This window comes from Gilvimarinus chinensis DSM 19667, assembly GCF_000377745.1.
Classification (GTDB): domain Bacteria; phylum Pseudomonadota; class Gammaproteobacteria; order Pseudomonadales; family Cellvibrionaceae; genus Gilvimarinus; species Gilvimarinus chinensis.
In genome coordinates this window covers 635,263-750,605 of record NZ_KB898706.1, presented here as the reverse complement: position 1 = coordinate 750,605, position 115,343 = coordinate 635,263, and the positions used below count along the sequence as shown (strand labels likewise).

Genomic DNA, 115,343 nt, shown 5'->3' with positions numbered 1-115,343 from the left:
CTCAGAAACATCGGTGGCGCCCCCGACTTAACCCTTTCACTGATTTATCCCTACGAAGACAACAAGGCGGCGCTCGGTCTCCATTACTTTGAGCACCCTCAGCAAAAACTTGCCGTACAAAAGACTATCGCCTCTGGAAAAATGACCATAGATGGCCCTTTACAGCTTTTACAAGGAGGCCAAGGGCTAATTGGCCGTATACCCGTTTATGATGATAAAAACCAGTTTTGGGGTATCGTTTCAGCGGTAATCGACCTTAATGCGCTCTATCGACGTAGCAGCTTAGATCAGCAACACGAAATAGACATAAGCATTCGGCGAGAGAAATCCGATGCAGCTTTTTGGGGGGACGATAGCATCGCTCAAAGCGATCCAGTCACGGCTCAGGTAGACTTACCGGGCGATCGCTGGTATTTATCCGCAACCCCCAAAAACGGCTGGCCAGATCAGGCTCCTAATGCTACCGCTTTGCGCATGGCGATATTTCTAGTGGCCTGCCTAATCCTAGCGCCACTGCTCTGGGTTATATATCTGCACGAATTGCGTCGTGGCACCGAGCAACGACTACACACTTTATTCAATTTCTCCCCTCTAGCGCTCTCGCTGCATGACTACAAAAGTGGCGAGTTCCTAGACGCTAACCCGGCATTACTGCAGTACTGTGGATACATTCATGACGATTTACGACATTTGACCGTATACGATTTAATCTGCGAATCTGATACTGATAAATTACAGTCACTACGCAACAACTTGCGTGACCAAGGAAGGTTTGGCCCCGCGCAACTGAAATATCGGCGCCGTAACGGGCAGATATTTTCGGTGCAATTAAGCAGTGTATTGGTAAAAGACCAACAGGGCCGCCAGCTGGTCTGGAGCATTGCCGAAGATATCAGCGAGCAGCTGGAGCAGGCGCGCAAACTCGAAGAACAGCGCAAACAACTGGAACTGGTGATCGAAAGCACAGAGGTCGGCATTTGGGACTGGGATATCCCCAGTGGAAAGGTCGCTTTTAACGAGCGCTGGGCCAATATTATTGGCTATACGCTAAAAGAGCTAGAGCCGGTGTTTATTGGCACTTGGCACAAGCATGTACATCCAGACGATTTACTAACGTCAAAACAAAGCTTGAAACGTCACTGGAATGGGGACGAAAATAAATATACCTGTGAGTGTCGTATGCGGCACAAGGATGGACATTGGGTATGGGTTAATGATACCGGCGAAGTGGTCGAGTGGAGTGACGATGGTAGCCCCAAACGCATGGTTGGCACACACTTGGATATTACAAAGCACAAAGAAGCGCTTCACGCCATGGAGCTATCGCAACGCGAGTTAAACCAGTACTTCAAGAACGCTAATTCATTTTTGTGTATTGCTAACAGTGATGGGATGTTTGAGCGAGTTAATCGGCACTTTACAACAGCTCTCGGATACACAGAACAAGAACTTTTACTGACGCCGATAGTCGATTTTTTACACCCAGACGATATTCAGCCGACTGTTGATGCATTGCAAATGCTGATCAGCGGAAAAGCCCTGAACTCTTTTAAAAACCGCTATCGCCACCGTGACGGACGGTATATTTCATTACTTTGGAGCTCTAACGCAGACTCAGAAACCGGAAAGCTCTACGCTTCAGCTATCGACATAACCGAGCAGGAAGGCTATGCCAAAAAGGTTGAGCGTCAGAGCGAAATGTTAGAGGCTATGAGCGAACTAGGTAACATTGGAGCTTGGGAAGTCGATTTAGTTAAAGGAACTCTTTACTGGTCAGACATGACCAAAAAAATTCATGAGGTCCCCGACGATTATCAGCCAGATATGGAAACCGGTATGGAATTCTATAAGGCAGGAGAAAACCGGGAACGAATCCAGAAATTAGTCGAAACCACCATAAATCAAGGTACACAATTTCAAGACGAACTGATTCTCGTGACTGCAAATAACCGTGAGAAGTGGATCTCGACCACTGGTAAGGCTGTGATAGAAAACGGACAGTGCGTACGCATGTTCGGTTCATTTCAAGATATACACGAGCGAAAATTAGCTGAATTTGCGCTGCAGAGCGCGAAAGTGGAAGCAGAGTCTGCCGCGCGTTCAAAAAGTGAATTCCTCGCCATGATGAGCCACGAAATACGTACCCCCATGAATGGGGTGCTGGGAATGCTAAACCTTTTACAAAACTCTGACTTACATGAACCAGACCTGCACAAAATTCACATCGCAAAAACCAGTGCGGAGTCTTTGCTGACTATTATCAACGATATTTTAGACTTTTCGAAAGTGGAGGCAGGAAAATTAGAACTGGAGCAAACCGACTTTGAACTGCACCAGTTTCTCGATGGTTTCTGCCATACCATGGCGATGCGAGCACAAAACAAAGGACTGGAGCTTGTCATCGATAAAGCGGATTTGTCGCAAACAAGCGCTAACGGTGATTGCGGCCGGCTACAACAAATACTCACGAACTTAGTGGGTAATGCCATTAAGTTCACTTCACAAGGTAGTATCTACATTCAGTGCCAAAGCCATGTAAAAGACAACGAATTACATTTTTCAGCACAAATACATGACACCGGCATCGGTATTCCAGACGACAAGATCCAACAACTGTTCGACCCTTTTTCTCAGCTTGATGCGTCCACCACCAGGCGTTTTGGTGGCTCCGGCTTGGGACTGGCAATATGCCGCCAACTGACTCATTTAATGCGTGGCGATATCAGTGCATACAGCACAGAAGGAGAAGGATCTACCTTTGAATTCAATGTCCGCTTGGGGCTTGCGTCAAAAACGCTCTTCCGCTCACCCGATCTATCCGTACATCGTCCCAAAATATTAATCCATACCCCCAGCACATTGCTCGCCGATAGCCTTAGCCGGCAATTTCAAAGCTGGGGAGTTTGCGTACGGTTAACTAACGTAGAAGATGACCTTCTCTCTTTACCCCGAGAACGTTTCGACCTCGCTCTTATTGACAGTAAATGCTCAGACAAAGCCCTAAACAAGCTGATTGAGTTAAAAGAAAATCAATCAATAACCTTACTTTCCTCAATGATAGGTCTCAGCGAGGCCTTTCAACGGCACCATGTTGACCATTATCTGTACAAACCTGTTAGTACTGTAAGCCTGATGCAATTATTGAGTGACATCTGCCCACATACTGGATTTCTACACACAAAGCCCGCTCCCAAAGATACAAAAAGCAACTCCCTCCCAAACACATGGCCGGAAAATACCCGTATTCTTTTGGTGGAAGACAACTCCATTAATCAGCAGGTGGCAAAGCTTATGCTCGAAGAGTTGAGCTTAAACGCCGACTGCGCTGGCAATGGTCAGGAAGCCTTAGTTGCTCTGCGGCAATCACCCGCCCAACATCCCTACACGCTCATCCTTATGGACTGCCAGATGCCAGAAATGGACGGCTTTGAAGCCACAGAAGCAATTCGCAAAGGTGATGCTGGTGAGCGTTATCGCAACACCCCGATCGTTGCGCTGACAGCCAACGCCATGCAAGGGGATCGGGAACTGTGCTTGCAAAAGGGGATGAATGACTATTTAAGCAAACCCATTCAGGGTCAATCGCTGCACTCAACGCTACACCACTGGCTATTGCACAAAAGCCAGCAGCCATCGATACCTAAACCTAAACTACCAGAGAAAAGTGCTGAGGCTGCCCTTTGGGATCAAGACACAGCTCTAAAAAGCTTATTCAATAAGAGAGAGTTTTTACAGAACCTGCTCACTCAGTTTATTAACACCGCCAACGACAAACTCAACTCTTTTGAAAACGCAGTAAATGACCAAGATACTGATGCAATCAATCGGCTGGCCCACAGCTTAAAAGGCAGTGCCGGTCAGCTCAAAGCGCACCGTTTACAAGACATATGCCAGCAAATCGAACACGCCGCACAAGAGCAAAATATAAACCTCATTAACACCTTGAAAGTCGATTTCAGCTCAACCTTGACAAAAACGCTGGACGCCTTTCAAGAGTTCATAGAACCAGTCCAATAAAAAAAGGCGGCCATTAGGCCGCCTTTTTACCCTGGAAAATTTCCTAGCTCACTAAAGCTCGTCTCTCTTTTTCGGTGAAATCCATTCACCAAATTTCACCACCACGACATAAAACAGCGGTACAAAAAAGATTGCCAGGAAGGTGGCAGAAATAATCCCACCAAGCACTGCGGTACCAATGGCGTTCTGCGCACCAGAGCCGGCACCGGTGCTGATCGCCAGCGGCGTAACACCCAGGCCAAACGCCAGCGACGTCATAATGATGGGGCGCAAACGCATCCGCACCGCCTCCATAGTTGCTTTAATCAGATCCATACCTTCTTCGTACAAATCTTTGGCAAACTCCACAATCAAAATCGCGTTTTTCGCCGACAGACCCACCGTGGTGAGTAGCCCCACCTGGAAGTAAACGTCGTTAGACAAACCGCGCCCCATGGCAAACAACAGCGCACCGAGAACACCCAACGGCACGACCAGCATCACCGAGAAAGGCACTGACCAACTCTCGTACAACGCGGCCAAACACAGGAACACCACCAGAATCGACAGAGCGTAAAGCATTGGTGCCTGGTCACCGGATTCTTTCTCTTGCAGAGACATACCGGTCCATTCAAAGCCGATACCGGGCGGTAACTGTGCGGCCAGACTTTCCATAATCTCCATTGCTCGACCAGAGCTGACGCCGGGTGCGCCTTGGCCTTGAATATTTAACGAAGACACGCCGTTATAGCGCTCCAACCTTGGCGATCCGTAAACCCAACGGCCTGTTGAGAACGCCGAGAAAGGCACCATTTCGCCGGCACCATTGCGTACATACCAGTCGCCGACATCCTCGGGCATCATGCGATAAGGCGCATCACCCTGCACATACACCCGTTTAATACGACCGTTATCAATAAAGTCATTGACGTAAGACGCGGCCCAGGCTGTGGAAAATACACTGTTGATTTGGCTGATGGATACGCCTAACGCAGAGGCTTTTTCAAAATCAATATCCAGCTTAAATTGCGGCGTGTCTTCCTGGCCGTTGGGACGAACACCAACCAACTCAGACTCCTGCGAGGCCATGCCCAGCAACTGGTTACGCGCATTCATCAAGGCTTCGTGCCCCACGCCTCCCAAGTCTTTAAGTTGTAAATTAAAGCCGGAAGCCGTACCCAACTGAATGATCGGGGGCGGTGCAAAAGGGAATACCATGGCTTCTTTAATGGTCATAAAGTAGCCCATGGCACGCCCGGCCAGGGACTGTACATCCTGCCCCTCTTCACCGCGCTCTTCCCAATCGCGTAACTTCACAAAGGCAATACCATTGTTCTGACCGCGTCCGCTAAAGCTAAAACCGATCACCGAGAATACCGATTCCACCACAGCTTTTTCTTGCTGTAAGTAATAATTCTCGACGCGATCCATTACCTCAATCGAGCGCTCTTTGGTGGCATTCACCGGCAGTGTCATTTGCGTAAACATAATGCCCTGATCTTCGTCGGGCAAAAACGAGCCAGGTAAACGACCAAACATTAAACCGAGTACCACGACAATGGCCAGATACACCAGCATAAAGCGGCTTTTGCGCGCTAAAATACCTTTAACACTGTTCTGATAACCATTGGATGAACGATCAAAAAAGCGGTTAAACCAGCCAAAAAAGCCTTTTTTGTCGTAGTGACCATCGCTGGTCGGTTTAAGCATAATGGCGCACAACGCCGGGGTTAGCGTTAACGCCACCACCACCGACAACACCATCGCCGATACAATCGTGATAGAGAACTGACGGTAAATAACGCCGGTCGAGCCACCAAAGAAAGCCATGGGCACAAACACCGCCGACAACACCAAGGCGATACCAATCAGCGCCCCGGTAATCTGATCCATGGATTTACGCGTGGCTTCGCGCGGCGGCAATTTGTCCTCGTGCATTACCCGTTCGACGTTTTCCACCACCACAATGGCATCGTCCACCAGCAAGCCGATAGCAAGCACCATGGCAAACATGGTCAGGGTGTTAATGCTGAAACCAAAGGCTTCCAGAATCGCGAAAGTACCCAACAGCACTACAGGAATGGCAATGGTCGGAATTAAGGTGGCGCGGAAGTTCTGCAAGAACAGGTACATCACCAAAAACACCAACACCACCGCTTCAATCAGCGTATGCACCACGCCTTCAATTGAAAGCTTTACGAACGGCGTAGTATCGAACGGATAGACCACCTCCACTGAATCCGGGAAGAAGGGTTTTAACTCATCAATACGTTCACGTACGCCTTCAGCCGTTTCCAGGGCGTTCGCACCCGATGCCAAGGTAATGGCTAAACCTGTCGCCGCCTGGCCGTTATATTCGGTTTCAAACTGATAATTCTCGCCGCCCAGCTCAACTCGGGCGACGTCACCCATACGAACTTGTGAGCCGTCTTCATTAACCCGCAATAAAATATTGCGAAATTGCTCGGGTGTTTCCAGGCGTGACTGAACCACAATACTGGCATTCACGTCCTGGCCAGGTAGTGCCGGTGCTCCACCTAATTCACCCGCTGCAATTTGAACGTTCTGCGAGCGAATGGCCGCTACCACATCTTCACTGGTTAACTTGTAGGTAGCCAGCTTGTCTGCATTCAGCCAAATTCGCATGGCGTACTGCGAGCCAAATATCGTAATGTCGCCCACACCACCCACTCGACTGAGAGGCTCACGAACGTTTGCGGCTACATAATCCGCAATATCGTATTTATCCAAACTGTTATCGGTAGAAACAAAGCCCAATACCAACAAGAAACCAGCCGAGGATTTATTCACCCGAATCCCCTGCTGCTGTACCTCTTGGGGCAAGAGCGTCATAGCGCCCTGCAGCTTATTCTGCACCTGTACCTGAGCGATGTCCGGGTCAGTGCCGGCGTCAAAGGTCACAGTAATTTGGCCAACACCAGAGGAGTCACTGGTCGAGGACATATACTGAACGTTATCAATACCGGTCAGGTTCTGCTCGATGATTTGCACCACCGAATCTTCCACCACTTTGGCCGATGCACCCGGGTAAGAGGTACGAATTTCAACCGACGGCGGCGCCACCTCGGGGTACTGTGAAATTGGCAGCGTGTTGATGGCCAACGCCCCCGCCAACATAATGATGATTGAGATCACCCAGGCAAAGACTGGGCGATCGATAAAAAACTTCGCCATAATTTACTCTCCCTGAGCGCTGCCTTCTTCGATGGTTGTCACCTGCGCACCGGGGCGGACTTTTTGCAGCCCGGCAACGATGACCCGATCACCGGCGCTCACGCCACTTTCAACCAACCAATGACTGCCCACAGCACGGTTTGCCGTGATGGGCCGAGGCTCAACGTTATTTTCAGCGTTCACCAGCATCACACTGGCGTTACCTTCCCGGTCGCGTTGTACAGCGCGCTGCGGCACTAGCACCGCGTTACTGCGCACACCTTCAGCCAGTTCTGCTCGTACAAACATGCCCGGCATTAGCATGCTGTCCGGGTTTTCAAACAGCGCACGAACTACCACGGTCCCTGTGCTCTCGTTCACGCTCACATCGGAAAACTGCAATTCGCCCACATGGGGGTATTCGCTACCGTCTTCCATAATCAGTTTCACTTTAGGTGTTTCGGCACGAGAAACTTTGCCGTTTTGCACATCGCGGCGCATTTGCAAAATGCGGCTTGCCGACTGCGACACATCCACATAGATCGGATCCAGCTGGTTGATCGTGGTCAACACAGCCGCCTGCTGAGCAGACACCAATGCGCCCTCAGTAACACTGGAAATACCGATGCGACCGCTAATGGGTGCCTTTACTTCGGTGTAACGCAAATCAATTTCAGCCGTACGTAAAGCCGCTTCGGCCACCGCGACATCGGCTTTTGCCTGGTCGTAAGCTCCTAACGCATCGTCGTAATCCTGCTGGCTCACGGCTTTTTCAGACAGCAAGTTCTTATAACGCTTCTCACGGGCCTCGGTGGTAGAAACATTGGCACGGGCGCGAGCTAATTGCGCTTTGGCGTTAGCCACAGCGGCTTCATAACGCGCTGCATCAATCTGATACAGTTGTTGCCCCTGTTCAACAAAGGCGCCTTCGGTAAACAGACGCTTTTCAATAATACCGTTCACCTGAGGGCGAACTTGGGCTTTGCGAAAAGCAACTGCCCGACCAGGAAGCTCTACATTCAAATCTACCTCCTGCTCCTGTAGTGTCACTACCGTTACCTCAGGTGGAGGCATAGCCCCTGCCCCACCTGCGGCTGGAGCGTCGGCTGATTTTCCACACGCGCTCAGCAATGCCACAGACAAAGCCAAAGCTATGACTGACCGACTATGGCTTAGCGCGCCTTTCCCAATTGAACGTAACAACATTTGCAGCTCCTTTGTGGCAGGTCAAAACCTGCGGTAACAATAAAAATCTGACGCCCAGATGAACAATCGTTCATTATCAGGCAAATAGAAGCAGGCTGGTAAGCCTGTTTAACAAAACTTTAGGGATGTGTACTAATCGCGTCCCAGCTGGCCGCTATTAGCGCGTTCAGGTCATCATTGGTCACACAGACAATCCCCAGATAATGCCCCCGTGCGAGATCGCACAGCGGGTCAATGCACAGCGCGCACAGAAATTCATCGCCCAGGGGTTTGATCATGCCCAACTCACGCCCACTGGCGAATAAGTCCAGCATCGGCTGGAACACAGCCAGCAGCGTACTGCGCTGATCTAACAGCGCCTGCGGGTCTTTACCCTGATGGCCAAACAATAAATCTGGCGGCATGGTGTCAAACTGAGCCTTGCTGAGCATAATTTCGGGACAATCACGATGGAAGGACCACAGGTTTTCCATCATGCGTCGATACTGCTCAAATAAGGGCAAACTGGCATCGTAGTTAACGAACAGGCGGCGTGCGACCTCGCTCAAGATGTCTTCATGCAGCTTACGGATCAGGTCATCTTTATCTTCAAAATACAGATAGATCGTACCCGCAGCGACACCGGCCTTCTCCGCCAACTGCTTCATCGAAAAACCATGCAAACCACGCTCAGCCAGCAAACATAGCGTGGCATGCAATATGGAACGGCGCTTATCGTCGGCCATACATCACCCGAGAAAATGAACAATCGTTCATTTTAAACGCCTAGCGGCATGAGGTAAAGCCCATACTGGAACCGGGCAGCCAGGAGCACCCCCAGCCGCTGCTGCATCCACGATCCTCCTCAAAAAAGCTAAAAAATCACTCAAAAAGCCACCAATCAGTACAATTACTGGTCGAACCTATAACATTTAAGTTAAAATCCAACTCAATTTATAAAACAAATTTATATCCTGTTGGGGGAACTTTTATGTCACGCAAAATCCTGCTGGGCGGTGTCTTCGCTTCTCTATCGTCTTTTACTTTCGCCGATAACGTCATCTCTGATGATGTTGTTGTGGATGGCAGTGCATGTATCGGGCTGGACTGTGTCAACGGAGAGCATTTTTCGTTCGACACCATGATATTTAAAGAAAATAATTTGCGACTGTTTTTCAATGACACAAGCACCTCCGCCAGCTTTCCCACAAACGATTGGCGAATCGTTATCAATGACCCTGAAAACGCCGGGCGCAGTCATTTCTCTATAGAAGACTCGACAGCCGGCCGTGAAAACCTAACGATAATGGCCGGAGCTCCGGAGAACAGTCTATTTATCGACAGTAACGGCAACACCGGTTTCGGCAGTGATTCACCGCAACAAGCCATTCATGTGGTAACCGATAACACCCCCGGCATTCGTATTGAACAAGATGGATCGGCCGGGTTTCCCGTCGCACAGTGGGATATCACTGTCAATGAGAACGGCATTCACTTTTCCACAGATGGTATCGAGCGTGCTGCCATAGATTCTGCTGGAAATCTTTACGTATCTGGCACTGTTCACTCAAGCCAAGGCGCCGGCCCGTTCCCCGATTATGTATTCGCCCATGACTATCCTCTTATGCCCTTAGGTGAGTTGCATCAATACGTTCGCAGCAATAGTCACCTCCCGGGCATTCCTTCAGCCTCCCAAGTCAGTAAAGAAGGCCTGAACCTGACAGAAATGCAGGTACAGCTTTTGAAAAAAGTGGAAGAACTCACGCTCTACACGATTCAACAGCAAGCACAGATAGACAGCCTAAAGTCACAGCTTAACGCTGTGCACTAATTCGTGATACGTCTATCAACCTACCGCTAGCGAGTCAAACCATGAGAATCGCCAAACACTTTTTATACCTACTGGCAATAGTCGCACCGCTAAGCCATGCCCAATCAACCATTGATGTCAATTTTTCACCGGCGAGTATAGGGCCGGGCAGCCAAGCCTACCTGGACTTTACTCTGGCCAATACTTCCCTCGATCCCGTTACAGATCAATCTTTTTCTGTCACCTTACCGGCCGCCGTTACAGTGGCCTCTGGGCGCATTCAAAACAGCTGTTTGGGTGCACTCAACGCACCAAAGGGAACAGGCAGCATTAGTTTCTCAAACGGTCGGCAAGGTGAAGATACAAGCTGTTCCATGCGCATACCGGTTACCAGCAGTACAGTGGGCACTCATTCACTTACCCCTGTCACCCTTAACCACAGCGCTGGCAGTGCCACTTCTGGCACAACAGAGCTCACTATTGATTCTGAAATCCCAGGCTTAACCCTCTCTGCATCGCCAAATAATGTAAACTACGGGGCCGAATCGAGACTGACTTTTACAATCGATAACCGTTTAAGCAGCACTCAGGTCTCTGATTTATCCCTGCGCGCCCCACTGCCCGCTGGAGTCAGCTTTGCCGCAAACCCCGATCTAGAAACAGATTGCAAGCACAATTTAATCCCGCCCTCTACCTTTAGCAGCGAAAACAACACACTTATCTATGGCTATTACGGTACTAATATTTATCCTGCGGTAGCCGCTGGTGATACGTGTACGATTGCGTTTAACATCAGAGTTACCTCGGCCCCTGAAGTCACGGTTAGCAGCACACATTTTGAAGCTTCATTGTCATTAAAGCCTGGTCACGCCAGCGTAGATATCGCCGTAACCAGCTCCGGATTAAACGTATCGTCTAGCATCAGCCCGACGTTTATTTCCCCCGGCCAAACGGCCACCTTGACTTACACGGTTACCAACACCAATCGGCGCTCTGAGGTCTCGGACGTCAACTTTAATACCGACCTTAACGCAGCCTTGAGTGGTTTAACGGCCTCAGGGCTGCCGCAAAACGATATTTGTGGTGTCGGCAGCAGCTTAAGTGGCTCATCACTGCTTAGCGCAAGCAACCTTAATATACCCGCTGGCAGTAGCTGCTCTTTCAGCACGACCATCAATATTCCTGCCACTGCCCCTTCAGGAGGGCACGCACTGCACCACACCTCACCAACAGGACTTATTGATGGCGCTCCCACTAGCGGCATTGCCAGTGCCCAGCCTATTGAAATTCAAAATAGTTTATTGGTTTCTAAAGCCTTCGTAACACCTGTGGTGGGGGCTGGCAATGAAGTGGACTTGGCGTTCACCCTGACCAACCCTGACCCTGTAAACGCTACCAGTGACATTTACATCGTCAATCCTTTACCCACAGAAGTCGCTAATTTGACGGCTTTACCCGCCGCTGGGGCCTGTAACGGTAGTGGCAACTTTTATTACACCTATCCATCCGGCTCTGATCCCCTGTCGTTTATAATTGACAGCGTCGTCCTTGCCGCCGGCTCTAGCTGCACTTTTTCCACCCGGTTACTGATTGATGAAAATGCGGGGGCCAACACCGCCCTAGAAATCGGAACCGATCTCGCGACCTACACTTCGAACGGTCAAAGTGATTTAAAAGCACTGGTCCAACAAAACAGCGTTGAAGTCGTCGGCGCTATCGCCGCGAAAATTAGCGCCGAACCACAAACAACCCAACCCGGTGGCTTTATTGATTTCACCATTGCTCTTGGAGGAGGCTCTGAGTCAGAAGTTATCGATCAAGATGTATACCCCAGTTACAGCGACCTGCAGTTTGACCTTGACTTAGCCACACTCATTCCTGGCTTAAGCGCACTCAACACGCCTGTGTCAGGCTGTAACAGCAGCCTCAATGGTACAACGGCATTAAGCCTCAGCGGGGGCACGCTGGCTGCAGGTGAGAGCTGTGAAGTCAACTTCTCCGCTCAAATTCCACCTGACACGGCTTTTGGTCACTATTCCCTTAGCGGTAGCACCGTGCGCTCGACCAGCGCAGGGCAAGCCATGCAAAAAACGTTAAACCCTCTTGAGATCGAAATACCGGGTTTAATCATCAGCACACTAATAAGTGACCAGCCTGCTGAGCCAGGGGATACCCTAACGTTAGCGGTGACTCTCCAAAACGCCTCCAGCACCGATGCCATTTCTAATCTGAGCTTTACTTTCGACCCTAATCAGCTGGCGGGTTCGTTGACGGCCACCTTACCGCCATCCCCCAACCCGCCCTGTGGTGCGAGCTCCGCTATCACTCCAAGTGGTTCTGGGCTTGGCCTCTCGGGTGGCGCATTAAATGCGGGGGAGAGCTGTACGTTCAACATACCTCTTGAGGTTCCTGCCAACATCCTATCCGGTGATTACCACCATATTTTCCAATCAATTTTGTACCAACTCGATGGCAGCTTTATTAACGCCCCAAATCACCCTATTCAGCTATCCATTTTAGCTCCAGGTGATGCGAGAGATTTGGGCGCCACTGCCAATGGCCAAACTCCAACCGGCGTTGACTCGGCAATTGAAACAATGCTTGGTGACGTCAACGGAGACTCCATCAACGATGCGTTACAAGATCACGTCGCCAGTATTATTAGCCCTATAACCGGCTTGCCGGTTTCGCTGGTGTTTGACCCTGCCTGTTCACTGGCCAGTTTCACAATGGTGGATGCAAGCCGTTTAGGTGCCGATGGCAACATTGTCTACCCCGACGGAATCGCCCGCTTTGAACTTCGCGGTTGCAGTGGTTCAGCCATGGAACTGCACCTTCCAGGTGGCAGCACCACCAATGCGACAAACATTCGTAAGTTCGGCATCGAAACCCCCTCCTCCACAGCTGCGCCACACTGGTTTGAGTTCTCAGGGTCAATCGATGCTTCCGCTGAAGTCATTCTTTGGAGCCTCACCGATAATGGCGCTGGAGATCAGTCCCCGAGCGCGAATGTTATTATCGACCCGATCGGTCCTGGCATACACCCAGACCCGGACGGCGACGGTATAGACTCGAGCATTGAACAGCCCTTAGGAGACGTCAACGGAGACAGTATTGACGATTACCTACAGGCCAACGTGATCAGTATTATCAGTCCAGTAACAGGGTTGCCCGTATCGTTAGTATTCGACTCGGCGTGCTCATTAACCAGTTTCACAATGGTCGCCGCAAGCGATCTGGGACCGGATGGCAACTTTATTTACCCCGATGGTGTAGCTCGCTTTGAGCTTCATGGCTGTAGCGGCTCTGATCTAGAGCTTCATTTGCCCGGCAGCAGTATTTCGAGCACCACCCATCTACGCCAGTTCGGCCGTGAGACACCAGGTTCAAGCAGCGCCCCGCATTGGTTTGATTTTGCCGGAAGCATTAACACAGACAATACCGTCATACACTGGGCATTAACCGATAACGCCAACGGCGACCAGTCACCTAGCGCGGACATTATCATTGGCACCATAGGCTCGGCTTATAACACTGACGCCGATGGCGACGGAGTGGCCTCAAGCGTTGAACAGCCTTTAGGTGATGTCAACAACGATGGAATCGATGATTACCTGCAAGCCGGCGTGGCAAGTATTATCAGCCCGGTAACGGGCCTGCCAGTGTCATTAGTTTTCGACAATGACAATTGCAATCTGGTCAGTTTTACGATCATTGACGCAGCGACGCTACCGGACAACGCCCATCATTTGTACCCTGACGGCCTCGCCAGCTTTAGCCTGAGCTGTAGCAGTTCTTATGTCGAAATTCACTGGCCTGGCAGTAGTTTAGAGTACGGATACGCGGTCCATAAATATGGCCCTGTTGCACCTGACTTTACCAGCCCAGACGCTTGGTATGCGTTTCCATCAGCTACTCTAGACACAGACTCAAGGGTGGTGAGTTTTACCCTCACTGACGGGGCTTTAGGGGATGGAACCGCCATCGATGGGTTGCTAGTAGACCCTGTTGGTGTTGCGTCAACCACCACTGAACCTGGGCTAAACCGAAACACCAGTCTACCTGTCAACAATACCTTGGCACTGCTGGCTACACTCGCAGGGTTATTGACGATAGGGTTTTGGGGCCGCCGCAGGCTACTTAAAGTCACTAGCGACCGTCGTTAAGTGAATACCCCCGGCAAGAGCGCTTGCCGGGGGTTAGCTTACAAGGCTGAGTATTTAAACTTTTGTCCGCTTAAGGCCGCTTCGTACATTAAGCCACCTTTCGCGTGAGTAAAGACCGCCATTCCCTCGTTATAAATAGCCTTTTGCAAACCTACTTTATCAGAAGTACCCGACGCACCAACACCAGTGCCTGTTGTGCTCACCTTAGCGTTTGCGCTGGCGGTAATGGCCACCGCACTCGCCTGGGCACCAAACTCAAAGTTACCTGAAGTAAACTTTTCAAAATCTGCTTTGGTTTCAAAAAAAATAACTTCACTAAACGCTTGCCCCCCAAGCTGGAAACCAATGCTTAGCTGAGTCATGCTGGTATTGCCCACATGAACCCCTTGCTCATAAACTCGCCCCTTGCCATGTGCGCCGCCGACACCTACACCCGCCTTACCAATGGTTGGAAACACTGCATACCCATAAGCGGTGTTAAAAAAAGTGCTCACCTGAGGTGACTCTTTAAAAGTTTTTAACGCTGTTTGATACTTTTCATCTTCATTCGCTTGTGCTGCCGAAAACAAAAACACCCACATGAACGAAACCACCAATACCGATAAATGTTTCATAAAGCCTCCAAATTGCCAATACACCCAATTCGAGAAATTAGGAATAACCAGATAAAGCACCTGAGCCAACCTGTTGGCGCAAATGCTTTACAATAGATTAATACATTCAATAGCCAATCACACTATGGTAAAGCTGGTAGTAGATAAACAGATTATTGAAGCCAATTCTGGCAGCTCCCTACTAGACACACTGCTAGACAACGGTTTCCAAGTACCTTACAGCTGCCGTGCCGGAGTCTGCCAATCCTGCCTGGTGCAACTGACTGAAGGCTCACCTCCCGGTGAAACGCAAGCGGGGCTAAGCGACTCACAAAAATCAAAGCAATTGATGATGAGTTGCCAATGCCGCCTTCACAGTGACATGGCCATTCAGCTCTACGACCCTCGTGCCGAACAACAGCTTGCGCAGGTCTCCTCCTTAGAGCTTCTAAGCCCTGAAGTATTTGAACTTTCTTTACGTTGTGAATTGCCTTTTCGAGCGGGTCAGCACATCACTTTGTGGCGTGACCACCAAACCGCCCGCTGCTATTCCATCGCCAGCCTGCCTGCTGATGGCCACATCAGCGTTCACGTCAAACGGCATCCGAATGGCCGTTTCAGTCAGTGGGCGCTCGAAAACCTGACCCCGGGCTCAACCATAGGGTTGACCGGGCCGTCTGGTGATTGTTACTACCACAATGATGCCCCTGAACAACCATTGCTTTTTGCCGCCACAGGCACCGGTATCGCCCCTCTGTATGGCATTGTTCGAGACGCACTATCCCAACAGCATCAGGGTGAAATAACCATTCTTTATTGTGGCCGACGTGCAGATTCCCTTTACCTAAAGACAACCCTGCAAACCCTTGCGCTAAGACACAGCAACATCACCCTGAAATGCCTGGCTCAAAATAACGAAAGTACTGCCGATGTTAACCAAGCCGACGCTTACGACCACATAAAAAACCTGTCAGAGAACCTCGGCCACCATCGTATTTACCTTTGTGGTGCACCAAGCTTTGTACAGAAGATGCGCAAACAATGTTTTCTAAAAGGCGCTAAACCCAGAGCGGTCCACTTTGATGCGTTTGAAGCCGCGCAATAAAGTAAAAGCGCGATAAAGAGCGTCTATTGAAGCGTCCTTTCCACTCGCCACACGCCCATAAACACGGTAAACTTCGACAATGCTAAATCCGTTACATTTTGCTGGTTTATAACCGTAACTTACGGAAAATGCACTGCTATCGCTTACAAGGACTCGAATAAGAATACTCATGAAACCCACCATTAAAGATGTTGCCAAGCTGGCCGGCGTTTCCTTCAAAACCGTTTCGCGCGTCATCAATAATGAGGGCACAGTTGGGCAAGAGCTTCAAGACCGCGTCTGGAAAGCAGTAAAACAGCTTAACTACCGCCCCAACCTATCGGCTCGAGGCTTGCGTGGCGCAGCATCCTCAATTGGCTTTATCTACGACAACCCCAACAGCAATTACGTCATCGACATGCAAAAAGGTATTCTCGATGAATGCCGCAAGCAAGGTTACGAGTTGGTGATTCACCCCTGCGATGCCGCAAACCGTTCAATTGTTCAAGAAGTGCAGGAAATGATCGACCGCAGTCGCGTTGGCGGCCTGGTTCTCACCCCGCCCATTTCTGAAAACGCAGAAATACTCGCCGCCATCAGTGAGCGCAACATCAAATTTGTCCGCGTCTTATCCGGCGCTAAAGCTCCCGATGATTTGTCTCCTTGTATCTACATTGATGACCGCAACGCAGCCTACGCCATCACGGAGCATTTGATAAAGCTCGGCCATCGGGACATAGCCTTTTTAGGCGGTGACGAGGAACACCAATCCAGCGGAGAGCGTTTAGCCGGCTATAAAGCGGCCCTTGAGGACAACGGTATTAAATACGTGGCGAAACGCTTTTTACCCGGCAGCTACTCTTTTGAGTCTGGCGTGGAGCGCACCCGTAAACTGCTTACCTCAAAAGGGGAGAACCCTACGGCTATTTTTGCCTGTAACGATGAAATTGCCGCCGGAACACTTTTCGCGGCACGCATAGAAGGTATTGATGTACCTCGAACCCTGTCCATAGCAGGCTTTGAAGACAGCCCCTTCTCACGCCAGGCCTGGCCAAATCTCACGACTGCCGCACAGCCCACCAGCACTATTGCGCAAAAGGCGGCCTCACTGCTGATAAAGTCTCTGCGTGAAAGCAAGAAAGTGGAAAGCGAAGGGTTTTACCCTGAACTGATTGTTCGCGAATCCAGTTGCCCGCCACCCGCCAAATAGCGGGTAGCATTAAACTCAGCCAACCCTTGTGCGTAAACCGCTCGCGAAACCTTAAATAGAAATAACAATATTACGCCTATCCAACCACCACGCGATAACCCAAAGAATGGCAACATGCAGCAAAGCAAACATAAGCGATGCGTTGTAAGGGTTTAAAAAATCAGTAAACAACTCAAAAATATGCTGATACAGCGATACACCATCAATATTGAACAGATAGTAGGTTTTTACCCAAAGAATGCTCAACACGTAAATAAATAAAGGGTTTTTCCCCAGCAGAGTAAAACTTTTTAACACCGGCACCGCCGCTGGCAACTTTTCCAACCACACTAAAGCCAGCAGCGTAAGCATGCCCGCACCGGAAGTAAGCAACACAAACGAACTAGTCCATAAAGATTTATTAACAGGGAACAGCGGATGCCAAGCTAAAGCAGCCAGAACGCTCAGCCCCCCCAACCCCAATAGCGTCAATTGCGCACGCTGTTTATTTTCACTGCCAATTAAAATGCGTGCAGCTTCAAAGCCAATTAAGACATTCACAATCGCAGGTAACGTGCTCAACAATCCCTCAGGATCAAAAGCAATACCTTTACCCTGCCACAGATGTTCCGCACCCAGCACAGCAAGATCGATGTGACGAACCACACTATCTGCTAAGGAGTAAGGATCTGCGGAAACGTTTAGCACTCCCCAATACCCAGCGAGCAAAACAGTGCCAATAACCAACCGCCACATACCGGGAAGCCAGACAATAAACGCAGCAGCACAATAAGCCAGGGCAATACGCTGCAGCACCCCGAGGATGCGCAACTCATCCAGCGCGCCCGTAAACGGATAAGCATTTAACAGCAGGCCAATCAAAAACATTAAGGCCGTACGCTTAAAAATCTTTCGCGTTCGTTCTGATTTTGCAACAGCCTGTTGCGAACGGTTTGAGAAAAACATTGCCGAGCCGACAATGAACAGGAAAAACGGAAAGATATAATCGGTAAAAGTGGCTCCATGCCAATCAGCGTGCAGCAGGGGTGCATACACGTAAGACCAAGAGCCGGGGGTATTTACCAAAATCATCAGGGCCAAAGTCAGCCCACGCATTGCATCAAGCGCAATGTAACGCTGTTTTGCCATCGTTGCCTCTTATTAAGATTATCACTCGACGGCCCTGTCAGATTGTAAAATTACATTATTGCGCTACCGCGACTACTTCACTTGCGTAACTACTACGAGCAAAGTGGACAGCACCAAATTCTGGCTGGTTTAACGGATCAGACATGCGCGAAGCGATGTCAGCGTCCATCCAGTCGACTATGCGGGTAGACACACCACCAAGCATAGACATACGCGGAGGGTTCAGCGCCCACAACTTACGAGCCACATCGGTCAGATAATCAGCGCCACCACGAATAATAGAAAGCGCCACTTCATCACCCTCTTCCGCAGCGGCAAACACGATAGGCGCCAGCTTGGCATAATCACTGGACTTCGCGCCATTTAAACGCTCTACAATCATGATTCCACGAGCCTGCAACTGCTCAGAAACTAATTCAGTCAACGCTGTTGCTGGCCCTAAACCGTCCGAGTCCAGTAATACAGCTTTAATACATTCAAGGCCAATCCAGGCACCGCTGCCCACGTCACCACAGGGAAAACCATGTGCACCTAAGGTGAGGGATTGACCATCAACATGCGCAAAACCGCAGGAACCCGTACCGGATACAATCACAGCGCCATTGTCTTGTTCATGCGCAGCAATACAAGCAATATGTAAATCGGTAGTCAGATACTGAGCTTTGTAAGGGTGTTCCCATTGGTCAACAATTTTGAACAAGCTGGGTAAATTAACTCCCGCCAAACCTAGCCCTGCCACTACGCGCGACTTATCCTCTGGCGTTAAACCAGCGCTACGCAGTGCGTTATCGGTGGCATTGACGATAGACTCAAGCGCGCGGGCCACACCATGATATGGATTTGACGGGCCGCCATTACCCACCCCTAGCACCTGGTTATTTTCGTCAACCAGCACAGCGCGACACTTAGTACCCCCCCCATCAATACCTAAGTACAAAGTCTCACCGATTCCAGGCTGATTGCCCATGCTCACCCTCATTTATTGTCTATAGGATTCCGGAGGGAACCCATTCTGCCGCAGACGCCACAGAACATTTATTTGATTATCAAGTTCATACGACTCTGAAAAAGGTGGTTGGTGCCAACTGGCACCAACCACAAGGAGAGCCATGATAGATGATACTTACAGTCCCTGCGTATCACACGATGCGATCCCTGGCACCGCGATTCAGGTCGAGTGATTAAAATGCCCATAATAATCACCCAACACCAAATTTGTCTGCTGCCGCTAGCGCGACCCAGAAGTTGTCAAGTTGCGCCACAGGACAACGTTGTCAACGACTCTAACTTTAGGCCCATAAGACAACGTTGTCAATAGTTATATAAAATTAATTAGCACTTAAACATTACTTTTTTTCACTTTATTTTCAATAGCTTATAGGTAACCAAAGGGGAAAGTTAATATTTTTCTTATTATTTTCACCTAAGCGGTACTTTTTACCAGAAAAGAACGGAAGGTGACACGAGTGCCCACTCTGGGCACTCAGAGTGATTCATATTATAAGCGGTAAGCTTGCACACCATTGGATAGAAAGGTCGGAATATAAAGCCGGTTGGTTGCAGGGTCATAGCCAATATCGGCAGTATTGACCTGCGGCTCACGGCTATCGCGCAATAATGTCAGGGCACCAGCGCCATCCACTCGATACACCAACCCCGCCCAACAGGAAACGAGGTAACCGCCTTCAGCCAGAGGTTCAACCCCATCCGCTTTCTCTGCAAAACCTTTGGCAATGACTTCCAACTCGCCGTCGTGAAAGCGATACAAGGTATCTCCAGCAGCAATCACCAGGCTATCGCCCTCCACCAGTAACCCGTTCGCATTAGGTACGCCCGATAAAAAGGTGGATATAACCCCATCCACTAACACATGCACCCTCCCCGTACGCGTATCCGATACGTACACAGTGCCTTCGGCGTCCGCGGCCACATCGTTCAAAAATACCGCCCCTTCTACCGGGTACGAAGCAATACGTTTACGCGCTGCCAAGTCAATGGCCACCAACTCTGTAATATCGGCCACATATAAGGTGCTTCCTACCACCGCCATACCTTTGGGCGCGTTTAGGCCGCGAATAAAGTTCTGGTCTTTTATGTCGCCCTCGGTACTCAACAACGCAATACCGCCCTGGCCGTCCGCGGCGGTTGAATCCCCCTCAATTTCGGACACCAACAACTGTTTACCCTCTGGGCTTTGCCAAACCAACACTGATTCGGGAGTACGCAACCCCTCAACTTGCCATTCAGGAGCCCCAAGCGAGGGTGTTTCCGCCAGCGCCTGCGAAGCCAAACAAAAAGCCAGTATTATTTTGAACGGTTTCATAAAGTTCTTCCTTTGATCGTTAGAGACAGTGTAACCAGAACTCACCCCACCCGCAGCCCCTCCAGTGGTGATACACTCGCCCATCGTTTTTCCAGAGTAGACAGATTGGTATGTGGTATAAGAATTTACGTATATTTCGCCTTGGCGAAGCCTTTAACCTAACGCCTGAACAGCTCGCCGAGCAACTGGAGCCCGCCAGCTTTGTGCCCTGCGGCAAAATGGAGCTGTCGCGTTACGGCTGGGTCTCGCCCCTGGGGCCTGAGGGCGCAAGCCTCGCCCACGGCGCCGGTGGCTACATTGCCCTGTGCGCCAAAAAGCAGGACAAAATCCTGCCCGCTGGCGTCATAAAAGAGCAGGTGGAAGAAAAGGTGCGCGAAATTCGCAGTAAAGAAAGCCGTCCGGTAGGGCGTAAAGAGCGCGAAAACTTAAAAGATGAAATTACCTTTTCCCTGTTGCCCCAAGCCTTTAGCAAATCCAGCCATTGCCACGGTTTTATCGACACTCGCAACCGCCTGTTAGTGGTCGATTGCGCCAGCGCCAATAAAGCCGAAGAGTTCACAAGCGCCCTGCGCGATGCCTTGGGCAGCTTAAAAGCCACGCCACTCAACCCCAAGCAGCCCGCCAGCAGCGTCATGACCGCATGGTTAAAAACCGGCGAGCCGGAGGGTGATTTTGCCTTGGGCGATGAGTGTGAATTAATCGCCAGTAAAGACGAGCGTGTTATTCGCGGTAAAAAGCTCGATTTACTGGATGATCAAATTACTCAACACTTAGACACAGGCATGTTTGCCAGCAAGCTGGCCGTTAGCTGGAAAGAGACTATCAGCTGTTTAATTGACGACCAATTCACCTTCAAACGTGTTAAGTTTTCCGACGAACTGCTAGAGCGCGCCGGTGACCGCAACCCAGAGACAATGGCCGAACAATTCGACAACGAATTCGCCATTATGACCCTGGAGCTAAGTGCGTTTATTCAAGCCGCCCTGGACGCTTTTGGCGGTGAAGATAGCATCAACGAACCAATATAAAGCCACAGCAAATGGAGCCAAGTATGCAACTGTACGGAAGTTACACCTCGCCGTTTGTGCGCCACTGTCGTATAGCCCTGCTAGAGACGGAGCTTAAGTGCGATTTTATTGAAACCGACGCAGCCGCCAGCGCGCAAAAGTCCCCCAGTAAAAAAGTGCCATTTTTACACGATGGCGACACTCAGCTGACTGACTCAACATCCATTTTAAAGTACCTGCGCGAGAAATCCGGCGGCAGTTATTTCAGCGATGTTGCCGCCTATGATGTCTTCTGCCTGGTAAACACCGCCATGGACGCCTGTGTAAATTTATTTTTCTTGGAAAAAGAAGGGCTGACCCCGGCGCGCAGCGATTACTTAAAACGCCAGCAGGCACGGGTGGACTCTATTTTCGCCGAGCTGGAAAAAATGCCACTACCCCACAGCGCCCCTTACAATGATATGGAACTGCGCTTGGGGTGTTTTCTTGCCTGGGGCATTTATCGGCAGCGCTTTAGCCTGGGGGGCTACCCGCAGCTTGCGCATTTTTTAGAAACGTTAAATAACTACCAACCGTTTCGTGATACGGCACCGCCTGCGCTGTAAACTCTAGCGATAAAGAGCGCCTGGCGCGAAGCCGCGCTGGACGCTCACTAACTCATTGGTTATTCTCGCGGTATAAATTCTCAAGCGAGCGAACCCGTGTCACACAGTCAAATCAATCACCTTACCATTGTCGGCGGCGGCACAGCAGGCTGGATGGCCGCCGCCTCCATCAGCCGACAACTGGCAGACTTTAATATAAAAATCACGCTTATTGAATCCGAAGACATTGGCACTGTTGGCGTGGGTGAAGCGACGATTCCCAGCATTCGCAGTTACAATGATTCACTCGGCATTGATGAAATTGATTTTATTAAAGCCACTCAGGCCACTTTTAAGCTCGGTATTGAATTTCGAGATTGGCGAGAAAAAGGCAGCCGTTTTTTTCATCCTTTCGCCGATTATGGTATTGATTTAAACGGCGTCGCTTTTCATCACTATTTAGCTCGCGCAAAAATAGCAGACCTACCGGCAGACCCAGCACAATACTCCTTTGCCACTCAGCTTGCCTGGCAAAACCGGTTTGCCCAGCCGCACCCTAACCCGCCATCGCCCTTAGCCGATTTCGGCTACGCTTATCATTTTGATGCTGGTCGCTACGCAAGGTTTTTACGTCGCTATGCCGAAGCTCGTGGTGTAAACAGGGTAGAAGGAAAAATCGCCACCACCCAACACCACCCGGATAGCGGAAACATCACTTGCGTAACACTGGGCGATGGACGCACAGTAAACGCTGATTTCTTTGTCGATTGCTCGGGGTTTCGCGGTTTACTGATTGAAAAAGCCTTACACACCGGCTATGACGACTGGCGCAGCTGGCTGCCCTGCGACAGTGCCATTGCCGTGCAAAGCGATAAAGCCGCCGAGCTGACCCCTTACACTCGCACCACGGCTAAAGCCGCCGGCTGGCAGTGGCGCATCCCGTTGCAACACCGCACGGGTAACGGCTATGTGTACGCCAGTGAGTTTTGTGATCAGAACAAGGCCGAATCCACACTGCTAGATGGGCTTGATAGCACAGTGCTAACCGAACCGCGCCGGTTTCAGTTTGTGACCGGCAAGCGGAAAAAAATCTGGCACAAAAACTGTTTTGCGCTCGGCCTGGCGTCTGGCTTTTTAGAGCCATTAGAGTCAACCAGTATTTCCCTGATTCAGACTGGCATCAGTAAACTGTTAGAGTTCTTTCCTCACAACGGCATCAACACGGCAGACCAAAATGAAGTGAATCGCCAGCACGCACACGAGTTTGAGCGCATTCGCGATTTTATTATCCTGCATTACAAAGCCAGTAATCGCAGCGACACCCCGTTCTGGCAGCACTGCCAGACCATGAACATTCCCGACACACTTGCGCATAAAATGGAGGTGTTTAACAGCCGGGGTAAGGTGGTGATGCTGGAACCCGAAGCCTTTGAGCGCGACAGCTGGGTTACCATGTACTTAGGCTTCCATAAATTCCCACAAGACTATGATCGGCGCGCGAACACCCTAACCAGCAGTCAGCTGGCAGAGCAGCTGGAAAAAATGCGCAACGCTGTGCACCAAGCTGCGAGCCAACCGTTAAGCCACGCGGATTTTATTCAACGCCACTGTGCGGCGCCGGAGTAAGCCGCCAACCGCGCTCTTACTATCGCCGTATCTACAGGCTAGAAGAGTGCCCGTAGATAACAGAGGCTAGGGTGCGGCTGCGGCGCAATTTTCAGTAATAAACTCATCGTGGCCAGGTACGCTGGCCACGGCATTGGCCACCGAACGCCGCATATCACCCAGGGCTTTTTGCAAATAAGCCGGGTCCATTTTTTTAACGCGCTCATCAAAGCGTTCAGGCAGACAATGAAAACCACTGTATATTGCCAGCCAACTGGGCGGACCGAAAATTTCAATAGGGTAACGAATCAAATCACCCCTCTCTTTAAACGCATCTAGCTTGCGGCTCAGAGTGTCGGGAATATCCATCATCTGGCACTCTCGCCAAAAATCACTATCACCCCGCTGATTCAGCTTGTAATGCAAAATAATAAAATCTCGCACTCGCTCGTATTCTTGAGCGGTTAAATCATTGAATTCCTGCACCTGCTTTTCAGTGTAAAAAGGACCACGAAAGACTCGACGAATCTTTTCGATAGCGGTTTCTACCAAGGCAATACTGGTGGACTCTAACGGTTCCAGAAAACCGGCGGCCAAACCAACAGCCACCACGTTTTTATTCCAGGCTTTCTTACGCCGCCCGGCCACGAACTGAAACGCGCGCAAATCGGTCATCAGTTCGCCATCAATATGATTCGTTAAGGTAGCGGCGGCTTCATCGTCACTGACATGCTTACTGCAATACACGTGGCCATTACCCTGACGGTGCTGCAGGGGTATCTTCCACTGCCATCCCGCTCGGTGCGCCTGGCTGACAGTATAAGGCGCCGCCTCACCCTCGCGAACACTTTGCACCGCCACGGCGCGGTCGCACTTAAGCCACTGGCTCCAATCCTCGTAGCCGGTGTGTTGTGCCTGCTCAATCAACAAACCTGAGAAGCCCGAGCAATCTACAAACAAATCCGCTGTAACAATCGCACCATTCTGTAACTTCAACGCGCTGACGCTCTGATCACCAGCAACGTCTACTCGCTCAATTTTTTGATCAACATGAATAACGCCATTTTCCAAGGCGTAGCCGCGCATTAAGCGGGCAAACAAAGCGGCATCGAAGTGCAGCGCCCAATCAAAAACAGACAACTCAGAAGGCGGTTTTGGTGAAGGCTGAATAAATTTATGCTGTTTGGCTAATTGTACCCCCAAGGAGTACTCGTCGAGACTACCCGCTTCACCCTGCTCACGCAGGTACATCCAGTAGTGGTGAAAATCGATACCATTGGCCTTTTGCCCATAAAGACCAAAAGGATGAATAAATTGACTACCCTGTTGATACCAGTCACGGAATTCAATGCCCAATTTACACGTTGCCTGGCAGGCACGCATAACATCCAGGTCATTCATTCCCAATTCGGCGTAAAAGCGCCGCAAGGTGGGAATGGTTGCCTCCCCCACCCCGACGGTGCCAATTTCAGATGAGTCGATTAACGTCAGTGCAATATCGGTTTTACGAAAGTGCTTGGCCAGCATAGCTGCCGTCATCCAACCGGCTGTACCGCCGCCAACAATTACAATACGTTTCACCGAAGTTTGAGTCACAACTTTTCCCCTGACATTATTTATTTCAGCTTATACAAAAAAACCGCCACACAAAACCCTGAAGTTTAGGTGGCGGTTAGAAAAATATGCGCCGCCAAGCGACGCACGAATTGCTTCAGAACTTAGAAGTTTACGCGAGCACCCAGTGCCCAGCGAGCTTCGTAAATGTTCTGGAAGGCTTTTTGATCTGAGAACTCAACGTAGGTCTGCTGGTACTCTTCCATAATGTTAGAGCCATTGACATACAAATCGATATTTTCAGTCACATACCAAGTCACGTTCATGTCTAACTGACCGTAATCGTCTTGATACAAAGCCTGAGAGCCTGTGGCATCATTACCTTGAGCAATCAAACGAGGCGAACGGAAGTTATAAGCCAAACGTGCCGCCAATACATCATTCTCAAACCAACCCACAACGTTGTAGGTATCTTCAGAGTTGTTGATGAATGGCAGCTCTCCGTTCACGCCCTCGGCCTCTTGTGAGCTGTCAGAGTAGGTGTAGTTCACATCAAAACCGAAATTAGACATAAAGCCATCGGTGATATCGCTAAAGGCCACTTTAGCCTGCAATTCTACACCGGTCACGCTACCGCCAGTTCCCTGAGTCGGACCTTGGAATGGCCAAGGACCACGGTTGATACCGTCAGCGTCAGGCTCGTCTAGGTAGGTCGTACCCGTTTGCACAAAACTATCGATTTCAATATCGAACAAAGAGGCACCCACCATAGAGGCGCTACCCAGATACCATTCGATTGCCAAATCCATGTTTTCAGCGCGGGTAGGATCAAGCGTCGGGTTACCGTTCAAGTTACCGCCGGTAACACGCATGCAGTTACAGTCTTCGTTAAAGACACGGCCAACGGATTTAGCACCACCCCAGGTGAGAAGGTCCAAAGGCTGCATGGTTTTACCGTAAGAAGCACGCAGAATTAAATCGTCAGCTAAATGGTATGACAGGTTCAAGCTGGGCAGCACATCGGTGTAACCGCGCTCGGTCACCACATCGCCCGCGTCATAGCTTACGCCAGAATGAGGCACGGCATCACCGGTAACGTTTTGTACTACGGTAAGGTCAGTTTCAACAACCTTAACACCCAAGTTACCGCTCAGATCACCAACGGCAAAGTTGACGTTACCAAAGTAGCTGAACTCATCCAGCCCAACTTTATAGGATTGTCCTGGCTGGACAAATTTAGTTTGTTCACCGAACACTTGGGTTTGGTAAGCCAGGGTGTCATCCAACGCTTTAGGATCAACGGTCCAAACACCGGGGATACCCTCTACCGGGCCAAAGTCATCAATCCACACAACGTCATTGTGCTCATCAATGCGAGTAGGCATCAATAAAGTGTACGGAACAAACTCACCATCAACCATTTCACCCTGCTGCAAGCTCATATCACAATCAGGCGTGTTGGCAAACTGGTCTACCGCTTTCCACTGAGCCATACAGCCAGTATCGGGAAATGTACCAAAGTAAGAGAACACGTCGTGATCTACTGAGCGTTCACTTTGACGTACACCGAAATCCACACTGGTAATGAAAGCAGTGTCATCAAACTCGTAATTCCAGCGAGTGCTGAAGGTGTTAATTTCACCTTCATCATCAGTGTTGTTTTCCGATGACATGGCGCCTACATGGTAGGAATCGATGCTGGCCATATACTCAGCAACGGTCATTTGACCTTGGCCACCGTCAACAATCTGATCGAAACCACTGAATACCGGATGCTCACCAGAAGCGTCGTACTTAATCAGGAACTCGTCATCTTCAATGCCGCCCGGCGCATACTGAATGTAGCACCCGCCGTCATCACCCATGCTTGAGCCAGGGATATGATTCGTCCCATCACAGTATTTACCAGGTACCAGACCACCAGGGCCAGTTACCAGCGTGCCTTGGTCGATGCTCAGCATATCGCCTTCCACATAACCATGACGCATGCTGGCAGAAGCTGTCGCACGAGTAACTCGTACTTGACCGGTCAACGGACCGCCATTGTCAAAGTTTAACTCAACACTGGCATTTTCAGATTTTTCGGTGTTGCGGTTAACCTGAGAGAAAGACTGTAAGCGGTAAGGGTTGGCGTAGAAAGCATTGATGGTATTCCACGACTGAGGCGCACCTTCCTCGGGGGTTCCTTCATTAGGAATAAAGGTAAATTCATTACCCAGCAATCCAGCTTCGGTCTCAAACGCGTAGCCGGTAAACGTCTGCCAGCGGTTGTTGTGAGAGAAGCCCGCACGACGGTTAAAGCGGTCTTGCTCACTGTAGAAATAATCAGCTACCAGCTCAACACCATCGGTCAATTGCGCCTGGAAAGACACATTGGCCCCATCGCGTTGACGCTCTTCTTCTTTATGGAAAGCCGCAAAACCTTGTGGAACCAAGTGATAGGTATTTGGGTTTACCGCAGGAGTGCTCCAAGTATGGTTGCTGTTGGTCGCACCAATGCCGCCATTTTCAGAGGTATCAAAGTAACCGTTAAAATCGGTTGCCAGATTCTTCTCGGTGGTTACCGCGCTGACCAGAATGCCCCAATCTTCCGCATTATAGGCAATTAAGCCATTAACAGTGGGGTCGTATTCGTCACTGATAGAGCCGTGGTCTACTTCTGCACCGGCAGAAAAGGTCCAGCCTTCATCCAGGTCGAACGGACGACGGGTTTGCAGGTCAATAACACCCGAAATACCCTGCGCGCTCACGTCGGCACGGGGTGATTTGTACACCTCTGCGCCAGAGAACAGTTGTGACGGCAGATCACCAAAGTCAGCACTGGACGCATCAATGGTGGTGGCGCTCAAAAATACTTCACCATTGAGCATGGTGCCCACATTGCTTAAACCACGGATTTGTACCGGGCCACCCTCACCAGCGGTACGCTCTACCTGAATACCAGGAATACGCTGCAGCGAGTCGGAAATGGTTACATCGGGGAGCTTACCGATATCTTCGGCAGAGATGGCGTCAACGACCGAAGTGGCGTCGCGCTTAGTGTTAATAGCATTTTGTTGCGATGCGTAAACACCGGTCACCACAACTTCTTCAAGCATTGGCTCAGATTCTTGCGCCTGAGCCATATAAGCGGATGCCAACAGGCAGGATGAAATACTGGAAGCCAGTACCTTCCTCCGGAAAGTGCCTTTGTTAGATTCCATAACTGTCTCCTCACTATCGTTTTAATGTTATTTTCAAACTTAATGACGGCTCCAGCAGCGGTTACCCCACCCCCGAGTCCGCCGGACGAACTCAATCGACTTTTCTTATGGATATAGCACTTGCACGTAGTCACAACGCAAGCGATATATAGATTTACTAGCCCTTAATTTTGATCATTAGAAAGCTCGCATGTTACGGAATGTAGTTTTACACCCGCCCCGACAACGTTGTCAAGAAAGTTTTTTGAAGCCGCTTACGTTAGCAACAGAGACACCCAGACTGCAGGTTACTTATTAACCTTTAAATAACAGAGAGTTACAGAATTTTTACCGTATAAACAAACCTCTTTATCTCACCAAAATATGAAAAAAAACACGCCAATGACAACGTTGTTCACCATGAACCCCCGGACAGATGAATAGCCGTTTCTGTATCACGCAGACTCGAAAGCTCAGCCCGCTATCGCCAGTGTGCACTGGCGAGCCAAACGCGCGTTATGCTCCTTGAATCGACACTGGGGATGATATGCCATTGCTGGGGTATGCCGAAAAGCCTTGCCAAACTCACCTTTACCGGCCAACAGACAGTACCAGGACGTTTTGTGATAAACCAAAGCATCCTTTACCTCGTTTAACGCCGCATCAAAGCTATCCTGCCCCCTCCAGGCGAGCAACAAGCATCGCAGTACTGGGGAGACATGGTCATTCGTACGAGCTACTCGCCAGTAGTTGGTATCGGTGCGGGCACTGACCAAATAATGTGCCTGTAAATAATCGATATTACCGTCAATAAGTCGATTGACCGAGTGGTTGAACTCGTCGCGCGCCGTGGCAGTGGCAGTGGCACCCTCTTGTTCATAGAGCTCAATAAACCGCTCACAACTGAATTGAATAATTCGCAACATCGGCGCCTCTAAAGGCTCTAAAAAACCCTGTGACAAACCAATGGCAACGCAGTTTTTTTCCCAGTGACGCTGAAGCCGCCCAGGTTGCCAACTCAACCTGCGTGCAGAAAAAGCGTCTGAATCACTGCCCAATTGAGTGCGCAGTTGGCGCTCTATTTCATCAAACGACGTATCGTCGCTGTTAAACACATAGCCGTTCCCCCAACGCTCAGTGAGAGGAATACGCCACATCCATCCATTGGGCTTAGCCTCCGCCAAAGTTTCGGTCGGATAGCGCCATCGGTTATCGCTGTGCTTGTCAGAAGCGCAATTGACCTCGTTACTCGGAGTATGACTGGAGGGCAGCGCTATGGCCGCATTATTGACTAAGCGATCACGACAACTGATAAAGGGCACCCGTAAAGCTTCGCGCATGAGCACCGACTTAAACCCTGAACAGTCGATAAAAAGGTCGCCGCCTACTCGCCCTTCGCGCTCCAGCTGCAAGGTAATGATATCGCCCGTATCCCCTCGTTCGACGTCAACGACTGTGTCATCAACATGAGCAACCCCCAATGCTTGTGCGTGCTTTTTAAGAAATTCACCCAGCAACTGTGAATCAAAATGATAGCCGTAATCTGTGAGTGGCTTTTCAGAGCCGTCAGAAATTCGCGCAAACGGTGTTCGCCCCTCTTTTGCAATGGCGCTGGAGGCAAAATAATCATCCGGCACAGGGGACAGGTCATAGCCCATACGCCGTGCGTAGCAATCTTTAAAAAACTGTACGGCGCCAGAGTGGTCTAACTCCGTATTAAATGGGTGAAAGTAGCTGTTAAAGCCTGCCCTTTCAGACCAGCCATCAAAACGAATTCCACACTTATAGGTGGCGTTACAGGCGGGCATCCATACGTTTTCGGCAATACCAAGTTCCGCAAAAAAATCACGCAGAAAAGGGGTAGAGCCCTCGCCAACCCCCACGGTACCGATGACCTGGGATTCCACCACCGTCACAGCGACATTTTTAGCTTTCCAGCGGTGCGCCAGTAAACAGGCGCACATCCATCCCGCAGAACCGCCACCAACAATAACGATACGAGCAGGGTTCACGATTTGGCCTTTGCTTTTACACGTTCGGAGTACGCCTTCAATAACGTTCGCTGATCAGGGAAGGCGTGTTGTGCTTTCGCCTTACATTTTGCAGCTGCAATCTGATCGAACTGACGATGGCAGTTGCTTGACTTAAAACACCCCATGCCGGCCAACAACACGTACCAGGAGGGGCGCAAATACGCTAATTCATTATGCTGATGCTGCAAAACCGCATCAAAGTCTTCGCCTTTGCGCCATGCCTCAATTAATATCGCCAGTGTTGGTGGCACAGGTGCATCACGGCAATCGCGCCAATACGCCGTATCGCTGCGACTGTTCATGCGATAGTGCGCACAAATATAATCCAACACACCGTCGGTTAAGCAATTAACCTTGTCATTCACCTGCTGCTGGTTATTTTCCAGTACAGGTTTTGCTGAATCAAAAGAGCGTATAAAGGTATCAACGGTGTATTGCACCAGCATAAGCGCGGTAGCTTCCAGCGGTTCAATAAACCCCTGAGACAAACCGACACTAAGACAGTTTTTGTGCCAATGCTCGCTCAAACGGCCCACCTTCATCGACAAATGACGAACATTGGCCCCTTGTTTTTCAGCCCCTAAAAAACTCAACAATTCGTGCTCGGCCTGATCGTTTGAACAGTACTTCGAGCTATAAACATAGCCGTTACCTGTGCGGCTTTGTAACGGAATTTTCCAGGCCCAGCCATTTTTCAGGGCGGTGGATGTTGTCTGAGCCTGAAGAGTTGAATCCGCTTTTGTCATAACGGTAACGGCGCGATCATTAAAGAGGTAATCCGCGTAGCTTTTAAACGTTAAAGCATACGTTTGCTGACTTAAAAGCCCACTAAAGCCTGTGCAATCGACAAACATATTTGCCCGCATCAAACCACTGGTGCGCGTTTGCAAAGCCTTTATAGCTCCGTCCTTATCGTTCAGAAAAACCTTATCCACATGATCAATGACACATTTAACGCCGAGATTTTGTGCATTACGTTTTAAAAACTGGCCGAGCTTTACTGCATCAAAATGATATCCGTAGTCGATATTCAACGACGGATCTTTCGCAACCGGTGCCAGCCCCAACGCAGCCAAGGGCTGATTCACAAAATAATCGTCTGGGTGTACTGGCTGGCCAACCCCTCGCAAGGCTTTTTTACTAAATTCAAAGAAGGGTTCGGCGGTAGGAATATCTAATTCAGAAAAAAACGGGTGAAAATAACTTTCAAAGCCTGAAACTTCAGACCATCCTGGAAAACGGATTCCAGCTTTATAGGTCGCATCACACTCGGGCATCCAGACAGAGTCTTCAACCCCCAGTGTGTTAAAAAACTGTTTTAAATAAGGCGTTGAGCCCTCACCCACTCCAATTGGGGCAACTTTGTCTGACTCTATCAAAGTAACTTCAGCATCGGGGCAATGATGTTTAATTAAATTTGCAGCCATCCAGCCAGCAGTACCGCCACCAACAATGATCAGGTTAAGACCATTGAGAGAGTTGTTAATCATATCAATTCACCGAGAAAAAGGGCTGGCCCGAGGGCCAGCCAAGGTGAGAAAAGCCAACGGGCTTTAGAACTTGTAGCTCGCACCAACAAAAATGCGCTGACCATTAGAGAACGAGGTTCCACCTAAACGAGCACCATCGGTTGCTCTGATGTAGTAGTTCTCTATGACTTCATCGGTGAGATTGAGCGCCTCAAGCTTCAGGCTCAAATTATCGGTAACATAGTATGAGATTTGAGCGTCCAGCTGTACTTGCTCATCGCGCATCTGGTTACCAATTTCAGTTTGTGCCATAAAGTATTCTGAACGATAGCTGTAGTTCATCCGCGCACTGATAACATCATTCTCGTAGAACGCACCCAGGTTGTAAGTGTCTTTCGAGGCATTGGGGAAGCGAACTGTGCTGGTTTCAAGCGTTGCACCAGTGATGTTTCCTTCATCGTCGAGAACGGGCACAGCATTTTGAACTTCTGCAGGGCTGACATCGGTGTAGGTGTAGTTAGCCAACAAACCAAAACCAGAATCAAAGGTATGGGTAAATTGCACCTCAACACCGTCAATATTCGACGCACCACCGTTTTCCGGACGCTGTAACTGGTTATACTGCACACCATCAATTTCAGCGCTTACGGTTTGGTTAAAGACAAAGTTGGTAATGTCTTTTTTAAACGCCGTCGCACTCAAGTTAGACGCATCAGCAAAATACCACTCGATGCCCATTTCGTACTGATCCGCCACCAGAGGTTTTAGATTCGGGTTACCCGCGGTACCTCGGCCCGTCTCTGGCGTAAGGTTAAACGAAGGTGCCAACTGGAAAGGTGCTGGACGGGTCAGGGCACGGCCTGCGGCAAAACGCAGCACGACTTCTTCGGTCAAATCGTAGGCTACGTTCAAGCTGGGCAAAAACTCGGCGTAATCAGACTCGTAGGCATCCTGAGCCGAACCGTCTGCATTGTAGCCGTAAGCCAACTGATCTGTTTCAACGTAACGCAAACCAACGTTACCGCGAATACCATCACTTTCAAAAGTTGCCATGGCGTAAAGCGCGGTAATATCTTCTTCAACTTCGAAAGACGCCAAGTTTTGAATTTGATCATCCACGCGGCACAACACTGTGGTATCTGTTGCACAAGGGTCAACTGCATAGAAGGCGTTGTACATCAACTCACGGTCGGGCATGAAGTAGGTTTGGCTACCGCGGCCTGCAGTTGCAGAATGATCAACGGTAATCATGTCACCGGTCCAGAAGTCGCCGGCTGGCCCCAGACTACCTTCACCGGTAGGGTTGAAGTTGGCGAGATTGGTCTGAAAACGCATTTGCGAGAAGGAGCGGTCGCGAACTTTTGCACCGAAGCTCAACATGTTCACCGCACCAAGATCAACTTCTAAGTCGTAATCCAACTGCGCATAGTTTTCTTGATCTTCAGCGGTGTTAATTTGATCAAAAGCGCCGCCCAGCCAAAGTTCGTCGGTAGGGTTGCTCAACCATTCGTTGTAGCTGGTAAAATCTATGTACGGAGTCTGGCCGCCGGGGTTATAAAAATCAAAGCCGGTACGCTCGTCGGTAGGGGCACCCCAAAATTCGGTAAAGAAATCGCGGTTGGTGCCTTCACCGGTTGTTTGCCCCACTTGCCAATGCAACTGGTGCGGGCCATTGTAATAGGTCCCTTCAAAGTCGATCACCTCGGTACTCATTTCTGAGCCATCGCGGTAAATATTGTCGTACGCCAGAAAGCGAGACCAGCTCGCCGCCTCGTGGTTTTCACCACCACGAACGTACAGCTCGTCGGTAATGCCCTGCTCGTTGGTATTACCCATGTCGGTGTCAGTGCCTAAATAAGCAACGCCGCGAAATGGAATACCAATCAGATTAGAGTTAACGTTATCCGCTTCCATTTCCGATGACAGGTAATGCAATGACATATCAAGGTTATCAGAAGGGGCAAACTGTGCCGTAATATCGATACCGGTACGTTTGCGGTCCTGTTCAAATAACGCCGAACCCATCCCCCAAGGAATTGCACCTTTATCATCGTTGGTACCGTCGGCCAACGTCGGGCCTTCCATCAAACCTTCTACACGTGCCACTGAGGGTCCGAAGTACCCAAAGTCTTCCATCCCTTCACGGAATACTGAACGATTTTGCTGCGACAACGAAACCATCACACCGAAGCTGTCCGCATCGTTTTTCCAGCTGTACATAGCTGACGCGGCCGGGTCGAAATTCTCACCGTTTGAGCTGTACTGACCTTCTATACTGGCGTGAAAAGTGTTTGCATCCAAATCAAGCGGCTTGCGGGTGCGCAGAATAACAGTCCCCCCCAGGCCACCTTCATCAATGTCGGCCTGCGCCGACTTATACACCTCAACCCCAGCAATCATTTCCGAGGCAAGAATTTCGTAATTGAAGTTACGAGTTGGGTTAGACAGTACAAACCAGTTACTGGTACCCACTGCCTGGCCGTTAAGCAGAGTAATGTTTTGGTCTGGAGCCACGCCACGAATGGTAACGCCCTGGCCTTCACCAAAGTCACGATCAATGGTAATACCGGGAATGCGCGCCAAAGATTCGGCGACGTTTTTATCGGGAAATTTACCAATATCTTCAGCGGTAATAGCATCCACCACGGAGCTGGCATCGCGCTTCATGTCCAAGGAGGACTCAAGCGAACCGCGAATACCGGTTACCACCACTTCTTCAAATAATTGCTCGGTTTCCTGAGCCTGTGCCATTACCGGCAGCAATAAACAACTGGCAATACTGGATGCCAGCATTTTCTTTTGGAAACCACGATGACCCATTTTCATAACCACATCCTCACATCTAAGCTTTTAGGAAAGTCGATCAGGCCGTTGTGTTAACAGTCTGTGATTGCTGCTTTGCACCACAACCGACTTGAGTCCCCCTCGCCTCTTGTTAGTTTTTGCGCACTGCTGCAACGCACGATGCAGTAAACAAATAACCCTTGGGCTTTTTCAGGGAGTGGCTATTGTTTTACGGCTTAAATGACAACGTTGTCAAACGGTTTTAAAGCGATTTTTTAAAAAAACTTCCGCCTCAAAAAAATCGCATTTAAAGGATGCAAAAAAATTTACGCGTCGATTAACCGCACCAACAAAAAGCACAAGCTTGTTTAATTATTGCACCACAAAAAGACACAGAAAAAAGAGGTCGCGCACATAAAAAAGCCCGATCAGAAAACCTGACCGGGCTTGAAAGGTAAAACAAACGTCTACTTAATGATGAAGTGTTACTTGCTCTGCGCGACTACTTAGCTCACCTAACCGCGCTCTGATATAAAGATCCTCACCCTCCAGCTTGAACGGCCGCTGGTAAAGCTGCCAGCTCTCACCATCCACGCTGTATTCAAGCTCGGATTCTGGATAAGAGCTATTAAGTTGTACCAAGCCATTTTTTACAAGAGCACCAGGCGGGGGAATATACAGCGCCGCCCCCTGCGCTTGCAGACGGGGAATTTCGCGGCCAAACAGCGCGCTGGAAAACCCCTGGTAGTCGGCTTGGCGTTGCTGCTGCGAGCGCGTTGCCTCCCACGGCGCTTTATGCCAGGCACGCTCCGCCATGACGATCATTCTCGGGTAAATCATTTGCTCCAACTGAACTGCGGTGCGGATTGTCTCGCTCCATACCTGCCCCTGAATGCCCAGTATGTTCTCAGGTTTTTGCAATGGCGGCAGCGGACGTCCCACCAAGGCTTCAAGGTTTTCAATGGCATCACCGTTACGGGTAAAGTCTGCGTTGGCATACATGTCATCAGGCAGGTAGTTAAACACTTTGCCGATGTCGGTATAACGCGCAGCCCAGTAATAGCCACGCTCCTGCGGATGCGCCTCATGTGGGTGATCAAAATACAAATGTGTGGCGTGTGATAAAACCACCTGGTAGCCGTTATTGGCCAGGCGATAAGCCCGGTCGGCCACACCCCACTCCCAAATATTATCCCAGGCATTGGCGATCACATGGTCGTTCACAAACTGCTTACGATTAAAGGTGTTAGTGGGGTCATACATCAAACCGTCTTCCCAGCCAGCTAAATCCAAACCTCGTTCACTGGCCAGCTCAGAAACACGACTGACAAAGTAAGGCTTTAAATCGGCGGGCCCGGCCACCCCCAGTTCGCGGGCAAACAGCTGCTGACAAACAGGCGAGGCACTCCAGGAACCCTTACCCACTTCATCGCCCCCCATGTGAAAGGTGGACAGTTTCAGGCCCGCTTCGCGATACATTTGTTGCAGCTCGTAGATCACCTTATCGACAAACCGATAGGTGGATTCCAGGCAGACATTAATGGAGTTATCGGTGTAGTTCTGTACGGTAAGATACTCAGACGCATCCTCGGGGTCAGCCAGCAAATACTCTTTTGCACCGGCCTCATCCCCTGCCTGTATGAGCTTAGTGTAGCGGGCGTCCATCGCCTTTACGGCCGCCCGAGCGTGTCCCGGCATATCAATTTCAGGGATAACCTCGATATGACGGGCAGCGGCATAGCGTAAGATTTCAACAAAGTCTGCTTTACTGTAAAAACCGTTACCTGAGCCACTGGAGTCAGGTCCAGTGCCTAGCTGGGTCAACAAACATTGGGTTTCTTCTAAATCAAAACAGCGGTTAGCCCCTACTTCGGTCAGCTCGGGCAACCCCGGAATCTCTAAACGCCAACCTTCATCTTCGGTTAAGTGCATGTGCAACTTATTGAGCTTATAACGCCCCATCTGCTCAATAAGCCGCAGGGTCACCTCTTGGCCATGAAAGTTGCGCCCCATATCGTAATGCATACCGCGCCACCCAGCGCGTGGGCTATCGCTGATGCTGGCGTTTTTAACGCTTACCCCTTTGTCTGTTTTGTGAGCCAGCGCCAGCAAACTTTGCACACCATAAAAGGCACCTGCAGCATCTCGACCATCAATCACAATACGGTCATCGTCAATTTTAACGACATAAGATTCTGCCGCCTCTGGTACTGGCAGCTTTTTTTCACCCTGCCCGGTAGCACGAAGAAAGATTGTAGGGCCTTGCGAAGGAACATGATCAGCCTGCAACGGCAAGGTAAAGCCATACAACTCTTGCAAGCGAGTGTTTAAATACTCCGCCTCTGTTTTTAAACTTCCAGCGTAACGCAGTTGCCACTCAGCACTCAGCAGTGCCTCTCCGCGATGGGTCTGCATGGAAACCGGGGCTGGAATAATACGCCGTGTAACCGCGTCTTTATCAATCGTCGCCAGATCGGCATTTTGATGATAGCGGCTTTGCGCTGTGGCAATCTGGTAGTTATCTTGCGGATTTCGCAACTGCTGTTCAGGCTTAACAATAGGTGCCACAAACGCGGTCATATCTTCCGTATCGGTATTGGCAAAAACCTCAGCGTTTAACCCATCCGCCACCATAAACGAACGCGGCATAAAATCGGTGTAACTCACCATGTGCGCGGAAGGTTGATAAAGAACGTTGAGCGCAGCGCCAGGCTTGAGCCCTGCAAAATTCTCGGTAGGAACCAGGCGGTGTAAATCTCCCTGAACATGCTCAATTTGTACGGGCTGATCCACCAGCGGCGCAATTTTTCTCACCGAGTGAAAGTAAACCGCCCAACCTGACGCGGGCATACTCAGCTCTGACTGGTTGTCCAAGGTAAGCTGCATCTGCTTACCCTGCTCATTGAAATTAGAGACTACGGCAAACGTCAGTTCGGCCGAATCGGTAAACGTCGCCAGCTGGGTCTGAGACCATTCAGCCGCCTGCGCCACAGAACAGCCAGCTACCGCCAGCCATGCAATCAGTCGCTTCATTGTTATTTTCCTCTTTATCATTTACTTACACGAAATCTAAGCCTGACCCCAAGCCCGAGCAAACAGACAACGTTGTCAGAATACACGAAAGAACGCTTATTACCACCTAAATTAGCCGTTGCCAAACAAGCCTCAATAAAACTTTACGCCACCAGCGCACAAAATGGGGGCGCACACTCTGTAAATTGCACCAATTTAAAATCTTCTATATAGCCAAACACCTAAGTCTTTTCTACGTCTTAAACGCAAGAGGAATATTGCGCCACAATATATTGACAACGTTGTCCACCATTTGTTTACCTTGACGAAACTGTCTACTACATCGAGCACTAAAAAAGAGAGGCTGGCATGACACTGCGCTGTAAAATGTGGGTTTTATCCGGCCTGATATTAGCAGGCTTACTGATCATTGTTAGCGTAGGGTTATGGACATTACGCCAAGCTACCAGCCTCGATAACGAAGCGCGGGTAAAACAGCTGCTCGCAAGCACCTATTCTACGGTCACCGAGATGGAACGACTCGCGGCCAGCGGTGCCATCACCGACCTGCAAGCCCAGGAAACTGCCACAGCATTACTTCGTCAAAATATCTATCACGACTCAGAATACGTTTACGTAGCCGATCAAAACCTCGATTTTATCGCCGCCCCTCTCGACCCCGAACTGCACAACACCAGCTTTCACGAATTTAAAGACGCCGACAGTAACAGTGTCGGACATATCATGTTACAAGCCCTTGAGCAGGCCAACGGCGGGCTGGCCCAATACCCTTGGTCGCAACGTCAAGCCGATGGATCTGTAGAAGAGAAGCTGTCCATTGCTCAACGCACCCCCCGCTGGGGTTGGATTGTGGGAACAGGTATTGGTTTTAACGAGGTGAATCAACGTTTCTGGGCTAGCGCTAGTAATCAATTGCTGATCTGCCTGGTCATTATTTTACTGATAGTTATTCCTGTTCACCTGGCTGTTAGCGGTATCCAAAAAGGGTTAGGCGGCGAGTTGAATGAAGTTTTGCAGCTGGTGCGTAAAGTGGCCGGAGGCGACTTGAGTGAAAATGATCCAGTTCATCTCGCTCCAGAGGACAGCATTTACGCTTCAGTGTTGAAAATGCGCCACGGCCTACGTGAAATGATGGCGACCATGACCTCTGCCGCACAAACCTTAAATGGCATTAGCGATGACATGGTGGGCAAAGCCCAGGCCAGCAGCACAATGGCTGAAGAGCAAAGCGAAGCAACAACAAAAATTGCCAGCGTGGCTGAAGAGTTTAACCAACAGACCATGCAGGCAATGAGCGAAGCGGAGAAAGCTCGCAGCCAAACCCACGCGGCCTCACAAACTTCAGAGTCAGGCCGCCTAGCCATTGCCAGTGCTGTTGCTCGCTTCACCGATATTGATCAGACAGTCGCCTCAACACAGCAAAGCATTGATGAACTGGCCGCAAAAATCGACAGTATTTCTGCGGTGGTATCTGTCATCACGGCGGTGGCAGAACAAACCAATTTACTCGCGCTTAATGCCGCGATTGAAGCTGCCCGCGCTGGTGAACAAGGTCGCGGCTTTGCCGTGGTGGCTGATGAAGTGCGTCAACTGGCGTCGCGTACCACTCAAGCCACCGAAGAGATTTCAAGCTCAATCAATGCGGTTCAATACAGCAGCCGTGACAGCAAAAGTCAAATGGACACGATGGTAAAAGAATTACAACAAGGCATTGAGCAAACCAAACAAGGAGGAGCCACGGTAGAATCCATTCGTGAAGAAACCAAAGTGGTCGAGGACATCGTATCGCATATTGGGCAGGCTATGGCAGAGCACGTCGAAGCCAGCGGCCTTATTTTACAGTACGTAAGCCAGGTGGAAGAGCTGTCCATTAATGCCAAAAATACGGCGCAAGGGGCACTAGACAGCTCTCGACAAATTCGCCACGCCACTCACCGCCTTAGCCACCAACTGGAGCAATTCCGCCTATAAAGCCAGCATCAATCTTAACGCAGGGGTCGAATTACTGAATTACTCGGAAAAAAACTCTTGCAAACTTTTACCAGGATCAGCCTGACGCATAAAAGCCTCACCCACCAAGAAGGCATTGACATCGGCCTGACGCATTAAAGCCACATCAGAAGGCGATAAAATACCACTTTCTGTCACAACTAACCGCTCCTTATCGATATGAGGCAGAAGCTGGAAGGTGGTCTCTAAACTGACTTCAAAGGTATGCAGATTGCGATTATTAATCCCTATTAATTTATTCGGTAACGTTAAAGCAATATCCAGCTCTGCTTTATCGTGCACTTCAACCAAAACATCTAAACCTAAATCGAGAGCAAATTGATTCAACTCTGTGAGCCTCTGCGCCGTCAATGCGGCAACAATCAGCAACACACAATCAGCCCCCATGGCACGAGCCTCAAGCAGTTGGTACTCGTCCACCAGAAAATCTTTGCGTATAACCGGCAGGGTTACTGCCGCACGAGCTTGCTGTAAGTAGGTATCACATCCTTGAAAGAAATCTTTGTCGGTTAACACCGATAAACAGGCAGCCCCACCACGCTCATAGCTTTGCGCAAGCTCTGCGGGAACAAAGTCTTCACGAATAACCCCCTTGCTGGGAGATGCCTTTTTAATTTCAGCAATAACCGCTGCCTCACCCGCAGCCACTTTTGCCTCTAATGCATGTACAAACCCCCGGGTCTCAGGTTGCAATGCCGCTTTTTTTTCAAGCTCTGAGGCACTAACCAGTGTCTTTCGCTCGGCAATTTCTTCCCATTTACGGGCGATAATGTTCTTTAAAATCGTAGGAGTGTCCGACATAACATTTTCAATTCAGTTGATTTATTAAGCAAAGCACTGCGTAAACGCTGCTAATTCGTTAAGCTTTTCACCGGCCAAACCAGACCCTATGGCATCCTGGGCCATCGATACACCCTCTACAAGAGAGTCTGCGATTCCGCTTACGTAAATGGCAGCGCCTGCATTCAGTGCAATAATGTCAGCGGCTTTCTGCCCTACGGCATCGGGTTTACGCGCCAACGCATTTTGGATTAAAGCTAAAGATTGCTCGGCGCTCTCCACCGCAAGCCCAATTAAACTTTGGCTACTGATGTTAAAGTCTTCGGGCTTGATTTGATATTCACGCACTTCGCCAGCTTTTAACTCGGCCACATGGGTTTCACGGGCGAGGGATATTTCATCCAGACCATCGGCGGCGTGTACCACCAGAACGTGCTCGCTACCAAGTCTACTTAGCACCTCGGCCATAGGACGGCATAGCTTATCGCTGAACACACCTATTACCTGGCGCTTAACATTGGCGGGGTTTGTCATAGGCCCCAACATGTTAAAGATGGTGCGCAGGCCCAGCTCTTTGCGGGGGCCGATGGCGTGCTTCATTGCTCTGTGATGAGCTGGGGCAAACATAAACCCCACTCCCAGCTCTTCAACGCTGCGAGCCACTTGCTCAGCAGTTAAATTAAGGTTTACACCTGCCGCCTCCAGCAGATCAGCGCTTCCGGTAGAGCTGGATACCGAGCGATTACCGTGCTTGGCAACACTGCCCCCGGCTGCCGCCACCACAAAAGCACTGGCGGTAGAGACATTAAACAAATTAGCGCCATCACCGCCGGTGCCACAGGTATCGACCAAGTTCTCAGCGTTTATTTCAACTCGGCTTGCCAATTCACGCATAACTGTCGCGGCGCCAGTAATTTCGTCAAGGGTCTCACCTTTCATACGCAACCCCATTAGCAGCGCACCTATCTGGGCCGAAGTTGCCTCACCGGTCATGACTTGACGCATAACCTGTATCATTTCATCAGTCGACAAATCCACCTGAGCCACGATTTGCGCTAACGCTTGCTTTATGTCCACGGATTAGCCCCTCTGCTGACTGCCGGATTGTTGTAAGAAGTTCTGTAAGAGCTCGTGGCCCTGTTCGGTTTTTATCGACTCTGGGTGAAACTGAACACCCTCAAGGATATATTCACGGTGGCGAAACCCCATTACCTCACGCGCCCCTATCTGGTTAACACTCCAGCTCGTCACTTCAAAATCAGCCGGTAAAGAGGATTCATCAACCACCAACGAGTGATAGCGTGTAACCGTGAGCGGGTTATCCAGGCCTTTGAACACACCAGCACCGCCATGCTGTAGCTGGCATGTTTTGCCGTGCATTACCTGATGGGCTTGAACCACTGAACCACCAAAAGCCTCGGCAATGCATTGATGCCCAAGACAAACACCAAGAATGGGAATTTTACCAGAAAACGCCCTGATCGCCTGCACGCAGATACCCGCCTCTGCAGGCCGTCCCGGCCCCGGAGAAATCACCATGGCTTGCGGGCCCAACTGAGCTATTTCATCCAGGCCCAGGCAGTCGTTTCGACGCACCTCGACCTCGGCCCCCAGCTCTTCAAAGTAATGGACCAGGTTATAGGTGAAAGAATCATAGTTGTCGATCATCAACAGCATGGCAGAGCCTATGGCGAGCAAGAGCGAAATGCTAGGCGCTGACGGCCGGAAATTCAAGGCCTGGGACACGGTGAACATCTTGTTACTACTCTGAGTCGGGGCCATAAGGTATGATGTCGCCCTTGCAACCACGCTCGGCCAGAATGGAAACCTTTAACGGATAACCGCGAACGCAATGAATATTATTGTTACCGGAGGCGCAGGTTTTATCGGATCTGCCGTCATCAGATACCTTATCAACCACACCGACCATCGCGTCATCAACCTGGATAAGCTCACCTACGCTGGCAACCTAGAGTCGCTGACGGAGGTATCCGATAGCGACCGCTACCAGTTTGAGCAGGTGGACATCTGTGATGCTATTGCCATTGCAGGTGTGTTTGCCAAGCATCAACCCGATGCGATTATGCACTTGGCGGCCGAAAGCCATGTGGACCGCTCCATCACCAACGCTGGCGAATTTATTCAAACCAATATTATTGGCACCTATACCTTGCTGGAGCAATCACGGCGTTATTTTGATGGGCTGCCCGATGATGCTAAAGCACGCTTTCGCTTCCATCACGTTTCCACCGATGAAGTCTACGGAGACCTGGAAGGCACCGACGACCTGTTCACCGAAACCACATCGTACGCCCCCAGCTCACCCTATTCGGCCAGCAAAGCCAGTTCTGACCACTTGGTAAGAGCCTGGCAGCGCACATACAAGCTACCCACCGTGGTGACCAACTGCTCCAACAACTACGGCCCGTATCACTTCCCGGAAAAGTTTATCCCACACATGATACTCAGTGCGCTTGCGGGTAAACCCTTACCGATTTACGGAGACGGCAATCAAATCCGCGACTGGCTGTATGTCGAAGATCACGCTCGCGCATTGGTAAAGGTACTGCTGGAAGGAGAAATTGGCGAAACCTACAACATCGGCGGCCACAACGAGAAACGCAACATTGACGTTGTGCACCTGCTGTGCGACCTCCTCGAAGAATTGGCCAGCGAGCAAAAACCAAGCAGCATAGCCCGCTACAAGGACCTGATTACGTTTGTCAAAGATCGTCCGGGCCACGACTTGCGCTACGCCATCGACGCATCGAAAATCGATAAAGAACTCGGCTGGCGTCCCCAGGAAACCTTCGAAACAGGTCTGCGTAAAACCGTGCAGTGGTACCTCGATAACCAACACTGGTGGAGCAATGTACTCAGCGGCCACTACCAACTGGAACGCATAGGGTTAGATTCATGAAAGGCATCATACTCGCTGGCGGCAGCGGCACACGCTTATATCCCATAACCCAAGGGGTCTCCAAACAGCTGATTCCCGTTTATGACAAGCCGATGATTTACTACCCGCTGTCTATATTAATGCTGGCGGGAATTCAGGATATTTTAATTATCACCACCCCTGAAGACCAAAGCAGTTTCCAACGCCTGCTCGGAGACGGACAACATCTGGGCCTTACGTTTGAATACATCGCCCAGCCGTCACCCGATGGCTTGGCTCAGGCCTTTATACTGGGGGAGCAATTTATTGGCGACGATTCCGTTTGCCTGGTGCTGGGCGATAACATTTACTACGGCCACCACCTCTCAGAAACCTTGCAAAGTGCCGTAGCCAATGCCGATCAAGACCAGGCAACCGTATTTGGCTATCACGTTCACGACCCGGAACGGTATGGCGTAGTGGAGTTCGATCGCAACGGCAACGCCATCAGCATCGAAGAAAAACCCGAAAAGCCTAAGTCTCATTACGCGGTAACAGGTTTGTACTTTTACCCTAACGACGTCGTAAAAAAGGCGCAGCAGGTAAAACCTTCCAAGCGCGGCGAACTTGAGATTACCAGCATCAACCAAATGTACCTGGACGACAGCCGCCTTAAAGTAGAGCTGATGGGGCGCGGTTACGCCTGGTTAGATACAGGCACCCACGAAAGCCTGCTGGAAGCAGCGCAATTTATTGAAACCATTGAAAAGCGCCAGGGCTTAAAAGTAGCGTGTATTGAGGAAATCGCTTACGAACTCGGATACATCAGCCGCGAGCAACTACAAAGCCTGGCCGCGCCTTTAGCCAAAAACCAGTACGGACAATACTTGCTGCGCCGTGCAGAAGAGGAGCGCGCTCTGTGAAAATAACACCGCTCTCGATTCCCGAAGTCTTGCTTGTCGAGCCCAAGGTGTTTGGTGATTCACGTGGCTACTTTTTTGAGTCTTTTCGCCAAGACCTCTTTGAAGCCGCAACCGGTTATCCGGTCAACTTTATTCAGGATAACGAATCGTTTTCCGCTCGCGGCGTTTTGCGCGGCCTCCATTACCAGCGTGCACCCTACGCGCAAAGCAAGCTGGTTCGGGTTATTCAGGGCGAAGTACTTGATGTTGCCGTGGATATTCGCGTTGGCAGCCCAACCTTTGGCCAACATGTAGCAGCACGACTGAGCAGCGACAATAAACATCAATTGTTCGTGCCTCGTGGCTTCGCCCACGGGTTTGTGGTGTTGAGCGAGACAGCGATCTTTGCCTATAAAGTCGATAACCTGTACGCCCCCGAACATGATAACGGCATTCACTTTGCCGATCGCCAACTGGCCATAGACTGGGGCATTGATTCAAACGAAATCCAAACATCAGAAAAAGACAAAACATTGAGCACACTCAGCGAAAAACTTACCACCGAACCGGATTCGCTTTTTCGTTACGAGCAAAACCTGTACGAGTAGCACTATGCAGATATTAGTATTGGGCGCCGCAGGACAAGTTGGCCAAGAACTCCAACATCTGGCGTCTCGTGGCGAGCATGACATTCAGTGGATTTTTTTTGATCGTCAGCGGTTAGATCTAAGCGACACTTCCAATATCGCTCCTACACTGATCAAGCAGAAACCCGATATTATTATTAACTGCGCCGCTTATACCGCTGTAGATAAAGCCGAGCAAGAGGGTGCCACGGCCGATGTGATCAACCATCAAGCCGTTGCCGAAATAGCCCGTGCTGCACTAGCGCTCGATGCGAGCCTGATACACATTTCCACTGACTACGTGTTTGACGGATACCACTTTCAGCCTTACAAGACTACAGACAAAACCAGTCCGCAAGGAAAATACGGCGAAACCAAACTGGCGGGCGAGCGTGCCTTTATTAAGAGCGGAGCCAAAGGCATTATTGTGCGCACCAGCTGGGTTTACAGCGCTTACGGGAATAACTTTGTCAGAACCATGCTGCGACTGGGGTCAGAGAAAGACCGCCTGAATGTCGTCGCTGACCAAATTGGCAGCCCCACCTGGGCCAGAGATTTGGCGGCTGCACTCATTCACATTAGTCAATCAACTCAACTGGCGAAAAAACAAGGCACCATTTACCATTACTCAAACGCCGGGGCGTGTAGCTGGTACGACTTTGCCTTCTGTATTATGGAAGCTCGCCACCTCCCCTGCCAAGTACACCCAATACCCAGCGAAGAGTTCCCCACACCAGCAAAACGACCGCACTACAGTGTTTTGGATTGCGGTGAACTGGAAAAAGATTTCTGCATTCAAAGACCCCATTGGTTAAGCTCGTTAAAAACAGCGTTAGTGGAGTTTATGCCCTCACCATGATCAGCGTTTGTCTGGCCAGCCACAACGGGGCCGACTATATTCAGCAGCAAATCGATACGATTTTGCACCAGCTACAATTGCAAGATGAGCTTGTCGTAGTAGACGACTGCTCACAAGACGACACGGTCAACATCATTCGCAGCTTTGCTGATGACCGTATTCGCCTCTTCCACAACGATCGACAACTGGGTCACGTAAAAACCTTTGCCAAAGCAATAACAGAAGCGCGCGGGAAATACATTTTTTTGGCCGACCAGGATGACATCTGGCCTCCAGGTAGAGTGAACCTGATGCGTAGCGCACTTGATAAAGATGATTGTCAGGTAGTAGCGGGTAACTTTAAAATTCTGCCCACTAAAGATACTGCGCCTCAGAGACAGCAGAAGATACTGCTTGCTGCCCAGAGCAACCACACCCTTTCAAATCTGCTGGGCATACTTTTAGGCCGTAGACCCTATTATGGCTGCGCCATGGCCTTTGATCGCTCATTAAAAAAGATGGTTCTTCCAATCCCAGAATATGTTGAATCCCACGACCTCTGGATAGCAATGATTGGCAACACCGTTAAGAAAATGTCGCACCTGGAAGAGGAAGTGCTCATCAAAAGAGAGCACGGCAAAAACCTTTCAGCTCCGGCACGACGTCCCTGGCCAACCATCGTACAATCAAGAATCAAAATGGTTCTTGCAGAAATGATTATTTTAAATCGCGCACGGCGGCTAAAAGCAAATAGCGGCAAGTAAAAAACACAGAAAAAAACACAGAAAATTTCAGTTGTTGGCGATAGATGTGCCAGAAAAAAGGAACCACCTTCAGCTTATTTGCCGATAAAGAGTCTCTTCGTTTTCTGTAATAAGTGAGAGATTCTTGTAAAATTCCTGCCTGCGCATTATCCCGCAACAACAATAACCACAGAGCGTAGTCTTCGTGCCCCAAATTAGGGAAGGGATTTTTTTTTAGCAGCTCAGCAACACACATCACACTGGAGCAAGCGAATACATTACGCTTCAGCAAGGAGCTAAAAGTAACTTGTTCTGGAGGGCAACGCTTACCAATAACACAGCCCTGCTCGTCACACACCTCAACCCAAGTGCCGGACAGGTCTAGCTGTGTACTTTGCATATAAGCCAGCTGCTTTTCCAGCTTATTTTCACCCCAGATATCATCGGCATCCAAAAGAGCGATGAAATCACCTGTTGCCAGAGCAATGGCTTTATTACGCGGCTCAACCGCACCGCCACTATTGACGGCATTGGAGAGCACGGTTATGCGTTTATCTTTTGCAGCAAACTCCTTCGCTAACACTAATGTACTATCTACCGAAGCATCGTCTACAACAATAAGCTCCCAGTCTTCAAAGGATTGCCTGCGAACTGACTCTATTGCCTCACCTAAAGTAGACTCACAATTAAACGCAGGCATTACAATGCTGACTAAAGACATTCTTAAACTCGATGCCGTGTGCGCATATTACGACAAAATTCGCCGCACGGCTGGTTTCGCGGCATCCGGAGAGAAATGGGACTCTAGATTGTTAATACCACCTAAAGAAATTTTACTCCATAATTCTGCATCGTTATAAACCCGAGCAATATTTTTGGCAAAGGTTTTGGGATCATCAGAAATAAGGCAATCCACCCCATCCTCAGCGTGCATCCCTTCAACGGCGCACGCAGTCGCCACGACAGGGATAGCGTAATTCATGGCCTCATTCACTTTACCCTTTACACCCGCACCATACCGAAGCGGGGCAATAGAAACACGGGCCGACATTAATTCAGGCTCGATATCCTCAACAAAGCCCAATACTCTCAAGCTTTCATTACTGCCTAAAGACTTTATCGAGTCGGGCATCTGACTGCCAATAATGGTGGTCTTAACTCCCGGCAACATCTGCTTAACATGCGGCAACACTTCGCCAACATACCATTCAACAGCATCCACATTAGGGGGGTGCCGGAAGCCACCGACAAAAATAATTCCTTCGCGCTCGGTATAGCCGGGACGCTCTGGCGTATGAGAGTGTATGTTCGACACAATCTCGACCCGCGCTTGCGGCGCAATATCGGCGAGCAACGTTTTTTCAAATTCCGAAACAACGAGGGTAATATCGCTGTCTTTAATTAAACCCAGCTCTTTTCGCTTTGTATCACGCGATTGTTGCAACAACGCCTGATCGCCACTGAGCTCTGCCTCTCGCTCTTCACGCACAAAATGGAGGTCAACCGTATCAAAGATGAACTTCGCCTTAGGAGCTACAGCGCGAGCAAGCGCAATGTATTGGGAGGCAATATAGTGTCGACTCACAAAAATCGCGTCCAATGTCGGTCCCAACTTACGCAACACCCGTCGAACAGAACCTGCCCAGGCACCATAAAGCACTTCCACTCCCATAGCGTTTAACTGGCGCACCACCTTTTCGCGGAACTCCAAATTATCGGCAATGAACGTGACGTGATACCCCTCCGCCTTCAGAATTTGCAGCAAATTCAGCATTCGTACAGACCCTGAATCTTGGTCAGGTGTGATCATGCAGGCTTCAACAACCAAGACATTGCCCCTGGTTGCTCTGTGGCATTCGCTCTGAGGCTCAATCGCATTGTCATTATGACTGGCTAAAACATCCTTCCAGCGCTCGTAAAACTTCTTGCCGTTGGTTACCTGGTACGCTTTCACGCCGCTCGTTTCATCCGTACCATGACTCACGCCTTCCAGATGAAAAACCTCAGCGGCTGGCTGATAAACCACCCTCAGGCCACGTTGTCGAATTCGAAAAGCTAAATCGGTATCTTCGTAATAAGCCGGCTTGTAGTATTCATCAAAGCCTTTCAGCTCGACAAATAAGTCTCGTTTGAAGGCGAGTACGGCACCGGAGCAATAATCCACATCGCGCACATAATTAAATCTCGGATCGTCGGCGCGCTCACCCCGCCCCCAGTTCCAACCACTGCCATCTCGCCAAATTATGCCACCCGCCTCTTGCAAGCTGCCATCCGCATTTAAAAGCTTGGCTCCGACTAAACCCACATTCTGATGCTCGGAGAATGTATCGATTAAACGGTCGAAAGCAGCCGGAGTTACGATCGTGTCGTTATTCAGCAGCACGACCCACTGCCCGCGGGCAGCAAAAGCACCGGCATTACTATTCCCCACAAACCCTTGATTACTTTCACCGCGAACAATCCTGATACCTTTCACCATGTCTAACGCCTGAGCCGCCGGCTCGGGTGAACAGTCGTCAGCCACGATGACTTCATAAGGTAAAGAAGGGGGATTATCGGATATGCTTTTGAGGCACTGATAGGTCGTCAGATGCTGACCATACACAGGTATTACAATTGAGACCTCAGGTCGCTCTGAGGTCTCGAGCGTAAGGGGTGATAACTGTTCAACTGGCTCAAGAACTTTCTGAGCGTACTGAACTCTTTGCTCCGTCTCTTTGGCGATATCCGTTAAATTATTCTGCTGCTTCAATACACCCTGGGTTTGATAACCTAATATGCCAACAGCGTCTTTAATTCTGCCCTGCTTGAGCAATAAAAATAATCGACGGTAAGACGCGGGGCGAAAAGCGTGGCGAGTCAGTACTTTTAAAAGGTGTACAGCTTTAATCATAAAACGCTTTAACACGCGGATAGGACGAGTTACCTTCCAAGAGAAGCTCTCAAGCAACGCATCTCGCTCACTGATCGCCTGTATAACATGCTCCCGCGCCAGTTTCAGCTCAGATTCTAAATGATCAATATACTCTTGAGCATTATGACCTTGTTCCTGTAATTCTTGGATATTCTCTTGCGCGGCATCCAGGTTTTTAGCGTAGCGCTCGATAGTTTCATCTGCCGCGACCTTAACAACCCCCAGCTCATATTTAAGGGAGCGAAGTTCATCTTCAGCGTCAGACACATAAGCCGAAAATTCAGCTTGCACTTGATCAAGCGCAACGGTCTTGTCATCAAGGTTGCTCACAGCATCTCGAAGCTGCTGCATACCCGCCACTTCTGTTTCTGAATCGGGAACAACCTGCATACGTCTTGCGACTTCCTGCAGCACACCAAAGTGGTGAGTTTTAATGCCGTAATGCAATAGCGATTTTATGGGCTTATCCGCTTGCGGCATAGGCGCTGGAAAAGTCTGGAGAATATCCAGGAGGCCAATCACATCGGCCAGAGGCTCTGCAGATTTTTCGCTTAAAGGTTGCTGATACCAATCTCGATAATCACTGCGGGAATCCACAAAAAAACGGTTTTCAGCATCCTGATAGGATGCAGCCGTTTTCAACGCATCCAACCACTCCAATGGCAGAGAATTGGCGTTCAATAAACAGTGACGCTCATAGGTCTCTAACCGCTCCTGCAGCGCCCCTATGTTTGAACTTACAATCGGTAAACCCGATGCCATAGCATGGGTTAAAGTGAAGCTGTAGGTTTCTGGCACCTGAGCTGGAAACCAAATAACATCTGCCTTTTCAAGGGCAAGCAAACGCGGTAACTCTTCTGCATCGTAGTTACCTCGAACGGTTATATTCGATTCAGTAGGGACGGTCGGATATCCCAACAATACGATTTCTAACGATACTGCCTCACGAAGAGCAAGTTCAGCCACCCGCTCAACAACCTCCAGCCCCTTTTCTTTAGATAAAGCTCCCAAAACAACTACTTTGAATATTTTAGCTAAGGCTGGAACTTGCTCAGGGTGTGGCACGACACATACGTTAGCGGCCGGAAAAGCTTGGGTTATATCTGCCTTGAGAAAGGCGGAAGGCAGCACAACACGCTCAGCCATTTCAACGATGGGGCGAAGAAGCTCCTGTCGAGCCACATCTACTTCTGGCCATCCGACGTCAGAACAACTTGGGCCAGTAACATCCTTATGATAATAGCGGGAAGTCAGATAAGCATCGTGAACGGTAATATCAAGCGGCCGCCCCAACACTTGGAGCAACTCGAGAACTTCAACCGGCCAGCCATGCAAATGATGCAAATGGACTCTTTGAACGGGCACAGCCGACAACCACAGGCGCCACCCCTCCAAAGTGTTCTTGCCAAAGCCTCCAGCGTCAATAACAGCACTTTTGGATTCAGCAGGTTTTAATTCAATCGAAACAGAACCACCACCCATCCCTTTTAATACAATAAAGTTTACATGGCTTATATCTGCCAAGCACTGGATGTGCTGCTGAACCCCACCACCCCACCCATGGGTAACAACAAGAACAGTAGGAAGCTCTGAACGCAGTATAAAGTCTAAGGCCTGAGCGGCCGCCGTGGGGATATTCGTTTTAACGTCCATTAGTACTCAAATTAATTACAGCGGGAGAGGTATTCTTGCGCTCGTAGCGCCCAAAGTGCTAAGGCTGCTTCATCACTACGACGAAAAATTTCGGCATCTATTCTATCGCGAAAAGGACGAATGGGGTCTTGCTGAATAAACTTTTTAACATCATCAAAATAGCTAGGGTAGCGATTCGCGATCACCGTTTCCGCATTAGCAACCAAGGCCTGCTTTTGCTCGCTAAAGCTAACCCCCCCCTCATGATATACAAAGCAATCGGCAGCCAGGATATTCTGCCACCCAGCAGCCTCAGCCCTAAGGCAAAAATCATTTTCCTCGCCATACCCTTTTCCAAAAGCTGTCGAATCAAATTGACCAACCTGATCAATCAACGCTCGGCGAATATACATACAAAATCCAACCGCCGTTGGTATAGGCAAATACAATCCATCGTTTACCTTTGACGCCACCCCATGCAATTCACCCTCATTCATCCCTTCCAGCAGACTATTTACACAACAGATCTGTGGGTACGAACAAATCTCGGCATTGTTCGAAAAAGGGGTGACAGTACCAATATTAGCTTTGCGGTACGCAGCAGTCTGTAACCTCGACAACCAATCTCCTGAAACGCGGGTATCACTATTCAAAAGCACCAGATCGCGCTTGCCGGTAGCTTCCATAGCTTTGTTAACCGTTCCCACAAAACCTAAATTCTTATTATTTTTAATGACAGAAACTGTTTCTCTTTTACTTAGCGTCTCACAATAAGCGGTTATTTCCTTTTCGGGCGAGGCGTCATTGACCAGCAGCACGTCGCTCTCACCTATTTTGCTTTGCAAAACAGAGTCTAAACAGGCTTTCGTCTGACTTAAGCCACGATACACCGGAATAACGACAGTGACGGGTAACTTACCCCCCATATCCCCACCTACTGTTTACAGCAAAGCGAACTGACCGCTTTTCAGCGCACTCATGTCCAAACAAAAAGAAAACCGCCTCAACAATCAGCCTGCCGCACAACTCTTTATGGATAGAGCCACCACTCGCTATCAACTAAGATCCAAGTGTCGTTCTTATGGCTAGGCAAGGTACCTTTAAAGAAATTAGACGTATACTCAAAGCTAATCACTACCTGACACTTGCTTTCCTCACAGGTAACTTTTTTTACATTAGCATTTTGCCAATTCGGAGCACCTAGATATTTAGCTTTAAATCGAGTAAGTGAAACTCCATCTCTATACCCTGGGCTGGCGAATTTATAAGCACGCTCAAAATCACCGTCCGTTACCGCATCAAGCCACTTCTGAGCGCGGTTTTTTACCACCTGATCGTCAGGCTGGTTATTTACAGTTGCACAGCCTCCAATTAATAACACCATAAAAACAATAGAAGTAAGATTTTGAAATTTCATATCTTTACCTTAAAACGAAGGATCAACTAGCTTCTCATCATCAATTAACTCCTGGAAGGCTTCCAAACCTTTCATTCGCCTACGCATCTCTTTTGTCACATCGCGCATATCCTGATCACTTTTCATTACATGTGGAGTAATTATGACCAACAACTCTTGGCGCTCTTCCTCTATGTTAGTACCGCCAAACATCCATCCAATTAAAGGCAAATCACTGAAAAATGGCAGCCCTGCTTTAGTGCGGTCCTTCCTATCGTTAATCAAACCTCCAAGCACTACAGACTCTCCTGAACGAACAGCCACCTTACTACTGATTGATCGCTCAAAGAATTTTGGTGCACCATCAACTTCACTCGCGGTTCCCCCGTCTGTAACAGACTGCTGTAACTCCATAGTCACTAAACCACCTGCATTTACAGAGGGCCTGACTTCTAACTGCACCCCGGTATCACGATAGTTAACATTCTGAGTCGAGCCATAATCTCCATTGGTAGTACTAGAGTTATAGGGTGTCGAATCGCCTACTTGAATAGATGCCGAATGGTTATCTAATACCATTAATGATGGAGTAGAGAGCACCCTGATTAGGTTTTTCTCCGCTAAAGCGCTTAGAACACCCTGAACTTGCCCCATAGCCTCGCTAAACACATACCCAAAATTCGGTAACGATGCCTCTACAACACCATTATCACCTAAACTCATTCCCACATTTCCTTGCCCAGTGGCTCCCCCACTAAACTCATTTTCAAAATACCACTCCAATCCATAACGCAGACTATCTTCAAGACTAACTTCGATAATACTGGCTTCAATAAGCACCTGAGAGGGCATTACGTCAAGACGTTTTAATGCACCTTCTATTTTTCTATACTGGGTGGCAGTAGAATAAATTAAAAGTGTGTTATTTACCTCGTCCGCAACAATCCTAGCGTCATCTCCTAATGAAAAGCTTGATGCTCCCGAGCCCGACGAACGCCTTTTTGTCGACGAATTCGAGCTATCGTTACCAGATCCGTTGGATGATAAGTTAGATGGAGTTAACCCCGGCGCCACACCACTGTTACTTCCACTTGATCCACCGCTGCCTCCAAACACGTTGCTTATCAGCTGTGCCAAATGGCTCGCTTCTGCGTTTTGCACAGCGTAAACATATAACTGTGGGTCTGCGCTTTGTGCCGGCGACTTATCGAGCCTTTCAATCCATTGCTGCACCTGGGCAAGCAGGTTTTTACGGGGAGTAACAACTAATATTGCTCCTAAGGATTCAAGTGGCGCGATTCGAATCAGACCAGTAAGAGGACTGTTTTTTTCATCTCCTGAGCCGGCTAATAGTGTTTGTAAGGCCGACTCAATTTCTTCAACGGTGGTATATTCGATAGGGAAGACCCCAACCGACATCCCGGCCAGATAATCAACATCAAAAGTCTTAACAATGTCCAGCCAGCCTTCGAGTTGAGAGCTCATTCCACCGAGTATAAGGATATTGCGTACGGTATCGACCCTGACAAACGCAGTATCTGGAGCTACCGGCCTCAAAATTTCGGCCATTTGTGCAGCGCCAATGTACTCAAGCGGCACGATAATATTGCTGTAGCCTGGCTGCAAAACTTTCCCATTTTTATACGCGGGGTTTGATGCATTAAACCCTTTTCGCGCGGTCACGAGGTAACGGCCATCAGCTCGTTGAATCAGTGCAGCGCCATTCGCAGCCAACATGCTTTCCAATATTTCAAGGAGTTCATCACGACTAACCGGAGCTTGCGTACGAAGGGTAACGACACCTGGAACCTCGCCTTCAATCAGGTAATCCTGCCCCAAAATATCACCCAAAATGCCATGCACGACATCAAGCAAAGGAGCCGCTTCGAAGTTCAAAGCGACTTTGTCTCCGGCCAAAGGTGTTATGGCTTTTGTGCCAGGCATAGCAATGGTTTGATCGGTCCCACTGTAAACTTCAGCGTCAGCTTTAACAGGCTCATCGCTTTTTTGATTATCTGGGGCACCAAAGACTGGTTCAGATGAAGCCGGTGAGTCGCTAGATGGCTCAAGTAGCGACTCGGTATCGTCATTCATTGGATCATCAGGGACTTCCGCGGTTGTCGTGCAAGATGACACCCACGACAACACCAACACACCGATAACATACTTCCAGGGCTTACCCCAGAACTCTCTAGTTTCAACATTAGTCGTTTTCATGAATTCTCCAAAAGCTGACCTTGCTTACCCAGCCACTCTCTAGGTAAAGGCTCTCTTTGCATAACCTCAATTTCTTTAATGGGGGGTTGATTGGCATCATTACCCTGCTTGAGCATGAAAACCACTTTTTTGTCGGTTACCTCAATCAGCTCCCAACCCTCATAATATTCATTAAGCTGTAAACGAATCACAGACTCGTCCACTTTAAACACAACACTCGATGCCTCTTTTGCCGCCATCACGCCTAGTATTTGAGCACCATCCAGCTTCGTGTTGCGCTTAACTTTTTCTGGTTTTGGAGCTGGTTTTTCAGGCTCAGAGTAAGGCGTTCGCCCCTGCCAGAATAGAGGACGCTCCACAATCTTTTCGTATTGAACTTGAGGAATACGGCTGAGGACATCAGGAGAAAATGAACCTGCCGTATTAGGCGCTTCTTTTTGTACGTGAATAGGACGACTGAGCAAGATAAACGTTGCGACAGCGAGTATGGCCGAAACACCTAAAAAGTAGACTGCACATTGCTGGATTTGTTTATATGATTTCATATCTAACTCTGCGGCAATGCAAAACTACTTAACACGAATGAAGTATCAAGCTGTTGTCCAGAGGAATTTCTACGGCGCTCAGGCTTGAGATCTATAGAGTCGATCACAACTAAAGGTCGCGCAGCATCTAAAAGCTCAAGCAGGTAAACCAACGAGAGCATATCAGTGCTGGCATTCAACTTAACCCGAACACGCTGTAATACTCCCTCTTCTGAAGCAGGCATCACCTGGCTACCACTCACATCTACTCCAGCCTCCCTAAAAATCTCTCTCATCTGTTGCTGCATGTTATTTCCGAGCGCGGAAGAATCTGACGACGCTGGATAAACGAGCTGTAACAACACACTCTCAGAATTTTGAACGGCCGCTTCTAACTGCTCCTCTGCTCCGGCTAAGCCTTTTAATCGGGCAATCTGAGGAACGATGCGCTCTATCTCCTGGTGAGCTTTATACGCTGCCCCCCAGAATTTAACCACCACGACAAGGAATGCAATGCCTCCAATAGCGGCAAGCAGGGCCATAAACTTTTGTGCAGGACTCCAATTGCTAATCAACCTTCTCGCCCCCCTCTCGATGAGTTGGCAGCTGTAGCTCCAAACGAAATCGATCAACGCTATTGTTCCCTACCTGCCGGATCGCCGAGGTGGGTTTAACGCCGAAGAAATTAGCACTTTCAGTCAACTTTTGAATTAATGCTGCGGCATTTTGAGCATAACCATCAATTTCTAGTACGCCTGATTCTTGCTCGTATCCAGACAGCCAAGCATCGTCATCAAGTTGATCGGTCAATACTGTCAGAGGCAATAAAGGCCGAGCAGATTCATTAGCCCGCGCCTGTAGAAAACTCAGCCGATCATTATTTTCTGAAAGGGTCGCCCGCATCTGAATTGCCGTACGGGCCTCTTGACGCCCCTGGGATAAAGAGTCTTCCAGTTGTGCCAACCTGAAAGACTGATAAACCCAAGGCAAACTGCATACAAAAATCAGAGCCAAAAGACACACAAAGGATAACAGTGCGGTCTTAACCAGACGTTTTTTATAAAAGGAGTTACGTTTAGACTCAGCGAAGCCCTCAAAAACCAAGGGCTCACCTTGCACGGGTGCCCAGATTTCAAAGTTTTCTGAAGAGGCAGACTTTCGATGTAACAACTCTGCGATAGCAAATTTATTCGCAATTGCGAGCCTTAACTTGATTGTACGACCATCAAGATGATCAACACGATAAGCTTTCACCGTATCTTCTGGTACAAACGGACTAGAAGCCGCGACCTCTGCTTCTATAATCTGGTTAAGGCTCGCTAAAGCAGCCCTTGGCAAAACCAGGCAACGGGACAGAAACTGATGTTCCGGCAGCATTAATGCTGCTGCAGTTTCTTTCGGGTTATGTTCGTCTAAACTCTCAGTCTGCTCACTGAAGACACGCACCGGCCGATCCAAAACTTTGCGAACGGGAGAGTGGAAGGACCAAAAAATTTCCTGCCAAACTTCTATAAAGAATGCGCCTATTTGGCGCAAGTCGAAACCGAATAACTGCCACTGATTGTTACTGGACAAAATCGCCGCTCTCAAACTCAATACTGGAAACTTTAAACGGATTGAATCGGCGCTGAATTGAACCCCTTTTGGAAATCCAAACGCTACGCTGAACAACCCACCCATTATCCAAGGCGACACGAACATCCAATCGCCCATCCATAACCTGCAGGGGGTTACGCCCTTGTGAATCAGTTGCCTGTTCTTGCAACACGTCATCACGGCCTAACTTGCTTGCCAAATCAGCACTCGCCAGCTTTGACTCAAAACGCCCCTGGTTACACCCCATACAAACGTGCCACTTTACAGCTTCAAAGATTGAACGCCGGAAGCCTTGCACCGCCATAACATCCTCTAAAACATGTATTTTCGGCCCTGCTCCACGTTGCTGAGACTGGGCTTTTGTCGGGGTTCGCCACTCTATCACAGAATGTGCCAACACCCGAGCATCTCCGGGCTCGACCCCGGCTGCTGTTTCAAATAAAGAAGTCATTAACTCCACGTCTGCAAACTGCAAATCCACAAGGCCTTGAGCCGGAATAAACCTTAACTTGGCAACCACACCGGCAAACTCAATCCAAGCCTGGCGCTGCTGACCATTTTCGGCAGCTGAAAAAACCTGACCATTAATGGCCAGCTGTGCAATGCCATCCCCTATCGCTTCAGCCTCTGCCCGACTTAGCATCGACTGGGTGGCCCTAACCTCTTGTTTCGACACACCTATAACACCTGACACGAGGAGCGTCATAGCGGCAATAAACCAAAGCAAAAGAGCCAAGGCCACACCTCGCTGCCTATGGACTATATTCATAGCCCTGCCTGCGAAGTCGCTATAATAATTTCTGGCCAGTAACGGCCAGAAACCTTTAGCCGTAAACTGATATGCGAAGGAAGTTGATTTTCTGCTCTTTGGACTCCCCAGTCATCTAGCCACTCGCCGTAAACACTAGAGCGATAACGCACAGACAACTCTTCCACTCCCTCTAAAAGAGTATAAGACGTCTTAGAGCCTGCGCTGTTAATGTCACTTTCAGATAAAGTGGAATCAAGGTTGAAAGTCACCTTTCCATCGACAAGACTTAAACTCACGCCTAATACCCCACGCGACTGCTCAGGAATAGCTATCGGTGTGGCCCAACGAATAGAGTCTTTTGTGCCATAAAAATATATACCCACTGGGGCCCCAAACTCGAACAAGGTAACGGGTTGAGCGTCGGCTATTGTTTTTCTCAGGTATTGCGTCACTGCAACCATAGTAGAAACTTGGTCGATCTTAGTTTCCAGCTTAGTTTGAGTGTCAGCCAGCGTTCTCATCGCTGTGACTGTCGCTAATATTATTAAGGATAATATTGTGATCGCCACGACCACCTCTACCAAAGTAAAGCCGCGTACATTCGTTCTCATTGGGGCACAACCTCAACAGGAACGACCGTAGGTAGATGCACCTCTTTGTTACGGCCCCAGCGTACCCATACATCTAAATATTTAAGTTGAACTTCTTGCCCATCTGCGCGTAAAACAGGTCGCGTTGATAATTCCCAAGAGAAGCCGTCGTCGGTCTGACCTTTTCCACTCAAACCATCAGGAGGGACTGAGCTGTGGGCAGCCAACAGGGACTGCGCCATAATGATGGCGTACGAATGGTCTTCTGCGGCACTCACACCTCGAACCGCACCACCTGCAGCCTGGTAAAGCATCCCCAAAGAAATCCCTAAAATGGCAACCGCAACCACCATTTCGAGCAAAGAAAACCCTGCTTGAGGCCTTAAAAAATTCATATTGTGTCGACCGTTTGCTCCACTCGGCCGAGCAACCAGTTTACATGGAGGTTGAACCATCGATCATTACGACCTATTCGTATTGTTCCGCCGGAAGAGCTGCCATCGCCATAGAATTGAATTACGGCCTCATCATCAGCGGTACTGAGCTCGGCAGCGGCTTCTGTTTCCAATTCAATATACTCAGGTAATATAACCTCCAGCTCTTCGCCAAAGACAACACTCCTGAGCCTGGGCTTGATAACAACAGATTCAGGGCTTCCGGAAACTATGGCGGCATATCGCGCGGACTCCAAAGTTCTGCGCACATCCCGAACCGCTTCACGAAACTGCATCGATTGGTACATTTTATAAGATGCCGGTGCAGCAACAGCCAACGCCAATCCAGCAATGCTAATCGCTATGAGCAGCTCAAGCAGAGTAAAGCCATTCAGCCATCGAGTAAGTTTCATCTGACTCAACGAGTCTGCCAGTTACCTATATCAGCATTATCACCTTCACCGCCTGGCCTTCCATCAGCCCCATAAGACAGTACGTCAAATTCAGTATTTTCCCCCGGGAATTTATACTGATAATCATTGTTCCAGGGGTCTTGAGGCAAAACGTTGCGACGCAGATATGGGCCATCCCAGCCAGCTACCCCTGGATCTCTGACCAGAGCCTCAAGCCCCTGCTCAGTGGACGGAAACTTACCCGTGTCAAGCATATAAATTTCAAGCGCCTGCTCAAAGTCCCTGATTTGCACTCCAGCGGTATCGGTTTTTGCTCCGCCAAGTTGATTTAAAACCTTAGGACCGACCAGTCCCGCCAATAAGCCGATAATAGCCAATACAACTAACAATTCGACCAACGTAAAACCCTGCTGTCGTACTTTCATACTCCACTCACCTTTTCTTGCTTATCTACACTGCCAAATCATTGACAGACAAAATACCCATTAGGATCGCCACAATTATAAAGCCAATCATGCCCCCCATCCCCAGAATTAATATCGGCTCAAGCAATGTTAAACTTCTTTTTACCCCGGCCGACACCTCGTCATCATAAATCCTAGCCAGCTCGATCATCATATCGCCAAGCTGACCTGACTCTTCCCCTACTCGCACCATCTGTATAACCATCGGGGAAAAATCACCACTGTCTTGCAGAGCCTGAGAAACTCTACCGCCGCCTTTTACGGCCGGTGCCAGCCCTTCCAAAGAGCGACGCACCACACTATTTGAAACTGTCTGCACCGATATGCTTATTGCTTGGAGCATTGAGACACCGCTTTCAAGCAGAGTTCCCAATGTTCTGGAAAATCTCGCAACTTGGTACTTAGTGACAACAGCGCCAAAGATAGGCAGCTTTAACAGCCAGGCATCAAGCCAAGCAGCGCCTTGCTCCGTTCGCAACCAACGACGAACAAAAAAGCCTGCCACCCCTATTAGCACCACCAAGAAGATACCGTTATTCTTTATCGCCTCTCCACCTGCAATTACAAGCTCTGTAACAAGCGGTAAAGACTCCCCCATATCCGCGAACAAGGCTTCGAACTGTGGCACCACAAACCCAAGCATAACCAAAACAGACACCACTGAGACAACAGCCAAAATGGCGGGATATATCAATGCGGAGACAACGCTGGATCGAACTTGCTTAGCATTCTCAAGTTGAGCGGCTAGACGGGATAATATAGACGCCAGGTTTCCGCTAGCTTCCCCTGAGCGAATCATGCTGATGTAAAAATCATCAAACAAATCGGATCTTTCGGCTAAAGCGACACTAAAGCCTTTGCCGCCCTTTACCGTTCCCAAAATACCTTCATAAACTTGTTGCACAGCAAGATTGGGCGCCATGTCGATTAACACTTTAAGCGCGCGATCAATCGGCAAGCCAGCCCGTAGCAATACAGCCAACTCGTTGGTAAAGGATAAAACCTGATTTTTCCCTATGCCTTTTTTCGAGCTTTTACCTGTACCAGACGCTCCCCCCGCCAGACTGATAACCACCATGCCCTGGGCCCGTAACCGGCCCGAAGCGACAACCTCAGAATCCGCCTCAATGCTTCCTTGGACGAGACTCCCATCGCGTTTAGCAGCTTTGTAATAATACTCAGGCATAGGGACCTTAATGTAGACTGGTAGGATCAGACTATGATCAAAGGGGTATTATAAAGGTTGGATCAAGCAAACTCAGCCGTTTCTGTCTGGTCTTGAGTTACACGCATAACTTCATCTAACGTAGTTACACCCAAAGCAACTTTCTTAAGACCATCCTCATAAAGAGTTCGCATACCAGCGCGACGAGCCGTAGCATGAAGCTCAGTAGCGTCCGCCCCAGATTGAACAGCTTTATGCATGCTACCGTCCATGACAAATAGCTCGTGAATCGCCGTTCGCCCCTTATAGCCACTTTGCTTGCAGGAGTCGCAACCAACGGCTTCGTATACTTGATTCTGCCCCTTAGCTAAAAAGGCGTCCAAACCGGCACTTTTCGCCTCTCCTTCATGCAGTTTTCGAGGTGCTTTACACCTCTCGCACAAGGTTCGAATCAACCGCTGAGCCAAAACGCCATTAACCGATGACGTGATGAGGTAACGCTCAATACCCATGTCCTCAAGTCGGGTAATAGCACCGGCCGCGGTGTTAGTATGCAATGTGGATAACACCAAATGCCCTGTCAAGGCGGACTGCACCGCAATTTGGGCCGTCTCACCATCCCGCATTTCCCCAATCATGATAATGTCCGGGTCTTGCCGCAATATTGCTCGCAGCGATCGGGCAAACGTCAAGTCAATTTGAGCCTGAACCTGTATTTGGTTAATGCCATCCAACTGATACTCAACAGGATCTTCAACCGTAATTATTTTAAGCTCTGAGGCATCTAAGGTCGCCAAAGACGCATACAGTGTGGTGGTTTTGCCCGACCCCGTTGGCCCGGTCACCAGCAATACCCCGTGTGGACGCTGCAATAAAGCCTGGTAACGCATGAGCGTGTCCTCAGCGAACCCCATACTCTCCAAGCTCAATTGAATACTGTCTCGATCAAGCACACGCATAACAATGCTTTCGCCATGCACCGTCGGAATAGTAGACACTCGCAAATCCAGCTCATGCCCTTTCACCCGTGTCATTATTCGCCCATCCTGCGGCAAACGCCTTTCTGCAATGTTCATTCGAGATAACAGTTTTATGCGAGAAGCGATGGCAGGAGCCAACGTAAGATCTGGCGGGTCAGACGCCTCTTGAATGACACCATCAACTCGATAACGTAAGTGCAGCCTGTCATCAAAAGGCTCCACGTGTATATCAGAGGCACCAACCTCTAAGGCATGATGGATAATCTGGTTCACAAGCCGAATAACCGGTGCCTCGCTCGCCAAATCACGTAAATGCTCCACAAACTCCGAATCTTCCAGCTCGCCGCCGTATAACCCCTCGTCTTGCTCTTCTTCGGAAGAATCTGCTTGCTGGACCAAGCGAGCCAAAGCAGTAGCGACATCCCCCTCCAACCCCAAATGAAGCTTAACAGGGCGCCCTACTGCCATCTGCAAAGCCTGCCGAATAAAATCATCCTGAGGCACAGTCGCGGCAAATTCCGGACAATCGCCAACCACTAAAGGGACAACATTATTCGCCTGCAAAAATGCGCCAGAAAGACCGCTTATTACCGGGGCCTCCACGGGGTAATCCTCCGAGCGCAACAAGCGAACCTGCAGCTGCGAGGCCAGAGCCTCTGCCATATCCTGTTCTGACACTAAGCCTAACTTGATAAGCACCTGACCGAGATAGCCCCCCATTTCTGCCTGGGCTAAAAGAGCTCGCTCTAAGTCTCGATGTGAAAGCTTATTGGCTGTAGTTAATATCTCTCCGATTTTCACGTGATTATCTGCCAACTGTTAATCTTCTGGGGAGAGTTCGGGAAGTGGTTCCAACCCATATTCTGCTCTTAGTTCATTAGCCGCTTCGGTATTCAGCTGACGACTATAAACCTCTGAGCGAAGCTCGGTTAACGTAGCCTCAACCGTACTCTTAGCCGACCGTTCTTTTAATTCTTCTATCAACTGCGATTTTACTTTTTCGTAAGGCTTTTTTGACCCTGGAATTTTTTCATTCAATAAAATAACGTGATAGCCAAACTGAGTTTTAACGACTCCACTCACATCTCCTGGCTGCTGAAGGGCGAAAGCGGCTTCAGAAAACTCCGGAACCATTTGCGTAGAGTCAAAAGCCCCAAGGTTACCACCCTTTTTTCTAGATCCCTTGTCATCGGAGTATTCTTTTGCCAACTCAGAAAAGGACTCCCCGTCTAAAGCACGCTGACGGATAGAGCTTATTAGCGCTTGTGCTTCTTCATCACTTCGGTCTTTGGTTTGGATCAATATATGGGATGCATTCACTTTATCCGGGGTGTAAAAGCGTTCAGGCTCAGCTAAGTAGAGCTCTTTCGCCCTAGCGTCCCAATTAACATTTTTCTGCGCCTCTTGGATCAAGTGGTCCTGATAAGCCTTAACCTGCCATACAACGCTTTGATACTCCTGCTGCCAAGCCAACTGCTCAGAATCTATTCCCAACCCATTGCGCTCGGCCTGAAGCGCCAACGCTCTCATCATTAAAATATTACCAACATATTGATGAAGGTTACCTTTTAGAGCAAGCGAGCGATTCTCTTCAGGCAGATAAAACTGTAAGTAACGACGCATATCATCCTGAGTAACCTTAATTTCTTCATATTGCGCCAATACATCATCTTTCTCTGCGGCCATAACTATTGCCGGTAAAAACAGACCAGCAACGATTAACCCCAACTGTCTTACACTCAAAATATCACTCCCATTAAAGAAAAATGGCACAAGCCGAAGCTTGCGCCATTTTGATCTTACGAAAAAATCAAAGTTCCAACCTATAGATTACCAGCCACCCAAATGCTGGATAATGGCCCGACAGCCCGAAGAGCGACTGCAAGAGTCCGATGAAATATTAAAGTAATAAGTTGCATTTTTATCTAGCGAACAAGCAACTCTAGAGCTTCCCTGAATCCAGCGCATCGTAGTCAAGTTACCTGGGCGCTCACAGCGATTAGACACAGGCTCACCTCCGGGACACTCCGAAATCCACATGTTGCGCATATCCTCGCTGGTGCCAGAATCGCCGCCGAGGTTAATTTGGCCGTTGGCTGAGCCACCTGTGGTAGTGAATGCCCGTGACAACACTTCTGACCGTGGTATATCAAACTCGATCAGAGCTGTAGCCATACCAAAACTACTCAATGCCGATATATTGCTTAATGTAACATTGGCTGGAACTTCACAGTTACCAACATTAGTGCTACCACCAACCAAAGTGATAGACCGGCTACCACCGCCTCCAGAGGCGCCATTGGTACCTTGATAGCTTCCTGAGCTCACACTAACATTAATAGTGCCGGATGCATTGCCACTACGGTTTATCGTGGCTCTGAAGGTATCACTGTCCACTGCAGAAAACCCAGTCAGAGTGTGACTCGAAGGACTAACGCTAATATCGTTAGCATTAAATCCAGTCACCGGGCGGCTAAACTGGAAAGTTAATGTCGCCGAACTGACACCATCGCCCATAGACGTAGGACTGCTACTAATACTGAGCGTAGGTGGCGTTGCCGGGACACACTCTGAGTCAGTAGCATCAGGCTCAGTTCCCAAGCCACAACTCAAACCACCACCCGAGCCAACACAGACCCCATTTTCAATGGTAGTTGTCAGCGGGTCACAAGTTACACCAGCGCCACCGGCGCCGGGAATGGTACCGCCCTGATAAACGCCGTTACTCACTGTTATCGTACCGCTTTGAACAGTAATAGCATCTGCTGAATAAGTAACCAGCACATCACCCTGGCCATCAAGTATTTCAACAGTGTCCGCAAGCGTAACCGCGGAACCCGCGGCCAAGGCACAGGCCAAGACTGTTTTGTAAAATTTTTTCATATCACCCTCACATTTCAAAGTTTTTTAAAACTTATAGTCCCTAGCGCATTACTTTTGATGCAGTCTCAGGGCTCAAATCTATTGATTTTAATTTGCGCGCAGGTTGCCTGCCCGACATTTAATAATGTTCATTATATGCGCGCAACTTTAAATTACTATTCCCTATTAAGCGCTTTTGACAACCGCTTGTCAATTTTGTGCACAGTTTTTTACAACGAACGCCAGCCATATAAATTTCAGGCATAAAAAAACGCGGCCCTTAGGCCGCGTTCTAGTACTCTTACTAAATCAAACCTTACAGAGAAGAAGGAGTGATTGAGCGAGTGTAGTTGTGCTGCACTAACCAAGCGTAGTTGGCCAAAGTACCACCATCCATAGAACCGTTGATGAACTTCTGAACAGCAAAACCAGTTACTGGCAGACCTTCAAAAATGGCGCCATCAGCACTTTCCAGCTCACGCTCACCGGCAGTATCGCTAGAGAAATCCAAACGAACCCAACCATTCTCGAAGCCCAACTCTGGCATACCGTACTGGATGCGAGGAGAAGGATAAACAGCAGAGGCATCGTCGAAGGTCAATACGTTCACTTCTGAACAGATTGAAGAAGGCTCTGGACCATCAGCAGCAGGCGGACGAGGAGAGAAGTCGATGTCGCCAGTCAACTCAGTAACAGCTTCTTCACGATCCCAAGCTTCAATACCAACCACTTCACAAGCAGTACCGCCTGACCAAGCATTGGTGAAAGGAGGCAGAGCATCGTTTGGCTCATCATCTGAATCCAAACCTTGGTTTACGTAAAAACGCTTGGTTGGCATGGTGATTACCCAATCGGTATCAGCATTTACCGCAGCATCCAATACAAAGTCGTTAGACAGAGTATCGTGCATGAATACGGCAGAAACCGCGTCCCAACCAGTGGTCATAACTTCATCTACGATAGCGTTGCCATCGATAACCTGAGCAATCTCGTATGCACTACCCAAAGAAGGCAGAGTAGTACCTGGGTTGGTGTGCTGAGGCTGATACAGGCCATCTACAACAGCCGCGCCGAAGAACTGATCCAACGCAACAGCGTTGTAAGCAGAACCAGAACCTTCCGCTGGGTTAATCAGTACGCCGTAGCCGTACAGACCGCCCAAGGTGTATTCGGTGTCTTGGTCAGCTTGAACAGCAAAACCTTCGTTCGGGGTTGCAGTCCAGTAACCGTTACCCACTACATCAGCTGGGTTTTCAAAGCTCTCGCTAGTAGCACTTGGGCTAACGCCATTTTCCATCCAACGAGCGCGCAAGCCGTCACAGTCGCCAGGCATGCCAGCAGCATTGTGCTGAATTTCAGCCTGTACGTCTGGGTCGGTGATCACACCCATTTCAATCAGTTCTACGTAACCTTCTTGAGTACGGGCTACAGTTTGGTCGCCACCATCACCTTGGTACTCATAAGTACGGAACTCAACACCGTCAGAACCTTCGCCTTCAGCGTTAGGACGAGGAATCCAAGGCACAGTACAAGAGTTATCGCGAGTGATTACTTTAGTGCCGCCACCTTCAATAGCAACAATAGCACCAGTCCACACATCTTCAGGAGACAGGTACAAGTTAAAGTCAAGAACCTCAGCAGAGTTTTGACCTTCCAGGAAACGCACTTTAACCGCTTTGTACTGGTCGGTGGTGTTGGTCACGTTGATGTAAGTGTTTTGACCTTCTTCCACACTGAAGAATGGATAGATCAGGGTTTCACCGTGGCCATCAGTATTGACGTATACGGCTTGGGCGGTACCTGCTGCACCAGCCAGTCCCGCCAGCATTGCCAAAGGTAGAAGTTTTTTCTTCATTTCTAGCTCCTAGAGTTACAAAGTATCGTATTGTTTTCTGTTAGCAGGCCGCGAGGCAGCCTCACAAACTCGATTACCACCAGCACATGACCGGCCAGATGCTCTACGAACACCCAATCGCGTTCTAACTTACCATAGCGCCCGAGGGTTCACAATAGCCTTCCCGAGCATTTTGGTACGCCAATTGATGCGGCCAGCGTCGGCACAAAAAAGTTTGACTGCCGTCACAATTAACCGGTAGACCAACCCACCAATTAAAAAACTGAGCCTAGCTTTAATCGACGCAGGCAGTTTACCTGCTGTTTGCGCCGCAGGGAAGCCCCAAACGCGACATTTTTTAAACGTTATTTTTTCTGCTACAGCAAGCCGTTACAAACTAAAGCTTAGGTAGAATCGCCCCTATTGATGCACAATCGCTATACAGTAGCAGAGGCCTTTAACTGCTTGATCACATCGCCGTAGCTTTCGCTTGAAAATATCTCCGAGCCCACCACGAACGTATCAGCACCGGCAGCAGCTACCTGCGCGATATTGTGCACTTTAATACCTCCGTCCACCTGAAGCCTTACCGGCCTATCTAATGCATCAATTAGCTTTCGCGCCCGCTCAATCTTGTTCAAAGTGTAAGGAATGAATGCTTGCCCCCCAAAACCCGGGTTAACCGACATAATTAGCAGCATGTCAATTTCCGGCAGAACCTCTTCCACGAGAGCCAAGGGGGTAGCAGGATTTAGCACCAACCCAACCTTACAGCCACTCTCGCGCACCAAGTTGATAGATCGATCCAGATGGCGAACCGCCTCCGGGTGGAAACTAATACCAGACGCACCAGCCTTCGCAAAAGATTCAATAAGCGGATCTACCGACTCCACCATTAAATGGACATCTATCGGCGCGCTCACCCCATAATTACGTAAAGCACGACAAACCATTGGCCCCACCGTCAGGTTCGGCACAAACTGATGATCCATTACATCCAAGTGTAACCAGTCACCGCCGGCATCCAGCACCGCCTCGGCCTCCTGACCCAAGCGGGCAAAATCTGCATTAAGGACTGAGGGGGCAATTATGGGCGGCTGCATACGGTATCTACCTCATGAAACTAGAACTATGATGATGCGAAAGCTTATCACAGCCAAACAACATTAGAGACTCCGATAGCCAAGGAGATATACAATAGAAACAATTAGAATTCGCCGTCGCCCTAAAAACGCGCTGACGACCAAACCTAGAACACCCCATGCAATTCGACTCTTTAACATACCCTGTTTTTTTAGCTCTCACCCTTTTGCTCTATTATGGCTGCCCGACTTGGGGACATAAAAAAAGCCTACTGCTACTATCAAGCTATGCTTTTTATGCGGCCTGGAACCCCTGGTTCCTCCCCTTGCTCATTTTGACCACCTCGCTGGATTGGTGGCTGGCCCTTAAAATGGCAAAATCCAAAAACAAAACCACTCGCAAACGCTGGCTTTGGGGCATCCTTGCCACGAACCTAGGGGTTCTTGGCTATTTTAAATACCACTACTTTTTAACCGACAACTTATCCGTACTCGCCTCAAATTTGGGGCTGAATTGGCAAAGCTCACCAGCTGACATAATCCTTCCAATCGGTATATCGTTTTATACGTTTCACTCCCTATCCTACTGTATCGACGTCTATTACCGGAGGTTTAAACCCGTTCGCAACTGGCGCGACTATGCACTCTATGTGAGCTTCTTTCCTCAGCTGGTCGCCGGCCCAATAGTGCGCTGGACTGAAATGCAACAACAAATAGAAACCCCCAGATCAACCAGCTTACAATCAAACACTATTGGCCTGTCATTGATCATTTGGGGCCTTTTTACCAAAGTCGTGTTAGCGGACTCGCTTTTAGCGCCAACAGCTAACGATATATTCTCCGCCCCCCCGCCCAGCCAGGCTTATATTGCCTGGCTGGGGGCGCTGGTTTTCGGAAGCCAAATTTTCTGTGATTTTGCGGGCTACTCCAGCTGCGCCATAGGCTCCGCATTACTGTTCAGCTTTCGACTTCCGGTTAACTTTTTAAACCCCTATTGCGCTCTGGGCTTTTCAGACTTTTGGCGCCGCTGGCACATATCACTATCCTCTTGGCTCAGGGACTATTTATATATACCTTTAGGGGGTAACCGCAAAGGAACTATTAAAACCTATCGCAACCTCGTCATAACCATGCTTTTAGGGGGCTTGTGGCACGGCGCCGCATGGACGTTTATTGTATGGGGGCTTTTACACGGTTTATTTTTGATCTCGGAGCGTCTTGTACAAACCGTAACCCCTTCAAAAATACGGAAAACTGCCTTTACCCGATTAATCGCCCGCTTAATAACACTTAGCGCCGTTTCTTACGCATGGATCTGGTTTCGCTCACCAAGCCTAGAGTTTGCTCAACAAATGTCCGCCACAATGTTTTCTTTTGACTCCTACGCAACTCTCCCTGAATTCACCAGCCAGCAATATATGGCCATTGGTGCAACCTGCCTCGTCGTCTGCTATCAATGGGTCATGCACAATCGCACAGAGGCCGATCTATTTTCCCGTACACCCGCCATAATCAGTGGAGCCATTGCCGGCATTTTGCTTGCTGCCATCATCACTTCCCCTGGAGATAGCCATGCTTTTATCTACTTCCAGTTTTAACAAGTTGAGCACCGCAAAATGCTGGCTTCAGCTTGCAACTTTAGTGTGCACATCTGTTTTCGGGATATGCTGGTACGAAAACGTACTGCGAACAAAAGGTTATCAGCCTGCCGTTATTGACTCTCCCATGCTGTGGTCTATACAACGCGATATAGCTAACCACCCTAACTCACTTGTGTTTGCTGGAGCATCAAGAACTCAATTCGGCATCGATTTAGATGCAGTTAACTTGATGCTACCTGGTCACGCCCCATCTATGCTGGCGGTCAATGGTCGCTACCCATTAGCAACCCTTAAACATTTAGCAGAATCGGAGTCTTTCGACGGTATAGTATTGCTGGATATCGACGCAAGAGGGCTTCACACATCGAATCACTTAGCTCAGGAGGCTTATGGTGACTACTATCAAGACCAATGGAGCCCCAACTGGAAGATTCACCGAATGCTTTTAACCCAGTGGCAAAAAAATATGGCATTAGCTCGCCCTGCACATAGCCTTTCAGCTATTTTGGTACGAGCTATATCCAACGCTGGGCCACCTTTTAGATTCCACTCTTTCATCCATAGTAATCGCAGCGGGTATATTGATTTTGATCTGGTTAACAACAAAGACTTAGCCGACCATTTTGCTCAAGGGTTAGCACAAGATCTTGAAAACAACCCACCACCACCGCCCGAAAAATGGTTGGGTGCCTTAACTCGCGTAGCGCAATGGGTTAGCGCCATCGAATCTAGGGGCGGAAGCGTCATTTTCTATGAACCACCCGTACAAGCTCGCCAGAAGGCGCTAGCCGACACTGCATATCCAAGAGATAACTATTGGGATGCCTTTATCAACCAACATCAATTTTCCGGAATTACGTTTCGGGATGTACCTGAACTGCAAAAATTCGACTTGCCGGACGAGTCCCATATTGCCAAAAAGGATAAAACTGCTTATACAAGGGTGCTGATTTCAACGCTGATTGAAAAGCAGTTTATTCGGCAATAAAGGCGTAAATGATTTAAAGCTTCTGCGCCGCCAGTAGCCTCTCCGGGGTGCCGATATCACTCCACGCGCCGTGATAAACCTCACCTGCAAGCTTACCGCTATTAATTGCCCAGCGAAAAACCTCTATTAGCGGGAAAATTCGTTTATTACTGGCAAAGGTTGAAACCAGCTCGGAGCTCAGCAAGCTAATCCCTGAAAATGTGTGGCCAATTAGTTTTGAGTCGTGTAGATGGCTTAGCCTGCCATTATCAAGGCAAAAATCTCCCACACGTTTAAACTCTGGATTTTCAACCAAAATTAAACAGCCGAGCTCCTTGTTCCGCAACCCTCGATCCAGCAAGAACTTCAATTCGAAGTCAGTATATATATCGGCATTAATAAGTACAAAAGGCTCGCCACCTAACAACTTAGCTGCATAAGCTATCGCCCCACCCGTCTCAAGCGGTTCTGGCTCTTCGGAATAGGCAACACTCAACCCCCATCGCTCACCACGCCCGACATGCTCGCGAATCATATACCCGAGGTACGATATATTGATCACCACCTCGGTGATACCGGCACGGGCGATGCGCTCTAAGTGCCATTCAATTAATGGTTTTCCGCGCACCTCTATGAGCGGCTTGGGAATGCGGTCAGTTAGAGGGCGCATGCGCTTGCCGAGTCCGGCGGCGAGAATCATGGCTTTCATGGATGTTCACCAGCATAGTAGGCGGTTACATAAAGCTCATCTTCGCTATACCACGCCTGAGTCCTGCAGGTCGGCAACACGACCTTTTCAAACCAGCCCTTAAAAACGCTAAGTTCGGGGTAACGGGCACAAACTTCCTGCACGTAACCTATAACCCGTGGCAGGTCGTGCAGGTAACCTGATTTTTGATCACGCAGATGCAGGCGCGCGAAGATGCCCAGTATTTTTAAATGACGCTGCAGCCCCATTAGGTCAAAACTGCGGATGAACGAATCCACCGATACATCCGTCAAAAGCCCGGCCTCACGGGCCATATCACCGTATACCAACGCCCAGCGCTGAACATCCTCAGGTGGCAGCCTTAAATAGGCGTCCTTTAATAAAGACGCCAAATCGTAAGTCAGCGGACCGACAACGGCATCTTGGTAATCGATAACCACCGACTTGCCATTCACCAAAAGGATATTTCTGGAGTGATAATCACGATGCATAAACACGAATGGCTGCTGCAGAGCTTCACGAGCCAATAACTCGAACACCGTATCAAGAACCTTGATATCCTCAACGCCCAGCTTTACACCAAGCATCTGCTGCACAAACCACTCTCGGAAAATGCCCAATTCTTGCAGAATAAACTCTCGGTCAAATAACGGGACGGATACTCCTTCAAGGGGAATTTGCGCCATCGCCAGTTGCGTAAGCAGTGCTTCGCCGTAAATAACCGGGGCGGTTTCTGCATTGACATGTTTGGAAAATAACCCTTCGCCTAAATTCTCGACCAACAGGAAGCCTTTTTCGGCCTCTGTCGCAACTATGGAAGGAACAGGCACCCCATGGCGACCGAAGATGCCAGACAGGTATAAAAACTGTTTTACTTTTTCAGTTTCCGGCGGGGCATCTACCGCCAGCCAGCCGGGTTTTTGCTCAATATTAAAGTAGCGCCGCCCACCGGCGTCGCCCTGCATCGGGACCAAGGTAGCCTCTATGCCCAACGCTTGGTCGACCCACTGATTAAGCTGTACCAGACGCGAGTCTGTTTCTGAACGCACGTTATTCTCACCTACTACACCTTTCAAATCGAATCCGTTGTAGCCTATTTGCCCCCCTAAGCACAAGCGACGGCAACAAATTAGTCCTGAAGGGTCGTTTTACAGTAGAATTGCCCGCTTAGTTTGCAGCCCCAAAACGGCAATGATTTGAGAGTTATTGATGGCAGTTAGACCTTCAAGAAATCGGTTAGCACAGGCTTTAACCGCCCTAACGGCGACCATAGGTCTTTCTACCCAAGCGGCACAGCAATCAGCACACCGCTTAGACTGGGTAACCATTGAAAATCTTCCCCCCGAAGCGATTGAGGCCATGCCCCCGGGGTGTTGTGGCGCTTATGTCAATCCTTACCAGCCAGTAGATAATGGGCTAGCCTACGACCAGCTGCCAATAGACGCGCAAGCCAACAGTTTTCGCACCGCAGGAGGAACTCAAATCATCCTAGAGGGCGACGTGGTCATTCAACAAGGGCCTCGTATGCTCAAGGCCGACAGAGCCGAGATTGACCAGACAAGCCATACCCTAGACCTTTCTGGCGACATAACCCTGCGCGAACAAGGGCTGCTGATCTATGCCGATAGCGCAAAACTGAATTCGGCGAGTGAAGACGCCAGCCTGCAGGAAGCCGAATATGTTTTACACCAAGCGCGGATTCACGGCACGGCCAAACAGCTGAATAAATTTGGCAACCGAGTTCTACAACTCAGCGATGGTAGTTTTTCGACCTGTGAACCAGATAACGAATTTTGGAAGTTTCGCGCCAGCGAACTTAACGTCGACAATGACCGCAACCTGGGTACGGCTAAACACGCCCGGCTCGAAATTAAAGATATCCCCGTACTTTACGTGCCTTATTTGATCTTTCCCGTAGGGGACGAGCGACAAAGCGGCTTACTTTTTCCTTCTTTTAGCACCAGTGAGCGCAACGGGTTTGAATACTCTCAACCTATTTACTGGAATATCGCCCCCCAGCTCGACGCCACGTTTACCCCTACCTATATGGACAAACGCGGAGCCCTTTGGGATACCGAGCTGCGCCACTTAAGCACGTTTTTCTCTACCGAGGTTTCTGGCGCTTACTTACACAACGACAAAGGGGGTTATGACCGCCAGGCAGAGAATGATATTGCCAGCGGCGAGCTAACCCCGGAGGAAGCCTACCCACATAAAGGACAAGACCGTTGGATTGTGCAGTTCAATCAGGACGGGGGTAAGACCTCTCGCTTAAAAACCCATATCAGCTATACAGACATCAGCGATGTGGACTACCTGCGAGACATTACCACCAGCGATATCGATGTAGAGCATCAAACAAGCATACAAAAGCTCGGCACGGTGAGCTATAACGCGGACTCATGGCAATTCGGGGCCCGCGCAAGAGAAACTCGCTACCTAAATCAGTCACAACAAAAACCTTATAAAGAACTACCGCACCTTTATGCGTTTGGCCAATACCATTTAGACGACTGGCAAATCACTCTGGACAACCAATTTACCGAATTCGGTATTACGGAACACTACCAAAGCCCCACCAATCGGCTTGTGGAAGGCAGCCGAATCAACACAGATTACAATTTGGCCTGGAACAAGCGCTGGGAATGGGGCTTTATCACCCCCAAAATAGGCGTTAAGACCCTCAGTTATGACCTTGAACAGGCGGCTTATGATGCCGATAGTACGGCACCCGACCCGACGGTCAACGACAGCACCCCAACGCTAGTGGCACCACAAGCCAGCCTTGATATGGGCTTATTATTTGAGCGCTTTGGCAACGTGGGCGACAGTCATTTTATTCAAACCCTTGAGCCTCGCGTGCTGTATTTTTACAGCGACTACGAAGATCACTCGGACATTTACAACCCGTTGAACGACACCAACGCGCCCATTCTGTTCGATTCGCGCTACTTGACCTTTGACTACAACCAGATATTCCGCACGACCCGCTACACCGGTCACGATCGCATAGACGATGCCAACCAACTGGCCTGGGGTGTAACCAGCCGCTTTTTATCGGCTCAAACCGGTGAAGAATATTTAAGCCTGGGGCTAGGACAGATCCATCGGTTTAGCGCCCCCAAGGTTGCCTTAAACCCTTTGTATCAACCAGAGCAGGAAACCTACGAATGGTCCGAATTTGCCGGACGAATCAGCGCCCGTATCAGCGACTCGCTTAATATCACCAGCGACCTGCTCTACGACCAAAACCAACATTATTTATCCAGCGCCAGCGCACTGCTTGAATACGCCGATGACGAAAACCGTCTGGTCAGCCTGACCTATCGTTATACCCGCAATGTGCGAGATAACGCTGCGAATTTAGGTATAGATGGCCAGTACACAACTGAGCACAGTTTAGATCAGATCGATTTGGCCGCGTATTTGCCGATCTCCAATAATTGGAGCATCATGGCGCGCACTAACTACGATTTTACCTACAATCTGGAACTCGATTCTTACGCTGGGTTCGAATACAGCGATTGCTGCTACAGAGTTCGCCTTATGTGGCGAAAATGGCTTAATTTCGATTACAACTCCGGCAATCAGCTAGAAACCGTGAATAGCGATGACTACGACCATGGCTGGATGCTCGACCTGCAATTAAAAGGCCTGGGCAGCATCAGCGACAGAATCGGCAACTTGCTAGGCAAAACCGTGTTGGGCTATGACCAACGCAATGACAATTTTTAAACACAGCGACGACATTATGCGAAACAAAACCACGACATTTCCTCGCTTGGCACGCAAGCTTACTGGTATCGGCAGCGCCTTTTTGCTTTGCCTCAGTACTACCGCGCTGGCCGAAACTCAAGTACTCGACCGGGTAATTGCCATTGTCGACGACGGCGTGGTTCTGCAAAGCGAGTTCGATGAGCGTAAAAACGCCGTGTTACAACGCTTGCAAGGGCAATATGACCAGCTGCCGCCCATGGATGTACTGGAACAACAAATTCTCGACCAACTCATTCTCGAACAGCTGCAACTCGAAGAAGCGGCGCGCTATGGCATCGAAATCCCGGATCAGCAGCTCAACAACACCCTGCAGCAAATTATGGCCAATAACGGCATGAGCTCGATGGACGAGTTGGCTGCAAGCCTGGCAGCCGACGGCATGACCTTGGATCAACTCCGCGAAAAAGTTCGTCGCGACCTGCTGCTGAATCAAGTGCAACAGGGCGTTGTTAACAACCGCATTCGCGTCACCGAGCAGGAAATCGATAACTTTTTGTCATCCAGTGACGGCAAGTTTGCCACTTCGCCGGATTATCGCCTGGGCCATATTTTAATCAGCGTATCCGGCTCCAGCACTCCCGATGAAGTAGAAGCCGCAAAACAAGAGGCCGAAAGCCTCTATCAGCGTCTTCAAGACGGGGCGGACTTCGCCCAGCTTGCCATCAGCAACTCTGATGACCAGACCGCCCTTGAGGGTGGCGACCTAGGCTGGCGTAAACTGGCGCAATTGCCCGAATTGTTCGCCGATGTGGTCGACGGGCTTGAAGTTGGTGAAGTGTCGAAACCTATTCGCTCCGGGGCGGGGTTTCACCTGCTGAAAAACTTTGAACAACGCGGCGGCGGCGAGCAACTGGTACAGCAAACCAAGGCACGCCACATCCTGATCAAAACCAGCGAAATCATGGACGATGAAACCGCTCAGGAAAAACTGAGCGACATTAAGCAGCAAATTGAAGATGGTGCTGATTTTGCCGAAATGGCTCGGGAAAATTCCGAGGATATTGGCTCGATGCTCAACGGCGGCGACTTAGGCTGGGCCAATCCCGGCACCTTTGTACCCGCCTTTGAAGCGGCGATGGCCGAAACCGAGATCGGCGGCATTGCCGGCCCTTTTAAAAGCCAGTTCGGCTGGCACATATTACAAGTGGTTGATCGCCGCCAGGAAGATTTAAGCGATGTGGTTATTCGCAACAAAGCCGCGCAAATGATGCGAGAGCGCCGCTTTAACGAAGAGTTACAAGTCTGGCAGCTGGAACTGCGTGATAACGCCTATATAGACATTAAAGATGTTGACGGTGCCGAGAGCTAATGAGCACAGCTCCATTACGTATAGCGATCACACCAGGTGAGCCGACCGGTATCGGCCCCGATTTAGTACTTAGCCTGGCGCAGCAACCCCAGACTGATGAATATGTCATCATCGCTGACCCCGAGCTGATAGCCGAGCGCGCCTGTACCCTCGGGCTAGAGGTACAAATCAAAACGGTCGCCGCCAGCGACTCAACCCAACCTGCAAAGGCGGGTCAGCTGCATGTATTACCTATCCCGCTAACGGCCCCCGCGGTTGCAGGCCAGCTTAATTCGGCCAATGCCCCTTATGTGTTAAAAACGCTGGACGCCGCTATCGATGGCTGCACGGTGGGACACTTCGATGCATTAGTGACCGGCCCTGTGCACAAAGGAGTTATCAACGAAGCGGGTATACCATTTAGCGGCCACACAGAATACTTAGCCGAGCGTACAAATACCGCTCAAGTGGTGATGATGCTCGCAACCGAGGGGCTTCGCGTAGCGCTGGTGACGACTCATCTGCCATTAAAAGATATTGCGGCGGCTGTTACGCCCAAAGCGCTTACTGATGTCACACGCATTTTGCACAAAGATTTGACCCAGCATTTCGGCATCGCCCAACCCCGTATTTTAGTGTGCGGACTCAACCCGCACGCAGGTGAAGGCGGTCACTTAGGGCGCGAAGAAATTGAGGTTATTGAGCCGGTGCTGAACGAGCTACGTGAGCAAGGTCTTAACCTGATTGGCCCACTCCCGGCCGACACCCTTTTTACCCCCAAATACTTACAAGATGCTGATGCCGTACTGGCCATGTATCACGATCAAGGTCTGCCGATACTGAAATACAAAGGCTTTGGCCAAGCCGTCAATATTACTCTGGGCTTGCCGATTATTCGCACCTCTGTAGATCACGGTACCGCCTTAGACTTAGCCGCCAGCGGCAAAGCCGACAACGGCAGCCTTCACACCGCCCTCGAATACGCCTGCGGTATGGTCCGCACGCGCCAACAAGTTAATCCGTTATGAAACAACCCGCAGCCCCCGGCAACCCCCATCGCGCCCGCAAACGCTTTGGGCAAAACTTTCTGATTGATCACGGCATTATCCAGCAGATCGCCCGTTCGGTTAGCCCCAAAGCGGGCCAGGTGATTGTGGAAATTGGCCCGGGTCAGGGCGCATTAACCGAACCACTGGCCGCAGCTGCCGAAACGCTGCACGTGATTGAGCTGGATCGCGATCTGGTGCCCTGGCTGAAAGTTCGGTTTGAAAAGCATCCGGGGTTTCAGCTACATCAGGCTGACGCACTGAAATTCGACTTTGCCAGTTTAAGCGAAAACGGCAAACCGCTGAGGATTGTGGGTAACCTACCCTACAATATTTCCACGCCGCTCATTTTCCACCTGATAAGCTACGCCAGCCAGGTTCAGGACATGCACTTTATGCTGCAAAAAGAGGTGGTAAAACGGCTTGCAGCCACACCCGGCGATAAAGCCTATGGGCGTTTGAGCGTTATGGTCCAATATTATTGCGATGTCGCCTGGCTGTTCGATGTGCCGCCCGGTTCATTTGACCCAGCGCCAAAGGTGGATTCAGCCATTGTGCGTTTGGTACCACACAAAGCACTACCCCACCCAGCCCAGAATATTGAAACCCTGGAAAAGCTGGTAACGGCCGCCTTTGGCCAACGCCGCAAGACTCTGCGCAATGCGCTAAAATCTCTGCTTAGTGCAGAGCAAATGGAAGGCTTACCAGTGGATACATCACTGCGAGCCGAAGCACTCAGCGTTGCCGAGTTTGTTACCCTCAGCGACGCCATAGACGAACGATTACAGCAAGGATCATGAGCGATATCACCATAGAAGTTGAAACCGGCTACCTGCCCGAGCAATCCGCTCCAAAGCAAAGCCGCTATGCCTTTAAATACACCATCACTATTCACAATCAGGGCTCTGAGGCGGCGCAACTGATCAGCCGCTACTGGCGCATTACCGACGCCGAAGATCAAGTCCAGGAGGTTCAGGGTAAAGGCGTGGTAGGAGAACAGCCCACTATCGCGCCCGGCAGCTTCTATCGTTATAGCAGCGGCGCCGTACTGCAAACTCAGGCTGGCACCATGGAGGGCCACTACCAAATGCGCCATCCCAATGGGGACGAATTTGAAGCAGCCATTCCATTATTTGCATTGATTCACCCGGGCGCACTGCATTAAGGGCAGCAAATGAGCACCTACGCAATTGGCGATATTCAGGGTTGCCTTAAGCCCCTTCAGAGACTGCTGAACCAAGTTGAGTTTAATCCATTGCACGACAGGCTATGGATTGCCGGCGATATGGTCAATCGCGGTCCAAGCTCGCTGGCAACATTGCGCTACCTGTATTCTCTGGGGGATGCCGTAACAGCCGTTTTAGGTAATCACGACTTGCATTTTCTCGCCGTTGCCTACGGCTACAAGAAGAAAAGTTCGTTCGACACCCTTGACCATTTATTGCGCGCCAACGACTGCGACGAACTGATACAGTGGCTGCGGCGCTGCAAATTGATGCACACGGATACAGAGCTTGGCTACACAATGGTTCATGCGGGCATTCCTCCCGTATGGAACCTGGAACAAGCCGCAGCCCATGCGCGTGAAGTAGAAGCGGTATTACAAAGCGATTATATCAATGACTTTTTAGCCAATATGTACGGCAATAAACCCAATCGCTGGCGCAACCGATTAATCGGCCACGAGCGGTTGCGGCTGATCACTAACTATTTTACCCGTATGCGATTTTGCTCGGCCGAGGGTGAACTGGAATTTGAAAACAAGTCAGCTCCCACTCGTTACCACGGTAAAAGTTTTTTACCTTGGTTCGCTCACCCCAATCACCTTTGCCGGGGCAATAAAATCATTTTTGGACACTGGGCGGCACTGGAAGGAAAAGCGGATGCAGCCAATGTAACGGCGCTGGATACCGGTTGTGTGTGGGGCGGATGCTTAACGGCACTGCGACTTGAAGATGGGGAGTTGTTTCGCACCGACTGCGAAACAGTTCAAAGCCCGTAACATTTGCCAGCTTTTATTCTGCAACCACCTCCACTCTATTCCTTCCTGCCTCTTTAGCTCTATACAGGGGCGCATCAGCGGCCTTAAAAAGCGATTCAATGGTTGCCCCATCCCCCAGACTGGCCACACCAAAACTTGCCGTGACTGTACCCACTTCAGAAAAGTGCTGCTTCTCGATTAGGTCGCGCAGTTTTTCAGCGGTAGACGCGGCGTAATGGCGATGGGTATTGCGACACACAAGAACAAACTCTTCCCCACCCCAGCGGGCCAACATATCCGTGGTTCGAATATTGCTTTTAACTAAAGCGGTGATACTCGTTAAAACTTCATCGCCAACGCCGTGACCGAAGGTATCATTTATACTCTTAAAATGATCCACATCCATCATCACGATGGACAAAGGTTTACGACCATGCCGCCATTCCCACAAACCCTGCCTGACGGCCTCTTTGATACCATTGCGGTTGAAAGCACCTGTCAGAGAGTCCGTTACTGCCAAACTCTCTAACTCTCGACTACGGCTACCCAATAGGGCGTTCACCTCTATCAGCTCCGCTTCGCGCCGCTTGCGTTCGCGCACCTCACCTGACAGCTTAACGACGCGATAGAGTAAAAAGATCAACACCAAGCCACCCCAGGCCAGAATAATGGCCAAGTACCAATCTGCTGTATCGATGCGCTGTCCTACAAGCTCAACCCGACGCAAAGTAAACTGATGTGGCCCCAAAAGATGGGACGAACCACTTTGAATTTCAAAACTTACGAGGTTATCAAACTGAGGGTGGCTCAAACCGGGGGCAATACTGTGTTCACGTAGCCACCAATTTGCGACAAAGAAATCATCAAAGGAAAACTCGTAATAACCCTGAGGGGAATTTGTCTCAAACTCCACTTGGTTATATTTCGTTGTGATTTCGTCACTCACCAAACTGTAGCGCCGATCAAAATTACGCAGAAAAATCCTAACCGACTTATTGCGACCATGATAATCAAACCAAAGACGCACTTGCTTATAGCGGCTCAAATCCAAGCCACGACTGACACTTTCACCGAGAATAATTTCCAAGCCGCAATAGGGGTAGGCATTACCTTCCAAAAGGTTGCAGCGCCAGGTGAAGTTATTGGGGGTTTTAGCTAAGAACTGCGCCTCACTATTGCCGCCCGCAACTTTATCGCTGTAAAAACGAACGGGGGTGTGTTTGTTCAACACTAACACATGGCTTTGCTGCAATAACCAATCTTGTCCGAATAATGCCAATGCGGTGACAAACACCAACACGGATAGTGACTTTTCGAGCCGCAGCGTTTTGAACATTTGAGACCAGCGCTTATTTATTATTGTCAGTTAGTTTCTGGCATATGCTTATTTATTATTGTCAGTTAGTTTCTGACATATAAAAGTACCATACTTAACCACCGCGCGCCTGAACGAAAAACCGTGGCGAGTACATGACCCGCCTCAGCTGCGATTTACAATTCCAACTCCCACATATCGTCAAAGCCTAGCTCATCACGCAAACGGCGCCTTTCTAATCGATCTTCCAAGCGACGACGCATTTCTAACTGACGCTGAGAATTGTCTTTACTGTGAGCCGGGACGGTTTCAGCTTTTTCCGATTCGATCTCATCATCCATAAAGGTGTCTTCATCGTGATCTTCAGTCATTCTACTACCTCACACGAAATACTCTAAAGATGCGAATCTTGGCCTGCCTGCAGCTAGAACAAGATTCATGGGCGCTATTTAACATAGTTTTTTGACATGACAAAGATATTTTTAGCTCACTAATTTTCAGTTAGTTTGAACACTAAAAGTTTTCACCAATGATCTTTTTCTTCTGAATATAAGCCTAGACACGCTCTGTGAATTAACTGCTATAGTGAGTGGCAGTTATGCCTTTAATCGCTTAGCGAATGGGGTGATATAAGAATGTTGGATACAAGAGGTAGGCATGCAAAAAAAAACCTGCGTTGGTTGGCGTGAGTGGGTCATGTTCCCGGATTTTGGCTCATTCCATGTTAAAGCCAAAGTTGATACCGGTGCTAAAACCTCGGCGCTGCATGCTTTTTTCGTCGAACCTTTTGAGCGTCAGGATACCCCGTGGGTTCGCTTTGGTTTGCACCCACAGCAAGGCACTTCTGGCCCCGAGATAATCTGTGAAGCCCCAGTCAAGGATCGTCGACAAGTAACAGACTCTGGCGGCCACAAAGAAGATCGCTACGTTATTGAAACCGCTTTGCAGATAGCCTCTCACACGTTTATTACAGAAATGACCCTAACCAATCGAGAATCGATGTTATTTCGCATGCTGCTCGGACGTAATACGCTAAGTGGCCATTTTCAAGTCGACCCCGAGCTATCCTTTTTATGTGGTGGCAACAAAGAAAGCCATAACGGCTTATAAGGGCAGCAATATCACTTCTCACCTGATTATTAATTAGGACTCTAAATGAAAATTGCAATTTTATCCCGCAACAGCAAACTCTACTCGACCCGCCGTCTGGTGGAAGCCTGTAAAGCGCGAGGCCATGAAGTCCAAGTGATTGACATCCTAAAGTGCTATATGGATATCACCCCCTCCAAGCCTGCCATGTGGTACAAAGGCGAAGAGTTAGAGGGCTTTGACGCGGTTATTCCGCGCATTGGTGCCTCGGTAACCCATTACGGCTTAGCCGTGATTCGCCAATTTGAAATGATGGGGGTTTACTGTTTAACCGAGTCCGTTGCCTTAGGCCGCTCACGGGACAAACTACGGGCGTTGCAGTTACTCTCACGCAAGGGTATCGGCATGCCACGCACCAGTTTTGCCCATAACGTTCATAACACCAAAGAGCTGATAAAACTTGTGGGCGGAGCCCCGCTGGTGGTTAAACTGTGTGAAGGCACACAAGGCCGCGGGGTAGTGTTGGCAGAAACAGCGAAAGCAGCGGAAAGCGTCATTGAAGCTTTTCGGGAGCTTCGAGCTGAGTTTTTGGTGCAGGAGTTTATTAAAGAAGCAGGCGGCAGTGATATTCGTTGCCTGGTTATTGGCAATAAAGTGGTAGCTGCAATGCAACGTACCGCACCCGATGGAGAATTCCGCTCCAACCTACACAGAGGTGGCAGTGCCCAGCTTATAAAGCTACGCCCTAACGAGCGCAGCACCGCGATCAAAGCGGCACAAACCATGGGGCTAAAAATTGCCGGGGTTGATATCCTGCGCTCCTCCCGAGGCCCTCTAACCATGGAAGTCAACTCATCTCCCGGCCTTGAGGGTATAGAAGGTGCCACAGGCAAAGACGTTGCAGATGCCATCGTAAAATTTATCGAGGAAAACGCTCGCCCCCACAGCAATCGCACCAAAGGTAAAGGATGAGTCGAACAGTAAACTCCAGCGTCACTATCGGCGGCGAAACCATCGCTCCCGGAGAAAGTAAAAGCGTCGATATTCCTCTCGCCGCGATGTACACCCATACGGACGTGGGCCTGACAGTGCACGTTATTAACGGCAAACGTCCTGGCCCCTGCTTACTTCTGACAGCCGCTGTACATGGCGACGAAATCAATGGCGTTGAGATTATTCGCCGGGTATTAGGGATTAAAGAACTAAGCAAGTTACGAGGCACCCTGCTTGCCATACCGGTTGTTAATGTGCATGGCTTTCTCAACCAGTCGCGCTATTTACCGGACGGCCGCGACTTAAACCGCTGCTTTCCTGGCAGTCAAAGAGGCTCTTTGGCGGGCCGTGTGGCCTACACCTTAGCCAACGATATTCTCGGCCACTGCAGCCATTGCATCGACCTGCATACTGGCGCGCGCCACAGAACGAACTTACCGCAAATCCGTGTTGATTTAAGCCGCGACGATACTCGAGACCTAGCCATGGCGTTTGGTTCGCCTGTAATTTTAGATGCCAAGCTGCGAGAGGGCTCATTCCGTGAAACGGCAGCAGAAAAAGGGATTCCTCTCTTATTGTATGAGGCCGGCGAAGCATTACGCTTTGATGAATTCAGCATACGGGCAGGCACCCGCGGGGTGGTTAATATTATGCGTGAGCTGGGTATGCTGGCGCGTAAAAATCGCAGCAAGAAAATCCCAGAAGTAGCCATTGCCGATGACAGCCGATGGGTACGTGCGCCATGCAGCGGCGTGATGCGCGCCTTGGTCAGGCTAGGAGCAAGAGTCAAAAAAGGCACCATTCTCGCTTACATCGCCGACCCCGTAGGTCTAACACAAGTGCCAGTGATAGCACCTGCAGAGTCTATTGTTATTGGTTTAACAAACCTGCCTTTAATCCATGAAGGTGAGGCACTTTTTCATCTGGCTAACTACAGCAAACAAATTCACCAAGTTGCCGATCAAGTTGTAAATTTTCACGATACCTTTGGCACAGCTGAAGACGAGGAGGAGCCGTTTTTTATCGGTGAAGATGAATCTTTAGAGAACTAAGACAGGAAACTTTAAGCGAAATCCTTTAACGAAACGATGTTACTACTAAAATCAAATTGACCGGCTCCATTAAAGTAGGCCTCAAACTGGGCAGCGGGCATTGGTTTAGCGTATAAAAAACCCTGGGCTTGATCACAGCCCTCTGAAGCTAGCCACTCAGCCTGATGATGCTGCTCGACCCCTTCAGCCACCACTGTTAATTGCATATTATGCGCAAGCCCTATGATCGATTTAGCAATAGCGGCATCGTTTTGGTCCAGCGGCACGTCATGAATAAAACTACTGTCGATTTTCAATTTATCAATAGGAAACCGTTTTAAGTAGGCCAGAGATGAATACCCGGTACCAAAGTCATCGATCGACAATTGCAATCCCATTTGATTCAGCTGATTTAACTGATTAATGGTTTCACTGGCATGTTCCATCGCACAGCTCTCAGTTATTTCCAGCTCAAGGTACTCGGCAGGTAACTCTGTTTCTCGCAGTACTGTAGCCACCTTACCGGGGAAGTCCCGCTGCCGAAACTGCCGGGTAGAAAGATTCACCGCCATTTGCGGTACTTGAAACCCTTTGTTGAGCCAGCTTTTTTGCTGCTTACACGCGGCTTTTAGCACCCACTCACCCAAAGGCACGATAAGCCCAGTCTCTTCCGCTAAAGGAATAAAATGAGCGGGGGACACCAAACCTCGTTCAGGGTGTTGCCATCGCACTAAGGCTTCCGCTCCGGTAAGCTCACCCGTATGCAAATTAATCTGAGGCTGAAAATGCAGAGTCAACTGCTCTTGCTCTAGTGCGCGGCGCAAGTCATTTTCCAACAGCAAATAATTTACCGCTGTTGCACTCATTCCTTTTGCATAAAACTGGCAGTTATTCTTACCCGCCTCCTTAGCTTTATACATGGCAATATCCGCATTTTTCAACAGCTCATCCGTCGCCTCACCGTCCGTGGGATAAATACTGATGCCTATACTTGCCGTTATAGAGATTTCATGGCCTACGATTTCCACTGGACGTGAGACTTGAGCGAGCAGTTTATTCGCCACAAAACGCACATCCTCTAAATCATGAACACCTTCAAGCAGAACAACAAATTCATCACCGCCCAGTCGAGCCACGGTATCCATATCCCGGACACCTTCATTTAATCGTGTAGCAATCGACTTTAACAACAAGTCACCCGAATCGTGGCCCAGACTATCGTTAATATTTTTAAAACGATCAACATCCAGTAGCATCAGTGCAAGCTTGCTATCTGAGCGCTGCGCTCTGGCAATTCCATGACTAATACGGTCATAAAATAGAGAACGATTCGGCAAGGTAGTAAGCGCATCGTGGAAGGCTAAATAATTTAAACGCGATTGCTGTTCACGTAAGGCATTTTCAGCAAGTTTTCGATCTGAAACATCGGTGCAAATAGTGCACACGCCAAAAAGGTCGCCATTTCGATCACTGAGAGGAAACTTAACCATCAAATAAGTGTGGAAGCTGCCATCTTTGTGAGGCAGCTCAATTTCGGTTTCTAACGGCTTACGCGCATCAAGTGCCGCGGACTCCAAAGATGCTAAGGAATCGACCAACTCGGACGGATAGATGTCAACGTTGTTTTTGCCAATGAGTGAAGAGTCACCTATATGCGCCAATTGTTTATAGTGATCACTGGCCATCACAACATTGCCGTCCAAATCTTTAACAGCGATTAATGCCGGTGAATAACGCAATATGGCGTTTAGGTAGGTTTCATTTGCCCACAACGCCTTTTCAGTAATTCGATTGCGTTCAGCTTGCTCTTCTAATCGCTTCACATCCAATAATTGACGCACCACTATGGAGCTAAACAACCATGTAGACTGAGCTCCACTCAGCTCTTTGAGCAATTCGGATTCATCCAGTGAAGACTCAACATAGAAAGCGGCTATAGCAACTTTTCCCTCTTCAATGATTTGCAATGCGCTGCTGCCCTTATTTTGGACAGGTATAGTTAACAGGCTGTTATCAGGAGTATATGAGCGATACAGTCCTTCAATCTCCGTACCAGGAAGATTGCGGGAGGGACTTAGCGGGGCGGAAATAGCGTGAATATCCACTTTTCCTTGTGAATCTCGAAAGGCTATTGCTTCTATATATAACTCATCGCTATGTTCGACAATAAGAGCTGCACGGTGGATATGTGTACGCGCCACCAATAAGCCGACCAACTTTTCTGCGACTTGCTTGTAACTTAACCGCTTAAACAGCTGCTGATATTTTTTAATTAATACAGCTGCGCTATGATTCGGTACCATACTTGTCCAGTTGAATTTCGGCGCACATAAAGTGTGAGCAACAGCTATATCAAAAGCGCTACCTCGGTGACTCCAATCCTCTAGAATTTGCAGGCGTCCTTTATACCCAAGACGACCACCACCCTAAAAAATTAATAACCGCAATTTATTAGAAACCTCCCAGAGACGCAAGTAAGAACTTTAGGATTTATTAGAATCTTCGTTTTATGACGAAAGTTTCGACTGAGAGCAGAATTGCGCTAGAGTGTTTTGCAGCAAAAATAAGTAGATCAATAACTATTGACCATTAAAAGTCATCATCAGCTCTAAATAAGGGCCCTTATCTCTTTTTTTCGCTTAAGTTACCCCAGATAGAAACAAATAGGATTAAAAATACGCCAAGCTTACCTTTATACTGCCTGTAAATAATACAGTTTGAAGAACTTTTAACCTTCAGCAGGCCAATAAAGATAATGAAAAACAGCGCACCATTTATCGGCAACGAATACTTAACGCTTAGCAGCGATAAAAAACCTCTCAAGAGGCCTCGCGCTACGGCCACCCCACAAGACAAGTGTCCGCCTCAGCTGGATTGGCACCCAATAAACAATGGTCATGGCATTAAAGTCTACTTAGCCGGCGACCTGACCCTATCCGCACTCACCTTGTGGCGTAAGTTTATTCGGGAGACAGCTAACAACGGCATCCATCAATTTGAGCTTGATTTTAAAGGCGTGCACAGATTGAGCCTGGCGGGTTTGGCCATACTTTTACTCTTTAAAGAGAGCAAACAGGCTCAGCCAAGCAATATCACCTTAACCCAGTGCAACGAGGCATTGTATAAGCGCTTAGCTTGGAGCGGTCTAACGGAAGAGTTTATCGTCAGACCTACTCGAAAATTATAAACCCAGTTCACCCAATGCGAACAAAAGCGTGTCCATCTCTTCGTCTGAGCCAATGCTAATGCGCAGGTAATCACTAATACGAGCCTTAGCAAAATATCTAACCAGTACCTTTTTCTCTCTTAGCTGAGCGGCGAGATCCGCCGCGCCAAGACTGCCAGGTGGTTTTACCATGACAAAATTAGCACTGGAAGGTAATACCGTGAACCCTTTGCTCGTAAGCGCCTGAGTGACACGCTGACGAGTGGCAATCACTTTATCTCGGCAAGCCACAAAATAGTCCACGTCATCCATGGCGGCGGTAGCCGCTGCCTGGGCAATTGCATCGAGCGGGTAAGAATTGAAAGAGTTCTTGACCCTTTCCAAGCCTTCAATCAATTCAGGGTGGCCAATGGCAAACCCAACCCGTAAACCCGCTAAGGCGCGAGACTTGGAGAAGGTTTGAACCACCAGCAAATTGTTGTAGCGGGCGGTTAAGGGCACGGCAGACTCGCCGCCAAAATCAATATAGGCTTCATCCACCACCACCACCGAGTGTGGGTTTGCCAGCAATAAGGCTTCAATTTGCTCAAGCTGACTCAATAAGCCTGTGGGCGCATTCGGGTTGGGGAAAATAATACCGCCGTTGGACTGTTGATAAGCCTGTAAATCCAGAGAAAAGTCTTCTGCCAGAGGAACAGGGTTGGCTTCAATACCGAATAACTGGCAATAAACGGGGTAGAAGCCGTAAGTAATATCCGGGTAAAGAATTGGTTCTGGCTGTTGAAAAAAGGCCATAAACGTTTGCGCCAGTACTTCATCAGAGCTATTGCCCGCAAACACCGACTGCACAGCCACTCCGTAATAATTGGCGATGGATTCACGCAGCTTTACCGCATTCGGATCAGGGTAAAAACGCAAACGATCAATCACATTTTCAGTAATCGCCTGGGCCACTTTAGGTGACGGCGGATAGGGGCTCTCATTGGTATTGAGCTTAACTAAGCCTTCAACTTGCGGTTGCTCTCCTGGCACATAGGGCTCAATTCCCCGAACAACCTCGCTCCAGTACTTGGACATGCTGACTCCGACAAAAAGGGAAACAGTATACCAGCACTGCCAAGGGCAAATTACTGTTATCATCCGGCCTGTCTTTGTTTGCCTGCGGGAGTCCCCATGTTCGATCAATTATCTCTTTTACAACCCGACCCTATTCTAGGATTAAGCGCCGCTTTTCGCAGCGATACCAATTCAAACAAAGTGGACTTGGGCGTAGGGGTATATAAAACAGAAGTGGGAGAAACCCCAGTTCTTGATTGTGTCACGGCCGCCGAAAAGCAGTTGCTTCAGCATCAAACCACCAAATCCTATACCCCTCCAGCAGGTATCGAAGGGGCCAACCGAGCGGCAGCAGAGCTAGCCTTTGGTACCGAGCATTCCGTTATAGAAGAACAGCGCCTGAGTACGGTACAAACCCCGGGCGGCTGCGGTGCGTTACGCCTTGCAGCCGAGCTCATTGCCAAAGCGAACCCTCAGTCCACCATCTGGGTAAGCGCACCCACCTGGGCAAACCACGTACCCCTACTGACAAGTGCCGGGCTGCGGCTAAAAGAATACCCATACTACGATTTCGCCAAACACAAAATCGACTTTAACGCGATGGTCAATACTCTGAAAGCAGCAGGCCCCAATGACCTGGTATTGCTCCACGCCTGCTGCCATAACCCCAGTGGCGCTGATTTAAGCAATGACCAGTGGCGTCAGCTTTCTGAGCTTGCGAGCGAGCGCGGATTTACACCATTTATCGATATGGCCTATCAGGGGTTTGGCAGCGGTATCGCTGAAGACGCCTACGGCGTGCGGCTCTTGGCTGAGACACAGCCTGAACTGGTACTTGCCATGTCGTTCTCGAAAAATCTAGGCCTATACCGCGAGCGAGCTGGCAGCCTAAGTATTGTCAGCGCCAACAAATCACAAGCCGGTGCCGTACAGAGCCAGACATTGAGCATTGCCAGAGGTTTGTACTCTATGCCACCGTCTCATGGGGCCAGCATTGTCGATACGGTCTATCACAGCGAAGAGCTGCGCAGCTTATGGTTTAGCGAACTTACCGATATGCGCGAACGTATTGCGGGGCTGAGACTGGAGCTAGTAAAAGCATTAAACGAGCGCCAAGACAAGCGTGACTTTGGCTTTATCGCCCAAGAGGCTGGCATGTTTAGCTTTCTCGGGCTGAGTGTTGAGCAAGTTAACACTCTCAAAAATCAGTTCAGTGTTTATATGACAGATAACAGCCGCATCAACGTGGCAGGCATCAACCAGCAAAACCTGCCGTATTTAGCGGATGCGATTGTGCAAGTCTTATAAACAAAAAATAGTGCCTATGGTTCCATTAGCCTTCGCCGTTATCACGCTCTAACGGCAAGGCACCAGGTGCTACTTTGAGCACCGCCCGCTGCAGCATGAGAGAATTAGGATAGGTGACCGTGTTGCCATCCTCCATACGTACGATCACATGAAACATGGTGATTTCACTGATAACACCGCACAGTTTGGCATCGGGGTCGAGAACCTGTATACGATCCCCCACACGGTAGGGAAAGCCGAAGAAGATAATGACGCTCGCGGTAATATTACTGAGAATGGACCATTGAGCGAACAGCGCTATCCCCACCACCGCAAAAATAGAAGATAAGAATAGAGAGATATCGCCATACCCCAACCCCAACAATAAGCAGATCACCGCAACGGAACAAAAAAGCAGCGCGAAGCGAGTGATTTTGGTCACATATTCTACGCGGTACTCACTCACAGAGCGTTTATTCGCCAGTTCTCCTACTACACGATCCACCAACTGTGAGATCAGTAAAAAGAAAACAATAACGCCGCACACCAGTAAGATTTTTAACAGCATCTCAAGCCTTTGTAACGAATCGGAAAACACGCATACTAACAGGACTGTTTTACGACACAACTGGAATTGTGAATATGCTTTGCATCGCCCACCGAGGTTTGGCCAACACAAATCGGCCAGAAAACACTCTCGCTGCAGTGGAAGCGGCTCTAGAATTGGGAGTTGACGCCATTGAAGTCGACCTTTGGTATATTCATGGCCGCTTCTGGATGACACACGATCGTATCTGGCGCGGCGCATCGAAGAGTCTCACTGGGCACACTAAACCCCAGCTTGAGGCCATCCGGCATCGAAATGGCGAGCCTTTGGCAGGGTTGGACGAGCTACTTAACCTAGTGCAGGACCGCTGCCTGTTAAATATCGAATTAAAAAATGGGGGCGGTGCCGACCAGCTGTGCAAAACCCTCACAGCTTATTCTCACGACACCCGTATATCACTTGAGCAGATCATTATTTCCAGTTTTAATCATCACGAACTTAACGCCTGTAAACACCTACTGCCGACGGTTAAACGGGGAATGCTATTAGCGAGCTTACCCCTTGGTTACGGTGCCTGCGCAAATGACCTGCAACCCTACTCTATCAACACCTCAATCAACCTAATGAGCAAAGACTTTACCGAAGATATTCATAAGCGTGGTTATCAACACTGGGTTTACACGGCCAACACCCGGGAAGATTGGGATCATTTACACGATTTAGAGGTGGACGGGTGTTTCACCGATGTAGCGGATCAATTTAAAGCGTACCTCAATGCCAGGACTCCTCTTTCACCCCGGTAAGCTACGCCTCATTACATTGACCCGCTGGCGGGCAACATTCGCCTGACGCACGGCCTGCCAGCCGAGCCGGACATAAAAGCCCGTGTACTCTCTGGCAATCAACCAGAGCGAGTCATGACCCAACTCTTGGGCAAACTGCATGACCTGTGAAATCAAGGCGACGCCGAACCCCTGGCGACGAAACTCCGGCTCAACAAATAGGTTACTTAACCACAAAGGCACTTCGGCGGAGGGAGTGCCTGCAGAGGCATTAAGCTGATAACTCACAAGACTGATACAGCCCACAGGCGCGGCTTGTGCAGAAGAGAAGGCCAGCCAGGTTTGTGGAATACTCGCCCCCCCGATGGAGTGGTCCCGCAGCCTGTGCAACCGCCGAGAATAGCGACTGCTAAGACCTTGGCGCAAACACTCTGTGTGATGCCAGCGAGCTACCAGCTTTAGCCAATCGGGATGATTGGCTAAAGCTTCAACACGATAATCCAGAGGAAGTTCTGCTTTCACAGGCCTCAGGCCTTTTGGGCCTCAAACCACTTAATGTCCTCGCCGTGGGCCTGCTTGTCAGCGTGGTAACTGGAGCGAACCAGTGGGCCGCAGGCAGCGTGAGTAAAACCCATTTGTTCAGCAAGTTCGGTGTACTCTGCGAACTCATCAGGGTGCACATAACGGTCTACCGGCAAATGATCTTTCGAGGGCTGCAAGTATTGACCTATGGTGAGCATATCAATGTTGTGCTCACGCATGTCGCGCATCACTTCGATGATCTCTTCTTTGGTTTCTCCCAAGCCAACCATTAAACCGGATTTTGTCAGAACATCCGGCCGGCGTTTTTTATATTCCGCCAGCAGCTTTAAACTCCACTTGTAATTGGCCCCCGGGCGCGCCTGTCGATAGAGACGGGGAACCGTTTCAAGGTTGTGATTAAAAACATCCGGGGCTTCTTTTTCTAAGATATCCAACGCGGGCTCCATGCGACCGCGAAAGTCAGGGGTTAAGATTTCCACCTGCAACTTCGGCGAACGCTCGCGGGCCTCGCGTATACAATCGGCGAAATGCCCCGCTCCACCATCACGTAAATCGTCTCGGTCCACCGAGGTGATCACCACATACTTAAGGCGCATTTCGGCGATGGCTTCGGCCAGTTGCACAGGTTCTTTCTCATCCAGCGGATTGGGCTTACCGTGGCCCACATCGCAAAACGGGCAGCGACGGGTACAGATATCACCCATAATCATAAATGTGGCGGTACCGCCGGAGAAACACTCGCCCAGGTTGGGGCAGTTGGCCTCTTCGCACACAGATGACAGGCCATTTTTGCGCAATAACTTTTTGATTCGATCCACCTCGGGTGAGGCGGGTACGCGCACACGAATCCAATCCGGCTTACGCGGCGATTCGGTCGCATCGGTGGCGATAACTTTGACCGGAATACGCTCTACCTTGTCGGCATCGCGCAGCTTTTCCCCTTGCTTGTGGCGACGGGTACGCTTTACGGGTTGTATCTCAGGAGTCTGTGTTGTCATAGATAACTCGCAGTTTTTGGGGTGGATCTCACCCCACGGAATGTTGAGCGGCGGGTATTATACCGGTTTTGTCGCCTAACTTCTGTACAAGAATGGAGGTCAGCTTGTGACCAACCTCCGCAAATGGCGGGGCCTTGGGCATCAATCTGGACATATCCACCATAGCCAGCCCCTGATAGCCACAGGGGTTAATCTGAGCAAAAGGACTGAGATCCATAGCCACGTTAAGCGCTAAACCATGGAAACTGCAGCCACGCCTGACCCTTAACCCCAACGAGGCAATCTTCGCACCGTCCACATATACACCCGGCGCATCCGGTTTAGCATTAGCCTTAATACCGTAATTGGCTAACAGCTCAATCAAGCTCTGCTCAAGCAGAGTGACCAAATCACGCACACCCAGCTTTAATCGTCGCAAGTTCAGCAGCGGGTATACCACCAGCTGGCCCGGCCCATGGTAGGTTACCTGGCCGCCACGGTCGGATTGGACTAAAGGAATGTCGTCTACGGCCAATAGGTGCTCGGGTTTACCCGCTTGCCCCTGAGTAAACACCGGCGGGTGCTCTACCACCCAGATTTCATCGGCCGTATGCTCGTCGCGCTGACGGGTAAAATCGGACATTGCAGCCCAAACGGTCTCATAATCCGCAATACCAAGTTGCCGAATATAAATAGTAGAGGCCTGCATCAGAGAACGATTTTAGTAACCGGATTCGCCCGTAGGTCATTATGAATGGCCTCGAGCTGCTCAATCCCTGTGGCTGTAATAAAGACAGTCACTGACTGCCAGCGCCCTTTGCCACTGTCCTTAATGGTGATGCGCTCTGGATCAAACCCTGGAGCATGCTTGGTCATTACTTCAATAACCAGCGACTGTAAAACATCACCCGCTTCGCCGAGCACTTTGATGGGGTAATCGGGGCAAGGGAATTCAATTTTAGGCGGGGTTTTCTGAGTCATGCGGCCTCGTCATCGGTAAACCAGGCCGCATTATACCAGACGCTAGCTGAGTAAACCTTTTATAAACAGCTTAAGAGAGTCAATCAAACGCGCAAAAAAGCCTGCTTCTTCAACGGCTTCAGCAGCCACAGCTGGCACCTCGGCAAGCACTTCACCATTGAGACTCAAAGTAACAGTGCCCAGTTGCTCACCAGAGCTTACGGGCGCTTTGAGGGTCTCAGGTAGCTTAAGGTTTGCCTCTATACTGTCTCGACTGCCCCGAGGGACCGTCAAGCGTATATCGTCCGCGACGGTAAGCACCACCTGATCCGTTGTACCATACCAAATCCGGCCAGAATCCAACTCTTCACCCGCGCGGTATACCGTTGTATTCTCAAAATAGCGGAAGCCGTAAGCCAGTAATTTTTGCGTTTCAGCGGCACGTGAATTTTCACTACTTGTTCCCATGACCACGGAAATCAAACGCATATCACTGCGTTTAGCTGAGGCCACTAAACAATATCCCGCCGCTTCAGTGTGCCCGGTTTTTAAACCATCGACAGAATCATCACGAAACAGTAAGCGATTGCGGTTAGGCTGATTTATACCGTTATATTCGAAATATTTTTCAGCATATAACGGGTAGTACTGCGGATGGTCGACGATGATCGCTTTCGCCAAAAGCGCCAAATCGCGCGCAGTAGTTAAGTGTCCCTCGGCAGGCCAGCCAGTTGAATTAACATAATGAGTATTGTTCATGCCAAGTAAGCTGGCCGTTTGATTCATTACATCGGCGAAGGCATCTTCCCCTCCGGCGATATGTTCAGCCAAAGCGACGCTGGCATCATTTCCTGATTGAATGATAACCCCGCGCAGAAGATCCATTACCGGAACCTGGGTACCTTCACGCACGAACATTTTCGAGCCACCCATCTTCCAGGCTTTAACACTCACATTAACCAGGTCTTGTTCTCCCAGTCGCCCCTGCTCCAATTCATGGGTGACAATATAACTGGTCATCATTTTAGTAAGGCTGGCAGGCGGAAGTTGTTCATCGGCATTATGTTCTACCAGCACCTTGCCGGTTTCGGCGTCTAACAATAAATAGGCGCTAGCAGCCAGTTGAGGGGGGGCAGGTATGAGCACCTGTTGAGCGTTGGTAGAAACGGCAAGGGCTAACACCCCAAATACAGCAAATAATTTGGCAAACATGGATTATCTAATCTGGTTAGTGGACAACAAAAATTTATCTTACCCCAAAGGGACTCGTCAGTCTTGCACGGTGTGACTGGAATATACACCAGCTTGCGGTAATCGTGCTCGCACACGATTCACAGCCTGCTGATCAGCTAAGGGGCCTATGCGCACTCTGTAGAGTGGCCGAGCCGCTAAAAATTCACTGATAAATACTCGCTCGTCGGTAGCAGCGGCCACCTTGTCTTTTAGCGCCTGCGCGCTTGAGGCGGAGCTGAAAGCCCCTACCTGCAAATAGATGCCGCTGGCCTGACTGGCCGGGCGGTTTTCTGGCTTTAACGGCGGCGGTGGGGTATCCCCCGGAATAATAATTTCCACCTCTACCGGACCGGTGCCGGTTTGCGTAATCCCCAAGCGCTGGGCAGCTGCGTAGCTCAGATCGATAATTCGCCCCTCGTGAAACGGCCCCCGGTCGTTAACTCGAACCACGACACTGCGGCCATTTTCCAGATGCGTAACCCGCACATAAGAAGGAATAGGCAAGGTCTTGTGGGCGGCGGTCATGGCATACATATCATAAACTTCACCATTAGACGTTTTGTGCCCATGAAATTTTTTGCCGTACCAAGATGCCCTGCCTCGCTCTTTGTAATTACTTTCGTCTTCAATCAGATAGTAAGTTTTACCCAGTACGGTATAGGGGTTTTTATTGCCCGCCCGAGTGCGCGGCTCAACTCTTGGCACGGCATCGGGAACATGAGACATATCAATAGGTTTATCCGGCCCGACATCCTGCTCAATGTGGTACCGGGACGAAGAGCTGGACGTTTGTTTATTCGATGAGCAGGACACCAGCGAAGCGACGGCAACAAGCCAAAGCATATAAAAAGTAAAACGGTTGCTTGGGTGAGAAGTCACGGTCAATGGTCTCCTTGCGCTATATCAGCCTCGCGATAAATAGCCTGTGCCAATTGATGCACAGCCATCGCGTACATGGCGCTGCGATTGTAGCGGGTAATAACGTAAAAATTGGTGAAGCTCAGCCAATACTCATCCCCAAGAGCACCGTCCAAGCGGATGACGACCGCGTTAGCATCAGCGGGCACCTCTTGCACCGGCGTAAAACCCGCTTTGCGCCAATGATTAACATCGTATTCGGGTGTAGCAATCGGACTGGGCAGCTCACCCACCTCGGCTGAGGGCCTGGCGCGTACGGTAACAAAAGCGCCGCGTTGCCAGCCGTGCTGCTTAAAGTAATTAGCAACACTGCCAATGGCATCGGTGGTGTTATTCCAGATATCCGGCCAATTATCACCATCAAAATCCACCGCATAATGACGATAACTGGACGGCATAAACTGGCCGTACCCCATAGCGCCAGCGTAAGAACCTTTATTCAGCAAGGGGTCTTTGTCGTGCTCACGCATCAACAATAAATAATTTTCCAGCTCTTTGGTAAAAAATGGGCTGCGTGGAGGGTAGTCAAACGCAAGCGTACTCAAGGCATCCATAACTCGGTAAGATCCGGTTACCCGACCGTATAAAGTTTCCACGCCAATAATGGCAACAATGTACTCGGCAGGCACACCATACGTTTGTTCTGCACGAGCAAGTGCTTCTTTATTGTCTTGCCAGAACTTTACCCCATCGGTGATACGTTTATTCTGAATAAAAATCTTGCGATAGTCGGCCCAGCTTTTGGTTTTTTCGGCTGGGCGAGCAATAAGCTCTAAAATCCGCTCTTGCTTTTCAACTTTTGAAAACAGCGTTTCGAGTCTAAGGCGATCAAAATCGTGCTCAAGGACCATTTTCTCGATAAAAGCCTGCGCAGGCGTGTTGTTTCGATAATCCGCCAATACCGGCATAGCCAGCCACGTTAAACACCCCAGCAGCAGCCAAGCGCGAGTTATTATTTTCAAAGTTAACCCCTTAGCGAATCACATTTTACTCAGCGAATGACTTTGCGCGGTTCGGTGGCAATCGCCATCAATATACCAAAGCCTGTCATCAAGGTGACAATGGACGTACCGCCCTGACTCACCAACGGCAAGGGCACCCCCACCACCGGCAGTAACCCCGACACCATGCCGACGTTGACAAACACGTAAACGAAAAACGTAAGGGTAAGGCTGGCAGCCAAGAGGCGCCCAAAGCTGTCTTGCGCACGAATGGCAATGGTCAGGCCGCGCAGCACCACCAAAACATAAAGCCCCAGCAACGTCAGCACCCCGATCAGGCCAAACTCTTCAGCCAACACGGCAATAATAAAATCCGTATGCCCTTCCGGCAAAAAGTCCAAATGAGACTGGGTACCCTGTAACCAACCCTTGCCTGGTACACCACCAGAACCAATCGCCGTTTTAGATTGAATAATATTCCAGCCCGCCCCCAAACGGTCAGCTTCCGGATTCAGCAAGGTAAGCACGCGTTTTTTCTGGTAATCGTGCAACACGAAATGCCATAGGGGCCACAAGCTTGCCAGTAAGGCACCGATAGCAACAAATATATAACGCCAAGATAAACCGGCAAAAAATAACACCATCAAACCCGATGCCGCTACCAAAATCGAGGTACCTAAGTCAGGCTGCTTAATGATAAGCACCACCGGTATTGCCACCAATACCAGCGTAAAAAACACGTGTTTGAATACCGGCGGTAAATGCCGTTGCCCCAAATAAGCGGCAATGGCGATGGGCATGGCGAGTTTCATAAACTCGGACGGTTGGAAACGAAAGCCTCCCAAGCTCAACCAGCGCTGGGCGCCCTTGGCCCCAACGCCGATGAAAATCACGGCAATCAACAAACCAACGCCCGCCACATAAGCCCAGGGCGCAAGACGCCGCATAAAATGTACCGGAACCTGAGCGACCATAAACATCGCTGTATAGGCGATAAAAAAGTAAATCCCCTGACGCTTTAGGGTACCCAGCGACTGATCACTGGCACTGAACAGCACCCCCAAACCACCCATGGTGATAATGAACAGCAGCAATAAAAGCCAAAAATCAATATGCAAGCGCTGTTGCAGTCGGTCACGTTTACGTAAAGCTCGCTCAGACTCAGGCAAACGCCGTAAAAAATCCTGATGAGGCACTAGCTCTCCCCTTCATGCTGATGATGCTTGTCGGCCAGCCACGCATCAAACACCTTTCGCGCTACCGGGGCCGCAGCTCCCGAACCGGATTCGGCATTTTCAACCAGTACTGCCACAGCAATTTGAGGGTTTTCAAAGGGAGCAAAGCCGACAAACAAAGCGTGATCGCGGTTGCGCTCGCTGAGCGCTTCAGAGTCATATTCCTCACCCTGAGCAATGGCAACGACTTGAGCGGTGCCTGTCTTTCCCGCCATGCGATAGTCTGCGCCGCGGCGAATGCGCTGAGCCGTGCCTCGCACGCCATGAACCACCTCTTCCATAGCCCCCAGAATTGCATCCCAGTGAGTCTCTTCCACTTGGACACTTTGCATGACTTCAGGCTCCACCGGTTGGCCGCCTACGCTCGCCACCATGTGGGGTTTATAGCGCACGCCTTTACTGGCGAGTGTCGCCGTCATTACTGCCAGCTGCATAGGGGTGGCGAGCACATCGCCCTGACCAATCGCAACATTTAAATTATCGCCCGGGTACCACGGTTGCCCTCGAGCACCGCGCTTCCAATCTCTCGAAGGCCATATTCCGCGGCGCTCATTGGGCACATCAATACCGGTTTTTTCGCCCATACCAAACTGATAGCCAAAGGCATGCATTTTATCGATACCCATTTTATGCCCCAGATCATAAAAGTAGGTATCGCAAGATTCAGCAATTGCTTGTTTTAAATCGACTTTCGCCCCATGCCCGTGTCGTTTCCAATCTCGGTAAACACGGCTGCTATTGGCCAAACGATAAAACCCCGGGTCATAGACCGTGTCACTGGGGGTCACGATATCGTAGTGCAATCCGGCCATACCAATAATCGGCTTAACCGTTGACCCGGGCGGGTACTGCCCCTGTAAAAAACGATTAAAGAGAGGTAGATCCCTCGATTGATTCAATTCCCGGTAATCTTTAAAGCTGATACCCGTCACAAACAGATTGGCATCAAAACTGGGAGCACTCACCGCGGCCAAAACGCCTCCTGTGTTTACATCAATTGCCACCACGGCACCTCGATGCCCCTCAAGTGCGGCAAGCGCCTGCTCTTGCAGGTAAGTATCCAGATGTAACACCAAGTCTTTACCTGGTTTAGGGTTGCCGCTTTCCAGCACACGCAGCACCCTACCCCGGGCATTTGTTTCCACGTTCTGATAGCCCACTTCGCCAAGTAAATCCGACTCGTAGGAACGCTCAAGCCCATTTTTACCGATTGAGTGTGTACCGGCGTACGCTTGATACTCCTGCTCATCAAAGCTCGCTAACTCGCGCTCACTGATGCGCCCCACATAACCGATGGTGTGGGCAAACAGCTCACCATGCGTGTAATGTCGCACTAGCTGAGCATGTACCTCGACCCCATCCAAACGGAACTCATTAACGGCTAAGCGCGCAATTTCTTCTTCGGTGAGGTTATAGCGCAACGGCACCGCATCAAACGGACGACGACGCTGGCGCAGCTGGTCATTAAACTTTTCGATGTCATTAGGGGCAATATTGACCAGCTCTGCCAATACCGCGAGAGTCCGGCCCAAGTCATCCACTCGTTCATGCACGATAGAGAGCGTATAGCTGGCACGATTTTCGGCTAGCAGCTCACCGTTTCGATCGTAAATAAGACCCCGTGTCGGCGGAATGGGCAACACATGTACCCGGTTGCGGTCCGACTGGGTGACGTAGTCTTCATGGTGCGTGACCTGCAGTGAGTAATAGCGCACAACCAACAGCGTGGTCAAAACGGTAATCACCAACCCGGCAAATAAAGCACGACCAAAAAACAACCTCGCTTCGCGGTGGTGATCTTTAAACTGGCGCGCTTCGGACATAGAGATTTACAATAAGGCTGTTATTTATGATAGGGATGATGATTAATAACCGTCCAGGCGCGATACAGCTGTTCCATCAATAACACCCGTACAATAGGGTGCGGCAGTGTCAGTGCCGACAATGACCAGCGCTCATCAGCACGCGCCAGTGCCGCTGGGGCCAAACCGTCTGGACCACCCACCAGCAAGCACACGTCGCGTCCGTCCATACGCCAGTCTTCGAGCTTGCCCGCCAATTGCTCGGTGCTCCAGTTGCGGCCTGTTAGCTCAAGGGCTATCACCCGGTCACTGCGGCCGATAGCCGCCAGCATGGCCTCACCTTCTTTTTCCATCGCGCGCTTAACATCACTGTTCTTGCCGCGCGCCCCCAAAGGCAACTCGACCAGCTCAACCGGCATATCGCCCTTCGGCAAACGCTTGGCGTATTCGCCGTAACCTTCTTGAACCCAGGCGGGCATGCGCGTGCCTACCGCCAGCAATTTAACTCGCATTAGTCCGCAGAACGTCCCGCCGGTTCCACCGACCAGAGTTTTTCCAGATCATAAAATTCCCGCGTCTCGGGCATCATCACGTGCAAAACGATATCGCCAAAATCCACCAGCACCCACTCACCACCTTCGAGCCCCTCAACCCCCAGAGGCTGAAAACCAGCCTTTTTTGCGTCTTCAACGGCGTTGCCCGCGAGAGATTTAACATGGCGCTTGGAGGTGCCAGAGGCGATCAGCAGAGTATCCATCACATCGCTTTTACCGCGCACATCCACCTGCTGCACGTCTTTCGCTTTCAAATCGTCTAGCGCCTCTAACAAAATTGGCATTACTTGCTCGGTCATGAGTTACCTATCTGTAAAATCAAAAATAAAAATGTTGTCAACACAATCAGCCCGCCCCATAGAGTCCGCGCTCAGCAATATAGCGGCGCACGGTTTCCGGTAACAGGTATCGGGTCGATAACCCTTGTGCAGTAAGAGTGCGAATTTCAGTGGCGCTGATATCCAGAGCGCGAATATCCAAATGCACCACAAAACCCGCACTGGCCTGATCCAGAACCTTTACCGCTGCACGATGCTCGCGATCAAACTGCGCCAGCTCACCGCTGGCGGGCATTTGATAGCCGGGCCGATCCACCACCACTAGGTGTCCTAATTGCAGCAGCTCGTCCCAGCGGTGCCAGCGCATTAACCCCTGGTAAGCATCCAGTCCCATAATCAGGGCAATAGAGGCATCTTCACCCTGTTCGGCACGCAGCTCAGCCAGGGTGTCCACGGAATAAGAAGCGCTGCCACGCTCCAGCTCGCGGGTATCCAAAGTTAGGGTTGGGCTGTCGGCAATAGCCAGCTCCACCATGCGCGCACGGCGGCGACTGGCAACACTGGGGTCTTCCCGGTGCATGGGAATATGGCAGGGCACCATGCGCATCTGGTCAAACCCAACTTGCTGCACCAGATCCAGAGCCAGGCGCAGATGCCCGTGATGAATCGGGTTAAAGGTACCGCCAAAAACAGCAATCTTGCGGCGCATCAGTGGCGAATGTGGCCGTCGCCAAACACGATCCATTTTTGCGAAGTCAGCCCTTCCAGTCCCACTGGACCCCGGGCATGAATTTTATCCGTGGAAATACCGATTTCGGCACCCAGGCCGTATTCAAAGCCATCCGCAAATCGGGTCGAGGCGTTAATCATTACCGAACTGGAATCCACCTCAGTAATAAATCGACGCCCCCGTGAGTAGTCTTCCGTAACGATAGACTCGGTGTGCTGTGAACTGTATTTGGCAATATGCTCCATCGCCTCATCCAAAGAGCTAACCACGCGAATAGCCAGCACTGGTGCTAAATACTCCGCCGCCCAATCTTCTTCGCTGGCCGCGACCGCCTCGATAATTGCGCGAGCTTTCTCACAGCCTCGCAACTCTACGCCCTCGGCACCATAGGCTTCGGCTAAACGGGGCAGGATGCTGGCGGCAACGGTCTCATCGACCAATAGCGTTTCCATGGCGTTACACACACCGTAGCGATGGGTCTTGGCGTTCAAGGCGATAGCGAAGGCTTTATCGAGATCGGCCTTGGCATCAATGTAAACGTGGCAAATCCCATCAAGGTGTTTAATCACTGGCACCGAGGCTTCGCGGGAGATGCGCTCAATCAGCCCTTTGCCACCGCGCGGTACAATCACATCCACATACTCAGGCATGGTGATCATCTCACCCACAGCGGCGCGATCGGTGGTTTGTACCACTTGCACGCAAGCCTCTGGCAGCCCCGCCTCGCGCAGACCGCGACCAATGCATTCGGCAATTGCACGGTTGGAGTGAATCGCCTCGCTGCCACCGCGCAAAATCGCCGCATTGCCGGACTTTAAGCACAAGCTGGCGGCGTCAATGGTCACATTGGGGCGAGACTCGTAAATAATTCCTACCACCCCCAAAGGCACGCGCATCTTCCCCACCTGAATGCCGCTGGGACGATAGCTCATATCAGTAATTTCACCACAGGGGTCAGGCAGCGCCGCTACCTGACGCAGGCCTTCGATCATGCCGTCGATGGTTTTAGGCTTGAGCGCCAGGCGATCGACCAGCGCATCGTCCAGGCCATTGGCCCGGCCTGCGGCCAGATCTTTTTCGTTTTCGGCCATCAAATGTTCGCGGTGCGCATCCAGCTCGCGCGCCATTGCCAGCAGGGCTTCGTTTTTTACCCCGGTGCTAGTAGCGGCCAGGGATCGCGAGGCGGCGCGCGCGTCGATACCCACCTGGGCCATATACTCTTTGACAGAAACCTTATCCAACATGCTAAACCCGTGTAAATTGCAGAAAATTGCGGCAATTATACCTGTAACCCCGGCCTTAAAACCATGCACAACGACTGTGCTTCAGCTTTTGTTAAGCCATTCGCGGTAGTATCGGGATCTGGCAGTCACACAAACGCAGGCATTACAATATCGGTCTCTCGACAGTCGCCCAATTAAACAGGTACACGCAATGGCCAAATGGCTTATTCCGGTTTTTCTCGCAGCAGTGGTAATCAACGCACAGGCCGGAGCCCCTAACATTTCCTCGCCCTATGCCGGTGAACAGGCATATTGCGCTATCAACGCTGCACAAGCGGGTAAAATTGCCAGCAAAACCTTCGGCGGCAAAGTCATTGATATCAAACGGGTGCAAGCCAAGGGCAAGCCCGCCTATCGAGTGAAACTCTTGCAAAAATCCGGTCGCATCCACTCAGTACTGATTGATGCCGCCAGTGGCCGCCCAATTAAATAACATTACGGCCTTACACCACAGGAGCCACCATGCGCCTTTTGATTGTCGAAGATGACCCACAACTTAATCAGCAAATTGCCGCGCAGATGAAACAAAGTGGCTTTGCCTGTGACACCTCCCTCGATGGGCGCGAAGGCCTTTATCTTGGACAGGAATTTAATTACGACTTAGCGATTATCGACTTGGGGCTGCCCGAGCTTGACGGCATTAGCTTAATTCGTCAGCTGCGCGAACGACAACGTAACTTTCCGGCACTCATTCTCACGGCGCGAGATGCCTGGCAAGACAAGGTAGAAGGGCTTGAAGCCGGGGCGGACGACTACCTCACTAAACCCTTCCACCCCGAAGAGCTGCGGGCGAGGGTTCAAGCTCTATTGCGTCGCTCTTACGGCTTAGCACAAAGCCAGCTTCAATTTGGCCCCATTGGCATTGACACCGATGCCAAGAGCGTGAAAGTTAACAATGTAGAAGTTGAACTCACAGGCTATGAGTACAACACCTTACTGCAATTAGCGCTCAACAGCGGCAAGACGCTCTCGAAGGCAGATCTGACTGAACACCTGTACGCGCAAGACTTTGATCGCGACAGCAATACCATTGAAGTATTTATCGGGCGCTTACGCAAAAAGCTGGACCCTGACGGCACCATCAACCCCATTAGCACCCTGCGCGGCCTCGGTTACCGATTTAATTTAACCGCCGAGCCACCATCAACTCAGCCATGAAGCCCTCGACCCTCAAGGCCCGCCTAGGCTTTGGCACCTTACTGGCCCTGCTTTTACTGTTACTGCTTACCGGTTTTGCACTCGATAAAGCCGTGCGCAGCAGCTTGCTTGCCGCAGAACAGGTGCGCCTGGAACGCTACTTTTATTTATTATTTTCTCTTGCTGAGATGAGTGGCGAACAACTACAGCTGCCAGAATCACTGCTAGAGCCCGACCTGGAGCAGCCCACCTCTGGCCTCGCGGCTTACGTTTTTCGCACCGACGGCTCGCAAGTATGGCGCTCCGCCTCAAGTATGCTGACTGAAGAGCCGCCCCAATACCAAGATTTTGGCCATCACCATCACCCGGGCCAAATGCAGATACAACAACACCGCGGGCCGACTAAGCGAGCGTTCTACGCCGACTATGACATACTCTGGGAAACAGACACCGGCACCGTAATCCCCTACCGGTTTGCCCTGGTGCACTCGGGTGAGAGTTTCTACAGTGCGCTTGGCGCATTCCGTACTACCATGGGTAAGTGGCTATTGCTTGCCGTCACGGCCATGGCCATATTTTACGCGAGCCTGCTCGCCTGGGCACTGCGCCCCCTTCGAACACTGGCAAACTCATTAAGCAAAATGCAAAGTGGCGAAACAAACCTGCTTATCGGATCTTACCCCAAGGAAATCCAGCGGGTTGTCGACAGGTTAAACCAGGTACTTGAAAGTGAGGTGAGATTACGTAAGCGATATCGTAACAGTTTAGGCGATTTGGCTCACAGCCTAAAAACTCCTCTAGCCGTATTACAAAATGCAACACCGCCGCCAGAGGCAAAGGATTACGCTAGACAAATACAAGAGCAAGTTGAAAGGATGGATCAAGTGGTGAAATATCAATTACAACGCGCTGTCAGTGAGCAAAGCTCAGGCAGCAAAAAACAAATCCCTTTACTCAAAACCTGTGAGCGCCTGGGTCAATCCCTACGAAAAATATATCGAGACAAAGGCATCAGCCTGGCGCTCGACATCTCTCCGACGTTGCTTTTTGTGGGCGACGAACAGGACCTTCTTGAGATTATGGGTAACCTGCTAGATAACGACTTCAAATACGGCCACAGCCACGTAACCGTTAGCGCTCATATTAATGCAAATTATATCCATATAAATGTCGATGACGATGGCGACGGTATTGCCGAATCGTTAAACGCTAACCCTGTCGAGCGCGGTCAGCGGCTGGACACATCAAAGCCCGGCCAGGGTATTGGCCTTGCCATCTGCGCTGATATTGCGGCCGGTTATCAGGGTGGCTTAAAAATTTCCCGCTCGCCGCTAGGCGGTGCACGATTTACCGTCCGCCTCCCCGGGGCTGAAGCTTAAAGCTCACCCCATTATGCAAGCCACTTAAAACAACCCATAAAAAAAGGGGCAAACCTACGTTTGCCCCTACAGCTTCATGCTCGCTGTCTTTTACCGTTACCTCTTGGCATCGGCTTATTCTCGTTTACCTTAGAATTCGATAGGCAGGCTCAGAGACACAATGAATTTAGGATCGTCATCATAAGCGCCATCAACATCATCAACCGGTACACCAATGGTGAAGCTCAGGTTGTCATTGAATGAGTAGCCCAGATCCAGGTGCGAGAAATCGTCTTCGTGCAGACCGTAGGTCACGCTGAACTTATCAAAGCTCGCACCAATGGTGGTGTACCAGTACTCATCCAGATCTTCCAGGCCGTGGTAGTAAGTCACAGCAACCGGACCAAAACCTAAAGACACAACCGCTTCAGTCAAATCACCCAGGTCTGGAGAGCCGTCAGAGCCATCGGCGTTCGCAGGAGCGCTTGGGTAGTTGTAGTTCCACAGACTGATATCGTAAGTAAAGCTACCTGCTTCGCCACCGTAACCTACGTAGAGGTCGTACTCGGTACCCATGCTAGCATCACCAGAGGAACCCCACACACCAGCATACAGGCCACCAGTACTAACGGTAATATCACCTGAGATAGCTGGATCACCATTACCCAGATCAATACCGCGCCAGTAGTACATGTTGGCAGCGCCTACCGATGCAGACACTTCGGCACTGGCGGAAGGTGCAACAGCGCTCAAGGCAATGGCAGAAGCGGCAACGGCACTGGCCAGTACTTTTTTGTTCATCATCTTCATGAAATCTTCCTCTAGTTTCTAATGGCAATAATGTTTTTGTGTAGCCGTCGATTAGCACACCGAACAAGCTTGCCGAGGTATTAGCGAAGAGCGAGCCAACTTAAAATTATCTTTAAATATCATAAACTTATAATTATAAAGCCCATTTTCCCAAGCGATTACTAATCTTCCAGGCACCAGCAGCGTGCACTGAGAATTCCCAAACCCAGCACCACGCACCAAAACAGCACATCGGGTTATTACAGGTAACCTTTATCCCCCTCAATGATCAATTCAGATGACAATATGTGTAGGACTTGTTTCGTTAAATCGCTACCATAATCACATGACAGATACCTCTGATAACCTCCAAACCTACTTAGTGGGCGGCGCAGTACGCGACCGCTTACTTGACTACCCCTTCACGGAAAAAGATTGGGTAGTCATTGGCGCAACCCCCGCACGCATGACCGAGATGGGCTTCACGCCCGTGGGCAAAGATTTTCCTGTTTTTCTTCATCCGCACACTAAAGAGGAGTACGCCCTTGCCAGAACCGAGCGCAAAACCGCACCAGGTTACGCAGGCTTTAGCTTTTACTGCTCTCCCGAAGTCACTCTAGAAGAAGACCTGAGACGCCGTGACCTGACCATTAACGCCATAGCCGAAAGCAGCACCGGAGAGCTGATCGACCCTTATGGTGGCGCGCGTGATATTCAACATAAAACCCTGCGCCACGTTTCAGAGGCATTTACCGAAGACCCGGTGCGAATTTTACGGGTAGCAAGGTTTGCCGCCCGCTACCATCATCTGGGTTTTACCATCGCCGCTGAAACCCTGAGCCTGATAAAACAGATGGTCACCTCCGGCGAAGCCGATCATTTGGTGGCCGAGCGAGTCTGGAAAGAGTTTGACCGCGCCCTCAGGGAGCGCCACCCGGAAGTATTTATAGCCACCCTGCAACAATGTGGCGCCCTGGCCGTTGTGATGCCCGAACTGGCTGCCTTGTTTGGCGTGCCTCAACCACCACAGCACCACCCTGAAATAGACACGGGCTTACACAGCCTGCTGGTGCTGCAACAAGCTTGCCTTCTCAGTAACGACACGCCCGTACGCTTTGCCGCGCTGATGCATGACCTGGGCAAAGGCCTTACCCCGCGCGAGCAGTGGCCCCGACACATCGGCCACGAACATACCGGGCTTAAGCCCATCAAACAGCTTTGCCAACGACTGGCGGTACCCAACGACTGCCGCGACCTAGCACTTATGGCAGCCGAATTTCACACTCACTGCCACCGCGCCTTTGAACTAAAACCATCAACATTGCTTAAACTGTTTAAGCAGACCGATGCTTACCGTAAGCCTGAGCGTTTCAAGCAATTTTTGCTTGTGTGCCAAGCCGATTCACAGGGGCGTACCGGCTTTGAAAACAGAGAGTACCCGCAAAGCCACTATCTGGCACAAGCACTGCAAACCGCAAAGAACGTCAACGTAAAAGCCTTGGTAAACCAAGGGTTCAAAGGTGCAGAGCTGGGCGAAGCCATCGAGCAGGAACGTTTAGGCTTATTGCAACAATTTAAGCAGGAGCACACTCAATGAATGCAAGACCCGTTGCGTTAATTACCGGAGGTGCGCGCCGCATTGGTGCTGCCATAGCAGCCCACCTACACCAACAAGACTGGAACTTAGTCATTCACTATCGTCGCTCAGGCAGCGATGCCACAACACTGGCCGAGCGGTTAAACCAGCAGCGCACAAACAGTGCATTCACCCTGCAGGCTGATTTGGCGAATATGGGTGAGCTGAGCGTACTGGCTCAAGCCGCTTGCGCTCAGTGGGGCCAGCTGAATGCATTGATTAACAACGCCTCCAGCTTTTATCCCACCCCTCTGAGCCAGGCCAGCGAGCAGCAGTGGGACGACTTATTTGCCAGCAACTTAAAAGCGCCCTTTTTTCTCAGCCAACAGCTTAGCCAGGCACTGCGAGCTAGTCGGGGCTGCATTATCAACATTGCCGACATTCACGCCGAACGCCCGCTGAAAAACCACAGCATTTACTGTATGGCAAAAGCGGGGAATGTCATGCTAACCAAGACCCTGGCGCGGGAGCTGGCGCCCGAGGTACGAGTCAACGGTATCGCACCGGGCGCCATCGCCTGGCCAGAAGATGAAGCCGCCCTGAGCGATAGCGAACAACACTCTATACTGAACAAAATAGCGTTAGAACGCAGCGGAGAACCTGAAGACATTGCCCGCACAGTGGCGTTTTTACTTAACGATGCCCCGTACATAACCGGCCAAATTATTGCCGTTGATGGCGGGCGCAGCCTGCAACAGTAATAGGTAAAGCTATGATAAAAACTCTCTGGCTATGCGAATCAGGCGAGCGCCTCACGGGCGGAGTCGAACTTGTCGCCAAGTGGCAGCAAAGTGGTGACGGCCATTTATGGGTAGACATACTGAGCGAAGACCCACGCGCAGAACGCGAGCTATTACGTACGCTTGACTGCCACCCTTTGGCAATTGAAGACGCACAACGCAAACGGCACCCACCCAAAACCGAAAGTTTTGAGAATCAAGAATTAATTCTGTATCGCGGCATTACTCATTTTGATGATGAGCTAAACGTGGAGCTGGTACCCATTGCGCTTTTTGCCTCAGAAAAGTGTTTTATCAGCATTCATCAAGGCAAATCCCTCAGTATCCAGCAACACTGGAACGACAGTAAAAGCGTGCTCATTCGTCAGCCTGCGCTACTGGCCATTCGCATTATGCATTATTCAGTGGGGCGGTATCTCGACGCCGTATTGGCGTTTGAGGAGCGCATTAACGACCTAGAAGACGCTATGCAGGAAAGTCCTAGCGATGCGGTAATGCGCACACTAATATCTTACAAATCTCGCCTGCGTAAATTAAAGCGCGTGTTTAACTACCATGAACGTATCGCTCAAACATTGCTAAAAGAAACACCCGAGCTTTTTATTCGCACCGAGCCTGACATCGTTCATGCGTTGCAAGATTTATTCGACCGCTGCGAGCGAGTGCACAGCTTAGCCACCATGTACTACGAGATTTGTGGTGATTTAATTGAAGGCTACCTGTCACTCACCTCACACATGCTCAACAACACCATGCGCGTACTGACGGTTATTACCGCCATCTTCGTGCCTCTCACATTTATTGCCGGTATTTATGGCATGAATTTCGAGTACATCCCCGAGCTACACATTAAACACGGCTATTTTATTGTCATGGGCATAATGGGATTGATTGGTGCGGGACTACTGATATTGTTTAAAAAACTGCGCTGGCTATAAGTCGCGTAATGATGCGTGTAATGAGGGCCTGGGGCCACAACGTCGCCCCTTTTGGCTCACCGGCTTTGTTCTTGCGCCACTGAAATTTCCTGGCCACGCCACACAAACGACACAGGCCAGAGCTTTTGCGAGTGCTGGTCATAATCCTGCCAAAGTTGTGCATAAGAGCGCCCGAGCCTGGGGTGAAACTCATCGGGAGCCAACTCTGCCATCGGTAAGAGTACAAACGCATTTTTGGTGATTTCATCTCGTGGCAGCTCGACCCCATCCACCATACCCACAACGTTATCAACCGTGAGAATATCGATATCTAAAGTCCGCGGGCTGAATTTGGGGCCCTGTCGATTGCGGCCGTTATCGTCTTCTATTTTTTTCAGTTTAGCGGAAAGCTCCCCCACCGCGAGCCCGGTACTGCCCCCCACCACCAGATTCAAAAAATTGCGGCCGTTAAACCCTACCGACTCACTTTCGTAAACAGTCGATATATCCAAACTCCCAAACTCCACCGCCAGCGCATCCAGCGCAGCGGCTATGTGCCGATAGCGATTAATATTACTGCCCAGGCTTAAATAAACACGGCTCATGCCGGTTTTTCTCCCCGCTCGATAATCAAACCCACATCTCTGGCACCACGCAATGCGCCCGGCTTACTCAAACGCAAACGCAACCAAGGCACGTTAAACTCTTCGCGCACCAGCGCGGCAATTTCTTCCGCCAAAGACTCCACTAAAAGCGCGCTGCGGTTTTCTACATGGGCAATGATGCGCTTTGCCACCGCTTTATAGTTGAGGGCGAATTCAATATTGTCCGTCTCGGCCGCACGACGTATATCGCTGGCCATTTCTAAATCAACGCTTACCGTCTGGCGCACCTCGCGCTCCCAGTCGTAAATACCAATAATGGTTTGGATTTGCAGATCTCTGATATAGACGATATCCATGAATTTCTCTTTTTAGTGTTCAACCGCGCAGAAGGCTACCCGCGAGTTTTTATAAAGGTGGCAGAGTGTCCAAAGGCCAGCGAGGGCGTACATTAATCGCCAAGCCTTCGTTTTGCCCCGCCGCCAAGCGTTGCGCACCCGCGTAGGCAATCATGGCACCATTGTCGGTACAAAACTCATGACGCGCATAAAACACCTGAGCGCCGATTTTTTGCAGCGCTGTCTCTAGCTCAGCGCGCAAACGTTTGTTAGCTGACACCCCGCCTGCAATGACCAGACGCTTAAAACCTGTTGCCTCGAGCGCCCTGCGACACTTAATCACCAAGGTGGAAACCACGGCCTCCTCAAAGGCGCGGGCAATGTCGGCACAGGTTTGATCGTCCGGCAATCCGTCTCCATCTTTATGCTCAGCAACCGTATTAAGCGTATACGTTTTTAAGCCTGAAAAACTAAAGTCCAGCCCGGGACGATCAATCATGGGGCGGGGAAAGGTGAAACGCCCCACGGTACCTTGCTCGGCCAGCCGCGCCACATGCGGGCCACCGGGATAATCTAAATCGAGCATTTTGGCGGCCTTGTCAAAAGCCTCACCAGCGGCGTCGTCTAACGATTCGCCGAGCAGCTCGTAACGACCAATGCCCTCTACTTTCACCAGCTGAGTATGGCCACCAGACACCAGCAACGCGACAAAAGGAAACTCAGGCGGTGTGTCTTCAAGCATGGGGGCCAGTAGGTGCCCTTCCATATGGTGTACGCCGATGGCGGGAACATCCCAAGCATAAGCCAGCGCCCGGCCGACACTGGCGCCCACCATCAACGCCCCCACTAATCCTGGGCCCGCGGTGTAGGCAACGCCATCAATATCACTAAGCTGCAAACCGGCCTTGGCGACCACCTCCTTTATGAGCGGCAGAATCTTGCGCACATGATCGCGCGAGGCCAACTCGGGCACTACGCCACCGTATTCTGCGTGAACCGCTATTTGCGAATACAGATCGTGTGCCAATAGCCCCTTTTCGGTATCAAAGAGTGCAATTCCGGTTTCATCGCAGGAGGTTTCAATGCCCAGTACTCGCATGTTTTACGCCCGTCTCCGGTAAAAGCCCGCTATCATATAGATCCCTTTTGTCTGGGGCCAGCCGCGACCGTAAAAAACACGCAAGAAGCGCTTGCAGGCTGAGTGCGAAGTGTATAGAATCCCGCACCCTTAGAACGTTAGACATTTTTTGTTCAACCAAAGGTAAAAGCATGCCTTCAGTAAAGATTAAAGAAAACGAGCCGTTTGACGTCGCTCTGCGTCGTTTCAAGCGCGCTTGCGAAAAAGCAGGTGTATTGGCCGAAGTTCGCAGCCGCGAGTTTTACGAGAAGCCCACCGCTGTACGCAAACGCAACATGGCGGCCGCCGTTAAGCGCCACGCCAAGAAAGTACAACGCGAATCTCGTAAATTCCAGCGTCTGTACTAAGTTGGAGCCGGCTGTCTTTTGGCAGCCGGACCACACGCTCTGCATACAATAGGGTAGATTATGGCCTCTGAGCTAAAATCCCGTATTAATGACGAGCTTAAAACCGCCATGCGAGCCAAAGAAAAGGCACGCGTGGCTGTTTTGCGTTTAGTCATGGCGGAATTTAAACGAATTGAAGTTGACGAGCGCATCGAGCTGGATGACGCACGAGTTTTAGCCGTGCTCGACAAAATGCTCAAACAGCGCCGCGATTCTATCGCCCAGTACCAAGAGGCGGGCCGCACCGAACTGGCCGAGCAAGAACAATCGGAAAGCGTCATTATTCAAGAGTTCTTGCCGCAGCCGCTCAGCAGCGCCGAGCTGGACGAAATTGTCGATAAAGCCATTGCGCAAACCGGGGCCAATGAAATGCGCGACATGGGCAAAATCATGGGCCTGGTTAAACCTCAGGTACAGGGCCGCGCCGACATGGCCGAAGTAAGCAAGCGGATTAAAGCCTCGCTCGGTTGAATTGCATTTCCTTCGGCTCACGGACACCGTAAAATCACTCCATGAGCCGCATCCCCCAACCCTTTATTGATGAACTGCTTGACCGCGTCGACATCGTCGAAGTGGTGGATCACCGCGTCAAGCTGAAAAAGACCGGTAAAAACTACTCCGCCTGCTGCCCTTTTCACGACGAAAAAACCCCCTCCTTCACCGTCAGCCCCGATAAACAGTTTTATTACTGCTTTGGTTGCGGTGCCAGTGGTAATGCCGTTGGCTTTTTGATGGACTATGAGCGCGTCGGCTTTCCCGAAGCGGTTGAACAACTGGCCCACCTGTGCGGACTGGATGTACCCAAAGAAGAAGCCAGCCCCGGTGCCTCAAAACAGGACCGACTGCGCAAACGCCTTTACGAGCTGCTGGAAAAATCCAGCGATTTTTACCAACTGCAGCTGCGCGAGCATCCCGGGCGTAGCAAAGCCGTCGATTACCTGAAAAGCCGCGGACTTGACGGCCGCATAGCGCGAGATTACGGCATTGGCTACGCCCCCCCGGGCTGGGACAACTTACTCAGCGCGCTTGGCACCAACGGCGAAGCAAAAGATGGACTGCTGACCTCTGGCATGCTTATCCAGCCAGATAACAGCGACCGACTCTACGACCGCTTTCGTTTTCGCATCGTCTTCCCCATTCGCGACACACGCGGCCGTGTTATCGGTTTTGGCGGCCGGGTGCTGGGCGACGACAAACCCAAATACCTGAACTCCCCCGAAACCCCGGTATTCCACAAAGGTCGTGAACTTTACGGCCTGTACGAAGCACGCGAAGCCTACCGCAACCTGCCGCGCCTATTAGTGGTGGAAGGCTATATGGATGTGGTCAGCCTGGCGCAGTTTGGCATTCGCTACGGCGTCGCCACTCTGGGCACAGCCTGCGGCGAAGATCACCTGGAGCGCGCCTTTCGCTACACCAGCGAAGTGGTGTTTTGCTTTGACGGTGACAGCGCTGGGCGCCGTGCCGCCACCCGCGCCCTGGAAGCCTCGCTTCCCGCCATGACCGACGGCCGCACGGTGAAGTTTTTGTTTTTACCAGAAGGCGAAGACCCAGACACCCTGGTGCGCCAGATAGGCCCGGAGAAATTTGAAAACCTCATCAATATGGCGGTGCCGCTGGAAGATTATTTATTCGATGCCGCCGCCGAAGGCATCAACATTCGCACGATGGAAGGTCGCGCCCACTTAAGCAAACGCGCCGCCCCCTTGCTGGAAAAACTCCCCAAAGGCGTCTTTCGTGAGCTTATGTTCGACTCACTGGCCAGTCGAACAGGGCTGAGTCGCGCCACCCTTGAAGAACTGGTAGAAACACCCGAAACACTGCCCAGCGCAGCCCCGGTACCGGCGACGGAACCAGAGCCCGTGGCAAGAATTCGCGTAGATGAGCTGCAGCCACCACTGGAAGATATCCCCCCGCCGGACGACTATTACCCAGCAGCAGAGATGCCACCACTGGACTACGAGCCTGCACCAGTAGCACCGGCACACGCCCCCGAACCGGCCCAGCCTGCCAGCCGCTACCTAATGCCGCCCCAGCAAAAGGCCATGGCATTACTGTTAGCGCACCCAGAGCTGGCCGACGCCGAACCCGAGCACGAGTTCTGGCTCAATCAAGACAACATTGAGCTGCGTCGTCTGGGGCGCCTCTTAAAGCTCTTGCACGAACGCAGCCATTACCAGCTGCCCCACATACTGGGCCACTGGCGTGCCAATTACGGCGAAGAGGAATCCGACCGCCTGGCGGCCGTAGCGGGCAATGACCTGCTGCTTTCGGCCACAAGCCTGACCCGCAAGGAAACCGACAGCGAGCACACTTACAATCATCGCGCCGCCCTCGAGTCCAGCCTGAGCAAAATCCGCGAGCTGCAAGCAAAAAGCCGCCGCGCTCAAGCGCTGGCGCGACTGAAAAGCCCAGAGGCCAAACAAATGTCGCGCGAGGAAAAAGATGCCTTGGTGGCAAAAGCCATCGGCCGGGAAAAATAAACTTTTTTCCCGCTTCAACCCCTTATTCACCTTGAAATTCCTAGAAGTGACGCCACCGTTTGCGCTATAATCCCGCGCTTGCTTTTTAACTGCTACTTTCACAGGGTATCGAATGGCTGACGACGCTAAACAGCAACAGTCTCGCATCAAAGAGCTCATTGCTCGTGGTAAAGAACAGGGTTACCTGACCTACTCCGAGGTTAATGACCACCTGCCCGAGGACATCTCAGATCCCGATCAGGTCGAAGACATCATCCAAATGATCAACGACATGGGCATCCGCGTTTTCGAACAAGCGCCCAATGCCGATGATCTTTTGATGGCCGATGGCGACTCATCTGCCGACGAAATCGCCGCCGCTGAAGCCGCTGCTGCTCTGGCGGCCGTAGAAACCGAAGCGGGCCGCACCACCGACCCCGTACGCATGTACATGCGTGAAATGGGTACGGTTGAATTGCTGACGCGCGAAGGCGAAATCGCCATTGCCAAACGCATTGAAGAAGGTGTGCGCGAGCTGATGCACGCCATTTCTTACTGGCCCGGCTCGGTACAGCAGGTCATCAATGAATACGAGCTGGTGGAAAAAGAAGAACGCCGCCTGGCCGATGTCATCATTGGCTGGCTCGATCCGTCCGACGAAATTCCCACCGCCGGTGCCGCACCGTCAAAGAATGACGACAGCGATAGCGACGACGATGAAGAAGAAAGCACCTCTGGCGTCGACCCCGAAGAAGCTAAAGAGCGCTTTGGTGCACTGAAAAAGCAATTGGCCAAAGCTGAAAAAGCCGCAGAAAAACACGGCCGCGACAGCAAACAGGCCGATAAAGAACTGAATGAGCTGGGCGAAATTTTTAAATTCTTTAAATTGCCGCCGCGCCAGTTCGATCCCATTTACGTCAATGTACGCAGCATTCTCGACCGCGCCCGCCAGGAAGAGCGCGCGATTATGGAGCTGTGCGTGCGCCGTGCAAAAATGCCGCGTAAGACCTTTGTTAAAGAGTTTCCCGGTAACGAGTCCAACGATGAGTGGATCGCCGAAATCATCAAGAAAAAACGCGATTACTCAGAAGCACTCAAGCCGTATGAAGCCGAAATCACTCGCGCGCAACGCAAGTTGCAGCAGGTTGAAGAAGACAGCGGCCTGAGCCTGGCGGCCATCAAAGACATCAACCGTCGCATGTCTATTGGCGAAGCGCGCGCCCGCCGCGCCAAGAAGGAAATGGTCGAGGCCAACCTGCGCCTGGTGATTTCTATCGCGAAAAAATACACCAACCGGGGTTTGCAGTTCCTTGATCTGATTCAGGAAGGCAACATCGGTTTGATGAAAGCCGTAGACAAATTCGAATACCGTCGCGGTTACAAATTTTCGACCTACGCCACTTGGTGGATTCGTCAGGCCATCACCCGCTCTATTGCGGACCAGGCACGCACCATCCGTATCCCGGTGCACATGATCGAAACCATCAACAAGCTGAACCGCGTCTCACGCCAAATGCTGCAGGAAATGGGTCGTGAACCCACTCCCGAAGAGCTGGGCGAACGCATGGAAATGCCGGAAGACAAAGTTCGCAAAGTGCTGAAAATTGCCAAAGAGCCCATCTCGATGGAAACTCCCATTGGCGACGATGAAGACTCTCATCTGGGCGACTTTATCGAAGACACCACCATCGTTTCACCGGTGGAGTCGGCCACCAGCATCGGCCTGACCGAATCTACCCGCGAAGTATTAGCGGGGCTGACCGCACGCGAAGCCAAAGTGCTGCGCATGCGTTTTGGTATCGACATGAACACCGACCACACGTTGGAAGAAGTGGGCAAACAATTCGATGTAACCCGCGAGCGTATCCGTCAGATCGAAGCCAAGGCACTGCGCAAGCTGCGCCATCCTTCGCGCTCCGACCACCTGCGCAGCTTCTTAGACGAATAAGGGATTTACAAGAATCAGGAGCGGGCTATAATGCCGCTTCTTGATGACTGCGCGGCGACTGAAGTTAAGAAATATAAGTCGCTGACGTAGTAGAAGGAAGATTTATTTAGGGCCCGTAGCTCAGTTGGTTAGAGCATCCGACTCATAATCGGCAGGTCCCCAGTTCAAGTCTGGGCGGGCCCACCATACAGAAGCCACTATCCTCGGTTAGTGGCTTTTTTATTGCCCGAAGCTCAGAGGGTTAGAGCATCC

The 115,343-nt window shown here is 50.2% G+C and carries 97 protein-coding genes and 1 tRNA gene (1 of these 98 running past the window's edge); 39 read left to right on the top strand and 59 right to left on the bottom strand.

Translation table 11 applies throughout. The features are described from left to right. Window positions 1-4,017, top strand: partial view of a PAS domain-containing protein gene (locus D568_RS20920; protein WP_020208172.1) — the 3' portion only. The gene continues 327 nt to the left of window position 1, outside the view; only the last 4,017 of its 4,344 coding nucleotides appear in the window; its start codon lies off the left edge, out of view; it ends in the stop codon at window positions 4,015-4,017. Window positions 4,018-4,068: 51 nt separating this feature from the next. Here the strand turns inward: D568_RS20920 and D568_RS0103425 are convergent, their stop codons facing one another. The 3 genes from D568_RS0103425 to D568_RS0103415 all read right to left on the bottom strand — a co-directional run bounded on the left by D568_RS0103425 (window position 4,069) and on the right by D568_RS0103415 (window position 9,101). After that, window positions 4,069-7,191, bottom strand: a complete 3,123-nt coding sequence (locus D568_RS0103425) for an efflux RND transporter permease subunit (RefSeq protein ID WP_020208171.1) — start codon at window positions 7,189-7,191, stop codon at window positions 4,069-4,071. Between the two features lie 3 nt (window positions 7,192-7,194). Further along, the gene (locus D568_RS0103420) at window positions 7,195-8,376 is read right to left on the bottom strand and encodes an efflux RND transporter periplasmic adaptor subunit (protein WP_020208170.1); all 1,182 of its coding nucleotides are present in this window, start codon (window positions 8,374-8,376) and stop codon (window positions 7,195-7,197) included. A 119-nt stretch (window positions 8,377-8,495) separates the two neighbouring features. Next, the gene (locus tag D568_RS0103415) at window positions 8,496-9,101 is read right to left on the bottom strand and encodes a TetR/AcrR family transcriptional regulator (protein ID WP_020208169.1); all 606 of its coding nucleotides are present in this window, start codon (window positions 9,099-9,101) and stop codon (window positions 8,496-8,498) included. 245 nt (window positions 9,102-9,346) lie between these two features. Between D568_RS0103415 and D568_RS20915 the strand changes: the two genes are divergently transcribed. Next, the gene (locus tag D568_RS20915) at window positions 9,347-10,186 is read left to right on the top strand and encodes an NHL repeat-containing protein (protein ID WP_020208168.1); all 840 of its coding nucleotides are present in this window, start codon (window positions 9,347-9,349) and stop codon (window positions 10,184-10,186) included. A gap of 41 nt (window positions 10,187-10,227) precedes the next feature. Then, on the top strand, window positions 10,228-14,331 hold the full coding sequence (locus tag D568_RS0103400) for a DUF7933 domain-containing protein (RefSeq protein WP_020208167.1): 4,104 nt from the start codon (window positions 10,228-10,230) through the stop codon (window positions 14,329-14,331). Between the two features lie 38 nt (window positions 14,332-14,369). Here the strand turns inward: D568_RS0103400 and D568_RS0103395 are convergent, their stop codons facing one another. After that, complete coding sequence (locus D568_RS0103395; RefSeq protein ID WP_020208166.1) at window positions 14,370-14,945, bottom strand: lipid-binding SYLF domain-containing protein; 576 nt, start codon at window positions 14,943-14,945, stop codon at window positions 14,370-14,372. A 124-nt stretch (window positions 14,946-15,069) separates the two neighbouring features. Between D568_RS0103395 and D568_RS0103390 the strand changes: the two genes are divergently transcribed. Beyond that, on the top strand, window positions 15,070-16,029 hold the full coding sequence (locus D568_RS0103390) for a 2Fe-2S iron-sulfur cluster-binding protein (protein WP_020208165.1): 960 nt from the start codon (window positions 15,070-15,072) through the stop codon (window positions 16,027-16,029). A gap of 169 nt (window positions 16,030-16,198) precedes the next feature. Continuing rightward, the gene (locus tag D568_RS0103385) at window positions 16,199-17,218 is read left to right on the top strand and encodes a LacI family DNA-binding transcriptional regulator (protein ID WP_020208164.1); all 1,020 of its coding nucleotides are present in this window, start codon (window positions 16,199-16,201) and stop codon (window positions 17,216-17,218) included. A gap of 51 nt (window positions 17,219-17,269) precedes the next feature. Here D568_RS0103385 and D568_RS0103380 read toward each other — a convergent pair whose 3' ends face one another. From D568_RS0103380 to D568_RS0103370, 3 genes are all read right to left on the bottom strand, one after another. After that, complete coding sequence (locus tag D568_RS0103380; RefSeq protein WP_020208163.1) at window positions 17,270-18,346, bottom strand: acyltransferase family protein; 1,077 nt, start codon at window positions 18,344-18,346, stop codon at window positions 17,270-17,272. Window positions 18,347-18,401: 55 nt separating this feature from the next. Beyond that, window positions 18,402-19,313: an N-acetylglucosamine kinase gene (gene nagK / locus D568_RS0103375; RefSeq protein WP_020208162.1), complete on the bottom strand. Its 912-nt coding sequence runs from the start codon at window positions 19,311-19,313 to the stop codon at window positions 18,402-18,404. A gap of 531 nt (window positions 19,314-19,844) precedes the next feature. Further along, complete coding sequence (locus tag D568_RS0103370; RefSeq protein WP_020208161.1) at window positions 19,845-20,669, bottom strand: SMP-30/gluconolactonase/LRE family protein; 825 nt, start codon at window positions 20,667-20,669, stop codon at window positions 19,845-19,847. 110 nt (window positions 20,670-20,779) lie between these two features. On the opposite strand from D568_RS0103370, the gene rdgC reads away from it, so the two are divergent. The 3 genes from rdgC (at window position 20,780) to D568_RS0103355 (ending at window position 23,886) form a co-directional block, all read left to right on the top strand. Further along, a complete protein-coding gene (rdgC, locus tag D568_RS0103365; RefSeq protein ID WP_020208160.1) occupies window positions 20,780-21,697 on the top strand; it encodes a recombination-associated protein RdgC in 918 nt (305 codons plus the stop codon). Window positions 21,698-21,720: 23 nt separating this feature from the next. Further along, on the top strand, window positions 21,721-22,281 hold the full coding sequence (locus tag D568_RS0103360; RefSeq protein WP_020208159.1) for a glutathione S-transferase family protein: 561 nt from the start codon (window positions 21,721-21,723) through the stop codon (window positions 22,279-22,281). Between the two features lie 96 nt (window positions 22,282-22,377). Beyond that, window positions 22,378-23,886 carry a tryptophan halogenase family protein gene (locus D568_RS0103355; RefSeq protein ID WP_020208158.1) on the top strand — a complete coding sequence of 503 codons (1,509 nt, stop codon included), beginning with the start codon at window positions 22,378-22,380 and terminating at the stop codon, window positions 23,884-23,886. Window positions 23,887-23,952: 66 nt separating this feature from the next. On the opposite strand, the gene D568_RS0103350 is transcribed toward D568_RS0103355, so the two are convergent. The 6 genes from D568_RS0103350 to D568_RS0103320 all read right to left on the bottom strand — a co-directional run bounded on the left by D568_RS0103350 (window position 23,953) and on the right by D568_RS0103320 (window position 37,920). Next, complete coding sequence (locus D568_RS0103350; RefSeq protein WP_020208157.1) at window positions 23,953-25,461, bottom strand: tryptophan halogenase family protein; 1,509 nt, start codon at window positions 25,459-25,461, stop codon at window positions 23,953-23,955. 122 nt (window positions 25,462-25,583) lie between these two features. Beyond that, the gene (locus D568_RS0103345) at window positions 25,584-28,622 is read right to left on the bottom strand and encodes a TonB-dependent receptor (protein WP_020208156.1); all 3,039 of its coding nucleotides are present in this window, start codon (window positions 28,620-28,622) and stop codon (window positions 25,584-25,586) included. Window positions 28,623-29,074: 452 nt separating this feature from the next. After that, window positions 29,075-30,613 carry a tryptophan halogenase family protein gene (locus D568_RS19080; protein WP_020208155.1) on the bottom strand — a complete coding sequence of 513 codons (1,539 nt, stop codon included), beginning with the start codon at window positions 30,611-30,613 and terminating at the stop codon, window positions 29,075-29,077. Next, window positions 30,610-32,124, bottom strand: coding sequence for a tryptophan halogenase family protein (locus tag D568_RS19075; protein ID WP_020208154.1), 1,515 nt, complete (start codon window positions 32,122-32,124; stop codon window positions 30,610-30,612). Before D568_RS19075 ends, D568_RS19080 begins: the two co-directional genes overlap by 4 nt. Window positions 32,125-32,187: 63 nt before the next feature. Then, window positions 32,188-34,929 (bottom strand): TonB-dependent receptor, encoded by a 2,742-nt coding sequence (locus tag D568_RS0103330; RefSeq protein ID WP_020208153.1) that lies wholly within the window; start codon window positions 34,927-34,929, stop codon window positions 32,188-32,190. 429 nt (window positions 34,930-35,358) lie between these two features. Continuing rightward, complete coding sequence (locus D568_RS0103320) at window positions 35,359-37,920, bottom strand: family 20 glycosylhydrolase (protein WP_020208151.1); 2,562 nt, start codon at window positions 37,918-37,920, stop codon at window positions 35,359-35,361. Window positions 37,921-38,268: 348 nt separating this feature from the next. Between D568_RS0103320 and D568_RS0103315 the strand changes: the two genes are divergently transcribed. After that, the gene (locus D568_RS0103315) at window positions 38,269-39,891 is read left to right on the top strand and encodes a methyl-accepting chemotaxis protein (protein WP_020208150.1); all 1,623 of its coding nucleotides are present in this window, start codon (window positions 38,269-38,271) and stop codon (window positions 39,889-39,891) included. 39 nt (window positions 39,892-39,930) lie between these two features. On the opposite strand, the gene trpC is transcribed toward D568_RS0103315, so the two are convergent. The 3 genes from trpC to D568_RS0103300 are packed head-to-tail and all read right to left on the bottom strand — an operon-like array spanning window position 39,931 to window position 42,387. Beyond that, on the bottom strand, window positions 39,931-40,731 hold the full coding sequence (gene trpC / locus D568_RS0103310) for an indole-3-glycerol phosphate synthase TrpC (RefSeq protein ID WP_020208149.1): 801 nt from the start codon (window positions 40,729-40,731) through the stop codon (window positions 39,931-39,933). A 24-nt stretch (window positions 40,732-40,755) separates the two neighbouring features. Further along, entirely contained in the window at window positions 40,756-41,787 is a 1,032-nt protein-coding gene (trpD, locus tag D568_RS0103305; RefSeq protein WP_020208148.1) for an anthranilate phosphoribosyltransferase, read from the bottom strand. A gap of 3 nt (window positions 41,788-41,790) precedes the next feature. Then, entirely contained in the window at window positions 41,791-42,387 is a 597-nt protein-coding gene (locus D568_RS0103300) for an anthranilate synthase component II (protein ID WP_020208147.1), read from the bottom strand. A gap of 175 nt (window positions 42,388-42,562) precedes the next feature. Between D568_RS0103300 and rfbB the strand changes: the two genes are divergently transcribed. Genes rfbB through D568_RS0103270 form a run of 5 tightly spaced genes read left to right on the top strand, consistent with a single transcriptional unit; the run spans window position 42,563 to window position 46,718 of the window. Next, entirely contained in the window at window positions 42,563-43,630 is a 1,068-nt protein-coding gene (gene rfbB, locus D568_RS0103290; RefSeq protein WP_020208145.1) for a dTDP-glucose 4,6-dehydratase, read from the top strand. Further along, a complete protein-coding gene (gene rfbA, locus D568_RS0103285) occupies window positions 43,627-44,511 on the top strand; it encodes a glucose-1-phosphate thymidylyltransferase RfbA (protein ID WP_020208144.1) in 885 nt (294 codons plus the stop codon). The genes rfbB and rfbA overlap by 4 nt, the downstream gene beginning before the upstream one ends. Next, the gene (gene rfbC, locus D568_RS0103280) at window positions 44,508-45,098 is read left to right on the top strand and encodes a dTDP-4-dehydrorhamnose 3,5-epimerase (RefSeq protein ID WP_020208143.1); all 591 of its coding nucleotides are present in this window, start codon (window positions 44,508-44,510) and stop codon (window positions 45,096-45,098) included. The genes rfbA and rfbC overlap by 4 nt, the downstream gene beginning before the upstream one ends. Window positions 45,099-45,102: 4 nt before the next feature. Then, entirely contained in the window at window positions 45,103-45,975 is an 873-nt protein-coding gene (rfbD, locus tag D568_RS0103275; RefSeq protein WP_020208142.1) for a dTDP-4-dehydrorhamnose reductase, read from the top strand. After that, on the top strand, window positions 45,972-46,718 hold the full coding sequence (locus tag D568_RS0103270; protein WP_020208141.1) for a glycosyltransferase: 747 nt from the start codon (window positions 45,972-45,974) through the stop codon (window positions 46,716-46,718). Before rfbD ends, D568_RS0103270 begins: the two co-directional genes overlap by 4 nt. Here D568_RS0103270 and D568_RS0103265 read toward each other — a convergent pair. The 19 genes from D568_RS0103265 to rpe form a co-directional block, all read right to left on the bottom strand. Continuing rightward, complete coding sequence (locus tag D568_RS0103265; protein ID WP_020208140.1) at window positions 46,672-47,418, bottom strand: glycosyltransferase family 2 protein; 747 nt, start codon at window positions 47,416-47,418, stop codon at window positions 46,672-46,674. The two genes, D568_RS0103270 and D568_RS0103265, sit on opposite strands and share 47 nt — an antisense overlap. Window positions 47,419-47,445: 27 nt before the next feature. After that, window positions 47,446-51,264, bottom strand: a complete 3,819-nt coding sequence (locus D568_RS20910; RefSeq protein WP_020208139.1) for a glycosyltransferase — start codon at window positions 51,262-51,264, stop codon at window positions 47,446-47,448. An 11-nt stretch (window positions 51,265-51,275) separates the two neighbouring features. Continuing rightward, entirely contained in the window at window positions 51,276-52,169 is an 894-nt protein-coding gene (locus D568_RS0103255) for a glycosyltransferase family 2 protein (RefSeq protein WP_020208138.1), read from the bottom strand. 104 nt (window positions 52,170-52,273) lie between these two features. Continuing rightward, window positions 52,274-52,660 (bottom strand): hypothetical protein, encoded by a 387-nt coding sequence (locus D568_RS0103250; RefSeq protein WP_020208137.1) that lies wholly within the window; start codon window positions 52,658-52,660, stop codon window positions 52,274-52,276. Window positions 52,661-52,669: 9 nt separating this feature from the next. Then, window positions 52,670-54,856, bottom strand: coding sequence for a type II secretion system secretin GspD (gene gspD, locus D568_RS19070; protein ID WP_020208136.1), 2,187 nt, complete (start codon window positions 54,854-54,856; stop codon window positions 52,670-52,672). Beyond that, window positions 54,853-55,401: a hypothetical protein gene (locus tag D568_RS0103240; RefSeq protein ID WP_020208135.1), complete on the bottom strand. Its 549-nt coding sequence runs from the start codon at window positions 55,399-55,401 to the stop codon at window positions 54,853-54,855. Before D568_RS0103240 ends, gspD begins: the two co-directional genes overlap by 4 nt. 2 nt (window positions 55,402-55,403) lie before the next feature. Next, the gene (gene gspM / locus D568_RS0103235) at window positions 55,404-55,955 is read right to left on the bottom strand and encodes a type II secretion system protein GspM (protein WP_040516031.1); all 552 of its coding nucleotides are present in this window, start codon (window positions 55,953-55,955) and stop codon (window positions 55,404-55,406) included. Next, the gene (locus D568_RS0103230) at window positions 55,948-56,955 is read right to left on the bottom strand and encodes a PilN domain-containing protein (RefSeq protein WP_020208133.1); all 1,008 of its coding nucleotides are present in this window, start codon (window positions 56,953-56,955) and stop codon (window positions 55,948-55,950) included. The genes gspM and D568_RS0103230 overlap by 8 nt, the downstream gene beginning before the upstream one ends. Continuing rightward, window positions 56,945-57,652, bottom strand: coding sequence for a hypothetical protein (locus tag D568_RS21810; protein ID WP_169334782.1), 708 nt, complete (start codon window positions 57,650-57,652; stop codon window positions 56,945-56,947). Before D568_RS21810 ends, D568_RS0103230 begins: the two co-directional genes overlap by 11 nt. 89 nt (window positions 57,653-57,741) lie before the next feature. After that, on the bottom strand, window positions 57,742-58,338 hold the full coding sequence (locus tag D568_RS0103220) for a prepilin-type N-terminal cleavage/methylation domain-containing protein (RefSeq protein ID WP_020208131.1): 597 nt from the start codon (window positions 58,336-58,338) through the stop codon (window positions 57,742-57,744). Then, a complete protein-coding gene (locus D568_RS19065) occupies window positions 58,335-58,712 on the bottom strand; it encodes a type IV pilus modification PilV family protein (RefSeq protein ID WP_020208130.1) in 378 nt (125 codons plus the stop codon). Before D568_RS19065 ends, D568_RS0103220 begins: the two co-directional genes overlap by 4 nt. After that, complete coding sequence (locus D568_RS0103210) at window positions 58,709-59,164, bottom strand: prepilin-type N-terminal cleavage/methylation domain-containing protein (RefSeq protein ID WP_157497601.1); 456 nt, start codon at window positions 59,162-59,164, stop codon at window positions 58,709-58,711. The genes D568_RS19065 and D568_RS0103210 overlap by 4 nt, the downstream gene beginning before the upstream one ends. A 5-nt stretch (window positions 59,165-59,169) precedes the next feature. After that, entirely contained in the window at window positions 59,170-59,589 is a 420-nt protein-coding gene (gene gspG, locus D568_RS0103205; protein ID WP_020208128.1) for a type II secretion system major pseudopilin GspG, read from the bottom strand. Window positions 59,590-59,614: 25 nt separating this feature from the next. After that, window positions 59,615-60,814: a type II secretion system F family protein gene (locus D568_RS0103200; RefSeq protein WP_020208127.1), complete on the bottom strand. Its 1,200-nt coding sequence runs from the start codon at window positions 60,812-60,814 to the stop codon at window positions 59,615-59,617. 62 nt (window positions 60,815-60,876) lie between these two features. After that, entirely contained in the window at window positions 60,877-62,589 is a 1,713-nt protein-coding gene (locus D568_RS19060) for a GspE/PulE family protein (protein ID WP_040516029.1), read from the bottom strand. A gap of 3 nt (window positions 62,590-62,592) precedes the next feature. Next, window positions 62,593-63,516, bottom strand: a complete 924-nt coding sequence (locus D568_RS0103190) for a peptidylprolyl isomerase (RefSeq protein WP_157497600.1) — start codon at window positions 63,514-63,516, stop codon at window positions 62,593-62,595. Window positions 63,517-63,603: 87 nt separating this feature from the next. After that, window positions 63,604-64,656, bottom strand: coding sequence for an Ig-like domain-containing protein (locus D568_RS0103185; protein WP_020208124.1), 1,053 nt, complete (start codon window positions 64,654-64,656; stop codon window positions 63,604-63,606). Between the two features lie 295 nt (window positions 64,657-64,951). Next, on the bottom strand, window positions 64,952-66,490 hold the full coding sequence (locus tag D568_RS0103180) for a hypothetical protein (RefSeq protein WP_020208123.1): 1,539 nt from the start codon (window positions 66,488-66,490) through the stop codon (window positions 64,952-64,954). A gap of 416 nt (window positions 66,491-66,906) precedes the next feature. Then, window positions 66,907-67,572: a ribulose-phosphate 3-epimerase gene (gene rpe, locus D568_RS0103175; protein WP_020208122.1), complete on the bottom strand. Its 666-nt coding sequence runs from the start codon at window positions 67,570-67,572 to the stop codon at window positions 66,907-66,909. Window positions 67,573-67,922: 350 nt separating this feature from the next. On the opposite strand from rpe, the gene D568_RS0103170 reads away from it, so the two are divergent. Together D568_RS0103170 and D568_RS0103165 are read left to right on the top strand one after the other, a co-directional pair. Next, window positions 67,923-69,149, top strand: a complete 1,227-nt coding sequence (locus D568_RS0103170; protein WP_169334781.1) for an MBOAT family O-acyltransferase — start codon at window positions 67,923-67,925, stop codon at window positions 69,147-69,149. Beyond that, window positions 69,124-70,140, top strand: coding sequence for a hypothetical protein (locus tag D568_RS0103165; RefSeq protein ID WP_020208120.1), 1,017 nt, complete (start codon window positions 69,124-69,126; stop codon window positions 70,138-70,140). The genes D568_RS0103170 and D568_RS0103165 overlap by 26 nt, the downstream gene beginning before the upstream one ends. Before the next feature lie 13 nt (window positions 70,141-70,153). On the opposite strand, the gene murU is transcribed toward D568_RS0103165, so the two are convergent. Together murU and D568_RS0103155 are read right to left on the bottom strand one after the other, a co-directional pair. Continuing rightward, window positions 70,154-70,828: an N-acetylmuramate alpha-1-phosphate uridylyltransferase MurU gene (gene murU, locus D568_RS0103160; RefSeq protein WP_020208119.1), complete on the bottom strand. Its 675-nt coding sequence runs from the start codon at window positions 70,826-70,828 to the stop codon at window positions 70,154-70,156. After that, window positions 70,825-71,877, bottom strand: coding sequence for an aminoglycoside phosphotransferase family protein (locus tag D568_RS0103155; protein WP_020208118.1), 1,053 nt, complete (start codon window positions 71,875-71,877; stop codon window positions 70,825-70,827). Before D568_RS0103155 ends, murU begins: the two co-directional genes overlap by 4 nt. Before the next feature lie 160 nt (window positions 71,878-72,037). Here D568_RS0103155 and D568_RS19050 point away from each other — a divergent pair, with 160 nt between their 5' ends. From D568_RS19050 to D568_RS0103125, 6 genes are read left to right on the top strand one after another with little or no spacing between them, the layout of a single operon-like run. Beyond that, window positions 72,038-74,563: an LPS-assembly protein LptD gene (locus D568_RS19050; RefSeq protein ID WP_020208117.1), complete on the top strand. Its 2,526-nt coding sequence runs from the start codon at window positions 72,038-72,040 to the stop codon at window positions 74,561-74,563. Further along, window positions 74,550-75,914 (top strand): peptidylprolyl isomerase, encoded by a 1,365-nt coding sequence (locus D568_RS0103145; protein ID WP_020208116.1) that lies wholly within the window; start codon window positions 74,550-74,552, stop codon window positions 75,912-75,914. Before D568_RS19050 ends, D568_RS0103145 begins: the two co-directional genes overlap by 14 nt. Then, entirely contained in the window at window positions 75,914-76,921 is a 1,008-nt protein-coding gene (gene pdxA / locus D568_RS0103140; protein ID WP_020208115.1) for a 4-hydroxythreonine-4-phosphate dehydrogenase PdxA, read from the top strand. Before D568_RS0103145 ends, pdxA begins: the two co-directional genes overlap by 1 nt. Then, window positions 76,918-77,739 carry a 16S rRNA (adenine(1518)-N(6)/adenine(1519)-N(6))-dimethyltransferase RsmA gene (gene rsmA / locus D568_RS0103135; protein WP_020208114.1) on the top strand — a complete coding sequence of 274 codons (822 nt, stop codon included), beginning with the start codon at window positions 76,918-76,920 and terminating at the stop codon, window positions 77,737-77,739. Before pdxA ends, rsmA begins: the two co-directional genes overlap by 4 nt. After that, a complete protein-coding gene (gene apaG, locus D568_RS0103130) occupies window positions 77,736-78,104 on the top strand; it encodes a Co2+/Mg2+ efflux protein ApaG (protein ID WP_020208113.1) in 369 nt (122 codons plus the stop codon). The genes rsmA and apaG overlap by 4 nt, the downstream gene beginning before the upstream one ends. A gap of 9 nt (window positions 78,105-78,113) precedes the next feature. Continuing rightward, complete coding sequence (locus tag D568_RS0103125; protein WP_020208112.1) at window positions 78,114-78,941, top strand: symmetrical bis(5'-nucleosyl)-tetraphosphatase; 828 nt, start codon at window positions 78,114-78,116, stop codon at window positions 78,939-78,941. Between the two features lie 13 nt (window positions 78,942-78,954). Here D568_RS0103125 and D568_RS19045 read toward each other — a convergent pair whose 3' ends face one another. Together D568_RS19045 and D568_RS0103115 are read right to left on the bottom strand one after the other, a co-directional pair. Then, entirely contained in the window at window positions 78,955-80,256 is a 1,302-nt protein-coding gene (locus D568_RS19045) for a GGDEF domain-containing protein (protein ID WP_020208111.1), read from the bottom strand. 155 nt (window positions 80,257-80,411) lie between these two features. Beyond that, complete coding sequence (locus tag D568_RS0103115; RefSeq protein ID WP_020208110.1) at window positions 80,412-80,606, bottom strand: PA3496 family putative envelope integrity protein; 195 nt, start codon at window positions 80,604-80,606, stop codon at window positions 80,412-80,414. A 286-nt stretch (window positions 80,607-80,892) separates the two neighbouring features. Between D568_RS0103115 and D568_RS21985 the strand changes: the two genes are divergently transcribed. Genes D568_RS21985 through D568_RS0103100 form a run of 3 tightly spaced genes read left to right on the top strand, consistent with a single transcriptional unit; the run spans window position 80,893 to window position 83,369 of the window. Further along, the gene (locus D568_RS21985) at window positions 80,893-81,345 is read left to right on the top strand and encodes an ATP-dependent zinc protease family protein (RefSeq protein WP_020208109.1); all 453 of its coding nucleotides are present in this window, start codon (window positions 80,893-80,895) and stop codon (window positions 81,343-81,345) included. 45 nt (window positions 81,346-81,390) lie between these two features. Then, complete coding sequence (gene rimK, locus D568_RS21980) at window positions 81,391-82,296, top strand: 30S ribosomal protein S6--L-glutamate ligase (protein WP_020208108.1); 906 nt, start codon at window positions 81,391-81,393, stop codon at window positions 82,294-82,296. Beyond that, on the top strand, window positions 82,293-83,369 hold the full coding sequence (locus tag D568_RS0103100; protein WP_020208107.1) for a succinylglutamate desuccinylase/aspartoacylase family protein: 1,077 nt from the start codon (window positions 82,293-82,295) through the stop codon (window positions 83,367-83,369). The genes rimK and D568_RS0103100 overlap by 4 nt, the downstream gene beginning before the upstream one ends. A gap of 11 nt (window positions 83,370-83,380) precedes the next feature. Here D568_RS0103100 and D568_RS19040 read toward each other — a convergent pair whose 3' ends face one another. Beyond that, window positions 83,381-85,651: a putative bifunctional diguanylate cyclase/phosphodiesterase gene (locus D568_RS19040; protein ID WP_020208106.1), complete on the bottom strand. Its 2,271-nt coding sequence runs from the start codon at window positions 85,649-85,651 to the stop codon at window positions 83,381-83,383. 452 nt (window positions 85,652-86,103) lie between these two features. Here D568_RS19040 and D568_RS0103090 point away from each other — a divergent pair, with 452 nt between their 5' ends. Continuing rightward, window positions 86,104-86,535, top strand: a complete 432-nt coding sequence (locus tag D568_RS0103090; protein WP_020208105.1) for an STAS domain-containing protein — start codon at window positions 86,104-86,106, stop codon at window positions 86,533-86,535. On the opposite strand, the gene hisC is transcribed toward D568_RS0103090, so the two are convergent. Continuing rightward, window positions 86,530-87,591, bottom strand: a complete 1,062-nt coding sequence (hisC, locus tag D568_RS0103085; RefSeq protein ID WP_020208104.1) for a histidinol-phosphate transaminase — start codon at window positions 87,589-87,591, stop codon at window positions 86,530-86,532. The genes D568_RS0103090 and hisC overlap by 6 nt on opposite strands. 96 nt (window positions 87,592-87,687) lie before the next feature. Between hisC and D568_RS0103080 the strand changes: the two genes are divergently transcribed. Then, entirely contained in the window at window positions 87,688-88,878 is a 1,191-nt protein-coding gene (locus D568_RS0103080; protein WP_020208103.1) for an amino acid aminotransferase, read from the top strand. A 25-nt stretch (window positions 88,879-88,903) separates the two neighbouring features. On the opposite strand, the gene D568_RS0103075 is transcribed toward D568_RS0103080, so the two are convergent. Continuing rightward, on the bottom strand, window positions 88,904-89,425 hold the full coding sequence (locus D568_RS0103075; RefSeq protein WP_020208102.1) for a mechanosensitive ion channel family protein: 522 nt from the start codon (window positions 89,423-89,425) through the stop codon (window positions 88,904-88,906). A 74-nt stretch (window positions 89,426-89,499) separates the two neighbouring features. Between D568_RS0103075 and D568_RS19035 the strand changes: the two genes are divergently transcribed. Next, window positions 89,500-90,207 carry a glycerophosphodiester phosphodiesterase gene (locus D568_RS19035; protein ID WP_020208101.1) on the top strand — a complete coding sequence of 236 codons (708 nt, stop codon included), beginning with the start codon at window positions 89,500-89,502 and terminating at the stop codon, window positions 90,205-90,207. Here D568_RS19035 and D568_RS0103065 read toward each other — a convergent pair. From D568_RS0103065 to D568_RS0103005, 13 genes are read right to left on the bottom strand one after another with little or no spacing between them, the layout of a single operon-like run. Continuing rightward, complete coding sequence (locus tag D568_RS0103065; protein ID WP_020208100.1) at window positions 90,196-90,708, bottom strand: GNAT family N-acetyltransferase; 513 nt, start codon at window positions 90,706-90,708, stop codon at window positions 90,196-90,198. The two genes, D568_RS19035 and D568_RS0103065, sit on opposite strands and share 12 nt — an antisense overlap. Window positions 90,709-90,713: 5 nt before the next feature. Next, a complete protein-coding gene (gene lipA / locus D568_RS0103060; protein ID WP_020208099.1) occupies window positions 90,714-91,727 on the bottom strand; it encodes a lipoyl synthase in 1,014 nt (337 codons plus the stop codon). A gap of 28 nt (window positions 91,728-91,755) precedes the next feature. After that, window positions 91,756-92,415, bottom strand: a complete 660-nt coding sequence (gene lipB / locus D568_RS0103055; protein WP_020208098.1) for a lipoyl(octanoyl) transferase LipB — start codon at window positions 92,413-92,415, stop codon at window positions 91,756-91,758. Further along, window positions 92,415-92,687 carry a YbeD family protein gene (locus tag D568_RS0103050; RefSeq protein ID WP_020208097.1) on the bottom strand — a complete coding sequence of 91 codons (273 nt, stop codon included), beginning with the start codon at window positions 92,685-92,687 and terminating at the stop codon, window positions 92,415-92,417. Before D568_RS0103050 ends, lipB begins: the two co-directional genes overlap by 1 nt. A gap of 42 nt (window positions 92,688-92,729) precedes the next feature. Beyond that, window positions 92,730-93,878: a D-alanyl-D-alanine carboxypeptidase family protein gene (locus D568_RS0103045; RefSeq protein ID WP_020208096.1), complete on the bottom strand. Its 1,149-nt coding sequence runs from the start codon at window positions 93,876-93,878 to the stop codon at window positions 92,730-92,732. Window positions 93,879-93,935: 57 nt separating this feature from the next. Then, window positions 93,936-94,784 (bottom strand): septal ring lytic transglycosylase RlpA family protein, encoded by an 849-nt coding sequence (locus tag D568_RS22100; protein ID WP_020208095.1) that lies wholly within the window; start codon window positions 94,782-94,784, stop codon window positions 93,936-93,938. Next, on the bottom strand, window positions 94,781-95,779 hold the full coding sequence (mltB, locus tag D568_RS0103035; protein WP_020208094.1) for a lytic murein transglycosylase B: 999 nt from the start codon (window positions 95,777-95,779) through the stop codon (window positions 94,781-94,783). Before mltB ends, D568_RS22100 begins: the two co-directional genes overlap by 4 nt. Window positions 95,780-95,808: 29 nt before the next feature. Further along, complete coding sequence (rodA, locus tag D568_RS0103030) at window positions 95,809-96,954, bottom strand: rod shape-determining protein RodA (RefSeq protein ID WP_020208093.1); 1,146 nt, start codon at window positions 96,952-96,954, stop codon at window positions 95,809-95,811. Next, a complete protein-coding gene (gene mrdA, locus D568_RS0103025) occupies window positions 96,954-98,816 on the bottom strand; it encodes a penicillin-binding protein 2 (protein ID WP_020208092.1) in 1,863 nt (620 codons plus the stop codon). The genes rodA and mrdA overlap by 1 nt, the downstream gene beginning before the upstream one ends. A 20-nt stretch (window positions 98,817-98,836) precedes the next feature. After that, window positions 98,837-99,307, bottom strand: a complete 471-nt coding sequence (rlmH, locus tag D568_RS0103020) for a 23S rRNA (pseudouridine(1915)-N(3))-methyltransferase RlmH (protein WP_020208091.1) — start codon at window positions 99,305-99,307, stop codon at window positions 98,837-98,839. Beyond that, window positions 99,307-99,648, bottom strand: a complete 342-nt coding sequence (gene rsfS, locus D568_RS0103015) for a ribosome silencing factor (RefSeq protein WP_020208090.1) — start codon at window positions 99,646-99,648, stop codon at window positions 99,307-99,309. Before rsfS ends, rlmH begins: the two co-directional genes overlap by 1 nt. A gap of 46 nt (window positions 99,649-99,694) precedes the next feature. Further along, window positions 99,695-100,336 (bottom strand): nicotinate-nucleotide adenylyltransferase, encoded by a 642-nt coding sequence (gene nadD / locus D568_RS0103010; RefSeq protein WP_020208089.1) that lies wholly within the window; start codon window positions 100,334-100,336, stop codon window positions 99,695-99,697. Continuing rightward, entirely contained in the window at window positions 100,336-101,601 is a 1,266-nt protein-coding gene (locus D568_RS0103005) for a glutamate-5-semialdehyde dehydrogenase (RefSeq protein WP_026286821.1), read from the bottom strand. Before D568_RS0103005 ends, nadD begins: the two co-directional genes overlap by 1 nt. 190 nt (window positions 101,602-101,791) lie before the next feature. Between D568_RS0103005 and D568_RS0103000 the strand changes: the two genes are divergently transcribed. The 3 genes from D568_RS0103000 to D568_RS0102990 are packed head-to-tail and all read left to right on the top strand — an operon-like array spanning window position 101,792 to window position 104,156. Next, window positions 101,792-102,073 carry a PepSY domain-containing protein gene (locus D568_RS0103000; protein WP_020208087.1) on the top strand — a complete coding sequence of 94 codons (282 nt, stop codon included), beginning with the start codon at window positions 101,792-101,794 and terminating at the stop codon, window positions 102,071-102,073. 29 nt (window positions 102,074-102,102) lie between these two features. Further along, entirely contained in the window at window positions 102,103-102,798 is a 696-nt protein-coding gene (locus tag D568_RS0102995) for a response regulator transcription factor (protein WP_020208086.1), read from the top strand. Beyond that, window positions 102,795-104,156 (top strand): ATP-binding protein, encoded by a 1,362-nt coding sequence (locus tag D568_RS0102990; protein WP_020208085.1) that lies wholly within the window; start codon window positions 102,795-102,797, stop codon window positions 104,154-104,156. Before D568_RS0102995 ends, D568_RS0102990 begins: the two co-directional genes overlap by 4 nt. Before the next feature lie 129 nt (window positions 104,157-104,285). Here D568_RS0102990 and D568_RS0102985 read toward each other — a convergent pair whose 3' ends face one another. Further along, complete coding sequence (locus D568_RS0102985; RefSeq protein ID WP_020208084.1) at window positions 104,286-104,945, bottom strand: TorF family putative porin; 660 nt, start codon at window positions 104,943-104,945, stop codon at window positions 104,286-104,288. A gap of 325 nt (window positions 104,946-105,270) precedes the next feature. On the opposite strand from D568_RS0102985, the gene D568_RS0102980 reads away from it, so the two are divergent. From D568_RS0102980 to D568_RS0102970, 3 genes are read left to right on the top strand one after another with little or no spacing between them, the layout of a single operon-like run. Continuing rightward, a complete protein-coding gene (locus tag D568_RS0102980) occupies window positions 105,271-106,521 on the top strand; it encodes a multifunctional CCA addition/repair protein (RefSeq protein WP_020208083.1) in 1,251 nt (416 codons plus the stop codon). Further along, on the top strand, window positions 106,518-107,261 hold the full coding sequence (locus tag D568_RS0102975) for a pteridine reductase (protein ID WP_020208082.1): 744 nt from the start codon (window positions 106,518-106,520) through the stop codon (window positions 107,259-107,261). Before D568_RS0102980 ends, D568_RS0102975 begins: the two co-directional genes overlap by 4 nt. Before the next feature lie 11 nt (window positions 107,262-107,272). Beyond that, on the top strand, window positions 107,273-108,238 hold the full coding sequence (locus D568_RS0102970) for a magnesium transporter CorA family protein (RefSeq protein ID WP_020208081.1): 966 nt from the start codon (window positions 107,273-107,275) through the stop codon (window positions 108,236-108,238). Between the two features lie 56 nt (window positions 108,239-108,294). On the opposite strand, the gene folK is transcribed toward D568_RS0102970, so the two are convergent. The 3 genes from folK to tsaD are packed head-to-tail and all read right to left on the bottom strand — an operon-like array spanning window position 108,295 to window position 110,256. After that, the gene (gene folK, locus D568_RS0102965; protein WP_020208080.1) at window positions 108,295-108,822 is read right to left on the bottom strand and encodes a 2-amino-4-hydroxy-6-hydroxymethyldihydropteridine diphosphokinase; all 528 of its coding nucleotides are present in this window, start codon (window positions 108,820-108,822) and stop codon (window positions 108,295-108,297) included. Next, the gene (folB, locus tag D568_RS0102960; protein ID WP_020208079.1) at window positions 108,819-109,178 is read right to left on the bottom strand and encodes a dihydroneopterin aldolase; all 360 of its coding nucleotides are present in this window, start codon (window positions 109,176-109,178) and stop codon (window positions 108,819-108,821) included. The genes folK and folB overlap by 4 nt, the downstream gene beginning before the upstream one ends. A 49-nt stretch (window positions 109,179-109,227) precedes the next feature. Continuing rightward, window positions 109,228-110,256, bottom strand: a complete 1,029-nt coding sequence (gene tsaD / locus D568_RS0102955) for a tRNA (adenosine(37)-N6)-threonylcarbamoyltransferase complex transferase subunit TsaD (RefSeq protein ID WP_020208078.1) — start codon at window positions 110,254-110,256, stop codon at window positions 109,228-109,230. Between the two features lie 170 nt (window positions 110,257-110,426). Here tsaD and rpsU point away from each other — a divergent pair, with 170 nt between their 5' ends. From rpsU to D568_RS0102930, 5 genes are all read left to right on the top strand, one after another. After that, on the top strand, window positions 110,427-110,642 hold the full coding sequence (gene rpsU / locus D568_RS0102950; RefSeq protein ID WP_020208077.1) for a 30S ribosomal protein S21: 216 nt from the start codon (window positions 110,427-110,429) through the stop codon (window positions 110,640-110,642). 60 nt (window positions 110,643-110,702) lie between these two features. After that, window positions 110,703-111,152: a GatB/YqeY domain-containing protein gene (locus D568_RS0102945; protein ID WP_020208076.1), complete on the top strand. Its 450-nt coding sequence runs from the start codon at window positions 110,703-110,705 to the stop codon at window positions 111,150-111,152. A gap of 41 nt (window positions 111,153-111,193) precedes the next feature. Next, complete coding sequence (gene dnaG / locus D568_RS0102940) at window positions 111,194-113,164, top strand: DNA primase (RefSeq protein ID WP_020208075.1); 1,971 nt, start codon at window positions 111,194-111,196, stop codon at window positions 113,162-113,164. Window positions 113,165-113,276: 112 nt separating this feature from the next. After that, window positions 113,277-115,091, top strand: coding sequence for an RNA polymerase sigma factor RpoD (rpoD, locus tag D568_RS0102935; protein ID WP_020208074.1), 1,815 nt, complete (start codon window positions 113,277-113,279; stop codon window positions 115,089-115,091). Between the two features lie 109 nt (window positions 115,092-115,200). Continuing rightward, window positions 115,201-115,277 (top strand) — tRNA-Ile (locus tag D568_RS0102930). Window positions 115,278-115,343 lie beyond the last annotated feature (66 nt).

What these genes read in the sequence shown, in the direction of transcription:
- D568_RS0103425 (WP_020208171.1), bottom strand. Translation starts at nt 7,191, where the DNA reads ATGGCGAAGTTTTTTATCGATCGCCCAGTCTTTGCCTGGGTGATCTCA.
- D568_RS0103420 (WP_020208170.1), bottom strand. Translation starts at nt 8,376, where the DNA reads ATGTTGTTACGTTCAATTGGGAAAGGCGCGCTAAGCCATAGTCGGTCA.
- D568_RS0103415 (WP_020208169.1), bottom strand. Translation starts at nt 9,101, where the DNA reads ATGGCCGACGATAAGCGCCGTTCCATATTGCATGCCACGCTATGTTTG.
- D568_RS20915 (WP_020208168.1), top strand. Translation starts at nt 9,347, where the DNA reads ATGTCACGCAAAATCCTGCTGGGCGGTGTCTTCGCTTCTCTATCGTCT.
- D568_RS0103400 (WP_020208167.1), top strand. Translation starts at nt 10,228, where the DNA reads ATGAGAATCGCCAAACACTTTTTATACCTACTGGCAATAGTCGCACCG.
- D568_RS0103395 (WP_020208166.1), bottom strand. Translation starts at nt 14,945, where the DNA reads ATGAAACATTTATCGGTATTGGTGGTTTCGTTCATGTGGGTGTTTTTG.
- D568_RS0103390 (WP_020208165.1), top strand. Translation starts at nt 15,070, where the DNA reads ATGGTAAAGCTGGTAGTAGATAAACAGATTATTGAAGCCAATTCTGGC.
- D568_RS0103385 (WP_020208164.1), top strand. Translation starts at nt 16,199, where the DNA reads ATGAAACCCACCATTAAAGATGTTGCCAAGCTGGCCGGCGTTTCCTTC.
- D568_RS0103380 (WP_020208163.1), bottom strand. Translation starts at nt 18,346, where the DNA reads ATGGCAAAACAGCGTTACATTGCGCTTGATGCAATGCGTGGGCTGACT.
- nagK (WP_020208162.1), bottom strand. Translation starts at nt 19,313, where the DNA reads ATGGGCAATCAGCCTGGAATCGGTGAGACTTTGTACTTAGGTATTGAT.
- D568_RS0103370 (WP_020208161.1), bottom strand. Translation starts at nt 20,669, where the DNA reads ATGAAACCGTTCAAAATAATACTGGCTTTTTGTTTGGCTTCGCAGGCG.
- rdgC (WP_020208160.1), top strand. Translation starts at nt 20,780, where the DNA reads ATGTGGTATAAGAATTTACGTATATTTCGCCTTGGCGAAGCCTTTAAC.
- D568_RS0103360 (WP_020208159.1), top strand. Translation starts at nt 21,721, where the DNA reads ATGCAACTGTACGGAAGTTACACCTCGCCGTTTGTGCGCCACTGTCGT.
- D568_RS0103345 (WP_020208156.1), bottom strand. Translation starts at nt 28,622, where the DNA reads ATGGAATCTAACAAAGGCACTTTCCGGAGGAAGGTACTGGCTTCCAGT.
- D568_RS19075 (WP_020208154.1), bottom strand. Translation starts at nt 32,124, where the DNA reads ATGATTAACAACTCTCTCAATGGTCTTAACCTGATCATTGTTGGTGGC.
- D568_RS0103330 (WP_020208153.1), bottom strand. Translation starts at nt 34,929, where the DNA reads ATGAAAATGGGTCATCGTGGTTTCCAAAAGAAAATGCTGGCATCCAGT.
- D568_RS0103320 (WP_020208151.1), bottom strand. Translation starts at nt 37,920, where the DNA reads ATGAAGCGACTGATTGCATGGCTGGCGGTAGCTGGCTGTTCTGTGGCG.
- D568_RS0103315 (WP_020208150.1), top strand. Translation starts at nt 38,269, where the DNA reads ATGACACTGCGCTGTAAAATGTGGGTTTTATCCGGCCTGATATTAGCA.
- trpC (WP_020208149.1), bottom strand. Translation starts at nt 40,731, where the DNA reads ATGTCGGACACTCCTACGATTTTAAAGAACATTATCGCCCGTAAATGG.
- D568_RS0103300 (WP_020208147.1), bottom strand. Translation starts at nt 42,387, where the DNA reads ATGCTGTTGATGATCGACAACTATGATTCTTTCACCTATAACCTGGTC.
- rfbB (WP_020208145.1), top strand. Translation starts at nt 42,563, where the DNA reads ATGAATATTATTGTTACCGGAGGCGCAGGTTTTATCGGATCTGCCGTC.
- rfbA (WP_020208144.1), top strand. Translation starts at nt 43,627, where the DNA reads ATGAAAGGCATCATACTCGCTGGCGGCAGCGGCACACGCTTATATCCC.
- rfbD (WP_020208142.1), top strand. Translation starts at nt 45,103, where the DNA reads ATGCAGATATTAGTATTGGGCGCCGCAGGACAAGTTGGCCAAGAACTC.
- D568_RS0103270 (WP_020208141.1), top strand. Translation starts at nt 45,972, where the DNA reads ATGATCAGCGTTTGTCTGGCCAGCCACAACGGGGCCGACTATATTCAG.
- D568_RS0103265 (WP_020208140.1), bottom strand. Translation starts at nt 47,418, where the DNA reads ATGTCTTTAGTCAGCATTGTAATGCCTGCGTTTAATTGTGAGTCTACT.
- D568_RS20910 (WP_020208139.1), bottom strand. Translation starts at nt 51,264, where the DNA reads ATGGACGTTAAAACGAATATCCCCACGGCGGCCGCTCAGGCCTTAGAC.
- D568_RS0103255 (WP_020208138.1), bottom strand. Translation starts at nt 52,169, where the DNA reads ATGGGGGGTAAGTTACCCGTCACTGTCGTTATTCCGGTGTATCGTGGC.
- D568_RS0103250 (WP_020208137.1), bottom strand. Translation starts at nt 52,660, where the DNA reads ATGAAATTTCAAAATCTTACTTCTATTGTTTTTATGGTGTTATTAATT.
- gspD (WP_020208136.1), bottom strand. Translation starts at nt 54,856, where the DNA reads ATGAAAACGACTAATGTTGAAACTAGAGAGTTCTGGGGTAAGCCCTGG.
- D568_RS0103240 (WP_020208135.1), bottom strand. Translation starts at nt 55,401, where the DNA reads ATGAAATCATATAAACAAATCCAGCAATGTGCAGTCTACTTTTTAGGT.
- D568_RS0103220 (WP_020208131.1), bottom strand. Translation starts at nt 58,338, where the DNA reads ATGAGAACGAATGTACGCGGCTTTACTTTGGTAGAGGTGGTCGTGGCG.
- D568_RS19065 (WP_020208130.1), bottom strand. Translation starts at nt 58,712, where the DNA reads ATGAATTTTTTAAGGCCTCAAGCAGGGTTTTCTTTGCTCGAAATGGTG.
- D568_RS0103210 (WP_157497601.1), bottom strand. Translation starts at nt 59,164, where the DNA reads ATGAAACTTACTCGATGGCTGAATGGCTTTACTCTGCTTGAGCTGCTC.
- gspG (WP_020208128.1), bottom strand. Translation starts at nt 59,589, where the DNA reads ATGAAAGTACGACAGCAGGGTTTTACGTTGGTCGAATTGTTAGTTGTA.
- D568_RS0103200 (WP_020208127.1), bottom strand. Translation starts at nt 60,814, where the DNA reads ATGCCTGAGTATTATTACAAAGCTGCTAAACGCGATGGGAGTCTCGTC.
- D568_RS0103185 (WP_020208124.1), bottom strand. Translation starts at nt 64,656, where the DNA reads ATGAAAAAATTTTACAAAACAGTCTTGGCCTGTGCCTTGGCCGCGGGT.
- D568_RS0103180 (WP_020208123.1), bottom strand. Translation starts at nt 66,490, where the DNA reads ATGAAGAAAAAACTTCTACCTTTGGCAATGCTGGCGGGACTGGCTGGT.
- rpe (WP_020208122.1), bottom strand. Translation starts at nt 67,572, where the DNA reads ATGCAGCCGCCCATAATTGCCCCCTCAGTCCTTAATGCAGATTTTGCC.
- D568_RS0103170 (WP_169334781.1), top strand. Translation starts at nt 67,923, where the DNA reads ATGGCAAAATCCAAAAACAAAACCACTCGCAAACGCTGGCTTTGGGGC.
- D568_RS0103165 (WP_020208120.1), top strand. Translation starts at nt 69,124, where the DNA reads ATGCTTTTATCTACTTCCAGTTTTAACAAGTTGAGCACCGCAAAATGC.
- murU (WP_020208119.1), bottom strand. Translation starts at nt 70,828, where the DNA reads ATGAAAGCCATGATTCTCGCCGCCGGACTCGGCAAGCGCATGCGCCCT.
- D568_RS19050 (WP_020208117.1), top strand. Translation starts at nt 72,038, where the DNA reads ATGGCAGTTAGACCTTCAAGAAATCGGTTAGCACAGGCTTTAACCGCC.
- D568_RS0103145 (WP_020208116.1), top strand. Translation starts at nt 74,550, where the DNA reads ATGACAATTTTTAAACACAGCGACGACATTATGCGAAACAAAACCACG.
- pdxA (WP_020208115.1), top strand. Translation starts at nt 75,914, where the DNA reads ATGAGCACAGCTCCATTACGTATAGCGATCACACCAGGTGAGCCGACC.
- rsmA (WP_020208114.1), top strand. Translation starts at nt 76,918, where the DNA reads ATGAAACAACCCGCAGCCCCCGGCAACCCCCATCGCGCCCGCAAACGC.
- apaG (WP_020208113.1), top strand. Translation starts at nt 77,736, where the DNA reads ATGAGCGATATCACCATAGAAGTTGAAACCGGCTACCTGCCCGAGCAA.
- D568_RS0103125 (WP_020208112.1), top strand. Translation starts at nt 78,114, where the DNA reads ATGAGCACCTACGCAATTGGCGATATTCAGGGTTGCCTTAAGCCCCTT.
- D568_RS19045 (WP_020208111.1), bottom strand. Translation starts at nt 80,256, where the DNA reads ATGTTCAAAACGCTGCGGCTCGAAAAGTCACTATCCGTGTTGGTGTTT.
- D568_RS0103115 (WP_020208110.1), bottom strand. Translation starts at nt 80,606, where the DNA reads ATGACTGAAGATCACGATGAAGACACCTTTATGGATGATGAGATCGAA.
- D568_RS21985 (WP_020208109.1), top strand. Translation starts at nt 80,893, where the DNA reads ATGCAAAAAAAAACCTGCGTTGGTTGGCGTGAGTGGGTCATGTTCCCG.
- rimK (WP_020208108.1), top strand. Translation starts at nt 81,391, where the DNA reads ATGAAAATTGCAATTTTATCCCGCAACAGCAAACTCTACTCGACCCGC.
- D568_RS0103100 (WP_020208107.1), top strand. Translation starts at nt 82,293, where the DNA reads ATGAGTCGAACAGTAAACTCCAGCGTCACTATCGGCGGCGAAACCATC.
- D568_RS19040 (WP_020208106.1), bottom strand. Translation starts at nt 85,651, where the DNA reads ATGGTACCGAATCATAGCGCAGCTGTATTAATTAAAAAATATCAGCAG.
- D568_RS0103090 (WP_020208105.1), top strand. Translation starts at nt 86,104, where the DNA reads ATGAAAAACAGCGCACCATTTATCGGCAACGAATACTTAACGCTTAGC.
- hisC (WP_020208104.1), bottom strand. Translation starts at nt 87,591, where the DNA reads ATGTCCAAGTACTGGAGCGAGGTTGTTCGGGGAATTGAGCCCTATGTG.
- D568_RS0103080 (WP_020208103.1), top strand. Translation starts at nt 87,688, where the DNA reads ATGTTCGATCAATTATCTCTTTTACAACCCGACCCTATTCTAGGATTA.
- D568_RS0103075 (WP_020208102.1), bottom strand. Translation starts at nt 89,425, where the DNA reads ATGCTGTTAAAAATCTTACTGGTGTGCGGCGTTATTGTTTTCTTTTTA.
- D568_RS19035 (WP_020208101.1), top strand. Translation starts at nt 89,500, where the DNA reads ATGCTTTGCATCGCCCACCGAGGTTTGGCCAACACAAATCGGCCAGAA.
- lipA (WP_020208099.1), bottom strand. Translation starts at nt 91,727, where the DNA reads ATGACAACACAGACTCCTGAGATACAACCCGTAAAGCGTACCCGTCGC.
- lipB (WP_020208098.1), bottom strand. Translation starts at nt 92,415, where the DNA reads ATGCAGGCCTCTACTATTTATATTCGGCAACTTGGTATTGCGGATTAT.
- D568_RS0103050 (WP_020208097.1), bottom strand. Translation starts at nt 92,687, where the DNA reads ATGACTCAGAAAACCCCGCCTAAAATTGAATTCCCTTGCCCCGATTAC.
- D568_RS0103045 (WP_020208096.1), bottom strand. Translation starts at nt 93,878, where the DNA reads ATGTTTGCCAAATTATTTGCTGTATTTGGGGTGTTAGCCCTTGCCGTT.
- mrdA (WP_020208092.1), bottom strand. Translation starts at nt 98,816, where the DNA reads ATGTCCGAAGCGCGCCAGTTTAAAGATCACCACCGCGAAGCGAGGTTG.
- rlmH (WP_020208091.1), bottom strand. Translation starts at nt 99,307, where the DNA reads ATGCGAGTTAAATTGCTGGCGGTAGGCACGCGCATGCCCGCCTGGGTT.
- rsfS (WP_020208090.1), bottom strand. Translation starts at nt 99,648, where the DNA reads ATGACCGAGCAAGTAATGCCAATTTTGTTAGAGGCGCTAGACGATTTG.
- nadD (WP_020208089.1), bottom strand. Translation starts at nt 100,336, where the DNA reads ATGCGCCGCAAGATTGCTGTTTTTGGCGGTACCTTTAACCCGATTCAT.
- D568_RS0103005 (WP_026286821.1), bottom strand. Translation starts at nt 101,601, where the DNA reads ATGTTGGATAAGGTTTCTGTCAAAGAGTATATGGCCCAGGTGGGTATC.
- D568_RS0103000 (WP_020208087.1), top strand. Translation starts at nt 101,792, where the DNA reads ATGGCCAAATGGCTTATTCCGGTTTTTCTCGCAGCAGTGGTAATCAAC.
- D568_RS0102995 (WP_020208086.1), top strand. Translation starts at nt 102,103, where the DNA reads ATGCGCCTTTTGATTGTCGAAGATGACCCACAACTTAATCAGCAAATT.
- D568_RS0102990 (WP_020208085.1), top strand. Translation starts at nt 102,795, where the DNA reads ATGAAGCCCTCGACCCTCAAGGCCCGCCTAGGCTTTGGCACCTTACTG.
- D568_RS0102985 (WP_020208084.1), bottom strand. Translation starts at nt 104,945, where the DNA reads ATGAAGATGATGAACAAAAAAGTACTGGCCAGTGCCGTTGCCGCTTCT.
- D568_RS0102980 (WP_020208083.1), top strand. Translation starts at nt 105,271, where the DNA reads ATGACAGATACCTCTGATAACCTCCAAACCTACTTAGTGGGCGGCGCA.
- D568_RS0102975 (WP_020208082.1), top strand. Translation starts at nt 106,518, where the DNA reads ATGAATGCAAGACCCGTTGCGTTAATTACCGGAGGTGCGCGCCGCATT.
- D568_RS0102970 (WP_020208081.1), top strand. Translation starts at nt 107,273, where the DNA reads ATGATAAAAACTCTCTGGCTATGCGAATCAGGCGAGCGCCTCACGGGC.
- folK (WP_020208080.1), bottom strand. Translation starts at nt 108,822, where the DNA reads ATGAGCCGTGTTTATTTAAGCCTGGGCAGTAATATTAATCGCTATCGG.
- folB (WP_020208079.1), bottom strand. Translation starts at nt 109,178, where the DNA reads ATGGATATCGTCTATATCAGAGATCTGCAAATCCAAACCATTATTGGT.
- tsaD (WP_020208078.1), bottom strand. Translation starts at nt 110,256, where the DNA reads ATGCGAGTACTGGGCATTGAAACCTCCTGCGATGAAACCGGAATTGCA.
- rpsU (WP_020208077.1), top strand. Translation starts at nt 110,427, where the DNA reads ATGCCTTCAGTAAAGATTAAAGAAAACGAGCCGTTTGACGTCGCTCTG.
- D568_RS0102945 (WP_020208076.1), top strand. Translation starts at nt 110,703, where the DNA reads ATGGCCTCTGAGCTAAAATCCCGTATTAATGACGAGCTTAAAACCGCC.
- dnaG (WP_020208075.1), top strand. Translation starts at nt 111,194, where the DNA reads ATGAGCCGCATCCCCCAACCCTTTATTGATGAACTGCTTGACCGCGTC.
- rpoD (WP_020208074.1), top strand. Translation starts at nt 113,277, where the DNA reads ATGGCTGACGACGCTAAACAGCAACAGTCTCGCATCAAAGAGCTCATT.